Origin of the sequence: Paenibacillus sp. FSL R5-0713, assembly GCF_037973325.1 — a bacterium.
In the GTDB taxonomy this organism is placed as follows: domain Bacteria; phylum Bacillota; class Bacilli; order Paenibacillales; family Paenibacillaceae; genus Paenibacillus.
Genome location: NZ_CP150229.1, coordinates 3,114,260 through 3,229,602 on the forward strand (window position 1 = coordinate 3,114,260; position 115,343 = coordinate 3,229,602).

Below are 115,343 nucleotides of genomic sequence, written 5' to 3' on the forward strand. Positions count from 1 at the left end.
AAGTTGTCTATGGAGATGGATACCCTGTTGTTGTGAATGATCTTGGCATGGTTGATCTGCTGACAGAGACCTGTGATCAGGTTAATGCGCAGAAGGGATGGAACTATATCAAACCCTCTACAGGGGGCGAGGATTTCGCTTTTTATTGTGAGCAGATTCCGGGTGTGTTTTTCAGACTAGGATCTGGTAATGATGAGGAACGTACTCGTTATCCACTCCACCATCCCATGTTTGATCTCGATGAGACAGCGATGCCATATGGTGTGGGCATGTTGTCAGCAGTAGCTCTTGAATTTTTGGCAAGGAATACAACTTCTGAGGGGGAGCAATGACAATGAAAAAAAGACAATGGACAGGCTTGTGGATTACGTTACTGGCAATCGTAATGGTACTCAGCGCTTGTGGAGGTAAAACGACAAGCACGAATGATAATACCGCAACAGGAGGAACGGACAGTGGAAGTCCAAGTACAACACTGACCATTGCTGCGGCAACAGATATTGAGAGTTTCGATCCGCACAACAACAACAACACTTCCAGTGAAGCGGTTCTGGTGAACGTTTTTGATTATCTGATCAAAAATGACAGTGAACAGAAAAAAGTGGCGGGACTCGCGACATCATGGGATCAGGTTGATGATACAACATGGAGATTCAAGCTGCGTGAAGGCGTAACCTTCCACAATGGCGATCCTTTCACTTCAGCAGATGTAAAATACACGCTGGAGCGCGTAGCCAAGGATGAGACACTGAAACAAAACAGTTATTTCAAAAATATCGTAGAAGTTAAAGCGGTGGATGACTATACCGTAGACATCATCACGGATGGTCCAGATCCGCTCTTGCTGAATCGTTTGTCCAAAATGGGAGCTGGTATTCTGCCGGCAAAATATATTGCGGATAAAGGATTTGATGCTTTCCTGAAACAGCCGGTAGGCACAGGTCCTTACAAGTTCAGTAAATGGGCCAAAGACGATCGTGTCGAATTGGTGAAAAACGAGAACTACTTCGACGGTGAACCCAAATGGAATGAAGTGGTATTCCGCGTTATTCCTGAAGCCTCCACACGTGTATCCGAATTGCTCGCTGGTGGTGTAGATGTCGCGTCTTCCATTCCGTCCACTGACATTGCCCGGATCGAAGGTGAAGAAGACAAGAAGATTGTCAAAGCACCAATCCAGCGTGTGCTTCAGTTGATCTTCCGTCAGACGGAAGGCAGCATCACGGCTGATCCAAAAGTGCGTGAAGCGATTGACCTGGCGATTGACAAACAAGGAATCGTGGACAGCATTGCCGGCGGGGCAGGTATTGTAACCCGCACATCCGTAACGCCGGGCAACTTCGGTGCTGATCCTTCATTGTACAAAACGTCACTCTATGACCTGGAAAAAGCAAAACAATTGCTGCAAGAAGCTGGCTATGCAGAAGGTGAAGCTGAGATGACCATCTCCGTTTCTGCACAATACAAAGAACAAGCTGAAGTTGTTGCAGCGATGCTGGAACAAGCCGGATTCAAAATCAATCTGGATGTCCTGGAAGCAAGTGCTTTCAGTGAACGTTACAGCTCCAAATCATTCAAAGAAATCTTCATGATCGGTATTGGTAACTCCTTGTTCGATGCTTCGAATAACTACAATCGTTATATGTTGGAAGAAGCCAAAGGCGAGTCGGATTACAACAATCCTGAAGTAGAAAAACTGCTTCAATCTGCATTGGTGAATATGGACCCAGCGGCTCGTGAGAAAGAGTATCAGCAAGTACAGCAGATCTTCTCCGAAGAACGCCCAGCCGTATATCTGTACCAAATGGAAGGTGTGTACGGAACAAACGCCAAAGTGAACTTCGCGCCGCGCAGTGACGAGATGTTCTATGCTGACGAGATTACACCTGTTACACAGTAACATCGAGCATTATACCGGTCATTGAAAAGATAAGGCCGTGAACGGCAGGGACTGGATAACCATGTTCCTGCCGTTCTTTTTCTTAACAAGGGAGGTGAACAAGGAATGGGCAAATACGTACTTAAGTCATTACTGCAGATCATTCCGGTGCTGTTCATTGTTTCATTAATTGTGTTCATTTTGGTTCGAGTCACCGGTGATCCGGTTGCGCTAATGTTGCCTGAAACGGCTACCGCTGAAGATCGTGCTGTCTTGACGCAGGCACTTGGTTTGGACCAGCCTTTATATACGCAGTACGTGAAGTTTCTGGGAAGTGCGATCCAGGGAGACTTTGGTCAGTCTTTTCGCTACAATCAGCCTGCATTAGAACTAGTGCTGGAGAGATTGCCTGCCAGCTTTGAACTGGCAGTAGCCGCCATGTTTTTTGCTGTACTTATGGCTGTGCCACTTGGTGTCATTTCAGCTGTCAAACGCAATACGTTTACCGATCTCATCATTTCTGGAATATCCGTCATTGGTAAGGCCATGCCAAACTTCTGGATGGGGATCATGCTCATCCTCTTGTTCTCCGTCATGTTGGGTGTATTGCCGGTATCCGGTCGCGGAGGATTGTCACATCTGATCTTGCCGGCATTCACGCTTGGCGTTGGACTGGCTGCGCAGATGACCCGGCTGATTCGCTCAAGTATGTTAGAGATTCTGAATCAGGACTATATTCGAACAGCCCGGAGCAAAGGACTGGGTCGGATTGTCGTCATTGTGAAACATGCGTTTCGGAATGGATTGATTCCTGTGGTGACGATCATGAGTTTGCAGTTTACAAGTCTGATCGGGGGAACCTTGATTACGGAAACGGTATTCTCCTGGCCTGGACTGGGTCAATTGCTGGTCGTTGCAGTCAACACACATGATATGGCGATTGTACAGGCCGCGGTGTTTGTCATTGCTTTTATCGTTGTGGTAATCAACATCTTGACGGATGTGGCCTACAGGCTGCTTGATCCGCGCATCAAATACGACTAGAAGGAGGTGCAATCATATGACAGGCAGCAATGAAATGCCAATTCCGGGTACAGAACAGGGACAGGACAATGGGCGTGCACCAACGGGATTTCGTTATATCTGGCAACAACTGATCATCAGCAAGACCGGAATGTTTGGTGCTGTGCTTGTATTGTTGGTGGTGTTAATCGCCATAGGTGCACCTCTATTGACGAGTCATGATCCAGCGGCAGTGAATCCGCTCAATCGCCTTAAACCGCCTGCATGGCTTGAGGGTGGAACGGCCGAATACTGGCTGGGGACCGACAATCTGGGCAGAGACATGTGGAGCCGAATTGTATATGGTGCCCGGGTTTCCTTAATCGTGGGGATGGGTGCCGTGATTGTATCAGGCATCATTGGCGCCATTTTGGGGTTGGTATCCGGATTCTACGGGAAATGGCTGGATGCCATCATCATGCGTGTAGGTGATGCTTTTATGGCGATCCCAACCATTCTATTTATGCTCGTTGTGATGGCGATTGTTGGTCCGGGTATTACAACGCTAATCTTTGTCATCGGGGTGACAAATTGGGTTCCATTCACCCGTGTGGTCAGAAGTGAGGTCCTTAGTATCAAGGAGCGGGATTTTGTTCATGCGGCCAGATCGATCGGTGCGAAGAACGGAAGACTGATTGTGAAACATATTCTGCCGAATATCCTCTCGTCCTTTATCGTGATCTGTGGGATGAATGTGGGCACGACGATTATTATGGAAGCTTCACTCAGTTTCCTGGGTCTGGGCATCAAACCACCTGATGTATCCTGGGGAGGTATGCTCAGTGATGGCAGACAATATGTTGCAACAAGCTGGTGGGTCGCTACATTCCCGGGACTAGCCATTACTTTTACCGTACTCGGTGTTATTTTCCTTGGAGATTGGCTGCGTGATGTGCTTGATCCACGTACGGAGACAACCCAAAAATAAACGGAGAAGGGAGCCATCATTATGAATCAAAGACCAATTATGCCGGAGGATCTGCTTCACTATCGTTGGATAAGTCAGCCTGTTGTCAGCCCGAACGGACAAGTGGCTTATGTGGAACAAACCATTGATCAGGATAAAAACGAATATAACACGCAAATAAGAGGGATTTCGCTCGATGGTGATGAAGATATTGCACTTTCAGATGGTACGAAGGATTCTTCGCCTGCTTGGTCGCCGGATGGCACACAGCTCACCTTCATTCGCTCTGTGGATGGAGGTAAAGGATTATGGGTGCTCGATTCGGATAAAAAAGAGTCTGTCATGCTGATCTCTCCCGCACGTAAGATATTGAATTATATCTGGTCGCCGAACGGGCATTACATTGCGTTTACCAGCAAAGTGCAACCGGAGGATCAACAGAAGACAGCTGATCCCCAACAGCAGTCCGCACCTGCGCTGCGAGGTAAGGTTTTTGAGCGTACAACGCCCAAGGCAGAAGGGGCTGGATGGTGGGATGGTCAATACACCCATTTGTTTGTATATGAGATCGCCAGCGGGGAGATCACGCAGGTAACTTCCGGGCTGTGGAATATCAGCGCTCCGGCATGGTCGCCAGATAGCCAGTATCTTTCCTTCATATCCAAGCAAGTGGAGGATGAGGAACTTGATGCGGATCTGTTGTACTTTACAGATGTATACAGCATTCAATTGGGAGAGAATAAGCTCTTCAAAGTGACGGATTCCAGTCTGGCAATTAGCCAGTTTTCCTATTCACCGGACGGGCAGCAGCTGATCTTGATCGCCAGTGATCGTGAGTATGGGAGCGGGAGCCACAACAACTTATACGCTGTCCCTGTTCAACGGGGGGAACCCAGGATAATTGCACCACAGTTAGATATGCAGATTGGTAACGCAGCACTGGGAGATATGAAGTCAGCAGGTGCATCACCTTCTCCTGTCTCGGATATCCATCATCCGGAACGTGGTGTATATGTACTCGGAACGCATTACGGGAATGTGGACGTGTATCGCATTCAAGAAGATGGAGTTTGTCAATCGGTGACGGGCACTCGTGAAAAGGATGTGTATCAGTATACCTTAACGCCAGATGGTACGTCGCTCGTTATCGCTGCGTTGACTGATGAACATCCTGGAGAGTTATATCGCGTGAATATGGATAGTGGTGAGATGTTCAGGCTCACCCGGCGAAATGATGAATTCATGGCGGGTTTAGTTGTAAATGCGCCTGTGCGTGTAGAGTTTAAGTCTTCCGATGGATGGCCGATTCAAGGTTGGTTAGCTACTCCGGCAATACGTGGCAACCATGGGAAGCTACCACTCATACTTCAAATTCATGGTGGACCTCATGCGATGTATACGGGAACATACAGTCATGAGATGCAGACACTTGTTGCGCAAGGTTACGCTGTGCTGTGGATCAATCCTCGCGGAAGTATGGGATACGGTCAGGAGTTTGCCAGAGCTTGCCGTGGTGACTTCGCCGGAGGCGATTACCGGGATCTGATGGAAGCTATTGATTATGCATTGGCTACGTATGATTTCCTTGATGCATCACGTCTGGGTGTCGCAGGTGGCAGTTATGGCGGTGTAATGACGAACTGGATCGTAGCACATACGGACCGTTTCAAGGCTGCTGTAACCCAGCGATGTATCTCTAACTGGTTATCCATGTACGGAACGAGCGATATTGGTATTTCCTATGTGGAGGGAGTCATTGGAGGTAATCCGGCGGAAAACGCTGAATTCCTATGGTCTCGCTCACCTCTTGCCCATGCACACCATATTGAGACGCCGCTTCTGATCATGCACGGGGAACAGGACTATCGGACACCGATTGCGCAAGCGGAAGAATTATATACGACGTTAAAACGATATGGCAAAAAGACCAAGCTGATCCGTTATCCGGGCTCCAATCACAGTTTGCTCAAAAGCGGTAAACCATCACTGCGGATCGATAGCTTCGAACAGGTGAATGCCTGGTTCAATCAGTATCTCGGGAATGAGGAGGGCGAGAAATGAGTCGAACTCAGTTGTCCATTCCTGTAGGGCTTCTTGTAGAGAATGTACTGACAAGTGGTGCAACCAAGGAGAACATGATTGAATGGTTGCAACGTCGTGACTTTTCCCGGTTGCTGCCTCTGGTTAAAGAACCCGCGATGGATTTTGATGAAAGACTACAGACAGCAGCTGATATCGGAGACGACTGGGAGATGGCGATACGTCAAGGTTATGAGTTCAAGTTTTTGCATATTAACGCATTGAAGAGATTGCTCGATTTCCGGTTTGACCGTAAGGTGGATCGGGATTATGTTCAAGACGATCTGTCATTGAAGCATGTTCATCTGACTGAACATGAGATTGAATTACTGCAATCGTTAATTGGCAGGCAATGGATCGTGCACGTAGAAGAAACCGAGGCAGCAGAGGAAGGGAGAACAGACACCGGGTCATCCTCCCGCATTCCTGTCCTTATTCAATTGAAATTCCCATAGTATGACCAACAGAAGCCGCCGTGATCGCGGCTTTTTTGGTATGTACAGTTAGAAATGTGGACGACTGAATTCAAAAAGTTGAAATCGAACTCTGTATGATTTATATTTATATTAAATGATATTATTATCTATCAAAAATGATGGATGTGAAAAGGAGGACATGGGATGTCCATTCAAAATGTTCTGGGGAAAATTCAAATATCGGATGATGTGATCTCCAAAATTGTCGGCAAGATTGCAAATACGACCAGTGAGATTTCCTCCATGTCGACAGGATTTGTAGAAGGGATCACCAAAAAGTGGAGTGGGAAAAGTCTGCAAAATGGCATAGCAATCCGCAATATAGAATCCAGACTGGAGATTAACTTAAAGGTTGTGGTTCGTTATGGAACAAAAGTACATGAAGTCTGCAGGGAATTGCAAAACAATGTGAGAGTGCATGTAGAACAACTGACTGGTCTGACCATTGAAACCGTGAACGTCATCGTTGAGGGCATATCCTTCAATCAACCTGATGTGAGGATGTAGTCCAATTTCAACTACCTGGAGGAGTGACAGCGATGAATAAGATTTCTATAATAAAAGCCAGTCCACAGTCCTTGGTCGGCGGGCAACTGAATCAGATGGCACTTGAATATATGGCCTATTCGCTTGCGGGTACCAAAGATACAAGCATTATAGAAAAAACCTTCAACAAGTTATGGCGTTCGAAACGAAACCGATTCAGTCACGAATACGCTTATGAAGCCAAGATGCAGAACAAAACGCTGGGCATGATCATGTGTTATCCGACCACTCTAATGAACAAGCTCGCTTTGCCAACGTTCACCCAATTGTTTGAACTTCGGAACTGGAGCCTGATTAAGTATAATCTTCAGCATTGGAAAGAGTTCTATTCCATGGTGACATTAAAAGAGGCGAAGAACGACGAATCCCACATCGGGACATTGGCTACCTTGCCTGAGAGCAGAGGACTTGGTGTAGGGACACAGCTCATTCAATTTGCAGAGGAGCAAGCTGTAATACAAGGTTTCTCCAAGTCTTCACTTACAGTTAAAAGAGAAAATCTACTAGCTATTAAACTGTATGAACGTCTGGGATACCAGAGAGTGGGGGAAATCAACAAACCTTCGCTTTCCCTGTACCGAATGTCCAAAATACTGGTATAGTGTTTCTCTAATACGAATAGATAAAGAAATGGCAGATTCATATACTTAAGCACACATTGGAATATTCGATGGTGTGGGATGGAGGGACGCTTATTGCGTTCCTTTTGTAGTTTTAAGATCATTTTACAAAAAAAGATACTTGACTTTCAGTGGTGTTTAAGCAGGTACTTGACAGGGGTGTGGTATAGTATAAAAAGTTCTTTTAATGAAGACAGACGGAGAAATATATAATGCGGGGTGTAACCAGTGTATCAATATAAGGACCAGGAATATGAGGCAGTACATTTTGAGGGGCGTGATCTGCGCTATGGAGAACTTATAAGTTGTGTTTTTAAACAATGTACATTTATGAACGCTTCTATGGAAGAAATCGAAACAAGTAATTGCCGTTTCATTGAGTGTGACTTCAAAGGGGCTTCCATGAATGGATCAATTCATACAGAATCGGCTTTTGAAAATTGCTTATTTGGTGGTGCGAATCTATTTGCTTCCAAATTCAGTTCTTGCAAGATGACCGGATCGGACTTTTCGGGTGCGCAAATGGATGGCATTACACTAAGTCACGGCGATTGGTCTTATACGAATCTGAGACATACCCGATTAGGCAAACAGGACTTGCGAGGAATTCGTTTCTTTGAAGCTGACTTTACGGACACGGATTTCACCAAAGCGGATTTGAGAGACTGTGATCTTACCAGAGCCGTATTAAGCAGAGCCAAGCTGCAAGGGGCCGATCTAAGAGGGGCTAATCTGGAAGGTATCGATCTGAAATCACTGGATATCAAAGGGGTACGATTGGATCGTGAACAAGCCGTTCTGTTTGTGCGCTCGTATGGTGCGAAAGTAGATTGAGTTGAACATATGCAGCATGAAGCCGCCGTTAAGGCGGCTTTTTGACTATAAAGCTTTCACATTTAAGAAAATAGGAGGGAATAATAGATATAAACAAGAAGTAGTTAACATAAGTTTCAACTAAATGAAGTTTATCATGACCGTCACATTAATTATTATTGTTGCTGTTATTGTCTTTGGACTTATAAAGAAAGTAAAAGACAGAATCACTTGGTTTAGGAGGATATTTTTTTTGAAATTAATTAAAACATATGATGTGGAACTAAGTGAAGAATGGTCAACTCTTCTTCAGGAATTACTTGTTGCAAGCTTTCCAGAGGTTTATCCGAAAGACAGATTGTTCTTTAAGCAGATACCACAGAGTAGGGTATTGGCATTTACCCCAGATAACCAACTCGTTGGGCAAGTGGGACTGGATTACAGGATGATGAATTTAAATGGAACACCGATCAGAGTGATGGGGATCATCGATTTGTGTGTTTCTCCAGCTGCTCGCTCTCAAGGAATCGCTTCATTGTTAATTTCCGAAGTGGAGAGGATGGCTAAAGAGCGTGTTGATTTTGTCCTTTTATTTGCGGATCATGAGGAATTGTATCGCAAAAATGGATTCAAAACGGTAAGCAACACATGTACGTGGTTGAAAATTAATCATGAAACCTTAACCACAGTTGGAGTAGGGACTGAAAAGGTGGAGGGGTTAATGATTAAAGAGGTTGGAAGTCGACTATGGGAAGAAGGAGAACTAGATTTCTTAGGATACTTATATTAATCAAGTTGGTTGTGCGATGAGGCTCTATCTGCTTTCTCGCCTTGACCCGTGTTGTTGTTCCATGTTAAGTTTTCTGTATTAAATTTTAAGCTTCGAAAGGGTGATAAAGTGATGACAGAATTAGAGGTTGTAGATGTTTATGTGGACCTGTCAACGAACTTGAACAATGGCATGGTTCACAATATAGCTAATCAGAATCCGACACTTTATCCTCCTATGCATAGATCTACTTGGCGCTGAAGGTTATATCGCCAGGTTTCTTTATCGTATAAGCGAATCTAAATTCTGATTATGTTCAAATATTAAAGTGAGGGAATCCATGCCAGGTTCAATGGTGAAATCCCGTCAGTTTACTTTTATATTTCACATAAAAAGGATGATCAGCATGTCTTTAATTAACGTTACCAACCTGACCTTTGCCTATGATGGCAGTTACGATAATATATTTGAAAATGTTAGTTTTCAGTTAGACTCCGATTGGAAATTGGGTTTTACCGGCAGGAACGGCAGAGGCAAAACGACATTCCTCAATCTGTTGCTCGGTAAATATGAATACAGCGGACATATCTCTGCGAATGTTAGCTTTGAATACTTTCCTTTCCAGGTAGAGAATAAGGAAGCCATGACAATCGATGTCATCGGCGAGATTCATCCTGAATATCTGCACTGGCAAGTTGTGCGCGAGTTTAACCTGTTGAAGGTGTCGGAAGATGTATTGTATCGGCCTTTCGACACGTTATCCAATGGAGAACAAACAAAGGTGATGCTGGCTGCCTTGTTTCTGAAGGACAATCGGTTTCTGCTCATTGATGAACCAACCAATCATCTAGATCTTCATGCGAGACAAATCGTAGGTGATTATCTCCGCAGCAAGAGTGGATTTATTTTGGTGTCTCATGATCGATCCTTCCTGGATCAAAGTGTAGACCATATCCTTTCCATCAATAAGAGCAACATTGAGATTCAGAAAGGCAATTTCTCCGCTTGGTGGGAAAATAAAAGAAGGCAAGATCAGTTCGAACTTGCGAGTAATGAGAAATTAATAAAAGATATCAAGCGTTTATCCGATTCTGCCAAACGAACCGGTGGATGGTCGCATGAAGTCGAGAAGACCAAAAATGGTACAAGAAACTCCGGATCCAAAGTGGATAAAGGATATATTGGGCACAAGGCTGCCAAAATGATGAAACGGTCCAAAAATATCGAACAAAGGCAGCAGTCTGCGATTCAAGATAAGTCTAAACTTCTCAAAAATATCGAGAGTGCAGAACGTCTGCAGATCCATCAGCTGGATTTTCACAAGAATGAACTTGTCGAATTGGAACACTTGTCGATATCGTACGGGGCCAATACGGTGTGCAAGGATGTCAGTATGACGGTTGAAAAAGGAGATCGTATTGCCCTTTACGGTAAAAATGGATCTGGCAAATCCAGCATTCTTAAACTGATCTGTGGTGAAGATATTGCTTACACAGGTCTTTTGCGTAAGGATCATCAGCTTAAAATCTCGTATGTGTCGCAGGACACGTCCGATCTCGAAGGCCAATTAGCTGAGTACGCGGCGATACAGGGGATAGATGAGAGCCTGTTTAAATCGATACTTCGAAAGTTGGATTTTTCCAGACTGCAATTGGACAAAGATATCTCAACGTTTAGTGCAGGTCAAAAAAAGAAAGTGCTCATTGCCAAAAGTCTGAGTGAGAGGGCTCATCTGCACATTTGGGATGAACCACTGAACTTTGTAGATGTCATCTCACGTATGCAGATCGAAGACCTGTTGCTGGAATATACACCGACCCTGCTTTTTGTAGAGCATGATCGTGAATTTTGTACCAATATTGCAACAAAAATTATTGAACTATGAGCAACAGCAACAGACTGCGTTAAAAGGTAACGATGCTAAAAGCCGCCGAATGGCGGCTTTTAAGCTTTATATGTACAGCAAGAGTATAGCAGGTAGCGTGTAACGTTCAGACTTCGATATGGTGAGAATGTATGCTATAATTTTATAGTCTAATCCAATCATATGATGGATAAATAGATCAATTGTTGAACTATACTCGCTAAGAGGTGTAATACCAATGAAAAAGGAAATGACCACAATCAAACAAACCAGGCTCAATTCCATTTTGGACGAGGCCACCAAATTATTGATTGAAAAACCGAATGCTTCCATGAATGAAATTGCCGAATCTGCAAAAATCGGGATCGCTACATTACATCGATATGTGGAAAGTCGCGAACAACTCATGGTTCATCTGGGATTACGGGCAATCGAGGTGGTCAGTGAGACCATGCAACAAATTCAACTGGATGAAGAGCACTGTGAAAAGTACATACCTGAGCTGATCGAGGCGCTGATTCCATTAGGCGACAAAATATATTTCCTGGCTCATGACACCACCATTAACTATAATCCAGAGATTGAGGGAGCAGATCTGAAGCTGAGAGAACCGGTACTGCATGCGGTCGGTCTGTTACAGCAGAAAGGTTATTTCCGCTCCGATCTTGATAAAACCTGGATTGTCGATGTGCTGTACTCCATCATGTTCCTGACATGGCAGCAGGTTGTAAGTGGTCATATCGCGAGAAAAGCAGCTCCTGCGCTTGTAGTAGACACGTTTTATCATGGGTTTAAGCAGCACTAGGTCAGCGCCAATAGAAGGAAAAACATTAGATTTTAATAGTGAAAACACGCTCAAAACAGTCAATCGTATCGTTAGATATGCAGACTCCTTGAGGGTGTTTTTTTGCGTTTGCAACAGCTTTTCCCAGTGTACAGACATCATGGACTTGATTTTTACTAATATTCAAATATTAACAGGGTTCAGAATTTAAGATTTCAAGTTTACAAAAAATGATATAAATTTCTAGTAGATTCAAATCATTACCAAATAAAGACAAAATATTCAGGCGAGGGGGACAGACAGAACGACCTGCAATTATCCAGTTCAGAATCAGCTCAAGTACTCATTCCATCAACCCAAATCAGGAGGGATTCCATGCTTTACACCATTATTGTGCCAGTCAACCAGGACTATAACATTTTGAACCTGTTCACAGATTCGTTGCTTCGGACGGTAAGCCCATCCACTCAGATTATTTTCATCAACGACGGTTCGGGCTCAGCAGTCTTTCAACATCTGGATAAACTGAAGCAAGAAGTAAAAGAAGGTGTGACCATCGAGATTCTTCAGCATGATTTTCCACTCGGTTGCGCCGTGTCGATTAATAGCGCACTGAGTCTTGCCAAGGGAGAGTACATTTTCTTCCTGGATTCTGACACGATTCTAGAGCCGAACTGGCAACCGATGATGAAAGAGACACTGGACAGCGATATTACAATCGGCATGATTGGAGGCGTTCTGTTGTATCCACAAACCGGAGGTGTACAGCACTGCGGGATTGCTTTTGCAGACACCATCGGTCGACACCTGTTCCTGAACGCATCCCCTGATGATATCCCGAAAGAAACCTTCTCTGTTCAACTGGTGGTGTTTGCCATGTTCGGCATGAAGCGGGAGGTCTACGAGACCATCGGCAACCTCGATGAGAAATTCTTTAACGGGTACGAGGACTTTGATTATCAGATGCGGGCACGAGCTGCCGGATACGATACAGTCATTAATCCGAATATTCAAGCCTATCACTGGGAACGCAGCAGCGGCATTCACCGGAACTTCAACCGCAAGAACAATCTGGCACGCTTCTGGAAAAAGTGGGGCGGTCAAATCGAGGCTGATGTGTGGCCTTTCGTTTTCAGTCATCTGAAAGCGCAGCTAGAGAGTCAAGCTGAATACCAGCATCTGCCGATTGTTGGCATTGACCTTGCCGAGGTTCGCAGTGATGCGGATACATTCTGGACCAAGTTGGAGGAAGCTGACTTTGCCAATGTAACCGAGGTACGTGACTATTCCAATCGCTTCAATTCCAACGGGGCCATCTGGCTGCCACAGGTACTGGGTAAGGAACTTATTCATAGTGAGAATCGGTTACTGTTCTTGGTGGACAATTTCGCCCGTTTATTAGAAAACCGCTACTGGATAGAGATGAGACATGCTCATCGAGCCAAGGATCTGATCATTGATCTGTATGGCAATGTAATTACGATGGATCGCATCTACGATGGATGCTGGCCTGGAACCAAAGTACGGTAATTCACGCACAACGAAAATAAACAGGGAGGTACTTAAGGTGAAAGAAAAAGAGAGCACGCTCGATCGTGCCGTAAGATTTACCCGTAATCTGGAGTGGTTGGAGCAAGTCGAAAAGGTAATTCCGAGCGGATGCAGCACTTTAGCCAAAGCACCTGAACGTTTATTTCCGGGGCATACACCCGTATGCTGTGCAGAGGCCTACAAATCCCGATTTACAGATATCGACGGTAATGAATGGCTGGATTGCGAAATGGCCATGGGTACGGCGTCTTGGGGCCATGCGAGGCATGAAGTCCAACTAACCGTCATTCACCAGCTGAAAAAAGGGACAAGCTTTTCGGTACCGGCCGACATCGAGCTTGAATGCGCCGAGTTAATTTTGGAGCGGTTCGAGGGTCGTTATCCGTCGCTGCGCTTCACCAAGAGTGGTGCGGATGCAGTGAGTGGGGCCGTACGACTTGCTCGTGCCGCAAGTGGTAAGAGCAAGGTTATTGCGACGGCTTATCATGGGTGGCATGATTGGTCCGCATACGGTTATTATGGTGGCCAGACGAAAGAACGGGGCATCCCAGTAGATATCGAGCGTTCGACAATCTGGGTCAACAAACCTACTGCAGAACGAATTGAGGCCCAGATTACCTCATCTCCCGAGGATATCGCATGTATTGTTTTATGTCCCAACGAGTGGAAAAGGGACGCACTGGAGGAAGTCGTGAACCTATGCCGGTCTCTGGACATCATTATCATATTCGATGAGGTTACTTCCGGTATTCGAATGGGCAAACAGGCTACAGCAGGAGAATATGACATCTGGCCTGATCTGATCTGTATCTCCAAAGGTATGGCAAACGGTTTACCGCTCGCAGCGGTTTTGGGGCCTGAGCACTTGATGTCTCTGTCGGGACAAGTCCGATTCAGCAATGCCCATTCCAGCGAAACAACAGCGCTCGCGGCAGCCATTGCCTGTGAACGATTAATGAAAAATGCGAAAGTATGGCCGACCTGGCGTGATCCGGCAACCCGGATTATGGATCGTCTGGCATCTGAACTTGTGTTACTTGGATTAACGGATCAATTGGAAGTGAAGGGAACGTATGCGAGCTTCTGCATTCAATCCTTGGCCGAGGATAACTTTCAAACGGACCCTTTCCGCGAGTTCATGGTGAAGAGAATGGCTCACTTCGGCATTTTCACCAAAGGTTACTTTATTTTCTCGGATGCCCATACACGGGAAGAATTGCTGTGGGTTGAGGAAGCACTGTTACAGACCCTGTCAGACTGGAAAGAGATTCAGAAGCAGGAACATCTCCATTCGATGCAATTATCGAAAACGTTTGAAGTCTAATCCATAAATTAGAAATTACAATCAACTAGGAGGAATATTCAATGAAAGCACTCGTATATCAGGATCTCAAACAGGTGACTTATCAGGAGATTGAGGAGCCAACTATTCAAAAGCCAAACCAGGTGAAAATCAAAATCTATGGTTCAGGTATCTGTGGTACAGATCTGAACATTGTCAAAGGCAAAGTACCTGCCAATAAAGGCACGATTATCGGTCATGAGGGTGTGGGCACCGTTGTTGAGGTGGGTGAAGAAGTTCGCGGTTTCAAGATTGGCGATCGGGTATTGGTTGATCCCACGCAATCTTGCGGAACCTGCTCCTATTGCCGTGAAGGTCTGTTCATCTACTGCGAGAATTTTGATGACTATCAAGTAGGGATGACGACACATGGAACCTTTGCTGAATATTTTGTTGGGGACGAAAAGTATATCTATGCCATCCCGGATTCCATGAGCTGGGAAACGGCCATGATGATCGAACCACTGGGATGTGTGCTTCAGACGTTCATGAAAGCAGGGACTAAGCCAAGCGACGCTGTGCTGGTCCTCGGTTCGGGGGCAATCGGTTCCCTGTGTCAGCTTGTGAGTAAAAGGTTGGCAAGGCTTACTGTAGGCACGGAAGTTGATCCATATCGCAAAGAGTTCGCTTCAGGGATCGCAGATCATGTGTTCTATCCTCAGGATCTGACACTGGATCAAGTATACGAGATCAATAATAACAAGAAGTTTGATATTGTGGTGGACGCGGTTGGTAACCAGCTTCATGTGGGATTTGAGATGATTGCCAAAGGTGGAAAGATTATTCCGATGGGATATGACGACAGCTATGAGGTGACTTTCAAATCAACAGCCGTGATTAATGATGGCATCAGTATCATCGGTGCAGTTGCTAACCACTCGATGATCAGCACGGCACTGAAATTTGCCCAAAGCATCCCGGAGCTGGAACAAATGGTGACAGCCAAAGAACTGCTGAGTGATTATGAACGGGCCTTTAATGGAACGATTGGTTATGACATGCATACTGGAGAGAAATTGCCGATGAACTCGGTCAAAACAGCTCTTATCCTATAAGAGGTACTATAGGCATGTAGACATTAGCGGGTTTGCCGCTGCGAGAAGTTGGAATTCGCAGCGGTGAAAACCGCAGAAGGAAGGGATATCGATTGAAATTGCTTCAAGATTTGCCGAAGAATCCACGCTACTCCATTTTACTCGAACCGGTATGGGCCATTCCGGGCACGATCGTTCTCTTCTACGCTCCTTTATATATGAAGGAAGCCGGACTTTCGGATATCGAAATCGGTTTAATCAATTCGGTGAATCTTTATTTTGCTTTTATCTTTCAATTGTTTGCGGGTTCCATTACCAATAAGCTGGGGCGTAAACGAACAACGCTGATCTTCGACCTGCTTGCCTGGAGTGTTCCCATGTTCATCTGGGCTTTCTCCCAGAACTTCTGGCTGTTTCTGATCGCCTACTTGCTGAACGCAACATCGAAGTTTGTAACGGTTGCCTTTAACTGTCTGATCATAGAGGATGTTGAGGAACACAAACGATCCAAGGTATTTGCTATTCTCAACATGATTATTACAGGAGCCGGGGTACTTACGCCAATTGCAGGAGTTGTTATAGCTGATTTTGGAATTGTACCTACACTGGCCAGCATTTACTTTGTCGGGGGCATCCTCATGACGGCCATGTTTTTCATTCGTAATCGATACACGGATGAGACCGAGGTTGGTAAGGAGCTTATGGGATTGCATAGTAAAACCCGCGTGCTTCAGAGCTTGGGAGCCAGTCTGCGCCTGTTCGGCAAATCGTTCTATAAACGAAGACTGTTCCCGATTATTCTGATTACGGTGTTGTCGAATCTGATTTTGCAGCTGAATTTCTTTCAGGTCATTTTCTTCAAGGAACAGTTGAAATTCGATGACCGTGTCATTTCGTTTATCCCAGTGGTGACTGCGGTCACTGTCATGCTGCTCTATCTGGTCATTATTCCGCGACTGAAACGGCGTTCGGAAGAGAAGTATGTTGGTTTTTCCATTGTGCTTAGTACGGCCGGGGCCATTCTCTTTCTGTTGATTCCGGTGGGGAATATAGGCATGTTGTTTCTCACGCTAATCGTGCTCGCTGCGGGTAACTTCATTTTGCAGACGTATCGAGATTCCCTGCTGATGAACCGATTGGGGACGCATGAAAAAGCTGACATGTTCTCGGCTGTGCAGACGGTTATGACGTTAACAGCTATTCCATCGGGTTACCTGACGGGCTTGCTCTACCATCACAATCCAACGCTGTTGTTCAGTGTCATTCTTGGTCTATACATCGTACTCATGATCATCATGTTCTTCCTGCCTGATCCACAAAAGCACTCCCAAGTGCTGAAACCTTACAAAAATATGTAGAAGAAGGGGTTTTCTGTATGTAAATCGAATATGTAGTACAGAAAAAACTAAAAATTAACTTCACTTGGGAGGATACGGAATGACGAACATAATGACAACAGAAGCGCGGAATCAGTGGAGCTGGATGAACGAGCCCGAGAGCTGGTCCTACACGGATCAGGGAGGTGTGGTGGTGGAAGCGAAAGCGGATACTGACTTTTTCCAGGACCCTGCGGGCAAGCATATTCGTGCAACTGCACCCTTCCTGTCCATGCCTGTACCTAGTGACTTCGAAATCACAACCCAGTTAACCGTAGATATGAAAAATCAATATGATTCCGGATGCCTGATGGTCATGGCGGATGATCTCAATTGGTGCAAAATTTGTTTTGAGTATGATGGAAAAGCACCTACCATCGTGTCGGTGGTCACACGTGATGGTTCATCCGATGATTGTAATTCGGTTGAAGTCTCTGTATCTAATCCCTATCTGCGTATACGCAAAGTAGAGGACTGCATATCATTCTTTTATTCTCCTGATGGGGAAGAGTGGAAACTAATTCGATATTTCGGCATGCCGACACAAGGGGAACTTCGAGCTGGATTAGTTGCACAATCGCTGACTGGAACGGGCTGTACATGTCACTTTTTGTCTGTCAATGTTACTCGTCCGGACTTGACTGCACGCTTCTAATCCGCTCCCCCGGCCGATCATTGGAGGGAGAACAGGTTCATGGTAAAAGCTTTCATATTTGATTTTGATGGACTCATTGTGGATACAGAGACGCCGTGGTATTATGCGTTTCGCGATATCTATGAAGAGCATGGTGTTGAACTTGGTCTGGACCTATGGTCGAAAAATGTGGGAACATCCTTTGAGGAATTTCATCCTTTTTTGTATCTGGAGCAGGCGCTTCAAAGAAAAATTGATCATGAGCATATCAAACTGCTCTCAGAACAGAAATACGAAGCTTATTTGGGACAGGCGGCTATTCTTCCAGGGGTGAATGAGTTGCTTCAGTCTGCGAGGGAAAAGGGGATTCAGCTTGCCGTTGCTTCCAGCTCCACACGGGACTGGGTTCATGGTTACTTGAAGAAATTAGGCATTTTTGATTATTTCAAGGTCGTTCATACATCAGAAGATGTGAAGCGAGTGAAACCTGATCCTGAACTGTACCTTCTTGCTCTCCAGAGTCTGGGAATCGAGGCTTCGGAAGCGATTGTGTTCGAAGACTCTCCTAACGGACTCAAGGCAGCCAACGCCGCAGGTATTCGTTGCATCATCGTGCCTAACGAGGTAACGTGTAGTCTGGAATTCGCCATGCATGAACTGCGGTTATCCTCGCTGGCCGAGATTGATATGGAGGTTCTCTAATCCAGATATTGCTTGCGTAGCTCGATCGGGGAGATCCCTTCGTATTTTTTGAACACCGATCCAAAGTAACTGGCACTGTTAAATCCAACGGCATGCGCTATTTCATGAGCCGTAGTTGCATCATTTTCAATAAGCATTTCCTTGGCTTTCAACAACCGATATCGCATCAAATACTCCAATGGAGTCATTTGGAATTCTTTTTTAAATATCCGATTCAGGTGTTGTTCGGTCACGTCCATCTGCTCAGCCAACATGGGGAGAGAGAGATCCTGATGATAATTTTGTTTGATAAAAGTAATGAGTTCATCCAACCGTAATCGGGCATTGGAACGTTCGTAAGCACTATAGCGTTCACCTTCAATGGTTAATCTGACCAAAAGCATGTACAGTAATGCGGATACGTGCCAGATCTGATCCTTGTGCCGGGACTGCAGCGCCAACGTAATTTCATGCAACAGGATATGAAGCATTCCATCCGGCTTGAAGGCGCGCAGCTCCCCGATCTGCAAGGTATGCAAGAATCGTGGTAATAAATAGCCATTGAAAGACAGACAATCAAATCGTAATGAATCACTCAGATTGTGGTAACGGTATGTTACCTCCGGAAACAAAATGAGAGCTGTCCCTTTTTTGATCGAAAATTCATGATTCTTAGCTGCGATTCGCCCTGTTCCTCCGATGCACTGTACAATGCTGTAATCCCGTGAATGGTCGCTCCAATTCATCAATTCATCAACGGTCAACTGGTTTTGCCCTGTAATCATGAGCGGCATATCGGTATCCAGTGGATTCCCCATGCTAGGTTTCGGCATCGTCGTGTTATTCCTCTTTTCGTTAAAGGATCATGTGCGTAAGTGGCGTGGTTACAGAGTTAAAAGAAACCTAGAATGAATTATATTACATAAATGGAATAATTTTAATTGAATGGCAAGTGATAATAAAACGTTTTCAAAAAAACGATGCAACTGTTTTATCTGGATGGACTAGCATGAACCGCAGTCAGATCAGTCTCCATTTATGGACCTGAAAGTACGCTTGCCTTGCCAACAGAATGCGAAACAGTATACGCTATAACGGATGAGTGATTAAGGAAAGGGATGCAAACATGAAGAAAGTCATCGTAGTTGGATCGGGTATTCTGGGGGCATCAACAGCCTATCAATTAGCCAAACGGGGCGCAGAAGTAATCATCATAGATCGAAAAGATATAGGACAGGCAACCGATGCAGCAGCCGGTATCATCTGTCCATGGTTGTCACAGCGACGCAACCAGGACTGGTATCAGCTCGCCAAGGCTGGTGCGCGATTCTATCCTGGTATCATAGCGGAGCTTGAGGAAGAAGGAGAAACGGAAACCGGATATGCTCAAGTGGGCGCGCTCAGCATTCATACGGATGAGGATAAAATCAACAAAATGGAAGAACGGGCACAGCTTCGAAAAGCAGATGCACCGGAGATTGGTGAGATTACACCTCTTGATGCCAAAGGAACCCGTGATCGTTTTCCATTGCTGGATGAACGTTATCAATCGGTACATATTAGCGGTGCTGCACGTATAGATGGACGGGCGCTGCGGGATGCCTTAATCCGGTCTGCACAGCGTAATGGAGCGAAAGTGATCCATGGAGACGCCACTCTTCAATTTGAAGCAGATCGGGTCATTGGTGTGAGTGTTAATGATCATAGCTTTCTCGCAGATGAAGTCGTTGTATGTGCAGGTGCATGGGCAAATACACTGCTGAAGCCTCTCGGCATACACTTTAAAGTGCACTATCAAAAGGCACAGATTATGCATTTGCATGTCACGGAGGAGGCGGATACAGGCCGCTGGCCTGTGATTATGCCCCCGTCAGATCAATATCTGTTGGCCTTTGATCAACAGAAGATTGTGATTGGGGCCACTCATGAAAATGATGTGGAAGGTTATGATACAAGAGTAACTGCAGGAGGTATGCAGGAGGTTTTGAATAAAGGTCTGGAACTGGCACCGGGTCTCACAAACAGCACATTCCAGGAAGTGCGAGTTGGATTCCGTCCGTTCACACCTGGATTTCTGCCCGTAATGGGAGCTGTGCCGGGGTGGCTGGGGCTGATTACGGCGAATGGCCTGGGTGCTTCTGGCTTGACCATGGGGCCATTTATCGGGAGTCAATTGGCCAAATTGGCTCTTGGCATGGAACTGGATATCGATATTGAGCCGTACAATGTTGGCAAAGCAATGGATGAGATGGAAAGAGGTGAGTCATGACCTATTCACAACGTTTATCCGATGGAGCGAACTCGTCCGACATCATATATCTGGAGCATCAGATTGGTACGACAAAAGAAGAACTGCGAATCGCTATGGAGAAACAAGAAACATACGAGCGGGAAATGTCGGAATTGAAGTCATCACCAATCGGTAATGCATCGAAAGTCGGTTCGGACGAGCAATTCTTAAAGGAGAAGGCTAGTCAGACGCAGAACTTGATTGAAATCCTGTCTGCACAGCTGAAACAGCTAGAGGAAGCATTGGCGAAACTGGGCGATTAATCGGCTCATATCTCGTGTTTTCTGAAACTCTGACAATAAAATATACGATATGTATACACAAAAACCCCTTATTTAAGGGGTTTTTGTGATTTAGTTCAAATGGTTTATACCAATAAATGAACGGGTGGTATAAAATAGAAGTGGGTGCAGAACTGTCAATTCAGGTATCCATGTAACCAATCAATGAAACTATTCTGAGAGGTGGCTTTCGAATGTATAAAGAAGTGATACGTGTTGAGGACATCACAGGGTTCCAGACCAGATCTGAAGAGTTTTTTCCACTTCACTGGTTTCAAAAAATGTTGTCCGATCATCCTGTGTACTATCACGAAGATACAGATACCTGGAATGTGTTCAGATACGATGATGTGAAGCAGGTCCTAAGCAATCATGAGTATTTCTCAGCTGAAGGAACTCGAACGACCATTGCGGTCGGAGCGAAGAACAACGAAGGCACACCTCCGGACAAATTAAACATTTCAAGTATCGATCCGCCCCGTCATCAAAAAAGTCGTTCGTTGTTATCCGCTGCTTTTACACCGCGTAGTCTGAAAAACTGGGAGCCACGAATTCGCAACATTGCACAGCAGCTCGTAGCTGATATTAAACCGAATACGACCATTGATATGGTTCAGGCGCTGGCCGCTCCCCTGCCTTCGATGGTTATGGCCGATCTGCTTGGTATCCCTCTTACAGACAGTCATCGCTTTAAGAACTGGGTAGATATTCTGTTTCAACCCACTAATCCGAAGACTGCTGAGGAGAGTGAACAGAAAAAACAGACGGCAGCTCAAGAGTATTATCAATTTCTCTATCCTATAGTGGTTCATAAACGGACCCATCCTGGTGAGGATATCATTACGGATCTGTTGAGTGTTGAAGTTGACGGGGAGAAGTTCACGGAAGATGAGGTTGTTCGCACGACCATGCTTTTACTTGGAGCTGGTATTGAGACAACGAGCCATATGGTTTCCAATACGTTCTATTCCTTCCTGTACGATGATCCGAGTCTGTATGAACAGCTTAGACAGAATCCTGAATTGGTGCCGCTAGCAGTGGAAGAAATGCTTCGTTATCGGTTTCATAATGCCAAGCGGCATCGAACAGTGAAGCAGGATAACCAACTGCTTGGAGTGGACTTGAAAAAAGGGGATGTTGTCATTTCCTGGATGAGTGCAGCCAATATGGATGAGCAGATGTTTGAAAACCCGTTTGAGTTAAACATTCATCGTCATAATAATAAAAGACATCTTACCTTTGGTAATGGTCCACACTTTTGTCTGGGTGCTCCGCTGGCGCGAATGGAATTAAGTATTGTCTTGACTGCATTTGTAGAGAAGATTGCTCGGATTGAACCCGTGGAGTCTTTTGATCTGGAGGATAATCTGGCCGCTTCAGCTCCGGGACAGTCACTGACCCATCTGCCAGTGAAGATTGTCGGCTAAGGGAATGAGTTTCATCATTGGACAACCTAAAAAGCGGCAGATCAGACGTGAACGTCTTGGTCTGCCGCTTTGTTATGCAAGTATGAGGCTGGATAACTTAATTTGAATTCATCGAAACCTTTTGTCTGACAACTTGTTTGACTTCTTCCTCTTTGGCTTGTTTGGTGCGTTTAATAAAGAAGGAAAGAACCAATCCCACGACAGCGATACCGATGATAACAACATACGCATCATTGATACCTTGAATCATGGACTCGGTAGCCAACTGTTGTTGACTGAGGCCATTGGCTGCACCAGTTGCCATCATATCCTCTATATGTGCTGTTGTACGTGAGGTCATGACACTCACGAGCAATGAAGTACCTACAGCGCCAGCAACTTGTCTGACGGTGTTGGAGATGGCTGTACCGTGTGCACCCAGTCTTGGTGGCAGTTGGTTAAGCCCAGCAGTTTGAATCGGCATCATGAGCAAAGCCATACCAATTCGGCGGCCGGTCGACATTAACACCAGGTAACCATAACTGGTTGAATCCGATAAATCGATGAAACCAATGGTGGTCACAATGGTGATAACCATCCCGATAACAGCGAGCCATTTTGCTCCAAATCGATCAAACAATTTTCCGGCTACAGGCATCAGGAAGCCCATAACAAGGGCACCCGGAAGGAGTAATAAACCGGACTCCAGTGCAGTGTAACCACGTGCATTCTGGAGGTACAAGGGAAGCAACATCATGTCAGCATACATGATCATGGTAATTGCGATACTAATGACCGTGGTCAGGGAGAACATGTTGTACTTGAAAGCCCGCAGATCAAGCAATGGATCTTCCGAAACGAGCTGACGCCAAGTGAACAGCGCAAGTGCAACAAGACCAGCAGCAATACAGATAAGTACTTCTGCACTTGACCATCCCAGACTTCCTGCTCTGCTGAATCCATACAGCAATGCGCCGAATCCGATGGTGGACAACACCACGCTGATCGTATCGAACTTGGTGTTGACCCGTTCGGATACATTCTTCAGGTATACAAAGGCAAAGGCAATGACAATAAGTGTTAATGGAATCATGCCATAAAACATCGTTTGCCAAGAGTAGTTCTCCAGAATATAACCGGCAAGGGTAGGCCCGATGGCAGGAGCGAAAATGATCGCAAAACCAACCATACCCATAGCTGACCCTCGTTTCTCAGGGGCAAACAAGGTCAAAATAACGTGCATCAAGAGTGGCATGATAATCCCAGCACCTGCTGCCTGAATCATGCGACCTGTCAGCAATGTGCCGAAGTTGGTTGCAAGAGCGGATACGATGGTACCGATTAGAAAAATGAACATCGAAGCTTGGAATAATTGCTTGGTTGAAAAGCGTTGCATGAAGTAGGCTGTAATGGGAATCAGCACCCCGTTTACCAGCATGTAACCTGTCGTTAACCATTGTGCTGTTGCGGCGGAGATGTTAAAATCACCCATCAGTTCCGGTGTAGCGACACTCATGATCGTTTGATTCAACGTTGCAAGGAAGGCTCCCAGAATCATGATAAACAGAATAGGGCCTTTCTTTACGGAAGATTCATCTTGTAACTTAACCTGACTCAATCCTTTTCATCCTTTCAATCCAAACGTGACTAAATTTACAACGTGTTGTATAGTTTACATTGTATTTATTGAATTATATACATATTCGGACAGATTACAATTTACGTTATGAGGTGTTTTCGTCGTTTATTTTACAAATGTTATGATATTGTTGTGTAAATCGAAAATAAACGACTGATTGTTTAAAATTGTAATGTTCCAAATTTGAAGGAGGGATACACGTGAAAGATGAGAAGAAATCGCCTGTGGACCCAAGAATATTGCGAACACGTCAGTTAATTCGAGGTGCGTTTGTGGAGTTGCTGCAGGAAATGGATATTGAGAAATTGTCAGTGAACAAAATTGCCGAACGAGCGACGATCAATCGGGTAACCTTCTATCTGCACTATCGGGATATTACGGATATGATGGAGAAGATGGCTGATGAGATGATTGAGCATATTGAACGGATCGTGGAGGAATATGCCCCTCATTTTGAGAAACAAAGAACAGAAGAAGCCTGGCCAGTTCTGGTCAAGTTACTGGAGCATTTTGCAGAGAACGCCTCATTCTATCAGGTGGTACTTGCCACGAAGCGCACACCCATTTTCACAGAACGACTCCTGAAGCTGTTAAGTACCTTGGTCAAAGCTAAGATAGATCGAGCCGAAATGGAAGATGTGCTGGAGGATTCCGGCATTCACAAGGAAATCGCCATCTGGTATGGTTCGTCTGCTTTAATTGGTACCATTGTTGCATGGCTGCGTAACGACATGCCTTATTCTCCGCATTTTCTGGCGAAACAATTCTCATTGATCCGTTCATACTCTTATAATGACCTGATATAATCAAACTACAATTCACTGAACAATGACAGCAAACGGGGGGATATGACAGGGAAAATGCAGGCCATCGACTCATACATAACAGAGGAGGACTAATGTAATGAAATATAGTGCAGAACGTATATATGTGAGATTTTGGAAGGTGGAGGATACCTCATTGCTTCTGGATCTTCAGGTTCGAAATCGTGAGGCAATTGAGAGAACCTCTGCAAGTCATCGGGATGACTCTTACTACAGCATGGAAAAGCAAAGGGAACTCATTGAGAGCTGGGACAAGAAAAGAGAAGAAGGAATTCGCTATTCCTTCGGTATTTTTCTACATACAACGGATGAACTTGTGGGTGAAATTTCATTGTTCAAGATCATAATGGATTCAACCCCCAAATGGATCGTAGGTTATGTGACGGATGTGCTGCATCAAGGAAAAGGGTATATGAGCGAAGCCCTGCAATGTGTGCTGGAATTTGCCAAACATGAAACTGAAATTACACGCATCGAGGCTGGAGCGGTACCTGATAATACAGGTTCCATCCGTGTACTTCAAAAGGCAGGATTCACAGCGTGCGGGTCACAGTCTGTCCCGATCCAGGGAACGTTAAAGGAGCATACGATGTTTGCTGTGGATATACAATGAGCAGGATGTATCAGAATTAACTATAATTTGAACCATATATTCAAACGGATCGGAGAGGACAGAAAAATCTATGGCTACTATACTCGTTGCGGACGATGATCCGAACATTCGCGAACTCGTCTGTCTCTTTCTCAAAAACGATGGATTCACGACGGTGGAAGCTGCGGACGGTAAGGAAGCTCTCACCGTGTACGGCGAGACGCCAGTGGATCTGGTCGTGCTTGATATTATGATGCCTGTTATGGACGGCTGGGCATTATGCAAGGAACTCCGCAGAGCCAATCCGGATCTCCCGGTACTCATGCTGACGGCGAGAGGAGAGACTTGGGAGAAGGTAAAAGGATTCGAATTGGGTACGGATGATTATTTGACGAAACCGTTTGATCCATTGGAGCTTACCGCACGTGTCCGAGCATTACTGAAAAGATATAAAATTGGCTCCACACACACAATCCAGTTTGGCAATGTCATTCTGGATCGTCAGACGTATAAGGTGACGAGAGGTACAGAATCGCTTACTTTACCACTGAAGGAATTCGAATTGCTATATAAGCTTGCTGGAACACCAGGCCAGGTCTATACACGTGAGCAGTTGATCGATCAGATATGGGGTATTGATTACGCCGGAGATGATCGAACGATAGACGTACATATTAAGCGCCTGCGTGAACGATTCGCGACGACACCTGATTTTCGGATTGAAACGGTGCGTGGGCTAGGATACAGACTTGAGGTCCATGAATGATCAGATCATTATACATTCGTGTGGTGCTCACCTTTCTGATCTCTGTCATCGCTGGTACAGTTATTTCTTTTTTTATGTCAACCTGGATATTCGAAGATAAATTGAACGAAAATGCCCGAATTAACATACGCAACTTTGGCCAAGACGTAGTGCAGATATATAAGACGATGCCTCTGGATGAAGCAGAATTATTCGTTAGCAATATGAAACAGCTTGATTCATATCATATTCGAATTTATGATGCAACGGGCAAGCTCCAGACTTATGGGAAGCTTAATGGACATAAATCAGCTGCTGTATCGAAAGAGCAACTTAAAAAAGTGTTAGATGGAGGGGTTGTTCAAGACACACCCAAGGGGATCGCTACTGTTCTTTTGGGGTTACCGATCAAGACGGAAATGGGCACAAAAGCGATGTTTTTGGAAACCCTCGCACCGCCCTCCGCCTCTTTTGTAGTGCAGTTTGGCTTAATCTTTGCAAGCTGTTCGTTGATTGCAGGAAGTCTGCTGATTCTGATTGCTTCTGTATACCTGGTTAGACCAATCAAGAAATTGACCAAAGCGACCAAACGGATTGCAGCTGGAGATTTCAATGTCAAGCTGAACATCACGCAAAAGACTGAGATAGGTACGTTGGCTCGCAGTTTTGAAGAGATGATGCACGATCTGCAGCAGTTGGAGCAGATGCGCAGGGAATTCGTTACGAATGTTTCGCACGAGGTTCAGTCTCCACTCACCTCGATATCCGGTTACGCTTCGGCACTGAAGCAGGTAAACCTCTCAGAACAAGAGCGGAACCGTTATCTGGATATTATTATTGCTGAAGCCAAGCGAATGTCCAAAATGAGCGACAGCCTGCTCAAGCTGAGTTTGCTTGAATCGCAGTCACAGCAACTTCGGCTCAATACTTTAAGTCTGGATGAACAGATCCGAAGGGTTATCGTGGCACTCCAGCCGCAATGGTCTGCGCGCAATATTCATTTCGAGCTTGATTTGGAGAATGTAAAGGTGACGGCTGATCACGATCAGTTAAATCAGGTATGGACGAACATTCTGGGAAACAGCATCAAGTTTTCCAATGATGGCGGCATGATTAAAGTCAGTATCGAAGAGGATATCAAAAATGTGACTATCCGAATGTCCGACACGGGCATCGGTATTCCCCTTGAAGACCAGAAGCGTATATTCGAGCGCTTTTTCAAGGCGGATCGTTCCCACAGTCGTAAATATGACGGCAGTGGTATGGGACTTGCTATCGTTAAACAGATCGTATCGCTTCATCAGGGTGACATTCGAGTGGAAAGTGAACCTGGTCAAGGGACGTCCTTTGTCATCACGTTGCCCATCCATCCACCAACGGATAGTTAGGCTCGCAGGATAGGCCAAAGAATTAAAATCGGATGATTGAATACCGGATTTTCATACCATGTGTAACATGCATGTTTCCTTGCATGTTACACATGGTTTTTTTGCTTGTTCATATTCCGTTCATATTCCGGTCACGGAGAGTACATCTTTGTTGGTTAGGCTTGCATTAACGGCCTCTTAGGCCAATACACAGATGAGGACAGGAGCAGATGAATGTGAATCAACAAGTAGACAAAAGCGTGCGGAGTAAGAGCAAAACAAAAAAAGTGTTAAGCATTTTGTTAAAAGTGCTTGCCGCAATCATTTTAGTAATTTTACTTTTTGTAGCTACCGTATATACGGTTAACAAAATCAGTAGTTATTCAGAGCAAAAAAGAATGGAGCCATATGGTCAACAAGTTTCCGTGGATGGGAAAAATATGAATGTGTTCATTCAAGGTGAAGGCGAGGAAACGATTGTGCTTTTGCCGGGTTTTGGAACAGCGTCACCTGCACTAGATTTTAAGCCACTTATCTCGGAGTTAACCCCATATTATAGAGTCGTCGTGGTGGAACCTTTTGGTTATGGATTAAGTGATCATACCGAAAGGGAACGCAGTACAGCAAATATCGTAAGCGAAATACATGAAGCGCTGCAAAATCTTCGTATTGATCGGTATATTCTCATGGGTCATTCCATATCGGGGATCTATAGTCTGGATTATGTGAACAAATATGCTGATGAAGTAAGTGCATACGTTGGGCTGGACACCAGTGTTCCAGCGATTAGTGAACAGAAGGTTGAAGCATCAGAAATCGTACCGATTAAATGGTACCGTAACTTGGGTTTCCCACGTTTGCAATTGAAATTGAGTGATGATCCATATGCTGGGCTTCCGTATGATGAACAAACCAAAGAACAATTGAACATTTTGATACAAAAGAACATGTTTAATTCAACTCAGTTAAACGAAATTGTAAGCATGTATTCCAATTTTAAAGCAGCTGAACAGTTAACGTTCCCAGTTGATCTCCCGGTTCTTTTCTTTGTTCAAAAGAATCATCCTGCAGTGGACAATTGGGTTCCCGAACACGAGAAGTTAATAGAGAACTCTGCGCGTGGTGAAATGGTGCTTCTGGAAGCAAATCATTATCTATACCGTTCCCATGCCAAAGAAATCGCTGCACAGTTCAGGGAGTTTATGGGAGGATCTCAATAACCCCATTATCCATTAGAATAAGCGCCTGCTCCGTCACGTCATAACATTTCTTTACTTGTTCATATTCAGTTCATATTGTCGTCACGGAGAGTACATGTGCATTGGATAAAGTTTCATTAGCGGCAAAGAAGAATACCCAACTACCAGTTCAGGACAGGAGAAGATTAGCGTGACACAACCAGAAGGCAAGAAAACCAAGAATAGAACCAGGGTCAAGAAGGTACGAAATATTATACTTAAAATACTAGGAGCAATCTTAATTGCCATTGTTCTGTTTCTAGGTATTGTTTATATCACCAATGTAATCAGCAGTAATTCTGAGGCGAAAAAGATTGAGTCTTACGGTCAGCATGTTTCTGTAGATGGAAAAAATATGAATGTGCTCATTCAAGGTGAAGGCAAGGAAACGATTGTGCTTCTGCCTGGTTATGGAACAGCAACACCAGTGCTTGATTTCAAGTTGCTTATTGATCAATTATCACCATATTACAAAGTGGTTGCTGTTGAGCCATTCGGTTATGGATTAAGTGATGAAACTGAAAAAGAAAGAACCACGGAGAATATCGTAAGTGAAATTCATGAAGCTCTGCAGCAACTTGATATTCAGCAGTACATGCTCATGGGTCACTCTATAGCGGGCATTTACGGCATTGATTATGTGAACAAATATCCGGATGAGGTAACTGCCTTTGTCGGTATTGATAGCAGTGTATCCACCCAACCAAGTATTACAGATGCAAAGTTCCCCTTAAAAACGTTTGCTCTTCTTAGAAATACAGGTCTCTTGAGATTAATGATGAAAGTGGGTGCAGATCCCTATGAGGGACTGGCATTCGATGAACAAACGGTTGAGCAGATGAGAATGATTTCGAATAAAAACATGTACAATCCCACCTCATTAAACGAGATGGACCATATTTATACCAATTTTAAAGGTGCTCAAGGTTTAAGCTTTCCTAAAAATCTTCCACTTCTGCTCTTTGTACAAGCGAATAATGAAGGGGTAGAAGGATGGATCCCCTTGCATGAAGGACAGATCAAAGACTCGGTTCATGGGAAAGTAATTCCAATGGATGGTTCCCATTATTTACATCATACGCAATTCAAAAAAATTGCTGAAGATGTTAGAGCTTTTATGGCTGAAGCGAAATAAATAGGGGTAAACGTACAACCTTTGAATAACAGATCTGTATGAACGAATCTATATGAACGAATATGAAAAACCGTCCTGTGTGGCGGTTTCTACAACATGGTCAATCCGGACGTTGCTGTGATGAGAGAGAGGAAATACAAATGAGATTATTTGAGATACTTTTAGTTCTATCCTGCTTCGCTTTACTCGCAGACTTACTATTTATTAAAAGAAGTGCAAAGAAAACAGGCCTAGGTATAGGTATAGGAAGCAGTGTCATACTCGTAGCTCATTTATTGGTTGAGGGATACAGATGGCAGTTGCTTTTGGTATATATCATGACGGCACTATTCATGTTTATTGTTTTACTCCGGCATTCCGACAAGATGATCCATCTAAAAATAGGAAAGGTATTGAAGTATAGTTTATCTTCCCTAATCGTCATTCTGCTTGTTGCTTCTACCCTCTTGTCGGTATACTTACCTGTCTTTGATTTGCCGAAGCCCGAGGGTCCAGAGAAAGTAGGTACTCAAACCTTCCATTTTACAGATCAGAACAGAGATGAAATCTTGACTGAAGATCAAACCGATAAGAGGGAGTTAATGGTTCAAGTCTGGTACCCTACTGAAAACATTAGTAACAAGAAACGTGACACGCTGTTTCCAAATAATAAAGAAATGTTCAAAACGTATATTCAGAGCTTCTCTGCTTCTTTGAAACTGCCTGAATTTGTGCTCGACTACTGGAAATATAGTCATAGCAACTCTTATGAAAATGTAGAAATATTACCTTCGGCAAGTCCTTATCCTGTGGTGCTGCTATCTCATGGTATGGGAACCAGTAGAGTTCTACAGGCATCACAGGCGGAGAATCTGGCCAGTCATGGGTTTATCGTAGTGACAATCGATCATACGTACAGCACGTTTGCTACCCTCTTTCCTGATGGTCGTGTAACGGGGTATACAACAAAGATGACAACCATAGATGACCGCAGAGAAGTTGGCGATATATGGACAAAAGACGTGGAGTTTGTAATTGATCAAATTGAAAAGCTGAATTCAGGTGCAATTGAAAGTCAGTTTAAAGGAAAAATCGATGTAGATAACATCGGTGCGATGGGGCATTCTTTTGGGGGTGCAACGGCGTTTAATGCAACGTATTTGGATCATCGAATCAAGGCCGGGGTTAATATGGATGGGTCACTGAATGAAGTAGAAGATAGAGATGATATAAACAAGCCGTTTATGTTTATCAGATCGGGAAATTTTGAAGACTGGTTAGCCAATTTTGAAAAGGACAGAAATTCGGATGACGAAGTAACTAAGTTTCTTTCAGATGAGCTGCACATTATGAAAAATGTTATTGAACATGGGGGAAATGTAATTTATATAGAAGGAACCCAGCACTTCAATTTCACGGATCTTCAATTTTATTCAGAACTGATTAAACTGTCCGGGATCACAGGAGAGATCAATGGTAAGAGAGGTTCAAATATCGTAAATCAATATGTACTCGATTTCTTTAACAAACAATTGAAAGGAACGGGTGGAAACCTGATTCAGGGGCCGAGCGACATCTATCCAGAGGTGAAATTTGTAGATCCGAAAGAACTGTAATTAGCCAAAATATTTAAACTCAGGAGATGATGTGAATGGGACGACAAACGGGAAAACGAACTTCAATCACCGCCTTAACTCTGGTGTTAATGATGTTAGCTCCAATGTCAGTCATGGCCGCACCAGCTACGAGTAACAAGAGCGATTTAACGTATGAACCAACCAAGAAAATAGTAGCGGAGAAAGCGAAGATCCTAACTGAGACGTACGGTACGACCAGTGTACAATATGCATTAATCGATGCTGGAGAGATTGTGGTGTCCGGTCAAACGGGCAAGAACGATATAGAGGATAAAGTACCGCTTACTTCAGATACAATCTACGGCATCGGCTCAACAAGTAAAATGTTTCTTACAGCTTCTGTTATGAAGCTTGTTGATGATGGCAAGATCGATTTGGATGTGCCAATTGTGAACTATTTACCTGATTTTAAGATGAAAGATAACCGGTACAAATTAATCACACCACGTATGTTGTTGAATCATTCCGCTGGTCTACTAGGCAGCTCCGGTAGCAATGCTACATTATATGGGGATAATGACACGTATTCACATGACACGTTTCTGGAGCAATTGGCGAACCAACACCTGAAGGCTGATCCTGGCGCGTACTCGGTGTATAGTAACGACAGTTTTACGTTAGCCGAGATTCTAGTTGAAAGAGTGAGCGGCATGGGCTTTACTGCATTTATACACAAATATATTACAGAGCCCCTGGACATGAAACATACCAAAACACCGCAGGATGTCGTTGATCCGGCAGCAATGGCGGGAATCTATTCTCCTTTGGTTGAAGGCCAGCTTCCTCAAGAGAATTATAATATCATTGCTACTGGAGGCATCTATTCCACTGCTGAGGATCTGGTGAAATTTTCACAAATCTTCACGGGAGAATTCGATGGCATTCTTTCCAATAAGTCGGTAGGAGCCATGGCGCAGGAAGAATACAAAAGAGGTATGTGGCCGGAGGATAGCGACACGTCTATATCTTACGGGTTAGGGTGGGATAGTGTACATTTGTACCCATTCAGTGAATATGGCATCAAAGCTATTACCAAAGGTGGGGATACCATATCGTATCACTCCTCATTAATTGTACTGCCAGAATACAATCTGGCTGCAGCCGTTACCTCATCAGGGGGAACGAGTGCCAGAGATCAGTTTATTGCAAGTGAATTATTACTCAGTGCACTTGAGGAAAAGGGCATTATTACAGAACGAAAGCCGGAAAAATCGTTTGGCGTACCAGTGAAGGCAGATATGCCTAAAGAAATATCCACGTATGCGGGTATATACGGTTCTAATAATTCGGTGAAGAAGATCGAAATGAATCATGCTGGAAAAATGACTGTATCCGCGCTAACAGCTCCAAATAATTCGGCTCAAGAATACACATATACAGCGGATGGTACGTTTGTTAACGATAAAGGCACAGAAAAGCTGAAATTCGTTACAGAGCAGAATGGAAGGACATATCTATGGTCTCGATCTTATATATCCATGCCGGGACTGGGACAGTTGGCGTTCTCCGAATATACGGCGGAGAAGCTGGAAGCCAATGAATTATCCCAAGATATTACTGCCTCATGGGAGCAGCGTGAAGGTAAGAGATACTACGTGGTGAATCAGAAGTATACATCAACTGTATATCTCCATTCATCACCAATTCTTTCTTTTCATATGAATGAAGAGACCCCAGGGTATATGACCAATAGTAAGATTATTGGAGCCAACAAAGCAGTCACAGATCTTCAAATCCCTGGTATGGCAGGACGGGATTCAAAGGAAATTTATTTCGCTGAAAAGAATGGAGTAGAGTACATTACAGCTGTAGGTAGCATATACGCCAGTGAGGAAATCGTACAATCACTCTATTCGGGCAAACAATCTGTAACAACGATTCAATCAGACGGTTACGCCAAATGGTTTTCTATACCATCAACGGTGAATGGAAAAGTCATGACCGTTAAACTGCCTTCAAATGGTGCCTTTGCCGTATATGATCAAAAGGGCATTTGTATTAATCACACCGTGGTCAGCGGTAAGAATGAGGTTGTTTTACCGGAAAACGGTCGCATTGTATTTGCAGGTGACGTTGGTTCCACATTTGAAATTTCATTGAAATAGATGAATTCTAGTAAGGTAGCATGTTTAACGAAACTAAGAAGGCAGCCGATCAAAGTAATCGGCTGCTTTTGTTCAATTGAAGAAAATATATTTATATTCTTTTTTCGGAGAGTGGAAACGATGCCTACGATATTAGTTGCTGACGACGATGCGAACATTCGCAAACTCGTCTGTTTATTTTTGCGCAACGACGGATTTACTACCATCAACGCCGTAGACGGAAAGGAAGCCCTGGCTATCTATACCTCCACGCCAGTCGATTTGGTTATTCTTGATATTATGATGCCAGTCATGGACGGTTGGGCATTATGCGAGGAACTTCGAAGAGCCAATCCGGATCTTCCGTTACTCATGTTGACGGCAAGAAACGAGACCTGGGAGAAAGTACAAGCATTTCAGCTCGGGACAGATGATTATATGACGAAGCCATTCGATCCGCTTGAGTTGATGGCTCGCGTCAAGGCACTGTTGAAACGATACCGTATAGGTTTAACGCAGACCATCCAATTAGGAAACGTTATTCTGAACCGGCAGACTTATAAGGTCCTGAGGGGTACAGAGTCGTTCACCTTGCCGCTTAAAGAGTTCGAATTATTGTATAAACTTGCTGGATTACCGGGACAAGTCTATACGCGGGAGCAACTAATCGATCAAGTTTGGGGAATTAATTATACTGGCGATGATCGAACGATAGACGTGCATATTAAACGTCTACGCGAACGTTTTACCGATATCTCCGATTTTCGTATCGAAACGGTGCGGGGACTTGGCTACCGGCTAGAGGTGCAGGAGTGACCGGCTCCCTCTATACACGTGTAGTCCTGACCTTTTTGGTCTCCGTGATCGGGGGCACCATCCTTTCTTTTCTTGCTACAACCTGGATATTTCAAGATAAATTAAACGAAAACATACAAGCTTCCTTGCTTGACTTTGGACAGGATATCGTCCGCATCTACGAGACATTGCCTCTACGCGAAGCAGAAATGTTTATAAGTGAAATGAAACAACTCAACTCTTACCACATCCGAATCTATAAAGCAACGGGTCCGTTTCAATCCTATGGAGAACTTAAAGGACAACATCCTTTCCTAGTGACTACAGAACAATTGAAGAAAGTGCTGGATGGAGGAAGAGTCCAAGTTAATGGAATCGATACGATCTTCTTGGGATTGCCGATAAAAACTGAAATGGGAAGCATAGCAATGTTTGTAGAGCCCCTCACTTCCTCTTCCACCTCATTTCTTATCAAATTTGTTGTAACCTTTTTGATTTGTTCGTTGTTAGCAGGAAGCCTATTGATACTAATTGCGGCTATTTTTCTGGTAAGACCGATCAAAAAATTGACAAAAGCGACCCGGCTTATAGCTGCTGGAGATTTCAACGTCAAGCTTAATATTAAACAAAAGGGTGAGATAGGTACTTTGGCTCGCAGCTTTGAAGAAATGATGCACGATCTAAAGCAGCTTGAGCAGATGCGCAGGGAATTTGTAGCAAACGTGTCCCATGAAGTTCAGTCTCCGCTCACTTCCATTTCCGGTTTTGCTATAGCGCTCAAGCAGGTAGACCTCCCGGATGACGAAAAAAGCGATTATCTCGACATTATCATCACTGAAACTGCACGAATGTCCAAAATAAGTGATAGTCTGCTAAAGCTGAGTTTGCTTGAATCTCAATCATTGCAAATGCGGCTGGCCACGCTCAGTCTGGATGAACAGATCAGACGAGTAATTGTCGCTATTCAACCCCAATGGTCGGCCCGTAACATTCAGATCGATCTTGATTTGCAGCCCACCCAAATCACGGCCGATTATGATCAGTTAAATCAGGTGTGGATCAATATCTTCGGCAATGCCATCAAATTTTCCGAAGATGGTGCCCGAATTAACGTCACGATCAAACAGAATATCAAGAACGTGGATATCCGCATATCGGATTCGGGTATTGGTATTCTCCCGGAAGACCAAAAGCGTATATTTGACCGCTTCTTTAAAGCAGATCGTTCCCACAGTCAGAAATATGAAGGAAGCGGTATGGGACTAGCTATTGTAAAGCAGATCATCTCGCTTCATCAAGGGGACATCCGGGTGGAGAGCGAATATGGACGAGGAACGACCTTCATCGTCATCTTGCCAATTACAACACCCACAGAGTGATTGAATTTTATGCCTTCACTAGTCTATGACACCCTGTAAAAACCTCCTTGCGTATAATGATGCAAACTTTTTTTGCCTGTTCATCCTCCGTTCATGTTGTAGTCATTAGGGGGACATCTTGGTTTGTTATATTGTGTTTAGCGCCCACGTTATGGTGGCTTAACACAATGATGAAGACAGGAGTAGATGCAAGAATGAAACCAAGAGAGGTAACAAAACTGGAGATGAGTGTGAGGAGAGCAAGAAAGAGAAATACTATAGCTGCTGTGACTCTCATGCTGACGATACTTGCCCCGCTATCTGCAATGGCCGCACCGGCTGTCATGAATAACAGCATTAACCTTACGTACGAGACAACAAAGAAAACCGTAATCGAAAAAGCTAAATTGCTGACGGAGACGTACGGTACGACGAGTCTGCAATATGCGCTCATTGATGGTGGAGAGATTACGGTGTCCGGTCAAACGGGGAAGAACGATCTAAACGACAAGGTACCTCTTACTACGAACACGATCTATGGCATAGGGTCAACCAGTAAAATGTTTCTTACAGCTTCAGTGATGAAGCTGGTGGATGAAGGCAAGATCGATCTGGATGTGCCTGTTGTGAACTATATGCCTGATTTTACAATGAAAGATAATCGACACAAACAGATTACACCCCGTATGTTGCTGAATCATTCGGCCGGGCTTCCCGGAGCTTCTAACGGTAGTGCTATACTGTATGGGGACAATGATACCATTGCACATGATACCTTTTTGGATCAATTGGCGACCCAGAATCTGATGGCAGAGCCAGGTGCGTATTCGGTGTACTCTAACGATGGATTTACATTAGCTGAAATTCTGGTTGAGAGAGTCACTGGTATGAGCTTTACGGCATTTATACACAAATATATTACAGAGCCTCTGAAAATGAATCATACCAAAACACCACAGGATATAGTTAATCCGGAAGAAATGGCGGGAATCTATTCCCCTTTTTATGAGGCACAACTTCCAAAAGAGAATTATAATATCATTGCTTCAGGAGGCATATATTCCACCGCTAAGGATCTGGTGAAATTTTCGCAAATCTTCACAGGAGAGGTCAAAGGGATTCTTTCCAACAAGTCGGTAGAAGCCATGGAGCAAAAAGAATACAGAAGAGGCATGTGGCCAAAGGATAGTGATTCTTCTATGTCGTACGGATTAGGGTGGGATAGTGTGGACTTGTTCCCATTCAGTGAGTACGGCATCAAGGCTGTTACGAAAGGTGGAGATACGTTATCTTATCATTCTTCACTCGTCGTACTTCCGGAATACAACATGGCTGCAGCCGTGATCTCTTCAGACGGGTCAAGCGTAACCGATCAATTCATTGCGAGTGAGTTATTACTTAGCGCACTTGAAGAAAAGGGCATGATTAAAGAACGGAAACCGGAAAAATCATTTGGTGTACCTGTGAAGGCTGATATGCCTAAAGAAATCTCCAAGTTTGCAGGGAATTATGGTGGCAATAATTCAGTGACGAAGATCAAAATAAATACGGCTGGACAAATGACGGTCTCCTCTCTCACGTCTCCAAGTCATCCGGTTCAAGAATACACCTATACATCAGATGGTACTTTTGTGAGTGATGATGGTACAGAAAAGTTGAAATTCGTTGTGGAGAAAAATGGGAATACCTACCTGTGGTCTCGATCTTATATCTCCGTTCCAGGACTCGGACAGGTGGCTCTCTCAGAATATAATGCGGAGAAGCTGGAAGCCAATACATTACCCAAGGAGATTAACGATGCATGGGCAAAGCGTGATGGTAAAAAATATTATCTGGTGAATGCGAAATACACATCCATGTTTTATCTTAATGCTACATCGATCGTGCCTATTTATATGAATAAAGAGAATCCAGGGTATATGTCCAATAATAAGATTATTGGAGCAGACGAAGCAGCCAATCAATTGCAGATTCCGGGTAGTGTCGGACGAGAACCAATGGACATTCATTTCTTCAAAAAGAACGATGGAGAGTATCTTACATTTTCAGGTTATGTATTCGTCAGTGAGGAATTGGTAAAACCAATCTATTCCGGTAAACAATCCGCAACAACGATTCAAGCAGATGGATATGCCAAATGGTTTTCGGTACCCGCTACTGCGAAAGGAAAAGTCATGACAGTGAAGTTATCTGCAAATGGAGCCTTCGCTATCTATGATCAGAACGGAGTTTGTATTAATCACAGCGTAGTCAGCGGTAATAATGTTGTTGTTTTACCCGAAAACGGCCGTATTGTATTTGCAGGTGAGGCTGGCGCCAAATTTGAAATTTCACTAAAAAAGTAAATGAACTCAACAGGAGAGAACCATCATGATGAAAAAAATATTAATCATTTTGCTCAAAATATTCGGAGCGATCGTTATCGCTTTTGCATTATTTATTGCGACTGTCTTTATTGTTAATGTATTTAGCAACAAATCGGAGGAAGGGAAAATAAAATCATACGGCCAGTTTGTAGCGGTTGACGGGAAAAACATGAATGTGTTGATTCAAGGAAAAGGCAAAGAAACGGTGGTATTACTTCCTGGGTATGGAACACCCGCCCCAGCCCTTGATTTCAAACCGCTCATCGATCAGCTATCTCCATTTTACAAAGTCGTTGTCATTGAACCTTTCGGTTATGGATTAAGTGACATTACTGAAAAAGAGCGTACTACGGAAAATATGGTTAGTGAAATTCATGAAGCGTTACAGCAACTTGGTATTCATCGTTATACGCTCATGGCTCACTCCATTTCAGGAATATACGGACTGGATTATGTGAACAAATATGCAAACGAAGTAACTTCCTTTGTCGGCATCGAGAGCAGTGTCCCAACGCAGGGAGGTAACGATGATCCATTCCCAACTGAAACGTACAAACTGCTTAAAAAATCAGGATTCTACCGATTGTTAATGAAACTGGCCCCTGATCAACTGATTGCACCCGATGTTGATGATGAAACCAGAGAACAAATTCGAATCCTTTCACTCAAAAATACGTTTAATCCGAACAATCTGAATGAAGGCGAAAACTTTGGTCCTAACTTCAAAGCAGCGGAGAACCTGACCTTCCCCAAAGATCTTCCGTTGATTTTCTTCTTACAAGCGAATGATACTGAAACGGAAGGATGGATACCCTTGCATGAAGAGCAAGTCAAAGATTCAGTGCATGGAAAAGTGATGACTTTCGAGGGAGATCATTATTTGCATCACACCCGCTCCAAAGAAATGGTTCAAGAATATAGGAAGTTTATGAGTGAAATAGAGTAGAGTGTGTCAACAAAAGAAGCCGCGAAATCGCGGCTTTTTTCTATTGAAAGAGGTGATGAACATACATACGTAGTTACTTTATTGGAAAATTAAGGTTGACACTCCTTGTCGCCGCGTATACAATCGTATACATGAATGCGTTGTATACATATGTATACACGTCATGGAGGTGGCAGGATGAGAGATCGACAGATCGAAGAATCGGATGGAAGTGTACGTCAAGGTGAACGTCCGAGACGTGATGTGGGTGACAGCGAGCAACGTGGAGAGCATTCCAGACGTGGCAGAGGACATGGTGAACATCAGGGGAAACGGGGCCATGGTGCGCAAACCTTCCGTCGCGGCCGGATTCTTGTATTTCTGGAACAGATGCAGAATCGAAGAACAACGCTCGCCAGACAACTTGGTCAGGAGGAGTATGAACATATTCGCCCAATAATCAGTGGGGAGTTGAAAGCCATTGATCAGGTCATCGACGAGTATGTCCATCTTTTCGAACTGCAAAATGAAGATGTAGGTCCCAATAAGAATCTGGAGAGTGAGAGTGAATAAGTATGATTCGTCGTTTTTTTTCGTATTATCGTCCTTATAAAAAACTGTTTTTGATTGATTTTGGATGTGCTGTACTCGCAGGTCTTCTGGAGTTGGCTTTCCCCCTTGCCGTCAGCAAATTCATTAATGAGTTGTTGCCGGGTCAGGATTGGCCTCTTATTTTGCTTGCCTGTATTGTGCTGTTATCCATCTATGCACTTAATACGGTATTGAACTATGTCGTTACATACTGGGGACATATGCTGGGCATTAACATTGAGACCAACATGCGTGAGAAGATGTTCGCTCACTTGCAGAAGCTGTCTTTCCGGTTCTTCGATAATCGCAAAACAGGTCATTTGATTGGTCATCTTACGAATGATCTGAACGATATCGGCGAGGTTGCTCACCATGGACCCGAAGATGTGTTCATTGCAGTGATGACATTAATCGGATCATTCTGGCTGATGGCTAACATTAATCTTGAGCTTGCGCTCCTAACCTTTATCATTATCCCAATTATGGCTTGGGTCATTATCGTATTCGGTGGCCGTATGACGAAGACGTATCGAAGACTCTTCGGAGACGTCGGCAATTTCAATGCGCGCATTGAGGACAATGTCGGTGGCATGCGTGTTGTGCAATCGTTTGCCAACGAAGAACACGAAAAAGAGCTTTTTGCTGTAGACAATCAGAATTTCCGTAAAACCAAGCTGCTTGCCTACAAAACGATGGCGAAAAGTATCTCGGTCAGTTATATGATGATGCGACTGGTTACGGTATTTGTCATGATCAGCGGGGCTTGGTTTTATATTGATGGCAGAATTAATATGGGTGATTTTATGGCCTTCCTGCTGCTATCGAATATCTTCTTCCGTCCTATCGAGAAGATTAACGCAGTCATCGAAAGTTATCCAAAGGGCATCGCTGGTTTCAAGCGTTATCTGGAGATCATTGATACAGAACCTGAAATTGCGGATAACAAAAACGCCGTGGAATTCGAAAGTGTGAAGGGTGATATTCGTTTTGAGAACGTCTCGTTTGGATATGAATCCAGTCGCCGTATTTTAAATGATATCAGTCTGACTGTTCGACCAGGGGAAACCGTTGCTTTTGTTGGCCCGTCAGGCGCAGGTAAGACAACCATCTGCAGCCTGCTTCCTCGATTCTATGAGGTAGAAGAGGGACGAATCACTGTAGATGGAGTGGACATTCGGGATGTTAAGCTTCAATCGTTGCGTAAGCATATCGGGATCGTTCAACAGGATGTATTTTTGTTCTCGGGTACCATTAAGGAGAATATTGCTTATGGTGACCTGAGTGCAACGGACGAACAGATCTGGGATGCCGCTCGCCGTGCCTCATTGGAGGAATTGATTCTTACGTTGCCGGACGGTATGGATACGGTCATTGGCGAGCGTGGAGTCAAGCTATCCGGAGGACAGAAGCAACGGTTATCCATTGCTCGTATGTTCTTGAAAAATCCACCCATTCTTATTCTGGATGAGGCAACGTCTGCACTGGATACGGAAACGGAAGCACTTATTCAGCAATCACTCGCTGAATTGTCGGTGGGTAGAACGACCCTTGTGATCGCACACCGATTGACAACGATCAAGAACGCGGATCGAATCATTGTAGTGAACACAGATGGTATCGCTGAACAGGGTAACCATGAGGAATTGGTCGCCGCTGGAGGCATATACAGCCGTCTTCATCAGGTGCAATATAGTCACTCTTAATCCATATAAAATGAACAAAAAAATATTTACACTGGGTACTCCGATGACAGAATAATCTTCCGATCGCTGTTATCCCCAGATTTTTTTATTCCTTCTTTAAAGGAGAAATCCGGGGATAAAGGCAAGTTTATGCTTACGAAGTAGCTTTCCACAGAAAGCTTTTAGCTCCGCTTCTTCAGGTTCTTTCTGTCCTCTTCGTTTTGTGTAAATGTTCAGTTCAATTTATATAGAAACTTAAGTAGGTGACTAAGTATTTGTATAAAGTATCTAAATCAATTAAACCTTGCCGCGCATATGTGCGGCTTTTTGGTTTGGCTTAAAAATGAGGCTGTGAAATACTAAGGGGAAGATAATGTTGACAACGTCCACTAACCTGATTATTATAATGTTGACAATGTCCACTAAAAAGGAGGGTTTGACATCGACTCTCAGTACATAAATCCAGATATTCTGGCTGACATGCGACGTTTTAACCGTTTTTATACCAACATACTTGGTGTACTCGACAAGCATATTCTCGGAACAGGGTATTCCTTTGCCGAAGTACGGGTCATTATCGAGATTGGAATTCGGGGAGAGAGCATTGCGAACAATCTGGTGGATACACTGACCATTGATCGCAGTTATATGAGCCGCATTGTGAACAAGCTGACCAAGGAAGGTCTGCTTGTGAAAGTGAATTCTGAAGCCGATAGCCGGGTCAGTCTGATTCGTCTGACAGCCAAGGGTGAGGAACTGTATGCCCAATTGAATGATCGATCCGATCAACAGATTCTGAAATTAATGCAAGAACTCAATGAAGAAGAGATTCAAGAGGTATACACCTCCATGATGAACATACAAGAGAAGTTGAACAAGAAGGCAGGAGAGACAACACGATGATACGATTTGAATGTGACTATAACGAAGGTGCGCATGAACGCATTTTACAAAAACTGATGGAAACCAACATGGAACAGACAAGCGGGTATGGCACGGATGAGCATTGCGAACGCGCGAGAATGCTTATTCGTCAGGCTTGTGACAACGAGCAGGCTGATGTTCATTTTTTGGTTGGCGGTACACAGACGAACACAACAGTTATTGCCTCTATTTTGCGTCCATATCAAGGTGTGATTGCAGCGACCTCGGGACACATTGCGGTTCATGAGACTGGGGCTATCGAAGCAACGGGCCATAAGGTACTCACGGTTCCAAGTGAGGATGGAAAGATCACGCCTGAACAGGTTAGAGCAGTCTATGATGCGCACATGAACGAGTCTTCACCGGAACATTGTGTACAGCCAGGTATGGTCTATATATCTCAGCCAACGGAGAACGGAACGATGTACAGCAAAGCAGAATTGCAAGCATTGCACGCAGTCAGCAGAGCATGTGGTCTGCCATTTTTCGTGGATGGAGCACGCCTTGGATATGCACTTGCCTCCCGTAATTGCGATATGACACTTGCTGATCTTGCGCGCTTGTGCGATGTATTTTACATCGGCGGAACCAAGATTGGAGCGTTGATGGGAGAAGCGGTCGTGATCCTGAATGATGCGCTCAAACCAGATTTTCGTTATATGATCAAACAAAAAGGTGGCCTGCTTGCCAAAGGCAGATTGTTGGGGATTCAATTCGAAACTTTGTTCGAAGACGGCTTGTATCTTGAGATTTCCCATCATGCCGTGGATATGGCGTTGAGAATTCATGATTCACTCGAACAGCAGGGAGTACGCTTCCTGTATGACTCACCAACCAACCAGCAGTTTCCGATTCTGCCCAATCTTTTGCTTGAGAAATTACGGAATGATTATACTTTCTCCTTCTGGGAAAAGGTTGACGATACACACAGTGCGGTGCGCTTTTGTACCAGTTGGGCAACCCGGCAGGAGAATGTGGATGCATTGACTCGTGATATTGCTCAATTATTGCATGAAGAGACTTGGATTGAACAACGACTCGAAGTATTGGTATAACTTTGCAAATATTAATGTTACTTAAGGACAACCGCGACAGGTTGTCCTTTTTCGTATGTTTTTCGTGAATTGACAGTTCTCTTATATTAAAGCTATTATAGATATAATATATCCTTAATTGAGGAGGAGATTGTATTCTATGAATAACGGACATTTATCCGGTCAAACGAACGAATCGTGGAGTGGTCATTCTGCTCCTTTTACAGCGTTACAGGAAACACCGATCTTAACCTTGCTCCAGCCGTCCCATGGAGAACGAATCCTTGATGTGGGTTGCGGGAATGGGGATCTGACAGCCAAAATTGCAGCTGCAGGAGCGCTGACAACAGGCATTGATTTTTCGAAGGAGACAATTAGGCAAGCTAAACAGAAATATCCTGATATGAATATTCAAGTCGCTAATGCCTGTCATTATCGGTCTGAAGAGCCGTTTGATGCGGTCTTCTCTCATGCCGTTCTGCATTGGATAAAGGATGCCCCAGCTGTAGTGCAATCCATATACTTAGCGCTTAAGACGGGCGGACGATTCGTGGCAGAGTTTGCCGGAAGTGGTAATACGGCTATTTTAATAGCAGCGGTACGGGAAGAACTGCATGCCCGTGGATACAGATGGGAAGGCCGGAATCCATGGTATCACCCTACCATTGGCGAATATACTAATCTTCTGGAGCAAAACGGATTTCGAGTTAGTCTGGCCCAGCATGTTGACCAACTTACTCCGTTTAAGCCAGGAGCCAGAAAGTGGTTGGACAGCTTCGCAGAGTATTTATTCAGTGGTATCGCACCTGCGGAACAGGATGTTATTATGGAAGCTGTAGAGAAAAAAGTACAGCTACAACTGATGCGGGATGGACAATGGTATTTGGACAGAAGCCGACTGCGAGTGGTAGCCATGAAGGAATCGGGGAATGCGGTATGAAAGTGGACAAACCCAAGCTTCAGGAGCAGTTGCTTGAACCGGAAACGATAGGTTTTCTCGAATCCAAAGTGGAGTATAAACACAAACTGATTGAGAACATGACTTTGGATCAACAGGAAGCGAGTAAGGTTTCCTTTGAAAATGTTGTATTTAGACATGTGACGATCTCGGAGTCTGCCTTGGAACAATTCGAATTCACGGATGTCCGGTTCGAACACTGCGACTTCTCCAATGTCAATCTCTCTGGTGCCTTCATGCACCGAATCGAATGGCATAACTGCAAGTTTGTTGGAACGGATTTTTCCAATAGTCGCTTGCAAAATGTCAGTTTTTTACATGGTCTAGGGGATTACAGCAATTTCCGTTTTGCCCATCTGAAACAGGTCTCCTTCTCGGAATGTACCTTGATTGGTGCGGACTTTGCCTATCTGGCTCTTCAGAAGATGGAGTTCACTCAATGTAATATCGACCAAGCTTCCTTAACGGGGACCAAAATGAAAGATTTGGATCTTCGCGATTGCCAATTTGACTCCTTGGTGTTAACCATGGAAGACCTCAACGGTTGTGTGATTTCACCACATCAAGCCGCCACATTTGTAGGATTAATGGGTTTGATTATCAAATAAATGGCATGATCACATTAACGGGGTTGCCAAGATAGTGGAAGTGTGTATAATTGGAGACACATTAGAATACAAACAGGTTTTCTAGGGTTCCGCGATGGATGTGTCGGTCTGGTCCGAGAGAAAACCCGCAACTTGTTGGTTGTGCCACGGAGGGATAAAAGCCTGGGAGATGAACTGCGATATGCAGTTTGTTTCCCGGGCTTTTTTTGTTTTTCGCTAATGAACCCTTACAGGTTGTACAAAAAATGTAGTAGAGAAGGAGTGTTTCAGGTATGAATAAAACGTGGATGTCGGTTGTGATTGCTGCGTTGTTCGAAGTGGGTTGGGTCATTGGATTAAAACATGCCAGCGGGGTGCTGGAATGGAGTCTTACACTGGTTGCGATTATGATCAGCTTCAGCTTAATGATTGCAGCTTCGCGTACATTGCCCGTGGGAACCGTATACGCAGTATTCGTTGGCCTAGGTACCGCTGGAACGGTGCTTGCAGAGATTCTTTTGTTTAATGCAAATGTGCAAACCGGAAAAATGATACTCATTGGTACACTTTTACTCGGCGTAATTGGTCTTAAAATGCTGAGTAAAGAGAAGAACAAGGAGGTGCAGCTATAATGAACTGGGTGTTTCTTATCTTGGCAGGGGTATTTGAGATGATCGGCGTGCTGATGATAAACAAGTTGCACAAAGACCGTAATTTAATTTCACTCGTTCTATTGGTAGCCGGGTTTGGTTTAAGTTTTATGTTCCTGTCCCTTGCAATGGAAACTCTTCCGATGGGGACAGCATATGCGGTATGGACGGGAATCGGAGCCTCCGGCGGTGCCATTCTGGGCATGGTGTTTTACGGAGAACCCCGAAATGCCCTAAGAATTTTGTTTATCGCTATGGTGCTCGGATCGGCAGTCGGTCTTAAATTGGTTAGTTAAATAAGTGGAATTAAAAAGATAATGTACAGATTGCGTTTTTAATGTTATCCTTATACGTTACGTGTGAAATAAAAGATGCGTCTTATTGATAGATGTGCGTAAATGAAGGAGATAACATGACATTTAAGGACCTAAATATTATTCCCTGTATTATGGAAGGGTTAAGCAAAGCAAACTATACTAATCCTACGCCTATCCAGGAACAGGCCATTCCAGCTGTATTGGCTGGCAGAGACTTGCTGGGATGTGCACAGACCGGAACAGGCAAGACGGCAGCATTTTCGGTGCCGATCATTCAATTATTAAGCGAAAGATCCAAAGGACAAGGATCAAAGTCCGCTCGACATATTCGTTCATTGATTTTGACACCAACAAGAGAGCTGGCAATTCAGATCGCCGATAATATCAAAGTATATAGTCGGTATACGGACATCCGTTGTACGGCTATCGTTGGTGGTGTTTCGCAAAAAGTGCAAGAGCGGGCGCTGAATCAAGGTGCAGATATTATTATCGCAACACCTGGCAGATTGAACGATCTGATTAACCAGAAACGTATTGATCTGAAGATGGTTGAGATTCTCGTTCTGGATGAAGCAGACCGGATGTTGGACATGGGCTTTATTCATGATGTAAAAAGAATTATCGCCAAGATGCCGAACAAGAAGCAAACGCTGTTCTTCTCAGCGACCATGCCTCCTGAAATCACCAAGATGGTTAAAACCCTGCTGGTTGATCCAGTCAAAGTCGAAATCACACCCGTATCTTCAACAGTAGACCGCATTGAGCAGTCTATATATTTGCTGGAGAATGGCAAAAAGCAGCAGATGTTGAATCAGATCCTGGAGGATAAATCCATCGTCACGGCATTGGTGTTCACACGCACGAAGCGCGGCGCTGACCGGGTTACACGTGATTTGGCCAAAGTGAATGTTACGGCACAAGCCATTCATGGCAACAAGTCTCAGAACGAGCGCCAGCGGGCACTGAACAATTTCAAGAGTGGGGCTACGCGAGTACTGGTGGCGACGGATATCGCAGCAAGAGGAATTGATGTGGAGGAACTGTCACATGTCATTAACTTTAACCTGCCTAACATTCCGGAAACGTATGTTCACCGTATTGGACGTACAGGTCGAGCAGGGAAAAGCGGGATGGCCATCTCATTCTGTGAGAAGGATGAACTTCCATTCCTGAAGGATATTGAGAAAGTAATCAAGAAGACGATTCCTGAAGTTAAAGGTCATCCATATCCGATGACAGGTGTTCCTGTGTTTGAGAAAACCAGCAAAGCATCAGGCAGTAAACCTGCGTTCAACAAATCAGCTGTGGGCAAACCAGCCAAATCCAAGGCGAACCCGGCACGCAAGCCCAAATCCGAGTGGTTTGCCAAGAGTGGCAAAACGACCAATAGCCGTTCTAACGACGGTAGATCCAATAGCAATCGTTCTAACAGCAGTAGCAGTCGATCGAACAGTAGTAGCAGTAAATCAAATAATGGTTCATTCAGCCGCAGCAGCAAAACAAGGAATGATAGAGCCAATTAAGACCTAAATAAACGCAGATAAAACCTTCTTCATTCATATGGAGGAGGTTTTATTATGTATGTACAGAGAGCTTATTTACATACGAACTTATATTCTATATCATTATATCGTTCACGGGTAAAAGGGAGGTACTGACTTGAAGGATACGATAATTAAGTACTGTTTGAACAAGAAAGGCGCGATCAAGGATTATCCATTTGGCCCTGATCCAGTCGCGATTAAGGTCGCGGGTAAGATGTTCGCGCTTATTTTTGAAAATAAAGAAAAGAACTGTCGCTTGAACTTAAAATGTGACCCGATTATTGCAGAGAATCTGAGAGAGCAGCATGAAGCTGTTCAACCAGGATATCATATGAACAAAAAACACTGGAATACCATTACGCTGGATGGCTCCTTGTCAGATGAGGATGTCTACGTCATGATCGATCACTCGTATGAAATGGTTATCCAATCCCTTCCGAAAAGGGTTCGGGAATCTCTGGCCGAATCGTGAGGCATTTCGCTCATATCAATGCCGATGGTCTGCTCGCCAAGTAGAATGAATATCTTATGAAAATGAAGACATACTTGAAGCCCATATGGGACCGTTATCTTGGAAATAAGCAAGATCGAACGGCCTTGTTCAACGTTGCATCCCTTGTTATCAATGCCTGGATTGGGATAGGCAAGCTAGTCTTGGGGATATATCTCCTTTCCGGATGGTTCATCACAAATGCAGTGTATTATTTGATTCTGTGTATAGCCAAAGGCCAGGTGCTTCATCAATATAAAGTTGCCAAAGGTATGGTGTCTCCCCAAGAAAGATATTCTTTGGAGCTTGCGGTGTATAAACGCGGAGGTCTTTTTCTATGTTTTCTGGGCGTATCCTATTCGATCGTCTGTCTGCGAATGTATCTGATCGGTGATGCCTTCATATATAGCGGACTTATTGTATATATCGTAGCTATAGTCGCTTTTACCAAACTTGCTTTTGCCGTGTATGGTACCTGGGCTAATCGTCATCTACATAACCCAATTATATCTACATTGAAAATGATTAACTTCACCGATGCCATGGTATCCATCGTCGTGACACAAGCGACACTACTTACCATGCAAGCCTCACCTCTCGCTTTAAAAACCAGCAGCGTGTTTGGCATGGGGTGCAGCGTTTTATTTTGTCTGATGGGGGTCTGGATGATGTTCCACAAGACTAAGCAGTCAAGTATGGAGCAGGAGAGCGCATCCAACGAACAGTGAGAAACTGGGGGAGCTTGATATCTCGCATGAACATGTCATTGGAGAATGAATGATTCAAATTTCCGATTGTCGGATTCATTCTTAATGCAAATAAGGAGTGATATCTATGGATCAACAGCAACAACTGGCCATGGTACAACAAATGCGTCAAAATGTCGTCGGTACAGATGCAGCTCTTCAACCCAGCTCCACGTATGCCGTCACCGTAGAAGAAGTTATGATTCCTACAACGAAAGGTGATACGCGTGTACTTGTGTATACACCGAATCGGGATCATTCCGCACCTCTGCCGGTTTTCTTCAATATGCATGGGGGTGGTTTCATCCTCGGACAAGCAGAGATGGATGATCCATGGTGTCGTCTGATCGCTGATCGTGCTGATTGTGTGGTCGTGAATATCGATTACCGTCTTGCACCAGAGCACAAATTTCCAACCGCAGTCCATGAATGTTATGACGTTGTAAAGTGGGTCCACGACAATCCGGAATCTTTCTCGGTGAACCCATCTCTATTCGCCATTGGTGGGCATAGTGCTGGGGGGAATCTTGCAGCAGCATTGTGTTTGCTGAATCAGCAACGTGATAGCGAGCTGCCGATTGTACTTCAGGTTATCGATTATGCCGTGTTGGATATAGCTACAGATCCGGCCGAGAAACCGAGTTATGAAGTAGCCATTCCTGCTGATATCGCCAGAACGTTCAACGCGATGTACCTTGAAACGCCACAAGATGCGCATGATCCGTTAGCGTCGCCTGTGCTTGCGACATCATTGCAGGGTCTCCCAGAAGCGTTGATCATTACGGCGGAGAAAGATTCACTGGCGCAAGAAGCAAGAACATACGCAGCAAGGCTGGAAGAAAGCGGTGTGAAGGTGACCCATAAGGAGTATAAGGGAGCTGCTCATGGATTTACACATTTTGGCGATCTTCAGATAGCTGAGGATGCTTGGTATCGGATGAGTGACAAGATCAGAGAAGCATTTTCCAAATAAAGTACATTAGAGCGACGTGTAGAAAGAACTGGGAAGTGGTTAGATATCATTTGAGCAAGTTGTATAAAAGTTACCTTAAAGTCGCCTAATGGCGGCTTTTTTTGAGTTCATTGGCGTGATTGCTCAATTGCTTGGTGAAACCAAGCTTCTGATCTTGCAGATGTGTTAATAAACTGGATTAGGAGCCGTCTTGAGATTATAACGATATCGTTAAGGGTAAGAGTGTTAATTAGAGGAAATAATAACCAATACCAGGAGGTTTATTATGAACCAATACAACAGTCCATCCGATATCGCCATTCTTGGCATGGGAACGGCTCTCCCTGCTCACCCCGTAGCGCAGTCAGATATTGCGGAACTAATTGCTTCTTCTCTTCAGGATCGGCCGGATTTGGCCCGGTTTGCCAGGCGAATATTCAAGTCCTGTGGTGTTGAAACTCGATATACCGTAGAACCGAGTTATCTGGGCTCACTGGAAGAATGCCGTTATCTGCCCTCTGGTGAGAGATCTGACATCCCGACAACTGAAGAAAGAATGAATACTTACAAGCGAGAGGCGCTTCCGCTCGGAATCGAGGCGGCAGAGAAAGCCCTCTCGGATTCAGGTGTATCTCCCAAGAGCATCACGCATATCATCACCGTCAGTTGCACCGGTCAATATCTGCCAGGTCTTGATGTTATGCTCATCCGTCACTTGGGACTGTCTGACCGTGTTAACCGACTGCCGTTGATCTTTCAGGGCTGTGCCGCAGGGTTGAAAGCCATTCAGATGGCACGAGATGTCGTGCAGGGTGCTCCAGGATCACAGGTACTTATTGTCTGTGTAGAGTTGTGCACAATACATTTTCAGCCGGTGCAAGATCGGGAAGCGCTATTTGCGGCTTCATTCTTCGGAGATGCAGCTTCTTCTTGCATAGTGGGCACACCAGAACCTCAGCACAAGAATGTTCTGAGTCTAGGAACGGGTTATTCTGTGCTTCTTCCAGATTCAACTGAAGATATGACCTGGGAGGTTGGGAATCTGGGGTATGACCTGTATCTATCCCCTCGTATTCCGAAGTTGCTTGGTGTTCATCTGGAAGAGGAACTTCGTCTCTTATTGCCAAGTGAGGAGCTTCCTGAACTGTGGGCCATTCATCCGGGAGGACGCGGGATTGTGGACACTGTGCAGAATGTAATGAAGTTAAGAGATGAACAAACAAAGTACAGCAGGCAGATCCTTAGAACGTATGGTAACCTGTCTTCCAACACGATCCTGTTTGTACTGAATGCGATGCGTGAGGACATGAAGGTACAGGGTCAATCCTCCACAGATGGTGTAGCCATGGCATTTGGACCGGGACTTACTGCGGAGTTGATGAAATTCACTTATGTACCCTCATTCTCTTCAGTGATGGAGGAGCACGATCATGTCCTTCTTTAGAACATTGTCCATACGGGCCAAGGAAGAGGAACTGATGGATGACTTCTCTATGGGAGGGGAGGAGCTGCGTGAAGCACTCAGACATCTGAGGCGTCTTAACAAAATATTCGCGGCACCCGGCCCAACGCTTGCTGGTGTAGAGAAGTTATGGAACTCTGTCGGCAGGCCAGATAAACTGTCTCTTCTGGATGTGGGGGCAGGTTCAGGGGATGTGAACCAGAAACTGCTACAATGGGCGGACCGTCAGGGCATTCAGTTGGAAATTACATTGGTTGATTTGACGGAAGAGGCGTGTGAGGAAGCAAGACAACTATTCCGTGACGAACCCCGAGTCAGGGTACAACGTGCCGATCTTACACAACTGCCGGATGCGTCAGCAGATATTGTGACAGGTTCCCAGTTTGTGCATCATTTTGACGGAGATATGCTGGTTGATATGGTTTCTCATATGCTGCGAGCATCGAGATATGGTGTCGTCATTAACGATATTCACCGCCATTCCGTGTCCTATAAAGCCGTCTGGATTACAACACGAATGATCTCGCGCAATCGGTACATTCGTCATGATGGCCCTCTGTCCGTAGCCAAAGGCTTTACAGGCAGGGATTGGAAGGAACTTAAACAACGGCTAAATCATGATACGATGACTTATGAATGGAAGCCTTTGTTCCGTTACTCTGTTGTTATTCCCACAAAGGGCAGGTGATCTGACGTGACGAATTCGATAGATGTGATTGTCATCGGAGCCGGGATTGCCGGTAGTACGTGTGCAATGCAACTGGCAGGAAAAGGTCATCGAACCCTTTTGCTGGATCGCCAAGAGTTCCCTCGACACAAAACCTGTGGTGAGTTCATGTCACCCGAAACCAAGGAAATGCTGGAGGTTCTGGACATTCACCTTCTGGACCAGACGAAGAAACCCAGCACCATGGATCATGCCAAAATCGTTATGCCACAAGGTGGAGTGATCGAAGCACCACTGCCGGGATTTGCATATGGCATAAGTCGATATGAGCTGGACCAGATTTTGCATCAGAAGGCTCTGGCGGCCGGAGCCCAGATTGTTACCAAAGCGACCGTAACGAGTATTGAGCAGCTTGAGGATGCCAGTTATGAGGTTCAGGTGAAACAGGGAGATGAGCGGATGAGCTACAGAGCCAAAGCCGTCATCGGAGCACATGGTACCAAGAAGCCGCGTGGGATGGCTTCCGCACCTGATCTGCGAGACCATACCGTATATGTTGGGGTTAAATCCCACTTCAGCGGAATTGAGATTCCTGCACGGGTCGAGTTATATTTTTGCGAGGGTGGTTATGTGGGGATTTCTCCCATTGAAAATGGCAATGTGAATGTCGCCGCATTGTTGACACTGGATACCGTACAGGGAAGTGGCAAGTCTGTAAACGATATTTTACAGGCTGCATCCCTGAAGAACGTGAGTTTGGCAGCCCGTTTAGCCGAAGGAAAACCTGTAGACGGAACGCAAGTGTCGATTGCTCCTCTGCATTTGTCCAATGTTCCTGAACCTTGGTCTCAATATCCGCATATTGGAGATGCCATGCTGATGATCCCGCCTTTATGTGGAGACGGGATGTCCATTGCCCTTCGCTCCTCACTCCTGTGTGCAAGGTGGACCGACAAGTACCTGCAAGGCGACATTGAACATGCCGATTGGCAGAGTAATTACACGCTGGAAGCAAGCCGTGAATTCACCCAATTGCTCAGACGCGCAAGAAGAATTCAAAAGCTGGCTTTTGCCAAAACCAATAAATTCTATCCTGGTCTGGCTCGGATGATCCCCGGTTTAGCTGCTTATGTCGTGAAGGCCACACGGTTATCCGAGATGAACGCAGCGCGCTAATTCATTGAAACTTTGCTCAATACTGATGCGAAAGAGGTTGCTGACGGCGGCCTCTTTTTTGGTGTATACATATAATTTTGTGGAGACAGTTTGGAAATTCGGCAAATGCTCGTATAATAGAATCTAATGTAACGATAGAGAACTAAGTCAGATGAAATGTCGGGAGGCACTATTTAAGATGAACTATTCATTTTCCAATCGTATCGCAGCACTGCAACCATCCATTATTCGCGAGATTCTGAAAGCTTCCTCGGGACAAAATGTGATTCCATTTTCTGCGGGAAACCCCGCACCGGAAACTTTTCCTATTGAAGCGATTCGCACGTTCACCCAAACCATTCTGGAGCAAGACCCGGTCACGGCTCTGCAATATGGAATTACAGAAGGATATGTTCCCCTCAGGGAAGCATTGACGCAACATTTGAAGACAGGTTTTGATACCGGTAAGTCATCCGATCAATTGTTCATTGTATCTGGAGCGCAGCAGGGGATTGAGCTTGCCTGTAAAGTGTTCTGTAATGAAGGGGACACGATTATCTGTGAGAGTCCGAGCTTTATTGGTTCACTCAACTCCTTCCGGGCATCCGGTGCGAAGCTTGCGGGTGTTCCGATGGAGATGGACGGCATGGATATCGAGAAGCTGGAACAGGCGCTACAAACGGAGCCCAATGTGAAAATGATCTATGTGATCCCAAGTTTTCAGAATCCTACTGGTGTAACGACAAGTCTAGCGAAACGTAAGGCTATATACGAGTTGGCTAAGAAGTATGGCGTTATGATTTTGGAAGATAATCCGTACGGAGAACTTCGATTCAACGGAGACGATGTGCCAACCATCAAGTCTATGGATGATGAGGGTCTGGTCATCTATGTTGGATCATTCTCCAAAATTTTGTCGGCGGGACTACGTGTCGGTTTTGTACAAGCGCCACATGAAGTGGTGGAGAAGATGGTTGTTGCCAAACAGGGAGAAGACGTACATACCGCCATGCTTCCACAGATTCTGGCATACAAGTTCATGACAGAATATGATTACGCGGGGCACATTAACAGCATTCGTGAGGTATATCGGAGAAAAGCTACATTGATGATGGACAAGCTGCAAGAGCATATGGGTGAGTCCGTTAACTACACTCAACCGGATGGTGGACTGTTCCTCTGGTGTGACCTGCCAGCACATGTGCCGATGCTTGATTATGCCAAGACAGCGGCAGCTCAAGGGGTTGCGGTTGTACCGGGAAATGCATTCCTGGTGAACGAGCAAGACCCTTGTAATGCCATCAGACTTAATTTCTCAACCCCGTCAGACGAACAGATTATCAAGGGTGTAGATATTTTGGGGCAGGTATTGAAGGGCTACAACGCTTAATATTGCATAAAAAGTAAAATACAATAATCCATGAGAAGTCGCCAATGGGCGGCTTCTTTTTGGCCTTTCACAGCCCTTAATTATCAATTAATGCACTTAATTCTGCCTGAAAAACCTTTTGATTCTTCTGATTAAAAGTACTCAGCAGCACGGTAACAATCCCATTACCTTTTCGTCGGGGCGTTAGTCCAATAACTTCTGCAATGACATGAAGTTCATCATCCGGAAAGACCGGCTTCAGAAATTGAATGTTATTCATTCCGGTTCCCGCCACGACATGTTCTCCATAGACCCCGACCTCAATCCATAATTTAAAGGAGATATTCATCGTTTGCATGCCAGAAGCAATGATGCTGCCAAAACGGCCTTGCTTGGCTTTCTCCTCATCCAAATGCATGTACTGTGGATCATAGATCGTGGCAAACTCCATAATATCGTTCTTGGACAATGCCAAGGATGTGGTTTCGTAGCGCTGACCTATTACATATTCACTGAATCTCATGAAGGCACCTCGGTTTCTTTAATATGTTTTTCGTAGTCGATGTCTTGGAAAGAGACATGACTGGACTGACGTGTTAAAATGCTAGTGAACACGCCGGTGTTATGCTGTGTTACCGACATAATGAAATAAACAGATGAAACTGTCTTTGAGGAGTATATATGATGATAACGATTAAAGATGTAGCCAAGATGGCGGGAGTAGCCAGTTCAACCGTATCTTGTGTACTCAACGATAAAGGGAATGTAAGTGAGCCAACAAGACTCCGAGTACTTGAGGCAGCGAGCCAACTTAATTACGTTAGGCATGGTCCTGCATCTGAACTAAAACGAAATAGTACACAAACCATTGGTATTATTGTCCATGACATGTCCAGTCCGTATTTCTCGGATTTGGTGAACGGAATAGAAACTGTCGTCATGAGTCATGGATACGATATGATCGTATGTAGTTCGTTGGGTGGAGAGAAATCAACAGCCCATCGTTACATCCGAGAAAGAAGAATTGATGGAGCTATTGTTATCGCTCAGAATATTCAAGATCAATTGCTGATTGAAGCATCTGAAGCCGGATTTCCAATTGTTGTCATGGATCGGGATCTGGATGCTCAACATATTGTAAAGGTTTTGATGAGTGATACGCAAGGCGGATACCTGGCAACCCGTTATCTGATCGATAAAGGCCACCGGACAATAGCTTATATCAGTGGTCCGTCACAATCGGAATGTAATCTCCATCGTTATCAGGGTTATTTGAAAGCCTTGAAGGAGGCAGGCATTGAAGAGAATCCCGAGTGGAAAATTGGCGGACAATACATGAAGCAAGATGGCTACGTTGCAGCCAAGAAACTGCTTGAAGGAGAGTTGCCCTCCGCGGTTTTCTTTGCAAATGATGAAATGGCGATCGGCGGCATGGAAGCCTTCAGAGAGCATGATATTTCAATTCCCGAGCAGTTATCCGTGATCGGCTTTGACAATATACCTGCATCACAGTACATGAATCCACCACTAACCACCTTTCGTCAGCCAAAGAGGGATGCAGGTCAGCTTGCAGGTCATGTTCTCTTTCAATTGCTGAATGGAGAGGTAGTTGAGACGTTGTATACACTGGACATCCAATGCGTGGAACGCGATTCTGTTCGACTCCTCAACCTGAGTTGAGGAGTTTTTTTCATTCTATAGAATTTTAAATACTTAAAAAGAAAGGAGAGTAGCCATGAATGCATAATATAAAGACGAGGAGTTTTTTTGCTTTGGAAATAAATGGAGGGTGATACGATGGGCGTACCTACGTTTCTGGAGACAGGTCATATGCAGGAAGGTTTTCCCATTCGGGTAATTCACACAGGAAATCAATTCAATTATGCCGCACACTGGCATGATGAGGTTGAACTGATTCTTGTCAATGGTAAGAGCGCCAGAATTGGCGTGAACGACCACGTTTGTGAGTTGGAAAAAGGGGATGTGCTGCTGATCAAGCCAGGGGATGTGCACTGCTTTTTTCCAGGGACTGAACAGCTAACCATTATTTTGTTCCGACTCGAATTGTTAACGGGAAGTTTCACGACCGAAGCTGAAATTCAGGATCTCGGACAACTTTTTAACAAAACAACAGTTATTCCCTCGAACACGGGAAGTCAGAGCAAACTGGCTCATTATATAGATGTCATCATTACCGAGAAGAAAAACCAGAAGCCGGGATATCGATGGTTAATGGTATCCAGATTATATGATCTCATCATACTTTTACTACGTACAATTGTACCGGTTACCACCGATGAATCAACATCTTCAGGATGGCCCTGTACTTCCTCCAAAAAATTTGAATTCCTTGAATCAGTTTGTGAATATCTGGAGGAGCACTATGCTGAACCAATCAAGCTGGAACAGGTGGCGGAACATATTAAGTTCAGCAAGTTCCATGTCTGCAAGCTGTTCAAAGAGATCAAGGGCGTAACACTGATGGAATACTTGAATCATTTTCGAATTATCAAATCAGAGTGGGCCTTATTGTTCCGTCAGGATACCATTCTGGAGATTGCGATCGGGCATGGGTTCAACAATGTAAACTCCTATAACCGTCTTTTTAAAAAATATAATGACTGCACACCCTCCGAATTTCGTAAAAAACATCGTACGAATATCACAAAATATGGAGGGTAATGCACAATATTTGTGGAGAAAGCCCTCTCCAAAATCAATATACTCTAATAAATTGTAAGCGTTTCCTTTTTGAAGGAGGGGGCCTATGAAGAAGTGGTTTAAGCCAACAATTGTATTTGTATGTGCAGCACTGTTGTTAGCTGGTTGTCAGTTCAGTCCATCCAATCAAAGCAAGCAACAGGAGATTACCGTGTGGAGTTTTACGGATGAAGCAGGATATGCCATCGAGAAATTCGAACAGCAATATCCTGACATCAAAGTGAACTTTGTCAACATCCCCGGTAATTTCTATATCACCAAGCTGAAATCTGCGCTACAGACGACCTCGAAGGCTCCGGATGTATTTATGATTGAAAATGCGAATATTCGAGAACTGATTGACGTTCCATATCTGGAGAATCTATCAGCTTCGCCGTATAACGCCAATGAACTTATTCAGGAACAATATGCTTTTGTGCAGGCCAATGAAAAGGACAGTGAAGGAAATGTCAGAGCGATAGGTTACCAGGGAACACCAGGGGGCATCTATTACCGTCGGGATTTGGCAAAGGAATACTTAGGTACCGATGACCCTGAGAAGGTGGGTTCACAGATCGATACATGGGAGAAGATTTTCGAGATTGGAGAGAAGGTGCAGCAACTTAGCGGGAATAAAGTACATGCATTGGCGAATTGGAATGCGATATCGAATTCATATGATGGTATACCTTGGGTGAAGGAAGGCAAACTTGTCATCGACCCAACCTACTTGAAAGTACTCGATCTTGTACGTGAAGCACGTGAGCGGAAAGTACTTGCCGAGTATGATGATGGAAGTGCCGGTTACGCTGCATCCATGCAAAAAGGAGAGGTCATGTTCTATCCCGGGGCAACCTGGGCCCTGCAATTTACGTTCAAGGCAAATGCCCCGGATACCGAAGGCTTGTGGGGATTGGCGCAGGGACCGTCAGCGTTTAGTGCAGGCGGAACTTATATAGGGATGTATAGTAAAAGTGACAAAAAAGATCTCGCCTGGAAGTTTATCGAGTTCTATAACTTTAACCATGATTTTCTGTCGGAGCTCGCGAAAGAGCAGGATTATTTCACGAGCAACATGGTTGTGAATGATGAACTTGCTCCGTCTCTCTCATCGTCCTATATGGGAGGACAGAAGCATTTCGAATTTTTCTCAGAGGCTGCGAAACGGGTTCCTGTATACGAACGCACCAAATATGATGCGATTATTAACAACGATATCTACAAGAATGTACTCCAGTTGTATCTCAATAAGGACATTCAGACCAAGGAAGAAGTTGTAAAGCGAATCAAACGTGATGTCACCTTGAGATTTCCGGAGCTGGAAGTGGAATAGCTTAGGACGGTCTGAAAACCTTCTTCGGAGTTTTCAGACACGTCCTCGAAGTAAGCGATGGTTATACACATCACACATCCGATGATAACTGGGGGGATAGAACATGTTTGCCAAAACGATTCGCAAGGACCATTACGGCTACTATTTCATTGCTCCGTTCTTTATTATTTTCACCATTTTTGGGCTTTATCCCATTTTATATTCGCTCTATATCAGTTTCACCAACTTTGATGGCATCACGACGCCTGACTTTGTAGGAATCGGTAACTACGTGGCTGTACTACAAGATCCGTTGTTCTACAAAACCTTGTTTAATACATTATTCATCTGGGGCGTATCTGTCGTTCCACAGCTGACGATTTCCCTGGTGTTGGCCTTTATCCTGAATGATAAGCTACTCAGAGGACGGGATTTTTTCAGAGCCGTATACTTTTTCCCGAATATCGTAACGGCTGCATCACTCGGGCTGCTTGTCAGCCTGATCTTTGACTGGCAATCCGGAGGACTGAATCATTTTTTGGTGCAAACTGGCATCATACAAGATCCAATTAACTGGAAAAATGATCCCTGGTTTATGCGTCTGATTGTGTCCTCGATTCTCTTTTTCCAATACTTTGGCTATTCCATGGTCATCTACCTCGCAGGTCTCCAGGGGATAGACCCGTCGTTATTGGAGGCTGCGCAGATGGATGGAGCGAAAAAGAAACATATTTTCATTCATATTATCGTGCCAATGCTCCGTCCAATTATTCTGTTTCAGATGATTACCTCCATTATTGGTGGCATTCAGATTTTTGATCAACCATTTACATTAACCAATGGCAATGGTGGTCCTGACCGGGCAGCCATGACAAGCATTATGTATCTCTATAATGTCGCATTTCAGAGCACTCGTTTTGGGTACGGCGCTGCAATCGCATTTTGTCTGTTTATTATCATCATACTGTTGTCCGTTGCATCCTTCATCATGACCAAGCGGAAGAGCCGTTCATAGGGAGGGGAGTTCTCATGCAAACTGCAAAATCAGTTGAACAACCAAATGCAGCGATTCAGCAATATGCCACCACAAGGCGACTGACGGCAGGCAAGATCATCATCTATCTGTTATTGATTGGTCTTGCCGTGCTGTGCATTATTCCATTTTATCTGATGCTCATCTATTCAACACATAACAATGCAACGATTGCTTCAACATTCACCTTTCTTCCCGGATCGTTTTTGGTGGATAATTATATGAACATGGTATCCAAAATTAACATTTGGCGTGGGTTTGCCAACAGTATTTTCATTGCAGGATCATCAACTGTATTATCTCTGTATATTGGTGCTTTGACCGCATACGGTTTTGCCAAATTCAAATTCAAAGGGCGCAACTGGTTGTTCCTGTTTCTGTTAGCAACCATGATGGTGCCGGGTCAGCTGGCCCTGATTGGGGTATATCGCCTATTCAGTATGTTGGGGCTTCTGGACAGCTATGCCGCGATTATTTTGCCGGCTGCGGCTAACGCGTTTAATGTATTCTTTATCAAACAGTTCATGGAGAGCAGTATCCCGGATGAGATTATTGAATCTGCACGTGTGGACAGTGCCGGTGAGTTCCGGACGTTCAATCAGATTGTATTGCCTATTCTGGGGCCGGCCATCTCCGCCCTTGGCATCTTCACGTTTATTGGGTCGTGGAATAATTTTCTAACACCGCTTGTACTGTTTTTCTCCCTGGATAAATACCCCCTTCCAGTACTAGTTGCGTTAGTGCAGGGTTACTATGGGATGGATTATGGGCTCTTATACTTGGGTGTAGCAATCTCAATCCTGCCTATTATTGTTGTATTCTCTGTGTTTTCCAAACAGATTATCGGAAGTGTTGCTTTGGGTGCTGTAAAAGGATAGTGATAATTAGAAAATAGGGTATAGCAAAGAGAAGATATCCGTATTCATAGGCATGAACAGCATTCTATATCATCAGGGTCGCTCAAGAGGGCGGCTCTTTTGCGATTCAATATTTTGCGTATATATACCAACGTATAAGTAAAGGATACCTTTAACTGAGAATATCTGGACGAGCATGCGCAGAAAGGGGAGGGCGGTATGGACACATCACAGATAACACAACAGAACCTGCCGTTAACCGGACATCTTGCTATTGATCAGGAAATGTTAAGCTCCGTTTTTGCAGGTTGCTCGGATGTTATGTTTCATACATTCCAAACCGCATGCCATACTTCAGCACTATGTGTATATTGTGTGGGTTTATGCGATACAGAGCGGCTGGAGAGACAAGTTCTAACCCCCCTTCAGGAAATGGGGATTGAAGCTGCGCAGGTTCCCCTGGCTTCAGTTAAAAGTGTTGAAACAACTACTCAGGCGGTGCAGGCGATATTAGAGGGGGAAGCTTTGTTACTACTGGAAGGTTCAATGATTGGAACTACATACCCTCTATACAAAGCTGAAAATCGTTCAACCGAGGAACCGTTAGCTGAATCGACCGTGCGCGGTGCACGGGATGGATTCACAGAATCGTTAACGATGAATGTATCTCTTCTGCGCAAACGTCTTAAGACACCTGCATTGAAGCTTCATACACGTAATATGGGAGATCGTACCAACACCAGTATTTCACTTGTATACATGGAGGGAATTATCGACCCCAAGCTGGTAAAGGAAGTGAAGACACGACTTTCGGATTTAAAACTTCGTGACGTACTGGAGAGTCAGTACATTGAAGAAGGCATTGTCGATCAGCGGTACTCCCCATTTCCACAGATGATTGCGACGGAGCGTCCGGATGTTGTCGCTTCCAACTTGCTGGAAGGTCGCTTTGCTATTTTTGTGGACGGAACGCCTTTCACTCTTATTGCGCCAGTGACCATCTTTTCCATGTTACAATCCCCCGAAGATTATTATCAAAATGTGTTTATGAGTGTTTTTGTACGCTGGCTGCGATACATTTTTTTTGTGTTATCCATGCTGCTCCCATCCGCTTATGTAGCAATTACGACGTTTCATCAGGAGATGATTCCGACCGTATTGCTTCTCAGTATTGCGCGGGCGAGAGAAGAGATCCCTTTTCCTGCACTGGTGGAAGCGCTCATTATGGAAATCGCCTTTGAAGCACTGCGGGAGGCGGGCGTCCGATTGCCGAAGCAGGTCGGATCTGCAGTCAGTATCGTGGGAGCTTTAATTATTGGTCAAGCGGCGACGAGTGCCGGAATTGTGTCAGCCCCCATGATTATCATTGTTGCGATAACCGGTATCGCTTCTTTCATGATCCCTCGTTACGCTGCCAGCATCGCGACCCGATTACTGCGTTTTCCTATGATGTTTCTGGCGGGAACGCTGGGACTCACAGGTGTCATGTTGGGAGTCATCCTGGTTGTCATTCATCTGAGCAGTCTTCGTTCATTCGGAACACCTTATCTGTCACCAGTAGCCCCTACGATGAGCAAGGAACTCAAGGATGTATGGTGGCGTCCAGCACCAAGGAACAAACCGGATTAGAACAATTCATACTCAAGCAATCAAGGGAGAGGGATTACACATGTTAACTGACAAAGGAAAAATATCAGAGACTCAATTGGCATTCATGATCTTTCCTGCCATTCTCGCAACAGCCATCTTGTCTGTTCCTGGAATTACTATGCATTATGCAGGTCATGACATGTGGCTCTCTCCAATTATAGGCTCCCTTATTGGTTTTGCAGCGGTAGCGATCTCTATCGGATTGGATCGCCTGTACCCCGGAAAAACGCTCATTCAATCGAGTGTATCGATTGCGGGACGTATCTCTGGAAAATTAATAGGATTGGTGTATATCATTTTTTTGCCCCATTTGACGGGCTTGATTATACGGACGTACGGTGAATTCATCGTTAACAATGCACTTCCGCGGACTCCGCTATTCGTTGTAATGGGGACGATGGTTGCGGTGTGTGCGCTGAATGTCAGACTAGGAATCGAAGTAGTTGGACGCACTTCTCAAATCTTTGTGACCCTGCTTATCGTGTTGCTTAGTCTAATCTTCATTCTATTGATCGGGGAACTGACTCCAGCGGAATTATTCCCTTTCATGGAGAACGGACCGCTACCTAGCATTAAAGGAGCCCTTGCTCCTGCTGCATGGTTTAGTGAATACATCGTAATTGCCTTCTTGCTTCCTTATGTCAATCGTAGAAAACGCACAACACGAGTTATGTTGGGTTCCCTTATACTAACGACAACCGCAATGACGGTAATCAATCTGTTTTGCCTTTTTTTAATTGGAGATCTGACGGATAGCTTTGTATATCCGGTTATGATTGCCGCAAGATACATAACCATTGCAGACTTTCTGCAACATATTGAATCCCTGATTATTGCGGTTTGGATTTTTGGAATCTTCGTCAAGATTTCTGTTTTTCTTTATATTTTTGCGACATCCACAGCAGAATGGTTCGGTTTGAAGGATTACAAACCCGTCGTTGTGCCGCTTTCGTTTCTATGCATGGTTTATGCCTACTGGGTTGTGTCCGGCGGATCAGGTACATCCAGTCTGATTGGCCCTTCAGCTAATTTGTATACGATCAGCATTTTATTAATCCTTCCGGCTATGATCTACGGTGTCGCATGGCTGAAGAAAGGGTGGGCACATTTTCGAAAGAATCAAGCGAACACCTGATTGATGGGGGAGGAGCACTTGCGAATATATAGAGTACTACTAATGCCAATATTGTGTTGTGTACTTTTAAGTGGATGCTGGGATCGCATTGAGATTAACGATTTGGCTATTGTGCTGGCTACAGGTATAGATTACGAAGATGGCAAAGTGCAACTGACTTCACAGATTTTCATTCCGCGAAAGGCCAGTGCAGGAGATAGCAGTGGAAGCGGAGGCAGTCCAAGCGGGGTTACGATGATTCGAACAGCGGAAGGACTTACAATTGCTGAGGCATTGAATCGGTTACAACGTAAGGTTCCCCGGAATATGTTCTGGGGCCACTGCGAAGTCATCATCATTAGTGAGCAAGCCGGTAAACGCGGTATCCGCGAGTACATCGATTTCTTCCTGCGTTATCCCCAGTTTAGGGAGCATGCATATGTCTTTTCCAGCGAAAGGGCGGCAAAAGATATCCTTGCCTTGCTTGATCCTCTGGAGCGAAGTTCTGCAGAATCGCTGCGTGAGATGGCCAATCTGAAACTGGGTACACGGATTACCGCTCTTGAACTAGGTAAATCGATCGAAGGTCCAGGCAGCTCGGTCATCTTGTCTCGCATGTTAATCTTACCCCCGGAGCCCGATCAGGATAAACTGACAACCACCCCATATGTAAAAGGTTTGAGCTTGTATAAGGAGGATCGCTACGTCAAGACGGTCAAAGAACCACTAAGCGTAGGTGTACTATTACTTGCAAAAGAACTGAACAACATTATCATGCCTGTTGAATTTAAGCCGTTAAAAGGTTCTTTTTCGATCCAACCCATTGAAATCCAAACGGTCTTGAAACCTCGGATTGTAAATCAACAGTGGAGTATGAAGGTCGACATCCAAACCCGGGGAGAAGTGGTGTTAAATACGACGGAGGCCGATCTGACTGATCCCGCTGTGTTATCTAAATTGGAACAGGAATGGTCAGCTAAGCTTACAACACTGGCTCATGATGCTTTAGAGATGGCCCAGAAGGAGTTGCGTACCGATTTCTTCAAATTTGCTGTTGAATTCCGCAGATATTATCCGAACCAATGGAAGAAGCAGGAGAAGAACTGGGAAACCATCTATCCTGAATTGGACGTGGAAGTCAAAGTGGATGCACATGTAGTACGTACCGGGAAATCTACAGGCCCGCAGGGGATTCCTGATGAGGACGAAAATTGAACAGAGATCGCTCCTGTTATAGAGAATGAGGTGATTGTATGAAAATAGGCTCAATCCTTGGAATTTTGATGCTGGCGGCTGCGATAATGTATGGAGAGTGGAAGAGTAGCAAAGAGAAGCGAGCCAGAATAGTGAGTGCGGGGATTACTGCAGTGGCGACCATTATTGGGATCATCCTTCTCTTTCAGCCCCGTTTTCCTGGTCCTACTCAGGTTATGAAGCTTGTATTCGGAAGCGTGGATAAATTAATGAAGTGAAAATATGGAAACAGAAGGACCACGTCTTTACGTACCATAGATGAGGTCCTTCTGTTGTTTGAAGTGAGCTGCATCAGCTCAAAGATGTCTATTCTTTGATTACTGAAGCGTTCACGGCATCTTCCATTTTTGTATTGTAGGAACGGAACAGACCCAGACGCCAGAACGCGGCTCCTTTGAGGTCATAACGTTTGGCAAGACCGAGCTTGTCATCTACCGAGGAGGGCGTTTCACTGCTTAAACTGATCCCGAGCAGAAGTTTACTCTTCGGAACACCGGCCTCTATAGCTAATTGAATCGCCTGATTTACAAGACTATTTGGCTCAGGTACCTGAGATTTGGTGCCAACCGGATTATACTGATAGGCCATAATAATAAGATCATCTGCAATAGAGGCAAGTGTCTTGTAATCATAACCCTTATAAGCACTATTTAGAGGTGGGACCGCTAGTGATAAGGATGTATCCTGGGACAAGGAACTCTTTAATTGCTTCACGTAAGCATTGAGCAGCTTCTGTTGTTCTACTGCATCCAGTTTAAAACCGAGTCCTTCAAAATCCAGAACAACTCCGCCAAAACCATGCTCTGTGACAGCAGCACTTATGCCTTCAATTGATTTTTGCCGCAACTCAGCGTTACTCAATACTTTGGTCAGTTCGCCGTTTCCATCCAAGGCATATACCATAAGCTGCGGTTGGATCTGCTGATCTGCCGCGTCAGCAACGATGGACTGCGGCGTAATATCACCCGAAGCAGCAGGAAGACGGTACTCATCCCCCTGAAGTGTAAACTGACCTTCGCGATCAATGCGGCTCCAACCAAATGCTACAGAATTCATGGAAGGAATAAGATCCTTTTCTTGAAAGGATTGTAATGCATAGAAGGCCCTCAGGTGCATCTCGCGTTGTGGAGATACGAGGGAGACCGTCTTGGTTGCCTGATTCCAGCTTACTTGTACACCGAATTGGTTACTGAATGAACTTAGTGGAATGAGCACGCGTCCCTCCCGCTGAACGGGTGCTGCAGGAAGAGTAACCTTCTTCCCGTTTACGGTCGCTGTAGTACTACCCACTTGAAGCAGTACTTCTGTTGCTTGTCCTTTCACAATTTGCGTCGCTTTTACAGTTTGTGATTTGCTATTCCAGGTAATATCGATACCAAGGGCTTCTCCAACCGTTCTAAACGGAACGTACGTGACACCTTTCTCAATACGAGGAGCTGCATCAAATTTCAGGGGGACATCATCCAATTGAACCGAGATGGCTGGGGCAGCATAGGCTCCACCGATATTTGGGGTACTCCCGATGATAGAGAGAGCAATCACCGTAACCGCAGCAATTTTTCCTGCACGTTTAATAAGCATCGTTTGTTTCCTCCTACTTCTTACATAATAATAGAATCATATTTGATAACAAAATCTAGTAATCTAGCATATGTAGCATAACAAAATTTTCATATCGTTCCAATATAAGAGTCCGAAAACTGCAGAAGAAAGAACAAAAAACCAGTTTTCAATTGAAAGAGAGGGGCCTAAATAACCCCATACCTCTAATGGGAAAAAGCTTAGAGGCATGGGGTTATACGTGTTTTTAATCTGAAACAACAAATCCTTCGAAATTCTCAGGTCCGACCCGTGTTGTACCGAGCAGGTTTGTACTGATAAACGCGGTGTAGGTTAATTGGGGCATGAGCGGGGGGTTATAGTCAGTGGTAGCGAAGACAATCACCTCTGGGTTAAGCAGACCATCTAGACCATAGGTGTGGTTTCCCGAGTACACGATTGGATCGGTTGCGATTGTACCTCGTACAACAGTAATCCTCACTACAAAAAGTGCACGCGGCAATTGCACCGTGATGGTTCCTTTTAATGAAACTCTTAGATTGGTTCCGGCTCCAGCAGTTATGAGACCAATCTGGCCAAATAATTCTGGTGTAAGGATCACTGGAATCGGTATGGAAATGGAATTAAACAAGGCGGCATTCTGTGATGTCCGTGCATCTAGAAATTGCGTCAATGAATATACCTCCTATCTGTTCCAGATAGAATAATATATTCCTCATCGGGATATTCGCATGGACGGTGGGGCAATGCTGGAAATATTAAAGACAAACTGACTGCCCAAATCACTGGAATCTTTAAGCCATACCACGCCACCCATAAATTCAGCAAGCTGTTTACAGATGGACAGGCCCAATCCCGTTCCGCCATACTTCCCTGAATTACCATGAATCTGAGAGTAGGATTTGAACAACAGATCCTGACAATCCTGTGGGATGCCGATGCCCGTATCCTGTATTTCGTAGGTTGCATGCAGAAGCCCTTTTTTATCAGCAGATACTTGAGCAGAGATACATACTTCACCTTTCTCCGTGAATTTAAGCGCATTCCCAACGAGATTAATTAGAATCTGACGAACTTTGTGTTGATCACCCATTAGCATCACATGATCATTGATGTTGTATTCTGCGTACAAACAAATTCCTTTTTTCTGTGCTTCAGAAGAGAATAATTGTAATACATGATCTACTGTTTCAGTGACACTATAGGGATTGATCTCCAAAGAGATCGCACCAGCCTCAGCTTTCGAATAATCGAGAATCTGATCCATCATCGATAGAAGACTTGTGCCACTAGACTCAATGACATTAACATATAACGACTGGTCGTCATTTAGCCGGGTAGATTGTAACAGATTGGCCATCGCAAGAACACCATTCATTGGTGTACGGATTTCGTGGCTGAGCACTGCCAATAAATTGTTCTTTTCTTCAAGTACTTTTGCAGCGGTTTCTTCCGCTTGTTTTAACTGCTGCAGCGTCGTTTCCATCTCAAGAAGACTTGTGAAAAATGAAGACAAGGAGAGAAGCAGATCCACGTCCCTTTGCTGATAGGAATAGAAATCCTGATCAAATGAGCAGAGGGAGCCGTAAATCTCTCCGTTCTCATTATGTATAGGTACCCCTACAAATGAACAACCGCCTACGAATTCTGTAGCATCCATATGTTTGGTTAAAGGATGAGTAAGATTATTATTTATCACCAACGGGCCTTGGATATGTTCTGTCACAAGCGCACAGTATGACTCGGCGTTTTCAACGACTAGTCCCTCACCCAGAATTAGTTTGTCACGATTATATACGTTCAGAACTTTGGTGGACAGGTGATCCAACTGGGCAATACAAAACGTATTTGCTGGAATTAACCTGCTTGCCGTGTCCATAACATTAGCAGCCGAATCATATAATTTATGTGAGACTATAGATAGTACATCAATGAATTCTGTTTTTAACATATTGATTTGACTCCTCCTGATTGTAGAAATTCGTTGTGCACTGTATTCAGTATATATGAATTCGGAGAATTGAGCATGTATGGTTTTGACAGTGGAAGATGGAAATGAGAAAATATAGTGCTGTAGAACATGAAAAATATATAAATTGGTGGAGGCATCTCAATGAATCAGCGTTTTCGAATTACCCGGTCCATACAAGATAACAATGCGGAACAATCCATCTCCCTGGAAGAGTGCAAACTTTACTTTGAATCGAAGCCCGAATTTACCTATTCACCGGTTCTTCATATTGTCGGAGCAGAGAGCACCATGTCCATCGATGGGGATTTTTTTATGTGGGATCTTGAGGGAACACAGATTGCTTTTCGTTTGTACATGGGCGATATCTATGTGGCTATTTCTAACGAGGCAATTGTCCCCAAAATGATGGAGATTGCAACGGATCTGCGTGCAGATATTGTTGAAGGATAAATAAAAGGCTGAGAATTAGATCTGGATAAAATGGAATCAAATCGTTGTAGTGCGTTTGGATAATCCTGTAAAAATGAGACTAAAGGTTCATTTATATTCCATATGTTAGCTTGTAATATATGGAATATAAATCATTTTACAGGAGAGTGAATGAAGTGAAAAAGACTAAATTAATACTTGTTGTATTCATGAGCATGATTCTCGCCATATCGGTACCTGGGATGGGCTCAAGTTCAAAGGCTTCTGGAGCTACTGCACGTACACCCATTGTATTGGTACACGGACTGACCGGTTCAGATAGCAATTTTACAGCGATTGAGAGTTATTTGCGTAGCCAAGGGTGGACGAGAGATGAACTATTCGCGATTGACCTCCCTAGCAAACAAGGAAACCAATTATTGAACTCCGCAGCCATCAGTCGTTTTGTAGATGATGTACTGCAACAAACAGGTCACACAAAAGTTAACATTGTAGCGCATAGCATGGGCGGAGCAAATAGTCTGTATTACATAATTAATCGTGACGGCGCTTCCAAAGTGGACAAATTAATTACCCTGGGAGGGGCTAATCGATTGACCACTACTACAGCTCCGAGTGGAATAAAGGTGACTTCGATCTATTCCACCAGTGATACGATCGTGTCCCCGGCACTGTCCCGGTTGAACGGGGCGAACAACATTTCTGTTTCCCTTGTATCCCATATCGGTCTGTTGTTCAATTCACGGGTAAACGCCCTGATCAAAACCGCGTTGAACGAGTAGCTAAATTTGTAATAGTGGCATGCTTTCATAATATACTGAATGATTGATTTGAACACGACTGACCATTCATGGTTAGTCGTGTTTTTCGTATTATCCGAAATAGCTCGCTGAGGTAAGATTCAAAAATAGCTACATCCGTTCTATAATTAGAAATCAGAATGAAAAATGGAACAAGCTAAAGGAGTCTGGATTCATGCAATCTCAACCGAATGATCGAATTAAAGTTCACCCAGGCTTTTGGGCCGGATTATATCAATTGGGAATTGGTGCAGAAGACATCGCTCGGACAGCACAACTATCTCTCGAGACAATAAATAAACCTGTAGTGACCCAATCTCAGTACTTTGCAATCTGGCTGGCTTACTCTGATCTCATAGGGGACACCGCCGAGGGCATCATCAAACTTGCAACCGGATATGAGATATCCAAGTATCCTCCGCCTGTGCTGGCGATGTACCATGCTCGTGATTATCGTGATGCGTTGAATCGAATGGTCCGTTACAAGCAAATGTGTCCTCCCGAGAGTTTGCAGATTACCGAAGCAGGGGAGGAATGTATCATTGAACTCGAATGGTTACATAAGGAGCTAACAGGTCCGCCATTATTGGTCGGTATTACGCTGGCATTTCTGCTTGAACTTGGACGTAGGGGTACAGGCCAGCCTTTGATGGCCAAAAGGGTCGAGTTCTCCCAACCGATGGGCAACGTATATACGCTTGAAGCTTACTTTGGCTGCCGAGTTGAGACGAACTCCAACTATAATCGGCTGACGCTGGAGCGAAGAGATCTGAGTCTTCCATTTCTCTCGTATAACGAGGAGTTACTGGAGATTCTGACCCCGGCTCTGGATCGGTCGCTGAACGAACAGAAGAACAGTCATTCCATTACTGAAGTGGTCAAATGGATCTTGAAACGCAACCTCACAGGAAAGCGCCCTGACATCCAGGCGGTCGCCAAAGAACTTCGTATGAGTGATCGTACCTTGCAACGGCGACTGACGGAAGAAAATACAAACTTCAAGCAATTATTAACCGAAGCCAGACGTGAGCAGGCCAGGGAGTACCTGGCAGATCCTTCGCTCGATATCAAAGAGGTCGCATTCCTGGTTGGATATGAAGACCAGAATTCGTTCTATCGTGCGTTTCGGACCTGGGAAGGAGATACGCCATCGAATTGGCGTGTCAGGCATTAACTCTGGCGCAAGATGCTAGTTACTGAGCCCTTCAGACTGCGTAATATTATAACTATCCAGTGCATGAAGCTGTTGATAATGTTCAAAAATAGCTGCCGGATAGTTGTAATCATGAAGGAGAAATGCAGGATGGATATGGGACTAAAAGAGAAAACAGCCTTAGTTACAGGATCAACAAAAGGAATTGGTAAGGCGATTGCCATGGAACTTGCCCAAGAAGGTGTTCATGTGCTGATTAATGGACGCAATGATGAAGAGGTGGAACATACCGTTCGTGAAATCAAGACCACTTTTCCAGACACCTCTCCGCAGAAGGCCACGGCTGATCTTGTAGATCAAGCGCAACGCCAAGTTTTATTTGAGAAATTTCCCGAAGTTGATATATTAATCAATAGCATGGGCATATATGAGATCATGAAATATGAAGAATTGAATGATGAAGTGTGGGAGAGATACTTCCGTATTAATGTGTTGGCTGCCAATGGTCTGTCCCAATTTTATTTACCTAAAATGATGGAGAACAATGACGGGCGCATTATTTTCATCGCAAGTGAAGAAGCCCTTATGCCCTCAGGCCAGATGCCCCAGTATTGCATGACCAAGTCAATGCTACTGTCATTATCCAAAAGTTTGTCCAAACTGACAGCAGGCACCGACGTTACGATTAATACGATCCTGCCAGGCCCAACACTGTCCGAAAACGTACGGGAAATCATTGAGGGCATATACCCAGATGAGACGTTGACTTTCGAGGAAAAAGAGAAGGACTTTATGATAAAAAATCTGCCTCAGTCTGAATTACAGCGCTTCATCAAGCCGAGTGAAATAGGCAGACTCGCCGCTTTTGTATGCAGCCCGTATGCATCAGCTTTTCGAGGCTCTCCCATCCGTATGGACGGGGGCATGGTACCCACCATATTCTAAAATTGTTCAGGATACAGCATAAGTAACGATAAGAAGTCGCCAGTATTGGCGACTTTTTTAATGTTAATGTTAAAGATCGTTGTTGATATTTGCTTACACAAATGTTCTATAATGGAGTCATCAATCTACGAGGAAAGGTTGGAGCGTAAATGATTATAAGAAAAGCAATATTAAATGATGCGTCAGGTATCGCGAAAGTTCATGTTGATAGTTGGAGAACGACTTATAAAGGCATTATCTCAGATGAATTTCTAAAGAATTTATCTTATGAACAACGAACAGAACTATGGACGAAAAATATTGCAAAAGAAGATAATTATGTTGTTGTTGCAGAAAATACAGAAGGTCAAATCATAGGTTTCGCAGATGCTTTTAAGAGAGAAACCAATAAAGTGACGAATTCGGGTGACTTAACCTCGATTTATCTATTTGAGGAATATCAAGGAAAGGGCATAGGAAGGAAGATATTCAAAGCACTGTTTAAACATTTCAAGGAATTGGGCTATAACAGGATATTTGTTGACGTTCTTGAGGGAAATAAAACTCGCTATTTTTATGAACATTTTGGTGCTGAATTAGTCAAAACAAGTCAAATTGGGATCGATGGAAAAATGTTAAACGAGCTGACCTATGAATGGAATAGTGTTGACGATGTTCTAGGAAATTTATAACCACACGTCAATATGATAAAAGATACTATTTAGCTTTGAAGACGTTTGTTTTGAAAAGAGGTACGGTATTTTATACATAAGACCTATGCGAGGAGGGGTATCAAGTTTATAATACAGGTATGATTTACCGAAAACGGTTTCTATGACTTGGAAGCGATTACTTCTATTAAACAGATGAATTCAGAGGAGACAAAATTATGATAGCTGCATTAAATCTGGAAGGTATCTGGAAACTTCAGCTCGATGAGCATAAAGTGGAGAATGGTCTGAATTTCTCAGACGTTATTACTTTACCTAATACAACTTCTCATGCGGGCAAAGGTAAGAAAAATGAACAGGTGTTAATCGGTGCGCTGACGGATGAGTATTTGTTTGAAGGATATGCCTGGTTTTCACGTGAGATTGATATTCCCGAACATTTGGCGAATAAACGTTGTTTCTTGCACCTGGAACGAACACGAGTAACCACAGTTTGGATTGATGGGGTGGAATGGGGCACGCAAAACAGTCTAAATACACATCACCGTTACGAGTTGGAGGCAGGGTTAACGGCTGGGACACATACGATCACGATTCGAGTGGACAATACCAATTATCCAACCAAAGGCGGTCATCTTACATCTGAAGACACGCAGACCAATTGGAACGGGATTACCGGGAAGATGGAACTTCAATTTTTTGAGCGTGTATTTCTGGATAATGTGCAGGTCTACCCTGATCTTGCGAATCGGTCTTTTGAGATTAAAGGAGCACTTGTCGGTGAGCTGAGAGGAGTACATATCGTCATATCCGCTGTTGCTGTCAGTGCAGATCCGGTTCATACGACGAAGGAACAGAGTTTCATTCCGGATTCGCAGGAGATTGGGCTGACATATAAGATTGGCGAAGATGCCATGTTATGGAGTGATGATGAGCCTAATCTGTATCAACTTCACATTCAACTGCAAGACGAGAACGGGGAAATACTGGACTCCACCGAAGTATGGACAGGATTACGGGAATTCCGGGCAGCTGGGGACAAATTCACGATTAATGGTCGCAAAACGTTTCTTCGGGGCAAACATGACGGGCTGATCTTTCCGCTCACGGGATATGCGCCAACCGATGTGGATGAATGGGTTCGCATTCTTGGCATTTCAAAGTCCTACGGTATCAATCACTACCGTTTCCATACCTGTTGTCCTCCAGAGGCTGCTTTCATTGCGGCTGATCTGCTCGGCATCTATATGGAACCTGAGCTTCCGTTCTGGGGAACCATTACGGACGAATCCTCGGATGCACACAATCAAGTAGAGCAGGATTACTTGATCAGCGAGGGGTTTGCGATGCTGCAAGCTTTTGGTAATCATCCTTCGTTTGTCATGATGTCCTTGGGAAATGAACTTTGGGGCAGCAAGGACAGATTGATTTCAATTCTGAAAGCATACAAAGCATATGATCATCGTCACCTATATACCGAAGGCTCCAACAACTTTCAGTTTGTACCGGACATTCTGGAGGAAAGTGAATTCTTTTGTGGGGTTCGATTCTCGAAAGAACGTCTGTTCAGAGGTTCGTATGCCATGTGTGATGCGCCGCTAGGACATGTACAGACCGACTTGCCCAACACATTGAAGGATTATGATTCGAACATTGTACCTGAGCAAGGTAGTGATGCTGGCCCTGCTGCTCAAACGGGGGACAAAGAGATTCAGATCCAATATGGCACAGGTTCCAAAACGGTGCAGGCTGAAGCCGGAAGTGATCAACTCGTCTCACATGTACCGATCATCTCGCATGAAATTGGACAGTATGCCACATTTCCGAATTTTGAGGAGATCAGCAAGTATACAGGCTCTCTTAAAGCCAAAAACTTCGAAGTGTTCAGAGAGCGTCTGGAAGCCAAAGGATTGGGACATCTGGCAGAAGCCTACTTCAGGGCCTCTGGCAAGCTTGCAGTCGCCTGTTACAAAGAAGAATTGGAAGCGGCTTTTCGTTCGCAGCAACTAGCAGGTTTCCAACTGCTGGATCTCCAGGATTTCAGTGGTCAGGGAACAGCGCTGGTAGGTGTACTGGACGCATTCATGCATTCCAAAGGCATGATTACACCTGAAGAGTGGAGAACGTTCTGTTCCGATGCGGTGTTGCTCGCGAGATTTCCCAAATATAATTATCGAGCTGGTGAATTATTCGAAGCGCGTATTGAACTAAGTTACTTCCGGAGACAAGTGTTGGATGGACTTCAACTGAAGTGGGAGCTACTAAGCGAGCAGCAACAAGACGGCATCCTTCTAGAAGGGAGAGCTGACCTACCAGCGTTGAATGGAGAACATTATGTGAGTATCACGGATCTTAGCATTCGTATTCCTGAAGTCTCCAATATGACCAAAGTGGAGCTTAGAATGTCCATTCCGGGCACGGATATCCGTAAGTCTTATGACTTGTGGATCTACCCCGGGCAAGTCGAAGTGGATCTGAGCGGTCTTAACCTCTTTACCGAACTTTCGGAACAAGCGCTGGGTCTGCTTGAAAAGGGGGAGGATATTCTACTATTCCCGAATCCTGATCAGATTCAACACGCGATCCAAGGTTTCTACAGCACCGACTTTTGGTCTTACCCTATGTTCCGATCAATATCGGAGAATATGAAAAGAGAAGTTCCTGTGGGCACAATGGGCTTGTTAATTCAACAGGATCATCCGGTCTTCGAACATTTTGTCACAGAGGAGCACTCAACCTATCCGTGGTGGAGCATCGTTTCTGAATCGTCATCCATCATTCTGGATGAGCTGAATAAGGAGCTGCGGCCAATCGTGCAGACCATTGATAATTTTGAACGAAACCACAAGCTCGGCCTGTTGATGGAGTGTCGGGTCGGGAAGGGTAGAGTGCTGATGGGAGCGCTGAATCTGAAGCGTCTGATGACTACATTGGAGGGCAGACAGTTGTTATACAGCTTCCAGCGCTATGTACTAAGTCCGGCCTACCAGCCAGCTGCCCGCCTGGAAGTCGAGGAACTTCGCAAGTTGTTTAACTAAGATATAGGGAGAAGAAGTGTCAGGTTTCCCTTAATTATGCCAATGAGCCCCTTCCGCGAATGGAAGGGGCTATAAGACACGAAGATTGAATCGGTTCATTCTCCCATTAAACGTTAGATGAACCTGCACTTTTTAGGATTACATTCCAATCTTCTTCTTCAAAAAGTATGTTGTCTTTCTCCTCTGTTACTCCGATCCGGACCTCAAGGATCACCATCCTGGTTTCAGCCAGAATAGAAAAGAGACTCTCCTTGGTAATCGCGAACTGATTGCCCATGCTCACTTGCATGACCTTTCTGTTGACAAGCACTTGCCCACTGCCTGCAAGCACGGTCCATGCTCTACACCCAGTTCTATGCCAGTTCAACCCGATATGTTTGCCCGGTAGAACCGTTATGTTTAATGTAGTTACTGTTGCACTCTCATCTTCTAACGAACTTTCAATGACACGATAACTGCCCCAGGTTGCTTCGCCATACATCGGTTTTAGTGGCAAGCTACCCAATTGCGCTTTAATTTCATTTGAACTATTTTTGTTGGCAATGAGAATGCCATCCGGACTTGCGGCAGCGATAATACCTGGCACACCAATGACTTGGATGGGGTAGGGAAGCTCGTTAATAATATAGGAATCGGAGGAAGAACCCGAGATTCCACCGTGTCCGATTACATGGGTATCTAACTGGGAGCACAGCGTATCCCAGCTTCCGATATCCTGCCACACTCCCTTATAAGGCAGGACTACGGCCCGCTGTGCCTTTTCTGCAACATGCTTGTCAAAACTGCGTTCAGGCAACGCTTCATACAGGGACGACAATTGATCATAATGAACCGGAAGCCCCATTTTTTTAATATGGGATATCATAAACGTGACGGTGAATGCGTACACACCGCAGTTCCATAGTGCCCCACGTTGTAGCAGAGTTTCAGCAATGGTGGTTTCGGGTTTTTCTATAAATTGTGTTATGGGCGCATAAGCATTACGTTCTTCCCCACCCGGCAGGATGTATCCATACTGTTCTGAAGCATGTGTAGGCCTTGTCCCAATTAAAGCGATATCGGCTTGAGAATGTTTCAATATATCCGGCAGTAATTGGAAGTTGCTGAAAAAATCTTCACCTGCGAACACATCAGCTGGAGCGATACAGATTACATCGTCATCTTTGGCCATTCGGAAGGATTGCAGATATAACGTCGCTAAGGCAGCCGCAGTAAAAGTGCCTCTTTTATAAGGTTCCCCAATGACTGGTATTTTGCCTTGAGTATGTCGTGCCGTAATATTAGCCTGATCCTGATGTGAAATAATGAGTGTTGAATCTGTTAGGGATGAACTGCCAAGCTGACGGCATACTCTGCTGATCATGGATTCCCTACCTCCAGCGGGTGATGGAAGTATATCTATGAACAGCTTGGAGCGAAGCTCATTGGATAAAGGCCAGAGCCTTTTGCCAGAGCCGCCGCACAGCAATACGATATGCATGGGCTTCCTCCTTACGCTCAGGGAGCTTTACTATAGATTTTCCGTTTATGAAAGGAAAGAGAACGGTATTTAAGAGCCAGATTACGGATTTGTTGCTCTTTTAACGAAGAAGCGTTCACATTCAGACTTTTATTCATGGAACTTCTAAGGGCCATGCTGCCAGGGTTTTTCGTATACATAAAATTGGCATACGTTTCATACTCGGAGAAACCAAACTGCTTTTTTTTATTGATATTGGAGATGATCGCTTTGTACCATGGCACCTTATGAACATCTTCAATTTTCTGTTTTAAGGCAGCGAGTTTCGATTTGTCGAACAGCATATAATGGGTGACAAAAGAACGGGGACGTGGAGCTTTCATGCCTAACAACTTGCGGTAGGTATTGAAATATTCCGGCTGGCTCCAGTCACGGCAGTAAAAGACGGTTTTGCCTTCTACAAGAAATGTATGAGGCTTAATCAGTACGGTATCCGCATCCATGACTAAAAAGTGCTTTGCCTTCACAATGGAATCTCCGTTCATTTTGAGCAGCTGCTGATATAACCAGCCTGACCGATTCCATCGGGAGGACTGGTAGTGTATCTCGTCTTTGGTTAGAGGCAGGACGGATCGCTCATTAACAAAAATGCAGTTTTTAAGGGAACAAAGTTTTCTGATTTTGGAGCTGACCGGAGAAACAATATATATGCTTCCGATAGGATGCTTCACGTAACGCCGAATGTTATCAATGACGTGGGGAAGAGTAGCCAGATCTTTCTCGATCGCTGGTATAAGAACATCAATCTTGGGCGCAGCATTTAACTGCATTCCACGCTGAACGGACATCTTCTCAACTCCTTGCACATATCGTTATGACTTCTTCCATGGTATGTGTGCAAAAGTGGTTTGGTCAGGGCATGTGCTAATATACATTTTTTACGAATAGGGGCTCTTGTAGAGGGTTCCTATATCGGTATGACATATAATGCATGCAGGATCTTGATCAAACAGCAGGCTTTGATGCGGCTGCTGAAGGGAGAACGTACGCCATGGGAGTTGATAAATTGCAGCCATTAAGAAGCAAGTGGCTAAAAACAAAATTGATTATTAATAATGAATCTATTAAACCGTTTATCCCAGACACACAGAAATATAACAAAACGAATCTGAAATCCATGATCAGCAAGTATGGAATGGTCTATGTTAAACCTGAGAGAGGTACTTTCGGGATGGGTGTCATTAAGGCTGAAATGGAAGATCATCAACATTTTGTCTATCAGCATGATCAAAAACGTCTGACTTTTAAAAGCTTTGAATCGTTCTATACCAGTCTGACACGTTTGGTGAATAAAAGAAGCTATCTGATTCAGAGAGGAATCCATCTTCTTAAGCACAATAACAGACGTTTTGACATCCGAGTCATGATACAGCTAAGCCCGACCAAGCAATGGGAAGCTACCGGAATCATCGGCCGACTGGGTCATCCAAAGAAAATCGTAACCAATTATCATAGTGGTGGTACACCGATGGATATTCACAAGCTGCTACAATCACATGCATCCACTAAACGCAGGAATGAACTGGTTAAGGAGATGAATGAGCTTAGCCTGCGCATAGCTCGTCATATGAAAAAAAAGTACCCGTATCTAATGCAAATTGGTGTAGATATCGGCCTTGATCATAGTCTGAAACCCTGGATTATTGAGGTAAATGTCAAACCCGACCCATATATATTCAATCAATTAAAAGACAAGACAATGTATCGCAAGGTAATCCGATATTACCGCCATGCTGTGCCCAAAAAAACAGAATAACCGACCGGACTTTTCATAGAAATGGCTGGAGAAGGTTTTAAGTTCAAGAGTCGCCAATGTGGCGACTTTTTTTGTTGATCTGCGTTTTAGGGTTGGAATAATGCATTTCATCCTAATTCGACACCGAAACCTATGCTAAAATAGTATATTCGAGAGTGAAATTCAGAGTCGATGTTGATGAAAGGCGGATGTCCCTCCATGTTTAATATTGCAATCTGTGATGACGAGCAGCAGCAGAGAGATCGTGTGAAATCAATGCTGGTCTCCTTATCTCTAAAAACCAATTTTGATTTTCAAATTAGCCTATTCACATCTGGAGAACAACTGCTCTCACACTACAGAGAGGTTGGGGATACATTTCATATTCTCATCTTGGATGTGGAGATGGGCGGAATGAACGGAATCCAGACCGCTAAAGAGATCAGGAATATGAAGTTTCTGGATGTACAGATTATGTTCTTGACCAGTTACCCGGAATACATGGTGGAGAGCTTCGATGTCATCACTTTTCAATATCTGATCAAGCCAATACAGCCGCAAGTTTTCGAGGAGAAGATGATTAAGCTGTGTCAATATTTTCAGGCATTGGAGAAAAAGTATGTGCTGATCAAGTCAGACTATGATGAATTGCTGCTGAAATATGATGACATCCTCTGGATGGAGGTCGTCAAAAGCTTAACGATCAAGAACAAGTTGAATGTGGTGACACGAGAAAATGTGCATGAGACCAAAGGTGTTTTATCCAGCTATGCTTCCGGTTTGAAAGACCATGGTTTTTTACAGATTCATCGCTCGATTATCATTAATTTGATGCACGTGCAGAAGTTTTCCGGTACTCAAGTCGTTATGTTAAATGGGACGGAGCTGCCCATAGGCAGATCCAAGATTAAGGAAGTCAAGGATGCCTATACCAAATACATGATTATGAGGGTTCAGTAAATGGACATGTATATGATGTTTTCTATCATCTTCGTGACCTTACTTATGGCTTTCCAGGCAAATTTTTATTTTGACTCTGTGTTGGGGAAGTCCAAGCGGAAGCCGCGTAGAGCAGTCTATTTCTTGGTATTTGTGCTGTTGGATTACTTTTATTTGGCAACTTCCTTCTCCGACCTCGTTTCGACAGCGATTGCCCTAGTATTAATCTTCAGTCTGGCACTATCCTATGATGTGGAGCTTAAAATCAAGCTTGTGTTTACCATCCTGTATGGGGTTCTGATTACAATGGCGAATACGATAGCTGTATATATTCTAGGCGTTTTGGAATCCACAGGAGACTTCATCTCATGGGAACAGTTCAATGGTGAAAATCACTGGATTCTCTCCAAGGTGATGCTGCTTGGTTGCAGTATCATGTTCATTGTTATTCAAATTGTACGTCTAGTCGCGAAACGCAGAGGTTTTGCTGTGCATTATCGTTATTATTTGTTGTTTCTCATTGTGCCGATAATCACGATCTATCAGATCAATGTGGCCTCCATCTATAGTGAAAAAAACATTTTCTACGTCTTTTCTGTACTAGGCTCTCTATTTCTCAATGTATTCATTGTTTATGTATTTGATAATATGGTGGAAAAAGTACAGCTCACGCATGAAAATACCCAGTTACAGCGTCAGATGGATTACCAGGATGCCAATTATGAGAAGACCGTTCATAGTTTTAAAAATATTAAAAGCATCATCCATGATATCAATCAGCAATTTCTGTATATAGATGAATGTATCAAACGTAACGAACTGGCGGCGGCAGGTGACCATATCCAGTCTACATTGAATACCATTGAAGGTGCGTATCAGCGGGTGAATTCCGGCAATCTGGTCATTGATGCTCTTGTTACAAATACCCTGGCTATGGGGCAGGCAAACGGAATCAAAATCGACACCAAAATCCAGCTCCACTCGCAACATATCCAAATCGATCGTTATGATCTGTGTGTGGTGCTTGGTAACATGCTCGATAACGCAATTGAAGCCTCCAAGAAGGTTAGACAGGCGGAGGATCGATATGTTCTCATTGCCATTCACTCCACATCTTCTGCACTCGTCATTCAGATTATGAATCATGTAGAGCAACCGATCGTTGATTTGAAAAGTGAAAAGCCAAATCCCGAGTACCATGGCATCGGTCTAACCAATATATCGAGAATATGCGAGAAATATGGCGGACATATGAGTATTGAACATCCTTCTCGGAAGTTTAACAACATGGTCGTGCTTCCGTTTCACACCGACAATCCCTGAACATACCGTTCGGGGATTGTTTTTTTCCATTCAGGGTCCAATTGCGTTCGATCTGTCATTTCCCGGATATGATGAATTCATTCATAAGAACATTTGAGGGAGGACATTGGGATGAAAAAGTTAATTAGTCTTTTATGTACAGCCGTGATTGTAATTACACCGATGACAGATGTCAGCGCAAAGGAGAATACCAGTACAACGATTGAGACACGGGCGGAGCAGATCGCCACGGAGATGGTGCAAAACTACGGTGTCACCAGTGTGCAGTATGCGATCAGGGACGAAGGGAAACTCATTTTATCAGATAGTGTTGGATTGCACGACAAGGCATCACAAAAGCCAATAGACAAGGAAAGCATGTACGGCATAGGCTCGGTTAGCAAAATGGTTGTTACGGCAGCCGCCATGAAGTTGGCCGATTCCGGCAAAATAGATCTGGATGAGCCGCTTACTTCGTATATCAAAGACTTTAAGATGGCAGATCCGCGATATACTCAAATCACACCGCGCATGTTGATGAATCATTCATCCGGTCTTTACGGTACACATTATGGAAACAGTATGTTGTTTGACGATAATGACACCCGCAATCATGACGAGCTATTACTCAAACTCCAGTCCGAAAAACTGAAATCCAAGCCGGGAGCCTATTCCGTCTACTGCAATGATGGCTTCCAGTTGCTGGAGCTTATGGTGGAACGGGTGAGTGGGTTATCATACAGCGAATATATCGACCAGTACATCAGTGAGCCATTGAAGTTGGAATCAACGAAGACGCCAATGGATGACTTTGATAGAAATCAGTTATCCGAAACCTATTGGCCAACACTTGCAATGAAGATGCCAACCGAAAATGCAAACATTATCGGTACAGGCGGAGTGTACTCCACCGCAGAGGAGTTGAGTCAATTCGGAGAGGTTTTGATGGGGAATAGACCGGATATTCTGTCCGAATCAGCTGTGAAGGTCATGCAATCACATGAATATCGTAAAGGCTTGTGGGTATCAGATGAGCAAAATACGATCAATTATGGCTTGGGGTGGGATTCGGTTGACCTTGCACCTTTTAGCGATTATGGGATTACCGCGTTTGCCAAAGGCGGAGATACCATGTTGTACCATGCCGTGTTAATCACAATACCGGAACATGATATTTCTATGGCGGTCCTATCCTCTGGTGGATCTTCCGTCTACAATCAGATGTTTGCCAGCAAAGTGCTACTGGAAGTTCTGGCGGATCAAGGTATTATTGACAAGGTGAAGCCAGATCAGACCTTCTCGTCACCCGAGAAAGTGAAGATGCCCACAGAATTAAGCACATACTCCGGTCTCTACGGTACGGTAGGAGAAACATTGGACATAAAGATCAAGGATAGCGAATTCACATTGCCTGCCTTGTTGGGTGGAATTGTCCCGGAGCAGAACTACGTGTACACAGGGGATGAACATTTTACAAGTACAGATGGCAGCGTGAAAGCCAGTTTTGTGAAGGAACGTAATGACAAGGTGTATGTTAAAGTTCAGGCCGTGATAACGTTACCTGGGATAGGCCAAACCATAATGAACACATACGATTATCAAAAGCTGGATCAACATGCGCTGGACGCAACAACAAAAGAGAAATGGACAGCTCGTGACGGCTCGAAATATTACGCACTGGATGAAAAAATAACATCGATCTTTTATCTGCTTCCATCGATGCTGATCAAAAATCTGTCTGTTGATGCCCAAAATGGTTACGCCAATGGCACGGAAATCTTGGATGCGAATAATGCGAAGAACATCGCTCAGATTCCTGTGATGAACGGAAGAGATGCGTTCGATCTGCAATTTTACACGAAGAATGGTGCCGAGATTTTGATTCAGGATGGGCAGGAATACATTGCAGAGGATGCAATTAATCCAATCTTTGGTGGTAAAAAAGGAATTACGACTATCCCGGCTAACGGTCAGGCCCGTTGGTATGCCATTGACGCCCGATCGGCGAACAAATCCATTACGGTGAGTTCTCCCAACACCGGAGGTTATGCAGTATATGACGATAAAGGGGAAATGGTTGACTTCTCTGTTGCAACCAATCAGGAATCGACGAAGCTGCCGAAAAGTGGTTTTATCGTTTTTGGTGGCAACGCCGGTGATGTATTTCAGATTGAGTTAAAGTAAAGCAGGGACCTTGTTGCAAAGGCACGTTCCCAACGTGTCACATAAATAATGTCGTATTCAGAAAGTCGCCCTAAGGCGGCTTTTTTTATTCTTTTTAGAATAATTTAACAATCGGGTAACTTTTCGGTCTCACTGCTCGTTATATTTTATGTAGTTATATATCAGGCTCATTTATCACAGGAGGAATCACTTTCTATGATCAATCGACATAAACGTCACACAATGAAGCATTATAAAAGAAGTGCAGGCAGACCCATCATTGCTGGTCTTACTGCCGGAATGCTGATGGTTCATGGAGTCATCGGCGTACTGCCATCTCAGGCACATGCTGAAGCATCGGATGTATCCATTCGTAACTGGTATTCGTATCAGCGAATCACTGTACCTGAACTGAAACCTACTTGGACAGCAAATGTAGATAACTATTTGAATATGAATGAGACGTACATCGGAGCAAGTGCCATTGCAGAAGAAGGCAAAGTATTCACGTTTGCTGGATCGAAGTTGGTGGCACTTGATGCGACAACAGGTAAAAGGCTCTGGACTTACGGCAAAGATCTGACACCTTATATCACCTATCAAAGCGGCGTCCTTTACGGACTGACCAGTGATCATAAGCCTTATGCCTTGAATGCAAAAACAGGCAAAGCAAAATGGCAATCTGTCACATCCACCTGGATTGATACGGTTCAACGTACAGAAGTGTTGGTGCCAACAATGGATACGCTCTACGTGATTAAAGGAAGTACAACGTTTGCACTGGATATCAAGTCAGGCAAATTGCGTTGGTCGGCAGATGAACCATTAGGGGAAGGTCATGGTACTGAGTATCTGGAAGAAGCTAATGGTGTGGTGCTGAGAACTTTTTTTGTTCAAGGAGCACTTACATCCACTCAGCTTAATGCGTACGACAAGAAAACAGGCAAGAAGCTATGGGGTCATTTTGGTCAGGGGGAGGCTCTTCAGATCAAAGACGGTCTTGTATATTCAGCGGATTACTATTCTCCAATGTTGGGAGATGATGACGAATCTTCGCCTGAACGCAAATGGAAAGTTAATGCGTACAACCTGAAGACGGGTGTGTTAAAAGGAAGTCAGGAATACACCTGGAAAATCCCTGGTGATCCACCGTATGAAAATGGGTATGGCGGAATTTTTACGAATAAAGATAAACTATACATTTTGCAAGGGGATAAAATAGCCGAGTATTCATTGACTTCAACCAAGTCTGAACCCACGCCACTTCGAACTTTTCGTAGCCCTTATGGAGAAAATATGGTGTGGGTTGGCATTACACAGGAACGGTTGATCTTCAGGAACGCCAACACGGGAGAGCTCACAGGCATTAAGCTGGCTAATGGTCAGGAGGTACAGTGGCATGGTGATGCCCCCGTTGCTCAGATCGATGTTTACGGTAAAGGAATGTATCGAGCGCAACGTAACGGCACCTTACTTGCACTCAACATGATGACGGGGCAGCCTGCTTTTCGAGTATCCACTGGTGGTGACCTGCACAACACGACGTTGAAGACAAACGGAATGATTATTATCCAGGCTGAAGGCAAACTTCTTGGCGTTAAGCTTCTAGCATCGCTGAAATAATTGTTTCAGAATGAAAATTATAGGGAGAAGACCGGATCATGGCATAGCTTGCGCCTCTAATCCGGTCTTTTTTATTTTTGCGCGTAAAATACCGCAAAGTCCAAGGATTTGTACATGCAATCAACCACAGGAAACCCCGCTTCTTCCAACCACATAAACTGATCCTCCAGCGTGGCATTGATATCCACCTTGCGTCTTTCGATCGAAGCCGAGATGGCTTCCTCAGACAAGCCACTTTGATGAATTGCTTCTAACCAGCGCTGGCGATAATAGGTGTCCGTATCGGGAGTTCTTCCCTGAACCTGATCTGCGTTGATGAAGCGGCCACCTGGTTCTAACAGCTTATGTACAGTTTCAAACACCTTTTTCTTGTCAGCGTGGGTCAGATGGTGAATAGACAGGGAGGAAATAATCATATCGTAGGAACTGGTGAAGTTGTAATTTGAGTAATCTCCGACCAAGTACTCTACCTGTGTAGTATCAGCAAACCTTTCACGTGCCCCTTCGAGCATCTGATCACTGATGTCGATCAGGGTTAATCGTGCGTTGGGGTACTTTTGCAGGACCAATCCGGAGAGAAGCCCCGTTCCTGCACCGAGATCAAGAATACGTGGCGAATCGAGCGAACATTCCATTAGCTTCAGAGCCATTCCATAGAAATCATCAAAGCAAGGGATAAGTTGTTTTCGCTGCACATCATAATCTTGGGCTACCTTATCGAACAGCTGCTTTACTGAGAATTCCATATGCTCATCACTCCTTGAGGTTTTCTCCATAGTTTACAAACTGGAAGGAAACAAGGGAAATACCGATTATGGATAAGTTCATAGGCTGGAGCTATGGGTTCCGAGTCAAAAGGTCGCCAACCGGCGGCTTTTTTCAGATTGAACGGAAACGTTAAGACGAATGATTCGCTGTATTTGACCTAGAGTGTACTCTAAGGTGTAGACTTGCATTAGATAGAAACTATTTCAAAGGAGACAGATGAGATGACACAAGAAGATACCTTTAAAACCTTACAACATAAAATTGGCTCAGGGTTCGATCATCGGAGTACAACAGAGGACGTATTAAGTAATATTGATCTGACAGGACAACTTGCTATTGTAACAGGGGGTTATTCCGGCCTGGGGCTGGAGACGACACGCGCACTCGTCCAAGCAGGAGCTCACGTCGTTGTGACGGCACGCCGGCCAGCTGTTGCCCAAGAAGCTCTATCCGGACTGTCCGGTGTGGAAATTGACGAACTGGATCTCGCGGATCTCTCAAGTGTTCGTGCCTTTGCCGAGCGGTTTGTGGCGAGTGATCGCAACATCGACATGTTAATTCTCAATGCGGGCATCATGGCTTGTCCGGAGACGCGTGTTGGTCCTGGATGGGAAGCTCAATTTGCAACCAATCACCTAGGCCACTTTGCATTGACTAATCTGTTATGGCCAGCACTTGCAAATCAGGGTGGCGCACGTGTTGTTTCCTTGGCATCAGCGGGACATCATTTCTCACCGATTCGTTGGGATGACATCCAGTTTGAGCATGATTATGAGAAATTCCCTGCCTATGGACAGTCCAAAACAGCAACCATTTTATTCAGCGTTGAGCTGGACAGACGTGGTGCTGAACAGGGAGTGCGTGCGTTCTCGGTTCATCCAGGTGGAATTATGACGCCGTTGCAGCGTCATATGCCTAAAGATGAGATGATCGCATTGGGCTGGATTGATGAATCTGGACAAGTGGCCAATCCTGCATTCAAAACACTTGAACAGGGGGCGGCAACGCAAGTCTGGGCAGCAACTTCTCCTCAGCTTGAGGGCAAAGGCGGTGTCTACTGCGAGGATTGTGACATCAGTGAATTGGCTCCTGAGGATGGAGGTTTCTATGGGGTGAAGAAGTATGCGATTGATCCTGAGCAAGCTCTTCGTCTATGGAAACTGTCCGTAGAACTGACGGATACGGATATCCCAACCACATAAATCCTTGAGTTACACAATAATTAAATTGAGATTCACACTAAACGCTACTGAAGTTGTCAGTAGCGTTTTTTTTATTTTGCTCATACTATTTGAGAAAGTAACATCCCTCATGGTTAGGTGAATATCATATATCAGAACAGAGGGAAGAAAGGATACATTATACGGCTCAGTGAAGTGAAATAAATGTGATGGATTGTAATGTGAGTGCTTTTCCATTTAAAATAGAGGAATCATGTTCTTTTTGAGAACGCAGGGAGAGAAAATCATGAATATTTTTGAGCAACACATACCTTTAGAAAAAGTAAAATTCAATGAACCGCTAAAAAATCACACGTTTATTAAAATTGGTGGTAAAGCAGATATCCTCATCCATCCAACAACGATAGACGAAATCACTAAAATCGTAGAGATTGCCAACATACATCAATTGCCGCTGACGGTTATTGGCAAAGGCTCCAACGTCATCATCAAAGATGGAGGTATCCGAGGTGTAACTATTTCCCTTAGTCATTTCGATCAAATTAAAGTGAGTGGAGACAGTATGATTGCGCAAAGTGGCGTTGATATCATTGATGTATCCAGGCTTGCTTTGGAGCATAGCTTAACCGGTTTGGAATTTGCTTGCGGTATTCCCGGAAGCACGGGGGGCGCACTCTACATGAATGCGGGTGCCTATGGGGGTCAGATCGAAGATGTTGTTGAACGAGCGACTGTGATCACCAAAGACGGTACAGTATTGGAGATTCCTCGAGAAGAGATGAAGTTTGGTTATCGAAATAGTCTCTTCAAGATGGATCACTATATCATACTGGAGGCCGAATTCGGGCTCAAAAAAGGAAACAAGGAAGATATTGCAAGCAAAATGAAGGAATTAACGTTCCTGAGAGAATCCAAGCAGCCGCTTGAGTTCCCCTCTTGTGGAAGTGTATTTAAACGACCCGAAGGACATTTTGCCGGTAAACTGATTCAGGATTGTAACTTGCAAGGCACTCGTATCGGAGGTGCAGAGATCTCCATGAAACATGCGGGTTTTATCGTAAATGTGGATCACGCTACTGCCCAGGATTACATGGATCTGATTCAATTTATTCAGAAGAAAGTATATGATACGTTCCAGGTTGAATTGGAAACCGAAGTGATCTTCCTGGGAGAATAGCTTCGATGAATACTTGAAAGGTCGCCGTTGGCGACCTTTTTTGATTGGACACATTGGATTCGTACAAGAATCCATATACTAATTATGGTAATATTAGAGTGATTGTTTTTAATATTTCATCGTTTTTATAAGGAGTGCACTCGGAGATGTCCAAACGTAACAGGAGAATCCTGCTAATCATCACAATGGTAATTGTACTCTCGCCCGTGTCAGTCCTGACATATATGTATATGAATGAACGTGCAGGGGGGTTAGCCGATCAACGCATATCTAAAGTTTGGGGATTAAGTGAAACTATACATATTCCTATAGCGAAAAGTCCTGAGGGAGCAGTTCAGGAATTTAGAGGTGAGTTTTATACCTCCCAATTTATTCATCAGGAGGCTGTAGACGGAGGCATGATTTTGTTCACACAAAAAAAGGGTCGGGAAAACAACAGTAATCTTCAGATGGAGTATACCCGCAAGAACATGTTCGGATGGAAATGGGTATGGGGTGGAGGTTATTCCATAAGTGAGGGTCTACAAACCAAGTTTGCTTTGAATTATATGAATATACCGAAGTTGGATAAAGTCTCGGCCCCGTTTCCCATGTTGTTTGGTGACATCGTAGACCCAACCATCAGACGTGTAACTGTTGAAATCAAGCAAAATGGAAAACCAGTAGAGATAGAAAGCAAATTGGTTGAAGTGAGTCGGGACCAGCTGATCTGGTACGCCTTCCTGCCACCCGCAGCAGATATCCCATATACAATTCAAGCTTATAATGTTGAGGGCGAACTTATAGCAAGCAAGCGAATTGAAGATGCGAATGACAGTGGCTCATTGAATGTTGAACGATGATGCATATGGGTGTGATGATGGATATTACGCAGGATCATCTGTTGTTCGATTGGCTTTCACATATTTGAGCTGCGCAACGATGATGACGCTAATGATCACCAGCAGGAACCACGAACTGATCTTGCTAAAGCTAACCAGTTGCCAAGCATCATGTTGATCAGGATATTTCCAGCCATTGAAGAATGTAGCGATATTCTCAGCAGCCCAGATGAAGAAACCAACAATGACAAAAGCAATGGATAACGGCATTCGATAGGTCGTTGCCCGTACCCGGTAGATAATCCACGTTTTCCAGAAGACAATAAATACAAGCACCGTTAGCCACCAACGAAAATCGGGAATAAAATGATGGGTGAAAAAGTTGATATATATGGCTGCACCGAGCAGACCGGAAGGTAATATACCAGGCCATCCAGTCATGTCCATTCGCAGTCTTCGCCACACCTGACACATAAAGCTGGCTACACTTGCATACATGAATCCACTATATAGAGGGACACCAAGGATTTTGGTGTACGCCGGCTCAGGGTATGACCATGAGCCCATCCATACTTTATAGATCTCCAACGCCAGGCCAATCATGTGAAATACACAGATGACCTTGATTTCATCCCGGGTTTCCAAGCCGCTTCGATACATCAGGTACTGCACAACAAGCAATACCAGCAGGATCGCATCATATCGATAAAGAAAAGGAACTGGGATGACGCTGGATAGGGCCAATGTGCCAAAGATCGCTACAGGAAATATGCAGCTCATCGCCTGATGATAGCCGAAATGCAGTAGCTGTACTATAGGTTTCATTTCAAATTCAACTCCTTTCCAAACACGTTGGAGCCAGATTTATTTAAGATTTAGGGTGTTTATCATAGGCGTTTTTCTGCCTACACTTCATCATATAGATATTTCTGTGAATAAAAAGAGAAAAAAACGCACAAATCTGTTCTTGTTTTTCAGGATTGTATCCCTCAACCGTGATGACTCGGTCCTTCCATGTATATTCTCTCGTGGTTATGTTAAAATGGAATTCGAACAATTAACAATAGACAAGGAGGCCGCCATGCAACCGATCAAACCTCAAGATATTCAGCTCCGACTCAGTGAACTTGCTGATCAGGACTTATACGTACATCTGGAACTCACGTCAGGTGCATATGCACATCATTATGATAGTTCGAAGCATCCGGCATCGGCATTCATTACCAATGCGGCCATACGATATACGCAGGGCTCTATTTCGGGTACGGGTCCATACCGGGTAGGTCTAAAAACCACTCAGGGATGGATATATGCCGAGGGTCTTACACATATTGACGAACAGGAAAACGAAAGACTTATTCTGGCTGGTCACGACACTCAAGGCAAGCTGGTTGTCGCGTTACAACTGAGTCGGGAGATGTTCTGATGAAAGTGGAGGATGGAAAAACCATGAATACGACACACAATGAGCATGAGCGAATCTTGGTGGTGTATCCACATCCGGATGATGAAGCTTTCTCTGTATCGGGAACATTAGCCAAATACATAGATGGCGGTGCCCATGTAACCTACGCTTGTCTGACACTTGGCGAGATGGGGCGCAACATGGGTATTCCTCCCTTTGCCAACAGAGTCACATTGCCTGCGATTCGCAAGCAAGAACTGATTGAAGCTTCCGCAGCGATCGGAATCCAGGACTTAAGAATGCTCGGTTTTCACGATAAAATGATTGAGTTTGAAGATCCGCAGCTGCTCGACGATTGTATTATGGCACTGCTTGAAGAACTGAAACCGTCGCTCGTCATCACCTTCTATCCGGGCTTCAGTGTTCACCCCGATCATGATGCTACGGGAGAAGCCGTCATTCGCACGATTACTCGTCTTCCTGTAGCTGAGCGCCCAGTGGTTCACTGTGTTGCGTTTTCGAATAATCATGAACAGTTCATTGGCACAGCAGATGTATTCGTTGATGTGACTGGATTTTTAAGTCAAAAAATGGCATCAATTCGTGCCCATCGTTCCCAATTCCAGGCAGCAGAGCTTGTCGGAAATCGTGAGCTCGATGATGAAGAAATTAAGAAACGCTTTGGTAGAGAAAAATTTTGGACCTATCCATTTGAATAATCGGATCACTTAGAAGTCGCCATTATGGCGGCTTTTTTTGTTAGATCACAATATCGACACAAAAATGTGCTGTCTATAGCCTAATTGAGCTATATGGAAAAAAATCCGTTTTAAGTACACTGTGATCAGGATTGTGATAACGCTTCATTATTGGGTTGCTTCAATGGATGAGGAATAAGGATGAATGATTCTGAGTGAAATGGAGGGATGGTGTGTACAGCCAAAGTATGCTTGAGATTGACGTAAGATCTGTTAAATACAACGCCACAGTATTACACCTCAGCAACAAGGAGCCAGATTTGCGCGGGATGAATCATGAATAATTTTGGGGAAAGGTTGCGTGTGTTTGGCTGTTGCAAGAAAAGCAGGGGCCTGGTCCTGCCTTTTCTAATTAGCATGTTGATTGCCCTATTGTATTTCCCGCAGGGAAAGGCCATGGCCGCCTCTGTAGAACGTGATCTCATTCCCCTTCAGCCAATGATTGACCGTTCTGCATCCGGAGATGTCATTGTACTTGAGTCAGGCCGATATGCAGGCCCCATAACGATTGATAAGAACATCACCATTCAGGGCGATCCTACGGTCATTGTTGTTAACGCGGAAGCCACATCTACAATAATGATTCGTTCGGATGGGGTGAAGTTGAGAGGTTTTACCATTGAACATGATGCGAATGCACAGACTGCAGCCATTCAGGTTGAAGGGAACAACAGTGAGATCACGGATCTGCATATTCAGACCCAGGGTTTTGGGATAATCATCCGGAATTCAAGTCAGGCGGCGATTCAGCGGAACAAGATCACTTGGGTGGGGTCTGGTTCTGCAACCAGTAGCCAGAAGGGCAATGGCATTGATCTGTACAACGCCCATGACAGCTACATTGAAGGCAATGAGATCACAGGCATGCGGGATGGCATCTATCTGGAGAACAGTCGCATATCTACCGTTCGAAATAACAGGCTGTTACATACAAGGTATGGCATCCACTGTATGTACATTGACGGCTCTTCTGTCATGGACAATACCGGAGAAGAGAACATGACAGGTGCCATGATCATGGGCGTCAAGAATACGGTTATATCGGGCAATTCTTTTCGCAAACAAAGTACCCATGTTCATTCCCAAGGCATTCTGTTGTATGACGTACATCAATCCTCTGTACTCAACAATGTGGTGGAGGGCAACCGTGTCGGTATGAATATAGCAGAATCCTCGGGCAATGAGATCCGTGGCAATGCGGTACTTCGGAATTTTGTGGGCATTCAGCTGGTTCTGGCAGAAGATAACGAATTCACACATAACCAATGGGTCTCCAATGTTATTGAGGCTTCGGCTTTGGATAGCCCGAACAATGTCATGATGGAGAATTACTGGGACTCCTTTCAGGGGCTCGATCTAAATCAGGACGGAATCAGTGAGATTTCCTATGCCATTAATCCTTTTTATGAGCAACTGGTCAGTCGAAATTCTGCGTATCAGCTCTTTTTTCAATCACCGGGCATGGTCTTTCTGAGTGACTTGTTTACAGAAGGCAGAGAACAATGGACTACTGACAAGTCGCCACGAATGAGCATGGATAAGGGATCTGATCTGCACATAACAGTGGAAACAGCTACAGGTACCCATATGGTTTGGATCATTGGGCTAGCTTTGCTGGGTATAGCGACTTTTATCATTATCTATATGGGGGTATCACGAAAATGAACAAAAGCTTGAACGGAAGATGGTCAATGCTTATGGTACTTATGTTTGGCATCGTATTATTAACAGCTTGCGGAACAAAATACGCGGCATTGCCGATTAATGAAGAGGTGGATATCTGCGCGATATGTAAAATGCAGGTGAAGGACGATGTATATGCAACGCAGCTCACTACGAAAGACGGCCAAAATTACAAGTTTGATGATATCGGTTGCATGAACCAGTGGAAAACAGAGAATGGCACAGATAACATCGGCATGGACTATGTGCGTGACTATAATGACAAGGAATGGATTGAATACAGCAAAGCCACGTATGTATATGATGCTTCATTGCGCACGCCTATGGCCTATGGAATTCTAACTTTCAAGGACAAGCCATCGGCTGAAGCGTTCGTTGCAGAGCAAGGTGTGGGGACCATTATGACTGCTGAGGATCTTGCATCGCATGACTGGAAACAAAATACAGAGAATATGGACATGATGGGTGAACATGGGCACGGAGAAGAGGGTATGAGTGACGAAGGAATGAGTGATGAGAAACACTAGGAAGATGAGACGAAAGAAGAGTCAGGTCACTAGGTATGACCATAGAAAATGGTGATCAATGATGGCAGATATGATACAGATTGCAAGACGGGAAGTGAAGATGGGATTTCGCAATCCCTGGGCGTATTCGTTTCTGATTCTTTTTTGCACATTTAGCTTAAGCTTGTTACTCCTGAATTCGCAGAATCTGGTTCAAGGATATTCGGGCACAACAGGTTCGATGCTGAATCTGATTCTATACCTTTTGCCATTAATGACGCTGTTCCTCGGTTCCTTCTCACTAACATCCGAAAAGGAAGATGGCAGTTGGCAACTGCTGGCGACATATCCCATTGGTACGATGCCCTTTATTGTGGGCAAGTATGTCGGGTTGTCGATTGTATTGATTACCATTGTTGCGTTTGGATACGGCCTGATGGGAGTGATTAGCGGAGTAGTCGGGAATCCACTGGATGTCATGACATATCTTCTCTTTCTGGCATTCTCGTGTGGACTGGTGTTGTTATTTCTGACACTGGCTCTATTCCTCGGTTCGTTGTCGCGCAATCGTTGGCAGGCATTAACCATCTCGGTGACCGTATGGTTTTTCACAGTCATTGGATGGCCAACGTTACTGCTCTCAGTATTGGGATTGATGCCTTATCTGTGGGTCAAACCGATGCTGGTTATGCTAACGTTCATTAATCCGGCTGAGCTGGTGCGATTGTTCGTAGTCATCAAACTGGGAGGCGGATCCATTCTAGGGCCTGAATATTATCAATGGGTGGAGTGGGTGCAACAACCCAGTGGCAGTTGGATTTTCATCGGGATATGTCTGTTCTGGATCACCTGCTCTGTCCTGACCATATACGCGATCTGGGAGAGGGGGCGTTCTCATGGATAAGGTGGGACTCGAAGTGATGGGATTGGGAAAATCCATTAAAAAGAAACGTATTGTTGAGGATATCTCCTTTCGCATGAGTTCCGGTCAAGTGCTTGCCCTCTGTGGAGGCAATGGCGCAGGAAAGAGCACGGTGCTGCGTATGATCGCTGGAATTCTTCGGCCTACCACGGGTGACGTTGTAGTCAACAATATTCGTTGGTTGAAGGAGCGCAAACATTATTCACAGCAGATTGGATATATGCCGGATGATTATCAATTTAATCAGGGATTAAGTGCGGAGGAAATGCTTCTGTTCTGGGCTTCTCTGCGGAAAGTTCCCAAGGGGAGAGTACAGGAAGTACTGACTATGGTAGGTTTGGAGAATCAAAAGAAAAACCGGGTTACGACTTTCTCCAAAGGTATGCGCCAACGTGTGTTATTTGCTCAAGCTGTACTGTCCAAACCTCCATTGCTCATCATGGATGAGCCAACAAATGGATTGGACCCGTTCTGGATGCAGGAATTAGCTCAGCTCCTCAAGGGTATCAAGCAGGAAGGCCACATGGTCGTGTTCTCAACCCATCAGCTGGAGATTGCAGATGATATTGCGGATCAGGTGATATTCATGAACCAGGGACGTAGTGTGGGAGAGGGCTCCACCCGTGACTTTCGTGATCAATTCGGTTCGCTCCATGCAGCATTTCATCAAAGTCTTGGTTTAAAGTGAAGGTGAGTTCAGTGCAGAAGAAGAATCTTAAGAGCAGACGTACTCTTACAATTTTGATTGGATTGATCGCTTTGTTAGCAGGTGCATGGGCTATTTTTGAAAATGTATCGACACCTGAGTCAGGGCGAGCCAATATGATTCAAGTAGGTGCAAGGGCCCCTGAGTTCACAGCGGTTAATTCAGCAGGCGAGCAAGTGAAGCTGTCGGATTATCGGGGCAAAGCCGTCATGATTAACTTTTGGGCTTCATGGTGCACGCCCTGTGTAAGGGAGATGCCGCTCGTACATCAGATTGCCCAGGACTATCAGAATGATGTGGCAACCCTGTTTGTTAACGTGGGGGAATCAAAGGGTACGATTCGTGAGTTTATGGATAAGCAAGCGTTTAATTTTCCGGTCATCATTGATGTGACGGGTAACATATCAGGGATGTATCGTATTGCGGGTTTGCCCGCTACGATGGTTATTGATAAGGAAGGGAAGTTCCGTCACATATTGCTGGGCGAACTTACTGAAGACATCCCTTTACAGCAATGGCTGGAAGAGAGTATTTAGTCGTAAGAGTTGGATGGTGAGAAAAGCGGCAGGAACCCCCAAGATCGCCCAAGATCCCTCATAATACAAGTGAAATGAAGGTGCGTTAAAAGTAACTACAAAAATTTAAGCACATAAAAAGCCTGACACCCCTTTAACGAAGGAGTGTCAGGCTTTACTTTTTTAAATATGCTGCTTCGCAGCAGAGATTACAATACAGCAGCGGAAGCGTAATTGGTACGGGCGATTCTGGTTGCATCCACCATGTTACGGAGGGAAGCCACCGTTTCTTCCTGTCCACGGGTTTTTAATCCGCAGTCCGGGTTGATCCAGAACAGCTTCGGATCAAGAACACGCAGGGCGCGTTCAATCATGCTGCTCATTTCATCCACACTTGGAACCCGTGGACTATGGATATCATATACGCCAAGACCAATACCCAGTTCATACGTATTTTCTTCAAAACTATGAATCAGTTCGCCGTGACTACGGGATGTCTCAATAGAAATGACATCTGCATCCATGGCTTCGATGGAATCAATCATGTCATGGAATTCACAATAGCACATATGCGTATGAATTTGGGTCGTTTCGTGCACCGTGCACGTGGAAATGCGGAACGCTTTGACCGCCCAGGCCAGGTAATCGGCTTGTTCATTTTCCTTTAGCGGAAGCCCTTCACGAACAGCCGGCTCGTCAACCTGAATCATACCAATGCCTGCCTGTTCAAGTGCTTCAACTTCCTGTCTCAGCGCATACGCCAATTGATAGGCAATCTGCTCCCGAGCAATGTCTTCCCGTACGAACGACCAGTTCATGATGGTAATTGGGCCAGTCAGCATGCCTTTAACAGGGCGATCGGTCTGCGATTGAGCATATTTCGTTTCTTCTACCGTCATTTCACCCGTGAACGCAACATCCCCGAAGATAATAGGCGGCTTCACGCAACGTGAACCATACGACTGTACCCAGCCGAACTGTGTAAAGGCAAAACCGGCAAGTTTCTCGCCAAAGAACTCAACCATATCGGTACGCTCAAACTCACCATGTACCAATACGTCAATTCCGATCTCTTCCTGAAGCTTAATCCAGATATCAATCTGCTCCCGGATGAAGGCAGCATACTGTTCGTTGTTCAACTCACCTTTTCGCCATAACTGACGTGCTTTTCTGACTTCAGCAGATTGTGGGAAACTGCCAATCGTTGTTGTCGGGAAGAGTGGCAATTGCCATTTGGTCTGTTGGGCTTCATGACGCTCGGCAAAAGGACGAGAGCGCTCTGGCTGTTGAACACTTATGGAAGCAACGGCTTTCTGTACAGCTGTGCGGTTCCGATCTTCGGATTGCTGAAGTGCCTGAAGGGGAAGCTCTGCTTCGTCTATTTTGGCTGTAATCTCTGCACTTGGTGAAGATAGGGCTGTAGTCAAAAGAACGATCTCATCCAGCTTTTCATCTGCAAACGCAAGAGCATTTTTCAATTCGGATGTAAGTTTGGCCTCACGTGCAGTGGTAACGGGCACATGCAGCAGGCTGCAGGATGATTGCACGATGATACGTTCAGACGTTACGACTTCAGCCAGTTCATTCAGCAACTTCAGTTTGCCTTGAAGGGAAGCTTTCCAGATCCCACGTCCATCAATAATACCTGCTCCGAGCACTTTGTCAGCCGGGAAACCGGATGTGCGAATGGATTGTATGTTACCAGAGAGTCCGTGTACAAAATCTAGTCCTACCCCTTGCACTGGCAATGACACAATGTCACTGTAGTTTTCGACAGATTCAAAGTACGTTTGCAGCATGATATTCAGGCCCGGCACGGCTGCCGCAAATGTCTCATATATTTTATTCAGACGCTGTACGTCTTCATTATCTAATTTGGTGACCAGAATAGGTTCGTCGATCTGCACCCACTGAACACCTTCACTCGCAAGTTCCTGGAGTAATTGAGTGTAAAGTGGAAGCAAGCGATCCAGCCATGCGTCAGTCTCGGATTTATCATAGCCTTTCGAGAGCTTCAGGAAGGTTAATGGTCCAACGATGACCGGTTTTCCTTCAATGCCGAGTTTTTCTTTTGCTTCACGATAAGCGAGAAGGGGTTTGTTCTCCGTCAGAGTTGGGGAAGCCCCGTCGAGTTCAGGTACGATGTAGTGATAGTTGGTGTTAAACCATTTTGTCATTTCACTCGCTGCGGCATCTTTCGTACCCCGGGCAATGCCATAATATACGGACAACGGAACCGAGCCACCATCATAAGCAAAACGTTTAGGAATAATGCCGAACATCACGGCCGTATCCAGGATATGATCGTAATAACTAAAATCATTCACCGGAATGAGGTCGATGCCTTTTGCTTGCTGTTTACACAAATGATCAATACGGATCTCCTGCAGACGTGCGTGAAATTCTGTTTCCTCCAATTTGCCTGCCCAGAACGCTTCCAACGCTTTCTTCCATTCCCGATCAGCACCAATACGCGGATATCCCAATACACTACTTTTCGTCATCGTTTAAAACCCCTCTGCTTTATGTTACACAAAATTTATCACAGATCCGGAGTTATAACGTAATTCCATTAAATTATACCTAGTTATAGCCTGTGGCTATATCAAAAGTGATCATTACGTTTGAAAAAGACACCAGTAATGTTACAATGGTTAACTATGTTCATACGAATGATTGAAGGGAGGGCGATAAGCATGAATCTGTATCACATCCAGTCTACCGTGCACGGAATCAACAGAGTAGCATCGTTTTTGGAAGAAAATTATATTGGTATCGCTTGGTCCGGTACAGGAGATCTGGAGCAAACGCCCCCGGAGTTATGGAAGGAACAGTTGGTTCAACACGCTAGCTTGGATGAAGCAGAATTGGCGAGAGCACTCGCGACATTACATATGTTTGCCAACCTCATGCAGGATGGGGATTATGTATTAATTAGCGATGATGAATGGACGTATGTGGGGGATATCGGGGATTATTATTACGACGATTCCGCTGGCACGGAAGAGGACTTGATCTGTCACCGCCGCGGGGTTACATGGTTGGGTCGTATTCCTCTCGCTGAGCTAAATGACAAAGTTCAGTCGCTGCTAAAAGATTCATCCATACTTGCAAAGTTTGAGCATCCCGTTTCACAAGCACAGCTGGATCGCGGACTTGCAATCGGCATAGCAGCTGAAGCAACACACACTCTCTCAACAGCAATAGATGAAGCTACAATTCAAGCAGCTATTCATGTGCTGAAGGAAGCGTTACACAGTGAAGAAGAAGAGCTGCGAATTCGTGCGGCTACAGCCATTTTGCAGTATGCCAAACCATAGTAACATGCAAAAGTTAGAGAATAGTCGTGATTTTATATAGAAATCATTCATATCAAAACAATTTGAAATTTTCCAATTCTGGAGTGAGTTGAGGCGTACTTATAGAAATATTCAATGGATGGGGGAATTGACGCTTGCTGTTGGGAATGATAATTTAGACATATCATTAAAACCAATAAGTCCAATGAGATAAAGGGGGTATGTAGGGTGACACACATCGTGCATGCAGCAGCTGAAGATATTCGCAGCGAGGATTCGTTGCAATTGATCAAGGAACTGAGTGAAGAACTCGGTTTGTTATATGGCGGTGATGGAACGGCGGGATTTCAACTGTCCGACGTTGAAGTGCCACGGGCGGCTTTTATCGTTGCGAGGATCGACGGGTACCCGGTTGGTTGCGGAGCACTTAGACCCCTTGATGAAACATCTGTAGAAGTTAAACGCATGTATACACGCAGTGGCTACCGCCGTAAGGGGATAGCCCAGGCTATTTTGGCTGAGGCGGAGCGTCTTGCAAGCGAACTTGGTTATACCAACCTGAAACTGCAAACCGGTCCATTACAGCCGGAAGCTGCAGCACTATATGAGCGCGTAGGGTATTATCGAATCCCTGTATTCAGTGGCAATTGGGATAAAGTGTTGGCCTACCAGAAAGATCTGGTACACGAAAAGGTAAATGTTACGCACGAATCATAACTTCCGTTATTGAACGGATAGAGGAGCATAATATACAAGAAAAAGTCGCCTATGGGCGACTTTTTTTAGCTTTAATATATGCAATGATCTCTAATGATCTCATCTGAACATGTAGACAAAATCGTTTAATCCGTTACGCTATTATTGATCGATGGGTCTTGATATTGAGCGCCCCATTCGCACAGTCCTTCCAAAACGGGCAGTAACCTCTCAGCTTTCGCTGTCAGTCGGTACTCGACTTTAGGAGGGACTTGAGGGTACTCTTTGCGCTCTACCATGCCATCTGCTTCCAATTCTTTGAGCTGTGAACTCAATGTTTTATATGTGATGGCTCCGATCTGTCTTTTCAGCTCATTGAAGCGGACAGGCGGGTTTTCTGCCAAAAGGTACATAATCACCATTTTCCATTTGCCACCAATAACGGACAACGTATATCCAAAAGGGGTATCTTGAATGTTTTTAACTTTACCGTGGTAGTCAGCCATACTCATTATTAACACTATCCTTCCGGGTAGTACCTATTATAAAAGACCGTACTGTTTATTTTGGATCAGTTTAAACTAATCTCACCTGAAAGTAAAGTAGAACTACGATGACTCAAAAAACAATACGCCGCCTCAGCTGAAGATTTAACTGATGGCTCTGCTAGATACACCAAAAGGAACAACCATCGCTGGTTGTTCCTTTTGGTGTGATTAGTTTGTTTTTATAAGAAGATCAGCAACAATGTTCCTGCGGCAAAACAGTAATACGAAAAGTATTTCAGGTTGCCTTTTGCCATAATGCCCATAAACCATCTCATGGAGAAATAGGTAACGAAGAGTGTTGTGATGAATGCAATCAGATAGGGGATCGCCAGCTGTGATCGATTTGGATCATTGGCGATGTCGGATACACCCATGATGAGTCCACCAATGCTTATTGGAATGTACAGCATGAAGGAGAACTTCAGTGCCGTTTCCTGTTTCATGCCCACAGCGATGGAAGCAATTACAGTCGCCCCTGAACGGCTAATTCCGGGAATAAGAGCTACTGCCTGAGCGAGACCGACCAACAATGCATCTTTTGTAGACAGATCACCGTCTTGTTTGCGACCACGAAGATTACGAATCAGCCATAAGGCAACGCCGGTAATCAATAGCGCGATGGAAACAGTGTAGACGGACGAGAAAATTTCTTCAATCCGATCCTTGAACAGGACCGCAACGACAGCAGCAGGAACCGTACCAATAATTATGTATAAGCAAAACATGAAGTCTGCTCTATATTCTTCTTTACGAGTACGCAGGTAACCTAATGCACCAATAATCAACTTTTTGATATCTTCCCGGAAAATATAAATAATAGCGATAAGCGATGCCGTGTTGGTTAAAATCTCAAATGACAATCCATTCTGCTTCATGCCCATCAGTCTCTGCGCGATGATCAAGTGACCGCTGGAGGAGACAGGAATCGGCTCCGTTGCGCCTTGAACAATACCTAAAAATAAATACTTTAACCATAACATAATTTCTTCCATGTTTTCCTCCTTGAATACGTTTCATTGGCTTTCCAATGATCTCTCTTTTTAATAAAAGTGACTTGTCTACTCTATTGATGATAGCCGCTTAAGTTAGTGACTTGCAAGTTAGAGTTCATAGAGGGAGGGAAATAAACATAGCTTGTCAAATACTTCAGAGCATGATATCGTTGATAACGATTATCAATATCAACGAAAAGGTGGGTTTATTTTGCGTAAACAGAGAAAATCAGTATGGATCATAATGGCACTCATCTTGCTGCTAGTACTTAGTGCTTGTGGTCAATCTACCACGAGCAATAGTAAAACCGGGGACAGTACGAATGAAACTGCGGGAACAGAAACCAAGACGAACTCGGATTCAGCTTCTTCTGCTGGTACAGAAGCAACTGCCGAAGAGGAACTCGTTACATATCAATCGGATGCAGGTGAAGTACAGGTACCCAAAAATCCTAAGCGCATTATTGATTTGACGTCATTTTCGACGGGGTACTTTGTTGCCCTCGATGCACCGGTAGTCGGCGCTTTATCAGGAGCGATGAACAACAAGTATATCAAGGATCAACTTGCAGAAGCTGGCACAAGTGATCTGGGTGAGAAGCCTACACCAGAGAGTCTAATCAGCTTAAAACCCGACCTCTTTATTGTGTACACAGGCACAGAGGGCATCGACAAGCTGGAGCAGATTGCGCCAGTCGTACAGATTGATTATGGTAAGCGCAATTTCAAGGATCTGATGCTTGAGATGGGTAAGCTTACCAATAGAGAAGACGCAGCTAAAGCATGGAATGCTAAATGGGAAGCAAAGATTAACGAAATGAAGCCTAAGGTTCAGGAAGCTGTGGGTGATCGCACGGTATCCATTCTGAATCCGTATGCCAAAGGATTATTTGTATTTGGTCACAACTACGGCCGAGGCGGTGAAATTATTTATGGAGAGTTTGGTCTCAAGGCACCGGCCAAGGCTCAAGCTGAAGCAATTGACAGCGGTACTGGTTGGGCTTCGATATCCATGGAACTATTACCGGAGTATGCGGGGGATATCATCTTCACCAGCCCATGGTCGGGAGACAAAACTGATCCCAAGATCGTATATGATAATCCATTGTGGAAAAATTTGCCTGCGGTGAAGGCCAATCATGTGTTCCAGCTTGACCCGACTTCAGACTCGTACAACGATCCGTTAACGTTGGAAGGTCAGCTGCAGTTTATTTCGGATAGCTTGCTTTCGAAAAAGTAAAATTGGACTGAAAAATATAGTAGAGTAGTATAGTATAAGAGCATTTCCAAACGTCGTTAAAAGACGGGGAGATGCTCTTTTTTAGTGATGCGAAACAGTAATAGCTAGTACCACGACAGATGAAGGCAGTTGTTTTAATGATCCATACCTCTCAGGCGTTTAATATCTTCTCTGGGCGGTAAACCGAACATGCGAGAATATTCACGACTGAATTGCGACGGGCTTTCGTAACCTACCTGAAATGCTACATCTGCTGCATCGGTGGACTTGGATAATAACAAGCGCCGAGCTTCTTGCAACCTAAGTTGTTTTTGAAACTGAATCGGACTCATGGCAGTCACTTCTTTAAAGTGTCTGTGCAGCGAGGCAGTACTCATATTCGCCAAATCGGCCAGATCCTCCACCCGAAAATTTTGCTCAGAGTGATTCATAATATATTCAATAACGTCTCTGATTCGATAGGTATGGCTGCCCGCAATGGTAGCTTGTTCCAAGGCCATCCCATGGGGGCCTTTCAAAACTTTATAGAGAATTTCCTTCTTGAACAAAGGAGCGAGCAGTGGTATATCTTCCGAATGATCTTCCAACAAACGTATTAACCTGACAACTGCATCCAGCAGAGATGGCTCAGCCTGGCTTACAAACATTGCACGTTTCGTCGTTTTCTGCGGTCTTGCCGGGAAATGGGAGTGGTTCAACACCTCCAGAATCTCACTGGACGTAAATTCAAGTTTCAGGGCCAAATAAGGAGCCTCAGACGAGGCTTGGATCACTTGTCCACTAACCGGCAAGTCAACGGTTGCCACGATATAACTTCCTGGACCATATCGGAAACGATCCTGTCCCAGCAGGACCTGTTTCTCACCCTGTACGATAATGCAGAACGAAGGTTCGCTCACTCTAAATATAGGTTCAGTAACAACCGATTCACGGATTAGAAATAATGAAGGGATAGCCGTCTGGTGCACACCATTGGTGTTTGAATAACGGTCAATACGTTTGGCTAATTCGTCTTGATGCTCATGTAATCGATCAGACATGCGTTAATCTCCCTTTTCGCACAATATAATAATTAATCACATTCTAGCGTATATTGACCCTAGGCGGTAGAAAACGGATAGGAATAGGCAAACATTTGATGTAAATGGATAAGACATGCTGACTGCTGGTTACATAATCACAAGTGCACAATCATGATATACAACAAGTACAGAAGATGTATACGTCTTTTATTTACTGATCGTTCCCGATGTGTTAGATTGACTTTAGGAGGGAAGTCGAATGGCTAGAAGTAAAGAGTTTGAAGTGAACGAAGTGTTGGATAAAGCAATGAAGATCTTCTGGGAACAAGGTTATGAGAAGACATCGATGAGTGACCTTGTGGAGCATATGGGAATACATCGCCGAAGTATATACGATACATTTGATGATAAACATACATTGTTCTTGCAGGCTATGGATCGTTATAAAGGCAAGATCAGTGCTACATTACTTGCAGAAATTAAAGCGTCCAAGACGGCAGTGGAAGCACTGCATAACATTTATGGATTGATGATCAGTGAAGCAGAGGATACACCATCGGGTTGTCTGATCGTAAATTCGGCAGTAGAGCTGGGCACACGTGATTCGGATGTAGATACACGGTCCCTTGAATCATTTAACGATACAGAGCGGATGTTTGAGCAGATCATCGAATGGGGACAACGCGATGGAGAATTTTCCTCAGACCATGATGCGAAGGAAATGGCAGAGTATTTGCACAATATTTCTGTCGGCATTAGAGCCATGGCCAGAACCTCGACGGATAAAGTTAAATTAAATCGAATAATCAATGTATCCATAAAACTGTTGGAAAAATGATACGGCTGGCTCTACGCGCATATAGAGGCATATCTCCGAAATGTTATTCCATACGATGTGCCTAAACATATCCCAAATAGCAGCTTGTAATCCGTTATAGGATTACAAGCTGCTATTTTTGTATCTATTTACGTCATGAGAAAGATGGACCATCAATTGGTGACGGCATCGGCTGTTGTTTTTACTCTTCTGTGAATCTCTTCGGTTCCAGCTTCCAAAGCAGTTTCGTAGTATGAGCGTTTATGGTCAATAACTTCCATGGTCCTTCTTAGTTGCTCCATTTGTGCTTCAACAATGGCTTTTCGTTCCGTGAACATATCATATCTTTGCTTCAGGGTGGAATCCCCTTCAGAACACCATTCAATAAAATCCTTGATGTCTTTGATAGGCATTCCGGTCAACTTCAGGCATTGAATGATCTTTAGAAAGTCGATGTCTGAATCTTTGAACAAGCGCGTTCCGCTCGTGGTACGTTCTACAAAAGGCATAAGTCCTTCCTTATCATAGTACCGCAATGTATATACTGTAAGGTCTAATTTTTTGGCAACTTCACCGATTGAATAGGTCATTTATAATGAATTCCTTTCTACGAGGGGTAGACTTCGAGTTAACTCTAGGATTGATCCGAGTGAATTCTATCATGTTGGATTACTGGATGTCAAAGTACGTTTGAGATAAAAAATAAGATAAACATTTGACCTAGAGTTAACTAGAGGGCGTAAGATTATTTATGTACTTACAATTACGAGGAGGTTATTCCATTGATTATAGCTAAAGCCAGAGCCGTTGACGGTCCAGACCAACAATTCAGAAGTGCTGAAATTAAACGACGTGATCTGGATACCAATGATGTATTAATCGAGATTAAATATGCCGGTATCTGCCATTCTGACATTCATACTGCTCACGGTGAATGGGGTCCTGTGAACTATCCACTCGTTCCTGGGCACGAAATTGCCGGGATTGTAACTGATGTAGGAAGCGGAGTCTCCAAATATAAGGTTGGTGACCGAGTAGGGGTCGGATGTATGGTCGACTCTTGTGGTGAATGTGTTAACTGCCGCAAAGGTGAAGAGCAGTACTGTCTCAAAGGAAATATTCAAACTTACGCTGGAGTAGACAAATACGGTGAACCTACGCAAGGTGGATATTCAACACATATTGTTGTCGTAGAGGATTTTGTCGTTCGCATCCCTGATAACATTGCACTTGATGCAGCTGCACCTTTGTTGTGTGCCGGTATTACGACGTATTCACCACTTCATCACTGGGGAGCTGGCCCAGGTAAGAAGGTTGCCGTTGTAGGTATGGGTGGTCTGGGTCATATGGCTGTCAAAATCGCACATGCGATGGGTGCGGAAGTAACGGTCCTCTCCCAATCCTTGAGCAAAAAAGAAGATGGACTGCAATTTGGTGCAGATCATTACTTTGCCACAAGCGAACCCGAGACCTTCGAAAAACTTGCAGGAACCTTTGATCTGATGATTAACACGGTGAGTGCCAATATTGACATTAACGCGTATTTCTCACTGCTCACGCTGGATGGTACACTCGTGAACGTGGGTGCTCCTGCAGAGCCATTAGCCGTAAACGTATTTTCTCTGATCGGTCATCGCCGTTCATTCGCAGGTTCCATGATTGGTGGCATTCGTGAGACGCAAGAGATGCTTGATTTCTGTGCAGAACATGATATTGCGCCTAACATTGAGGTTATCTCGGCTGATCAGATTGACGAAGCTTACAAGCGTGTACTGGCTTCTGACGTGAAATATCGCTTTGTTATTGATATCAACACCATGTAAGTGTGGAGTGTGATTATTGATAGGGATAGTTAAAGATAGAATAAAGCAGCTGCCTATAAGGTCAGCTGCTTTTTATCTTGTTCATTGTAGGATCCTTTTTAGCTCACCTTCCTGGTGAAAATTCATATTTAATCTTTCAGCATGATATGGTTAAGTAAAAAGAGCCGCAGCAGCGGCTCAAATAAATTAAAAGTTAAGATGCAGCAATGGCTTAATATGCTTAGCAGCGGCACTGAACTGATCAGAAAATTCTTCTGAATCGTGGTATTCTTTAGGCAAGTCATTCAGGAATAATTTGATCTGTTTGGCTACTTTTATACGTACTTCAGAATCTGTACGGTTACCTTTTAATTGATCCTTTACAAGATAACCATATTCATTTCTAAATATTAAAAAGTCATTGATAAGAACATTTATATAATCAGAGAAGTTTTTAGTATGTTCTTTGATGAGCGTTAATCGGTCATTTATTAAAATGATGGAAGTATAAACATCAAACATTTGCTCGATTTCTCCAGTAGAATGTACCTCACTGGTTTGAGAAAGTGTATCATTCAGATTCTGTACTCTCGAAACAAAACTAGTATAATAATCCGAATTGACCGCAATTTCTTTCTTGCGAGTTGAGTTCTCAATTAAAATAAAAGTTGAACCAATGATCAATAGAACCAAGAGGAATATAATGATATTAGAATATTTTTTCATGTAGTATTATGCTTCCCGTTAGAGAGAATGAAGTGTAATTCTGCAGCTACGAGAACGAATACTCCTCCCAATGAAATTAAAACTTTCAATTATGTAACCCCCATATTTTTTTGTACAGAACATTAAAGAGGTTAACACAAAAAAAGGGAATAGATCTATCTGCATAATTTACCACTTATATAGGTTGTTTGTTATTATAATATTCTATCTTGAAATTGCTACAGATATAGGTTTGAAGCTAGCTAAATCTAATAATTACTTGAAGAAACTTGAAAGGAGTGGAAGCAAAAAGATGACAGCATTATTTTCACATCAGCCCCAAGGGTATGAATGTCCATTTTGTTGTATTTGGGGTATCGAGCGACCGGATCAGGGAAACAAACAAACAAAGAGATATTATCTATCAGAATGAAAAGGTAACGGCATTTATAGCAGGCAAGTGGTGGCCAAACAATAAAGGACATGTGCTTGTTGTTCCAAATCAACATTTCGAGAACATCTTTGAACTTCCTGCGGACTACGCTGCTGAGATTCATTACGCGGCTCAACTTACAGCATGGGCAATGAAAAGTACATATGGATGTGAAGGAATCTCTACACGACAGCATAATGAACCTGCAGGTAATCAAGATGTATGGCATTATCATCTGCATGTTTATCCCAGATACGTGAATGATCAACTTTATCTGACAAAGGGTTCTCAATCCGATCCAGATGAACGCGCATTCTGTGCTGATCAGTTGCGTTCTTGGATTAAGGAAAACATATAAAGTCTAGCAAGCTACTTATCGTTTTGAGTTATCGGGCAGATAGGGGTCTTGAATTTGATATTCATGATAGAATGAGTTTGAATGGGGCAAATTAAATAGTATATTTCATGATATAGGGGGAAACCAATGGAGACCTTTGCAGAATTTATAGCACGCATCGATAACCCGGAACACCAGGCACGAACGGAAGAAGTTTTGAACTGGATCACTGAAAGATTCCCGAATTTAAAACAAAAAATTGCATGGAACCAACCGATGTTTACCGACCATGATACCTTCATTATTGGTTTTAGTGTATCCAAGCAACATTTGGCTGTTGCTCCCGAGAAGGCAGGAATTAATCGTTTTTCGGAAGAGATCACTAAAGCCGGTTATGATCATACCAAAGAGTTGGTGCGAATGAAGTGGAAACAGGAGATTGATTATTCGTTACTTGAGAGAATAATTGAGTTTAATATCGCGGATAAGGCAGAATGTTCAACATTTTGGCGAAAATAAATTGCACACATAAAAGACCCCCGACTTCCGGATGAGGAAATAGGGGGGTTCTCCATTTTCTTAGGAAAATTTACTATTGAGCACCTACTACAGGATGAGGTACATAAGGTTCTTCAAGGAATGTGACATCTTCTGAGGTCAACTTAATGGAAAGAGCACCTACAGCATCTTCCAGATGTGATAATTTGGTGGCACCGATAATTGGAGCCGCTACAGTGTCTTTTTGTAGCAACCACGCAAGTGCGATGTGTGTACGAGGGACACCGTATTTTTCTGCAATGGATGCAACCCGTTCAACCACAAGTCGATCTGCATCACTGGTCGCATTGTACTTGGATTTCTGAATTTCGTCTGTCTCGGATCGAAGGGTCGATACGGACCAGTCACGGGTTAACCTGCCTGAAGCAAGAGGACTGTAAGGAGTCACACCAATCTTTTCTTCCTTGCATAACGGTAACATTTCACGTTCTTCTTCGCGGTAGATGAGGTTCAAGTGGTTCTGCATGGAGACAAACTTGGTCCAACCATGTTTCTCTGCTACATGTAATGCCTTTTGGAACTGCCAAGCGAACATGGCTGAAGCCCCAATGTATCTTACTTTCCCGGACTTCACCACATCATGTAAGGCTTCCATGGTTTCTTCAATAGGCGTATTGTAGTCCCAACGATGAATGATATACAGATCTACATAATCCGTTTCCAATCGTCTCAGGCTTTTATCAATCTCACTCAGGATGGCTTTTCTGGAAAGGCCAGAACCGTTGGGTCCTTTATGCATCTGTCCATGTACTTTGGTTGCAATAACGACCTCATCCCGATTAGCGAAATCCTTTAACGCCCGACCAAGGTACTCCTCGCTCGTACCCAGAGAATATACATTCGCTGTATCAAAGAAATTGATGCCCAGATCCAGCGCTTTTTTGATCACGGGGCGAGAGTCCTCTTCATTCAGTACCCACTGATGAACCCATTTACTGGCGTCTCCAAACCCCATACATCCTAGGCAAAATCGAGATACGTCCAAGCCAGTGTTACCCAGTTTCGTATATTCCATGTCATGTTCATATCCTTTCTAATGTTTATTATTGCCACCGGTCTGGTGATCTATTTACACCATTAGTATGTCATAACAAATGAACTAGCGGGTACCACATTTCTATCAAACTATTGCCTAATCTTCTCACAATCCCAGAATTCGTTAGATCGAGGACATAAAAAAAGATGCTCCTTGTAACTCAAGGAACATCTTATGCATTATCAATTATGAATGAACTCCAACTCAGACAGTGAATAAAAAGATTGAACTAGAAAAAACGCCATGATATAATCTATAGCGCAATTGACATTTTTATTAGGAACAAAGGGTGAATCATTATTTATCCTAATTTAATTTTACATCCGACATTCCGATTTGTCAATGCTCTTTTTTGGGGTCCTAATAAATGGAAAAGGAAGTGGGTTCATTCATGGATAAAACCGTTGAATGGAAGTTGGAAGAGGAAAGATTAGTGCAGGTAAGGAGCAAGCTTCAGGCAAGACTCGACGACTTAGAACCAAAGGTTGAAGGACTGCATGAACAGGCAGCCGAAATTCGTAAACGGTTTTGGGAAGAAGTGACGATTAACACGGGTTCGTACACCGATTTTGAAGATGCCTTCTATACCATTAATCAGCAATCGAGAGTGTTGGCCGAGAGGGAACGTGGGCACAAGCTGTTAACGCAACAATGGAAAAATACAAAGAGATTACTTCCGACACCGTATTTTGGTCGCTTCGATTATAAGGAAAAAGGCATGACATATACTGAACAGATCTACATCGGCGTATCTTCCTTCATGGATGAAGATGGATTGAGCTTTCTCATCTATGATTGGCGTACGCCAATTGCGAGTCTGTACTATGATCACTCTCCGGGGCCAGCAAGTTATGACACACCTTCAGGACAAATCGAGGGTACGATGGAGCTCAAGCGTCAATTTCAGATCCAACACGGGCAGCTTCTTAGCATGTTTGACTCAAATGAGACGATCGGTGACGAATTGTTACAGCAAGTACTCGCCAAAGGTGCAGACTCACAAATGAAAAGCATTGTAGCAACCATCCAAAAGGAACAAAATGCTATTATCCGTGATGATCGAAGCCGTATGCTCATTGTTCAGGGAGCAGCTGGCAGTGGCAAGACGTCCGCTGCGTTACAGCGAGTGGCCTACTTGTTATACAAACACCGGCAGACCGTTAAGGCAGATCAGATTGTACTTTTCTCTCCGAATCCGATGTTTACCAGTTATACCTCCACCGTACTCCCGGAACTTGGCGAAGAGAACATGCAGCAGACCACTTTTCAGGAATATCTAAATTATTGGCTGGATTCCTCCTTACGACCAGAGGATGCCTTTGATCAGATTGAATATGTGCTGACAGCCCAGGGAGATCCAGGATATGAAGCTCGTATGGAGGCGATCAAGTATAAAGCTTCGGAGACATTCCTTCAAGTGCTCAAAAACTACGGGAAGTGGTTGGGAAGAGAGGGGATGCTGTTCAATGGGATTCAATTTCGGGAACGTGAGTTCATCACTGCGGACCGAATTAAGACCCAGTTTTACAGTTTGGATCAAAATCTGACACTGTCCAACCGAATTCTTCTTGTGCAGGAATGGCTGCTGAGAGAACTCGTTATGCTGGAACGTCTGGAACGTGAAGCCGACTGGGTTCTGGAGGAGTTGAATTATCTGGATACCGATGAGTATGTGGAAGCTTACGGTATGCTTCACAAAGAAAAGCCTGTGTTCGATGTCGCGGAAAAGTATGCAGCACGAGATAACGGTAATAACAGCGCAGAGCAAGATGAGGGTGCTTTTGATTTTGCAGAGCGCGAAGAGGAATTGCTTCGTCAGAAACTGGTGAAAAACATGTTTAAACCTTTAAGGAAGAGTGTGCGGAAATTCCAGTTCGTGGATGTGAAAGGGATATATGAACAACTATTTGCAGATGAAGCCGCTTATCGGGAACGAACGAATGGGGCAATCCCCCCGCAGCATTGGGCTGAGATATGCAAACAAACCAGGGAGATGATCCTCCAGAACAAGCTTTTCCATGAGGATGCTACTCCTTATTTATATGTAAAAGAACTGATCGAGGGCGTTCGGACGAATAGAGAGATTCGTTATGTCTTCGTGGATGAAGGTCAGGATTATTCAGCGTTTCAATACGAATATCTCAAGAAACTGTTTCCTCGTGCTCGCATGACCGTACTTGGAGATTTCGGGCAAGCCATCTTTATGCAGGCTACGGAGTTAGCAGCGTCCAACTCGCCATTGATCCACCTTTATGGAGAAGCTGAAACCGCGTTGATCCGCCTGGTACGCAGTTATCGTTCAACCCAAGAGATTGTTGAATTCACGAGACACATGTTACCCGGGGGAGAAGAGATTAGACCCTTTGAAAGGAGAGATCGGAAGCCTCTTTTAACAAGATTGAAGGACGAGAAGCAGCGTGGTGCGCGTATTCTGGCAGACATTACTGCGCTTAAGGCAGAGGGGTTCGATTCCATCGCTGTAATAACGAAGACCGCAGCTGAAAGCCGGGAAGCCTATGAAAGGTTACAGAGTCAAGGAGGCGAAGGGTTACAACTTATAACGAAGGATACACAGATTTTTGAAAAAGGAATCATGGTTATTCCTGTGTACCTTGCGAAAGGCGTCGAGTTCGATGCGGTCCTGGTCTATGATGCTTCATCAGAAGCTTACAGCCAGGAATATGATCGCAAGCTTCTATATACGGCTTGCACTCGAGCCATGCACCGACTTCAACTCTACACAACGAACGAGTGGTCACCGTTTGTGCAGGCGTTACCGGCGAATCTGTATGACACTTATCCCAAATAAAATCGTGAAGATATTACTGTTATTGTAAAACTTTATTACAGAACATTACTTCAAAAACAAACAAAGAAAGACCCGCCAATTAAGGTGGGTCTTTACGTTTATCTTGAAGCCTTTATAGATTGCTACATGGATTCCCTCGAATTCCTAACGTATTAGAGTTTTGCGAGAATATAGGGCTTACCCTTTAACTGCACCGGCAGTAAGGCCGCTGACGATATATTTTTGTCCAAATAGATACAGAATGAACACAGGCAACGAAGTAAGCACGAGATTGGCGAAGATCAGGTTCCAGTCCCGACTATATTTGCCGTAGAAATTGTAGATCGATAGTGGCATCGTCCAAGTGGAGCTGTCTGTCAGGAAGTATACCGGAATGGTGATATCATTCCAGACGGACATGAACACCATGATCGCTACCGTTGCGTTAACGGGCAGGATGAGTGGTGTGACAATGCGGAAGAACACACCGAACACACTTGCTCCTTCCAGAAAAGCCACTTCGTCCAGTGCTCGTGGAATGGTTTTAATGAATCCACTGTACAAGAACACGCTGAAGGCTGTATTTAACGCGGCATAGATCAGGATAACGCTAGTGATGCTGCCGTAGAACCCCAGTCCCTGTACAACCCGTATGGTCGTGATAATGGACATTGGCGCAATCAGTCCCATAAAGAAATACATGTAGAGGGTGCCGGATAGTTTGGTTTCCCGACGTGCCAGAATGAATGCCGCTGCAGAAGAAGCAACGATATTAATGATGGAAGATACGCCAGTAATCAAAATACTGTTGAAGAATGCTCGCGACAGACCGCCTTCCTGGAAGACACGAACATAGTTCGAGAACTGCCATGTTTCCGGGAAACTCAGGGAGAAGCTGAGCACTTCGGCGCTGGTTTTGAATGAGCCAAAGATCAGAATGACAAGCGGCAACAGAACGATAAGAGAGGCCAGAATCAGGAAGCCTTCCACGATATAGTTACGGATGGCGAGTTTGCGTGTATAGCCCATGTTATTCGGTAACCTCCTTACGCCGCATGAAGATCAATAGCGGTATAGCGATAATGGTAACGACCACGAACAGAAGGGTGTTGACCGCTGTTCCAAGTCCCCAGTTGCCTTCGCCGAAAGACCGCAGAATGATCGTACCTACGACCTGGGAAGCGTTACCCGGGCCACCACCGGTCATGACATATACTTCGGAGAATACTTTGAGTCCACCGATCAACGTCAGCATCAGGTTAATGTTAATGGCGGGCAGCAAGAGTGGCAGTGTGATTTTGAAAAAACTTCTCCACGAACTTGCGCCATCAATCTTGGCGGCTTCGTAATACTCCTGGGAAATGGACTGCAGGCCTGCCAGATAGATGGCCATCTGGAACCCGGCACTCTGCCAGATGGAGACGATGGCAATCGTCCAGATTACAATCGATGGGTTGGTCAGCCAAGCTTGGCTTAACGAATGTAATCCTACAGATTCCAACAAATTGTTGATAGTACCTTCGGTACGCAACATGGGTGTGAACAGAATGCTGATCACGAGTATGCTGAGAATGGAAGGCGAGTAGAATATCGCACGCAGCAGGTTCTTCGTTCTTAATCGCATGTTAAGTCCTACGGCCAGCAATAGGCCGATGACATTCTTGCCGACAACGGTGACAATTGCAAATATCGCTGTGTTTTTCAACGCCAGAATCAGCGTTTTGTCTGAGAAAATTTTCTCGAAATTATCCCACCCGATGAACTTCAACTCCAGCCGGTCTAACCGCCAATCCGTGAATGAGTAATAAAAAGCGGCGAGAGCAGGCACAACGAAAAAGATGGAGTAGATCAATAGTGCTGGAAATATCATGTAATACGAGTATAGATTTTTAGTCCTTTTCATGTCTCACACTCCGTTATAGCTAGGCAGCATAACAATTGATCATGTTATGCTGCCTTATATTTCACTCTTTAGAAACCTTCTACGCCTTTATCCTGCATCAGCTGACTGAACTTCTCATCCCAGGATTTCAGCACTTCTTCTGGTGACAATCCACCAGCGAATTGATCCTGCAACAATCGGTACAATTCACTGCGATCCACCAGCATGTATGCATCCGTTGTTAGCACGGTTTTCTTAGGCGTAATGTAATTGTCTACAATATCCTGTTTGTATGCCGGCAGTTCCGGAGTAGTAACGTCACTGAAATTGGATACGTATCCTTTGGAATCCACGATCTGTTGTGCGACATCTTTGGAAGCGATATAGTCGAGGAACTGTTTGGCTTCGTCCAAATGTTTGGATTTCTTCGGAATGAACAGTTGTCCGCCGAGCGGACTTGCACCCAGACTGGCATTATCCGACGATGGAATCGGGAATACACCCAGTTCCATATTTGGATCTTGCTCGGCCACGCCTTCAATTAACCAATCGCCCATAAACATCATGGCAACTTCCTTGTTCAGGAATTTACCTACTGCCATGTCATAGCTGTCGCTAAGTACATCGGTGTTGGTGTACCCTTTGGTGTACACTTCATACTGTTGTTCCAGGAATGTTTTGAATTCGGGAATATCGGACCATTTTTTCTTGTTACTGTTCAACTCATCAAAAAACGTCGGATCATTTTTGGCTACAAAATCGGCAAAAGCTGCAGCGGGCCAGATGTTGGCAGCCCAGGCATCTTTGTATGGCATGAATACAGGTGTAATGCCACTTGCTTTGATTTTTTCACAGATCGCCAGGAATTCTTCGTAGTTCGTTGGAATCGACAACCCGAGTTCTTCAAAGATTTGTTTGTTGTAAACTACCCCTTGCATCCCCGTATCCTGACTGACATGGAAGCTGTAGAGATGGCCGCCGGAAGAGAGGACGTCCTTATTCACAATTCTGCTTGCCCAAGGTTCGTTGTCCAGAATCTCGAAGTTCCGTTCAAGGTTCAGGTCCGTGACAGCACTCGCCAGATTGTACTGAATGATATCAGGCGTTTCATCTACTGCCAGTTTGGTTTGCAGTACTGTCGTCGTTTGTTCCGCAGGAATCAGCTGCAAGTTGACGCGAATGTTCGTTTGTTTTTCAAATGCATCGAGAATGTCCTGCTGAATGAAGGCAGAGTCCTGAGAACTTTTGGAGATTGCCAGCTCCAATGTGACCTTGCCACTCTTGCTGTCCCCGCCAGCAGCTGTACCTGAATCCGTATCTCCTGAACCACAAGCGGTTAATGAGATGGATAATAAACTGGCCAGAATAATGGAAATCGCCTTTTTTCTTTTTATTGTTTTCAATGCAAATCCCCCTCTAAAACGTGTTGTGAATCCGTTTACAAGTCCGATTATAGATTTTTTTCTCTCCCCGGTACATGTCTGTGCTTGAACGTTGATGTGTAAAATCCTGAACTTGAAATCGCTATCATTTCATGGAGTACCGTGATAGAGTAGACATCAATGTAAGGGATTTCACATCATGTCAGAACAGGAGGGTATCTCTAATAATGGCGAAGTTCATACATAAAACAACTCAATTCAGTTTGCAGACGAAGGTGTTTTTGACGTTTCTGGCTCTGCTTTTGTTTGTGCTGGGCTGTTTTATCGTTTATGTGAATGTGATCGTTGTCCGTCCGCTCAAATTGAAAACGGAGCAGGATACGCTCGTGACCGCTACGAAGGTAAGAGAGCAAGTTGATCTCTATGTGGAGCAGCAGAACCAGATGTCACAGCGAATATTATCCAGCAAAAATATTTTTGCAGCCATGGACAAGAGCTCCTCAGCGCATAGTAATTATGAAAGACTGAAACAGATTCGGATCATTAAAGACATCATGTTCCAGGCCATCGGTCCGAGCATGAATATCAAGGACATGTCCATCTATGACAATCACGGCGTTCTCCTGACGTCATATCTGGGTTCGGGTAATCCACCCGCCATCCTGAACACCCTGATGGAGAGTAGTCAGATCGGACGAGAGTGGACGGAAAGTGGTTTTGTTCTGCTGCGCCAAGTCGATACCATTTCCTTTGTTCGTACGATCAATGATCAGAATGGCAAGGTGTACGGTTATCTTAGCATTCAGATGGAACAAGCTTATATACAGAACCTTACGGAAGGCATTACAGCAGGGGAAGTCTATATTCTGAATGAACAAGGAGAGCAGATGACAGGTACGGAAGCTAGTGAGACATTTGCGAATTGGACAAAGCCTTCATCAGACGAGGGGTTAGATGTCGACAAAGACGACAATTACGTCACACATTCTATTTCACCGAGTACAGGTTGGATTACATACATCATAACGCCCAAAAAATCTGTCCTAGGCTCGATCCATTCTGTTCAGACGATGTCCATCCTGCTGATTACAGCACTGATGCTGGTGTCGTTCGTGTATATCTTCCTGTCGACGCGTAACCTGCTGCTGCCTATCCGCAAGCTACGTAGCCAGATCTGGCGAATGAACTACAGCAATATGAATCTGAAAGTGGATGAAACGCCGAAGAATAACGATCTATTGTTGCTGAATGAAGCCTTTCGGGATCTGATGGAGAGGCTTCAACAATCCATTGACCGGGAAAAATCGGCGCTTCATGAAGAAGTAAAGGCGCGTAATTCTGCGTTGCAAGCCCAGATCGCACCTCATTTTATTCATAATGTTCTATATCTGATCAGTATTGCCGCCCAAG

General features: G+C 44.4%; 108 protein-coding genes and 1 riboswitch (2 of these 109 running past the window's edge). Of the genes, 88 read left to right on the forward strand and 20 right to left on the reverse strand.

Annotated features, from left to right (window positions below; translation table 11 throughout):
* The 18 genes from MKZ12_RS13990 to MKZ12_RS14075 form a co-directional block, all read left to right on the forward strand.
* A protein-coding gene (locus tag MKZ12_RS13990) for a M20 family metallopeptidase (RefSeq protein WP_339260979.1) crosses the window boundary here: on the forward strand, window positions 1-332 show its end. Its footprint begins 874 nt before the window's first position; 332 of the gene's 1,206 nt are visible here — the last part of the coding sequence; its start codon lies beyond the left edge, outside the window; the stop codon is at window positions 330-332.
* 2 nt (window positions 333-334) lie between these two features.
* Entirely contained in the window at window positions 335-1,900 is a 1,566-nt protein-coding gene (locus tag MKZ12_RS13995; RefSeq protein ID WP_339260981.1) for an ABC transporter substrate-binding protein, read from the forward strand.
* Between the two features lie 105 nt (window positions 1,901-2,005).
* Window positions 2,006-2,923: an ABC transporter permease gene (locus MKZ12_RS14000; protein ID WP_339260983.1), complete on the forward strand. Its 918-nt coding sequence runs from the start codon at window positions 2,006-2,008 to the stop codon at window positions 2,921-2,923.
* 16 nt (window positions 2,924-2,939) lie between these two features.
* Entirely contained in the window at window positions 2,940-3,869 is a 930-nt protein-coding gene (locus MKZ12_RS14005) for an ABC transporter permease (protein WP_339242414.1), read from the forward strand.
* A gap of 21 nt (window positions 3,870-3,890) precedes the next feature.
* The gene (locus MKZ12_RS14010; protein ID WP_339260985.1) at window positions 3,891-5,909 is read left to right on the forward strand and encodes a S9 family peptidase; all 2,019 of its coding nucleotides are present in this window, start codon (window positions 3,891-3,893) and stop codon (window positions 5,907-5,909) included.
* Complete coding sequence (locus MKZ12_RS14015) at window positions 5,906-6,382, forward strand: hypothetical protein (protein ID WP_339260987.1); 477 nt, start codon at window positions 5,906-5,908, stop codon at window positions 6,380-6,382. Before MKZ12_RS14010 ends, MKZ12_RS14015 begins: the two co-directional genes overlap by 4 nt.
* 165 nt (window positions 6,383-6,547) lie before the next feature.
* Window positions 6,548-6,910 carry an Asp23/Gls24 family envelope stress response protein gene (locus MKZ12_RS14020; protein ID WP_339242420.1) on the forward strand — a complete coding sequence of 121 codons (363 nt, stop codon included), beginning with the start codon at window positions 6,548-6,550 and terminating at the stop codon, window positions 6,908-6,910.
* A gap of 32 nt (window positions 6,911-6,942) precedes the next feature.
* The gene (locus MKZ12_RS14025; protein WP_339260989.1) at window positions 6,943-7,551 is read left to right on the forward strand and encodes an N-acetyltransferase; all 609 of its coding nucleotides are present in this window, start codon (window positions 6,943-6,945) and stop codon (window positions 7,549-7,551) included.
* 246 nt (window positions 7,552-7,797) lie between these two features.
* Window positions 7,798-8,403, forward strand: coding sequence for a pentapeptide repeat-containing protein (locus MKZ12_RS14030; RefSeq protein WP_339242423.1), 606 nt, complete (start codon window positions 7,798-7,800; stop codon window positions 8,401-8,403).
* A gap of 232 nt (window positions 8,404-8,635) precedes the next feature.
* A complete protein-coding gene (locus MKZ12_RS14035) occupies window positions 8,636-9,172 on the forward strand; it encodes a GNAT family N-acetyltransferase (protein ID WP_339260991.1) in 537 nt (178 codons plus the stop codon).
* A 385-nt stretch (window positions 9,173-9,557) separates the two neighbouring features.
* A complete protein-coding gene (gene abc-f, locus MKZ12_RS14040) occupies window positions 9,558-11,036 on the forward strand; it encodes an ABC-F type ribosomal protection protein (RefSeq protein ID WP_339260993.1) in 1,479 nt (492 codons plus the stop codon).
* Between the two features lie 217 nt (window positions 11,037-11,253).
* Window positions 11,254-11,820, forward strand: a complete 567-nt coding sequence (locus tag MKZ12_RS14045; protein WP_339242429.1) for a helix-turn-helix domain-containing protein — start codon at window positions 11,254-11,256, stop codon at window positions 11,818-11,820.
* A 354-nt stretch (window positions 11,821-12,174) separates the two neighbouring features.
* On the forward strand, window positions 12,175-13,329 hold the full coding sequence (locus MKZ12_RS14050; RefSeq protein ID WP_339242431.1) for a glycosyltransferase: 1,155 nt from the start codon (window positions 12,175-12,177) through the stop codon (window positions 13,327-13,329).
* A gap of 37 nt (window positions 13,330-13,366) precedes the next feature.
* Entirely contained in the window at window positions 13,367-14,674 is a 1,308-nt protein-coding gene (locus tag MKZ12_RS14055; RefSeq protein WP_339260995.1) for an aminotransferase class III-fold pyridoxal phosphate-dependent enzyme, read from the forward strand.
* Between the two features lie 41 nt (window positions 14,675-14,715).
* Complete coding sequence (locus tag MKZ12_RS14060) at window positions 14,716-15,747, forward strand: alcohol dehydrogenase catalytic domain-containing protein (RefSeq protein WP_339242435.1); 1,032 nt, start codon at window positions 14,716-14,718, stop codon at window positions 15,745-15,747.
* A gap of 92 nt (window positions 15,748-15,839) precedes the next feature.
* The gene (locus tag MKZ12_RS14065; RefSeq protein ID WP_339242437.1) at window positions 15,840-17,084 is read left to right on the forward strand and encodes an MFS transporter; all 1,245 of its coding nucleotides are present in this window, start codon (window positions 15,840-15,842) and stop codon (window positions 17,082-17,084) included.
* Between the two features lie 79 nt (window positions 17,085-17,163).
* Window positions 17,164-17,757: a DUF1349 domain-containing protein gene (locus MKZ12_RS14070; protein ID WP_339260997.1), complete on the forward strand. Its 594-nt coding sequence runs from the start codon at window positions 17,164-17,166 to the stop codon at window positions 17,755-17,757.
* A 39-nt stretch (window positions 17,758-17,796) separates the two neighbouring features.
* Window positions 17,797-18,438: an HAD family hydrolase gene (locus tag MKZ12_RS14075; RefSeq protein WP_339260999.1), complete on the forward strand. Its 642-nt coding sequence runs from the start codon at window positions 17,797-17,799 to the stop codon at window positions 18,436-18,438.
* On the opposite strand, the gene MKZ12_RS14080 is transcribed toward MKZ12_RS14075, so the two are convergent.
* Complete coding sequence (locus MKZ12_RS14080; protein ID WP_339242443.1) at window positions 18,435-19,250, reverse strand: AraC family transcriptional regulator; 816 nt, start codon at window positions 19,248-19,250, stop codon at window positions 18,435-18,437. The two genes, MKZ12_RS14075 and MKZ12_RS14080, sit on opposite strands and share 4 nt — an antisense overlap.
* Before the next feature lie 293 nt (window positions 19,251-19,543).
* Here MKZ12_RS14080 and MKZ12_RS14085 point away from each other — a divergent pair, with 293 nt between their 5' ends.
* The 3 genes from MKZ12_RS14085 (at window position 19,544) to MKZ12_RS14095 (ending at window position 22,415) form a co-directional block, all read left to right on the forward strand.
* The gene (locus tag MKZ12_RS14085; RefSeq protein ID WP_339261001.1) at window positions 19,544-20,686 is read left to right on the forward strand and encodes an FAD-binding oxidoreductase; all 1,143 of its coding nucleotides are present in this window, start codon (window positions 19,544-19,546) and stop codon (window positions 20,684-20,686) included.
* Window positions 20,683-20,970 carry a hypothetical protein gene (locus MKZ12_RS14090; protein ID WP_339261003.1) on the forward strand — a complete coding sequence of 96 codons (288 nt, stop codon included), beginning with the start codon at window positions 20,683-20,685 and terminating at the stop codon, window positions 20,968-20,970. Before MKZ12_RS14085 ends, MKZ12_RS14090 begins: the two co-directional genes overlap by 4 nt.
* Before the next feature lie 212 nt (window positions 20,971-21,182).
* Window positions 21,183-22,415: a cytochrome P450 gene (locus tag MKZ12_RS14095; protein WP_339261005.1), complete on the forward strand. Its 1,233-nt coding sequence runs from the start codon at window positions 21,183-21,185 to the stop codon at window positions 22,413-22,415.
* Between the two features lie 97 nt (window positions 22,416-22,512).
* On the opposite strand, the gene MKZ12_RS14100 is transcribed toward MKZ12_RS14095, so the two are convergent.
* Complete coding sequence (locus MKZ12_RS14100) at window positions 22,513-23,952, reverse strand: DHA2 family efflux MFS transporter permease subunit (RefSeq protein ID WP_339261412.1); 1,440 nt, start codon at window positions 23,950-23,952, stop codon at window positions 22,513-22,515.
* Between the two features lie 281 nt (window positions 23,953-24,233).
* On the opposite strand from MKZ12_RS14100, the gene MKZ12_RS14105 reads away from it, so the two are divergent.
* The 28 genes from MKZ12_RS14105 (at window position 24,234) to MKZ12_RS14240 (ending at window position 54,227) form a co-directional block, all read left to right on the forward strand.
* Window positions 24,234-24,839, forward strand: a complete 606-nt coding sequence (locus MKZ12_RS14105) for a TetR/AcrR family transcriptional regulator C-terminal domain-containing protein (RefSeq protein WP_339242450.1) — start codon at window positions 24,234-24,236, stop codon at window positions 24,837-24,839.
* Between the two features lie 97 nt (window positions 24,840-24,936).
* Window positions 24,937-25,470, forward strand: coding sequence for a GNAT family N-acetyltransferase (locus MKZ12_RS14110; protein ID WP_339242452.1), 534 nt, complete (start codon window positions 24,937-24,939; stop codon window positions 25,468-25,470).
* A gap of 70 nt (window positions 25,471-25,540) precedes the next feature.
* Window positions 25,541-26,215 carry a response regulator transcription factor gene (locus MKZ12_RS14115; protein ID WP_339261007.1) on the forward strand — a complete coding sequence of 225 codons (675 nt, stop codon included), beginning with the start codon at window positions 25,541-25,543 and terminating at the stop codon, window positions 26,213-26,215.
* Window positions 26,212-27,582, forward strand: a complete 1,371-nt coding sequence (locus MKZ12_RS14120; protein WP_339261009.1) for a HAMP domain-containing sensor histidine kinase — start codon at window positions 26,212-26,214, stop codon at window positions 27,580-27,582. The genes MKZ12_RS14115 and MKZ12_RS14120 overlap by 4 nt, the downstream gene beginning before the upstream one ends.
* Before the next feature lie 215 nt (window positions 27,583-27,797).
* A complete protein-coding gene (locus tag MKZ12_RS14125) occupies window positions 27,798-28,781 on the forward strand; it encodes an alpha/beta hydrolase (protein WP_339261011.1) in 984 nt (327 codons plus the stop codon).
* Window positions 28,782-28,950: 169 nt separating this feature from the next.
* On the forward strand, window positions 28,951-29,934 hold the full coding sequence (locus tag MKZ12_RS14130; protein WP_339261013.1) for an alpha/beta hydrolase: 984 nt from the start codon (window positions 28,951-28,953) through the stop codon (window positions 29,932-29,934).
* Window positions 29,935-30,074: 140 nt separating this feature from the next.
* Complete coding sequence (locus tag MKZ12_RS14135) at window positions 30,075-31,529, forward strand: alpha/beta fold hydrolase (protein ID WP_339261015.1); 1,455 nt, start codon at window positions 30,075-30,077, stop codon at window positions 31,527-31,529.
* Between the two features lie 35 nt (window positions 31,530-31,564).
* Entirely contained in the window at window positions 31,565-33,655 is a 2,091-nt protein-coding gene (locus MKZ12_RS14140) for a serine hydrolase domain-containing protein (protein WP_339261017.1), read from the forward strand.
* A gap of 120 nt (window positions 33,656-33,775) precedes the next feature.
* Window positions 33,776-34,450 (forward strand): response regulator transcription factor, encoded by a 675-nt coding sequence (locus MKZ12_RS14145; protein ID WP_339261019.1) that lies wholly within the window; start codon window positions 33,776-33,778, stop codon window positions 34,448-34,450.
* Window positions 34,447-35,808, forward strand: coding sequence for a HAMP domain-containing sensor histidine kinase (locus MKZ12_RS14150; protein ID WP_339261021.1), 1,362 nt, complete (start codon window positions 34,447-34,449; stop codon window positions 35,806-35,808). The genes MKZ12_RS14145 and MKZ12_RS14150 overlap by 4 nt, the downstream gene beginning before the upstream one ends.
* Window positions 35,809-36,002: 194 nt before the next feature.
* Window positions 36,003-38,132: a serine hydrolase domain-containing protein gene (locus MKZ12_RS14155; RefSeq protein WP_339261023.1), complete on the forward strand. Its 2,130-nt coding sequence runs from the start codon at window positions 36,003-36,005 to the stop codon at window positions 38,130-38,132.
* 25 nt (window positions 38,133-38,157) lie between these two features.
* Window positions 38,158-39,099, forward strand: coding sequence for an alpha/beta hydrolase (locus MKZ12_RS14160; RefSeq protein ID WP_339242467.1), 942 nt, complete (start codon window positions 38,158-38,160; stop codon window positions 39,097-39,099).
* 177 nt (window positions 39,100-39,276) lie between these two features.
* A complete protein-coding gene (locus MKZ12_RS14165; RefSeq protein WP_339242468.1) occupies window positions 39,277-39,651 on the forward strand; it encodes a hypothetical protein in 375 nt (124 codons plus the stop codon).
* Between the two features lie 2 nt (window positions 39,652-39,653).
* Window positions 39,654-41,372 carry an ABC transporter ATP-binding protein gene (locus MKZ12_RS14170; RefSeq protein ID WP_091016502.1) on the forward strand — a complete coding sequence of 573 codons (1,719 nt, stop codon included), beginning with the start codon at window positions 39,654-39,656 and terminating at the stop codon, window positions 41,370-41,372.
* 459 nt (window positions 41,373-41,831) lie between these two features.
* Window positions 41,832-42,254 carry a MarR family winged helix-turn-helix transcriptional regulator gene (locus tag MKZ12_RS14175; protein WP_339242471.1) on the forward strand — a complete coding sequence of 141 codons (423 nt, stop codon included), beginning with the start codon at window positions 41,832-41,834 and terminating at the stop codon, window positions 42,252-42,254.
* Window positions 42,251-43,330: a low specificity L-threonine aldolase gene (locus tag MKZ12_RS14180; protein WP_339261025.1), complete on the forward strand. Its 1,080-nt coding sequence runs from the start codon at window positions 42,251-42,253 to the stop codon at window positions 43,328-43,330. The genes MKZ12_RS14175 and MKZ12_RS14180 overlap by 4 nt, the downstream gene beginning before the upstream one ends.
* 139 nt (window positions 43,331-43,469) lie before the next feature.
* Window positions 43,470-44,249: a methyltransferase domain-containing protein gene (locus tag MKZ12_RS14185; protein WP_339261027.1), complete on the forward strand. Its 780-nt coding sequence runs from the start codon at window positions 43,470-43,472 to the stop codon at window positions 44,247-44,249.
* Window positions 44,246-44,875, forward strand: coding sequence for a pentapeptide repeat-containing protein (locus tag MKZ12_RS14190; RefSeq protein WP_339261028.1), 630 nt, complete (start codon window positions 44,246-44,248; stop codon window positions 44,873-44,875). The genes MKZ12_RS14185 and MKZ12_RS14190 overlap by 4 nt, the downstream gene beginning before the upstream one ends.
* Window positions 44,876-44,945: 70 nt before the next feature.
* A riboswitch (guanidine-I (ykkC/yxkD leader) is annotated at window positions 44,946-45,046 on the forward strand.
* A 101-nt stretch (window positions 45,047-45,147) separates the two neighbouring features.
* Window positions 45,148-45,486, forward strand: coding sequence for a multidrug efflux SMR transporter (locus MKZ12_RS14195; RefSeq protein WP_339261030.1), 339 nt, complete (start codon window positions 45,148-45,150; stop codon window positions 45,484-45,486).
* A complete protein-coding gene (locus tag MKZ12_RS14200) occupies window positions 45,486-45,800 on the forward strand; it encodes a multidrug efflux SMR transporter (RefSeq protein WP_339242483.1) in 315 nt (104 codons plus the stop codon). Before MKZ12_RS14195 ends, MKZ12_RS14200 begins: the two co-directional genes overlap by 1 nt.
* A gap of 116 nt (window positions 45,801-45,916) precedes the next feature.
* Window positions 45,917-47,344, forward strand: coding sequence for a DEAD/DEAH box helicase (locus MKZ12_RS14205; RefSeq protein WP_339261032.1), 1,428 nt, complete (start codon window positions 45,917-45,919; stop codon window positions 47,342-47,344).
* Between the two features lie 136 nt (window positions 47,345-47,480).
* Window positions 47,481-47,837: an MmcQ/YjbR family DNA-binding protein gene (locus MKZ12_RS14210; RefSeq protein WP_339242487.1), complete on the forward strand. Its 357-nt coding sequence runs from the start codon at window positions 47,481-47,483 to the stop codon at window positions 47,835-47,837.
* A gap of 56 nt (window positions 47,838-47,893) precedes the next feature.
* A complete protein-coding gene (locus tag MKZ12_RS14215) occupies window positions 47,894-48,583 on the forward strand; it encodes a hypothetical protein (protein WP_339261034.1) in 690 nt (229 codons plus the stop codon).
* Between the two features lie 106 nt (window positions 48,584-48,689).
* Entirely contained in the window at window positions 48,690-49,574 is an 885-nt protein-coding gene (locus MKZ12_RS14220) for an alpha/beta hydrolase (RefSeq protein ID WP_339261035.1), read from the forward strand.
* A 265-nt stretch (window positions 49,575-49,839) separates the two neighbouring features.
* A complete protein-coding gene (locus MKZ12_RS14225) occupies window positions 49,840-50,997 on the forward strand; it encodes a type III polyketide synthase (protein WP_339261037.1) in 1,158 nt (385 codons plus the stop codon).
* Window positions 50,984-51,703 (forward strand): methyltransferase domain-containing protein, encoded by a 720-nt coding sequence (locus tag MKZ12_RS14230; RefSeq protein ID WP_339261039.1) that lies wholly within the window; start codon window positions 50,984-50,986, stop codon window positions 51,701-51,703. Before MKZ12_RS14225 ends, MKZ12_RS14230 begins: the two co-directional genes overlap by 14 nt.
* A 6-nt stretch (window positions 51,704-51,709) precedes the next feature.
* A complete protein-coding gene (locus tag MKZ12_RS14235) occupies window positions 51,710-52,858 on the forward strand; it encodes an NAD(P)/FAD-dependent oxidoreductase (RefSeq protein ID WP_339261040.1) in 1,149 nt (382 codons plus the stop codon).
* A 178-nt stretch (window positions 52,859-53,036) separates the two neighbouring features.
* The gene (locus tag MKZ12_RS14240) at window positions 53,037-54,227 is read left to right on the forward strand and encodes a PLP-dependent aminotransferase family protein (protein ID WP_339261042.1); all 1,191 of its coding nucleotides are present in this window, start codon (window positions 53,037-53,039) and stop codon (window positions 54,225-54,227) included.
* Between the two features lie 76 nt (window positions 54,228-54,303).
* Here MKZ12_RS14240 and MKZ12_RS14245 read toward each other — a convergent pair whose 3' ends face one another.
* On the reverse strand, window positions 54,304-54,729 hold the full coding sequence (locus MKZ12_RS14245) for a MaoC family dehydratase (protein ID WP_339242503.1): 426 nt from the start codon (window positions 54,727-54,729) through the stop codon (window positions 54,304-54,306).
* 158 nt (window positions 54,730-54,887) lie between these two features.
* On the opposite strand from MKZ12_RS14245, the gene MKZ12_RS14250 reads away from it, so the two are divergent.
* From MKZ12_RS14250 to MKZ12_RS14290, 9 genes are all read left to right on the forward strand, one after another.
* Window positions 54,888-55,886: a LacI family DNA-binding transcriptional regulator gene (locus tag MKZ12_RS14250; RefSeq protein WP_339261043.1), complete on the forward strand. Its 999-nt coding sequence runs from the start codon at window positions 54,888-54,890 to the stop codon at window positions 55,884-55,886.
* Between the two features lie 117 nt (window positions 55,887-56,003).
* On the forward strand, window positions 56,004-56,888 hold the full coding sequence (locus MKZ12_RS14255; protein WP_339242507.1) for an AraC family transcriptional regulator: 885 nt from the start codon (window positions 56,004-56,006) through the stop codon (window positions 56,886-56,888).
* 85 nt (window positions 56,889-56,973) lie between these two features.
* Entirely contained in the window at window positions 56,974-58,239 is a 1,266-nt protein-coding gene (locus MKZ12_RS14260; RefSeq protein WP_339261044.1) for an extracellular solute-binding protein, read from the forward strand.
* A gap of 103 nt (window positions 58,240-58,342) precedes the next feature.
* Complete coding sequence (locus MKZ12_RS14265) at window positions 58,343-59,233, forward strand: sugar ABC transporter permease (protein WP_339242510.1); 891 nt, start codon at window positions 58,343-58,345, stop codon at window positions 59,231-59,233.
* 14 nt (window positions 59,234-59,247) lie between these two features.
* Window positions 59,248-60,129 carry a carbohydrate ABC transporter permease gene (locus tag MKZ12_RS14270; protein WP_091016464.1) on the forward strand — a complete coding sequence of 294 codons (882 nt, stop codon included), beginning with the start codon at window positions 59,248-59,250 and terminating at the stop codon, window positions 60,127-60,129.
* Window positions 60,130-60,327: 198 nt separating this feature from the next.
* Entirely contained in the window at window positions 60,328-61,737 is a 1,410-nt protein-coding gene (locus tag MKZ12_RS14275; protein WP_339242512.1) for a spore germination protein, read from the forward strand.
* 40 nt (window positions 61,738-61,777) lie between these two features.
* Entirely contained in the window at window positions 61,778-62,893 is a 1,116-nt protein-coding gene (locus MKZ12_RS14280) for an endospore germination permease (protein WP_339261045.1), read from the forward strand.
* 18 nt (window positions 62,894-62,911) lie between these two features.
* Window positions 62,912-64,087 (forward strand): Ger(x)C family spore germination protein, encoded by a 1,176-nt coding sequence (locus MKZ12_RS14285; protein WP_339242515.1) that lies wholly within the window; start codon window positions 62,912-62,914, stop codon window positions 64,085-64,087.
* A 38-nt stretch (window positions 64,088-64,125) separates the two neighbouring features.
* A complete protein-coding gene (locus MKZ12_RS14290; RefSeq protein WP_339261047.1) occupies window positions 64,126-64,344 on the forward strand; it encodes a hypothetical protein in 219 nt (72 codons plus the stop codon).
* Between the two features lie 88 nt (window positions 64,345-64,432).
* On the opposite strand, the gene MKZ12_RS14295 is transcribed toward MKZ12_RS14290, so the two are convergent.
* The 3 genes from MKZ12_RS14295 to MKZ12_RS14305 all read right to left on the reverse strand — a co-directional run bounded on the left by MKZ12_RS14295 (window position 64,433) and on the right by MKZ12_RS14305 (window position 67,637).
* Window positions 64,433-65,707: a stalk domain-containing protein gene (locus tag MKZ12_RS14295; RefSeq protein WP_339261049.1), complete on the reverse strand. Its 1,275-nt coding sequence runs from the start codon at window positions 65,705-65,707 to the stop codon at window positions 64,433-64,435.
* A gap of 226 nt (window positions 65,708-65,933) precedes the next feature.
* Window positions 65,934-66,359, reverse strand: a complete 426-nt coding sequence (locus MKZ12_RS14300; RefSeq protein WP_339242519.1) for a hypothetical protein — start codon at window positions 66,357-66,359, stop codon at window positions 65,934-65,936.
* A 42-nt stretch (window positions 66,360-66,401) separates the two neighbouring features.
* Window positions 66,402-67,637, reverse strand: a complete 1,236-nt coding sequence (locus MKZ12_RS14305; protein WP_339261051.1) for an ATP-binding protein — start codon at window positions 67,635-67,637, stop codon at window positions 66,402-66,404.
* 162 nt (window positions 67,638-67,799) lie between these two features.
* Here MKZ12_RS14305 and MKZ12_RS14310 point away from each other — a divergent pair, with 162 nt between their 5' ends.
* The 6 genes from MKZ12_RS14310 to MKZ12_RS14335 all read left to right on the forward strand — a co-directional run bounded on the left by MKZ12_RS14310 (window position 67,800) and on the right by MKZ12_RS14335 (window position 74,673).
* The gene (locus MKZ12_RS14310) at window positions 67,800-68,108 is read left to right on the forward strand and encodes a hypothetical protein (protein ID WP_339242523.1); all 309 of its coding nucleotides are present in this window, start codon (window positions 67,800-67,802) and stop codon (window positions 68,106-68,108) included.
* A 188-nt stretch (window positions 68,109-68,296) separates the two neighbouring features.
* Complete coding sequence (locus tag MKZ12_RS14315; protein WP_339261414.1) at window positions 68,297-68,869, forward strand: alpha/beta fold hydrolase; 573 nt, start codon at window positions 68,297-68,299, stop codon at window positions 68,867-68,869.
* 193 nt (window positions 68,870-69,062) lie between these two features.
* Window positions 69,063-70,061, forward strand: coding sequence for a helix-turn-helix domain-containing protein (locus MKZ12_RS14320; RefSeq protein ID WP_339261053.1), 999 nt, complete (start codon window positions 69,063-69,065; stop codon window positions 70,059-70,061).
* A gap of 129 nt (window positions 70,062-70,190) precedes the next feature.
* Entirely contained in the window at window positions 70,191-70,985 is a 795-nt protein-coding gene (locus MKZ12_RS14325) for an SDR family NAD(P)-dependent oxidoreductase (RefSeq protein WP_339261055.1), read from the forward strand.
* 149 nt (window positions 70,986-71,134) lie between these two features.
* On the forward strand, window positions 71,135-71,656 hold the full coding sequence (locus MKZ12_RS14330) for a GNAT family N-acetyltransferase (RefSeq protein ID WP_339261057.1): 522 nt from the start codon (window positions 71,135-71,137) through the stop codon (window positions 71,654-71,656).
* A gap of 197 nt (window positions 71,657-71,853) precedes the next feature.
* Window positions 71,854-74,673: a glycoside hydrolase family 2 TIM barrel-domain containing protein gene (locus MKZ12_RS14335; RefSeq protein ID WP_339261059.1), complete on the forward strand. Its 2,820-nt coding sequence runs from the start codon at window positions 71,854-71,856 to the stop codon at window positions 74,671-74,673.
* Window positions 74,674-74,779: 106 nt separating this feature from the next.
* Here MKZ12_RS14335 and MKZ12_RS14340 read toward each other — a convergent pair whose 3' ends face one another.
* Entirely contained in the window at window positions 74,780-76,153 is a 1,374-nt protein-coding gene (locus MKZ12_RS14340) for a sugar phosphate nucleotidyltransferase (protein WP_339261061.1), read from the reverse strand.
* Between the two features lie 17 nt (window positions 76,154-76,170).
* Complete coding sequence (locus MKZ12_RS14345; RefSeq protein ID WP_339261063.1) at window positions 76,171-76,980, reverse strand: DUF6492 family protein; 810 nt, start codon at window positions 76,978-76,980, stop codon at window positions 76,171-76,173.
* Window positions 76,981-77,183: 203 nt separating this feature from the next.
* Between MKZ12_RS14345 and MKZ12_RS14350 the strand changes: the two genes are divergently transcribed.
* The 5 genes from MKZ12_RS14350 (at window position 77,184) to MKZ12_RS14370 (ending at window position 83,954) form a co-directional block, all read left to right on the forward strand.
* On the forward strand, window positions 77,184-77,948 hold the full coding sequence (locus MKZ12_RS14350) for a YheC/YheD family protein (RefSeq protein WP_339261065.1): 765 nt from the start codon (window positions 77,184-77,186) through the stop codon (window positions 77,946-77,948).
* A gap of 198 nt (window positions 77,949-78,146) precedes the next feature.
* Window positions 78,147-78,887, forward strand: coding sequence for a LytTR family DNA-binding domain-containing protein (locus tag MKZ12_RS14355; protein WP_339242535.1), 741 nt, complete (start codon window positions 78,147-78,149; stop codon window positions 78,885-78,887).
* Window positions 78,888-80,189 (forward strand): GHKL domain-containing protein, encoded by a 1,302-nt coding sequence (locus MKZ12_RS14360; RefSeq protein ID WP_339261066.1) that lies wholly within the window; start codon window positions 78,888-78,890, stop codon window positions 80,187-80,189.
* Between the two features lie 111 nt (window positions 80,190-80,300).
* Window positions 80,301-82,352 (forward strand): serine hydrolase domain-containing protein, encoded by a 2,052-nt coding sequence (locus MKZ12_RS14365; RefSeq protein ID WP_339261068.1) that lies wholly within the window; start codon window positions 80,301-80,303, stop codon window positions 82,350-82,352.
* Between the two features lie 195 nt (window positions 82,353-82,547).
* On the forward strand, window positions 82,548-83,954 hold the full coding sequence (locus MKZ12_RS14370; RefSeq protein ID WP_339261069.1) for a PQQ-binding-like beta-propeller repeat protein: 1,407 nt from the start codon (window positions 82,548-82,550) through the stop codon (window positions 83,952-83,954).
* Between the two features lie 71 nt (window positions 83,955-84,025).
* Here the strand turns inward: MKZ12_RS14370 and MKZ12_RS14375 are convergent, their stop codons facing one another.
* Window positions 84,026-84,700, reverse strand: a complete 675-nt coding sequence (locus MKZ12_RS14375) for a methyltransferase domain-containing protein (protein ID WP_339261071.1) — start codon at window positions 84,698-84,700, stop codon at window positions 84,026-84,028.
* Window positions 84,701-84,943: 243 nt separating this feature from the next.
* Here MKZ12_RS14375 and MKZ12_RS14380 point away from each other — a divergent pair, with 243 nt between their 5' ends.
* From MKZ12_RS14380 to MKZ12_RS14390, 3 genes are all read left to right on the forward strand, one after another.
* Window positions 84,944-85,924 (forward strand): SDR family NAD(P)-dependent oxidoreductase, encoded by a 981-nt coding sequence (locus MKZ12_RS14380; RefSeq protein ID WP_339261073.1) that lies wholly within the window; start codon window positions 84,944-84,946, stop codon window positions 85,922-85,924.
* Window positions 85,925-86,189: 265 nt separating this feature from the next.
* Complete coding sequence (gene murB / locus MKZ12_RS14385; protein WP_339242548.1) at window positions 86,190-87,080, forward strand: UDP-N-acetylmuramate dehydrogenase; 891 nt, start codon at window positions 86,190-86,192, stop codon at window positions 87,078-87,080.
* 146 nt (window positions 87,081-87,226) lie between these two features.
* A complete protein-coding gene (locus tag MKZ12_RS14390) occupies window positions 87,227-87,922 on the forward strand; it encodes a hypothetical protein (RefSeq protein ID WP_339242550.1) in 696 nt (231 codons plus the stop codon).
* 24 nt (window positions 87,923-87,946) lie between these two features.
* Here MKZ12_RS14390 and MKZ12_RS14395 read toward each other — a convergent pair whose 3' ends face one another.
* Window positions 87,947-88,726, reverse strand: a complete 780-nt coding sequence (locus MKZ12_RS14395; RefSeq protein WP_339242552.1) for a DUF817 domain-containing protein — start codon at window positions 88,724-88,726, stop codon at window positions 87,947-87,949.
* Between the two features lie 256 nt (window positions 88,727-88,982).
* Between MKZ12_RS14395 and MKZ12_RS14400 the strand changes: the two genes are divergently transcribed.
* The 7 genes from MKZ12_RS14400 to MKZ12_RS14430 all read left to right on the forward strand — a co-directional run bounded on the left by MKZ12_RS14400 (window position 88,983) and on the right by MKZ12_RS14430 (window position 94,417).
* Window positions 88,983-89,327 (forward strand): YojF family protein, encoded by a 345-nt coding sequence (locus MKZ12_RS14400; RefSeq protein WP_339242554.1) that lies wholly within the window; start codon window positions 88,983-88,985, stop codon window positions 89,325-89,327.
* Window positions 89,327-90,025: a bacillithiol biosynthesis deacetylase BshB2 gene (bshB2, locus tag MKZ12_RS14405; RefSeq protein ID WP_339242556.1), complete on the forward strand. Its 699-nt coding sequence runs from the start codon at window positions 89,327-89,329 to the stop codon at window positions 90,023-90,025. The genes MKZ12_RS14400 and bshB2 overlap by 1 nt, the downstream gene beginning before the upstream one ends.
* A 315-nt stretch (window positions 90,026-90,340) precedes the next feature.
* Window positions 90,341-91,729, forward strand: coding sequence for a NosD domain-containing protein (locus MKZ12_RS14410; RefSeq protein WP_339261075.1), 1,389 nt, complete (start codon window positions 90,341-90,343; stop codon window positions 91,727-91,729).
* Complete coding sequence (locus MKZ12_RS14415; protein ID WP_339261076.1) at window positions 91,726-92,274, forward strand: nitrous oxide reductase accessory protein NosL; 549 nt, start codon at window positions 91,726-91,728, stop codon at window positions 92,272-92,274. The genes MKZ12_RS14410 and MKZ12_RS14415 overlap by 4 nt, the downstream gene beginning before the upstream one ends.
* 61 nt (window positions 92,275-92,335) lie before the next feature.
* Window positions 92,336-93,157, forward strand: coding sequence for an ABC transporter permease subunit (locus MKZ12_RS14420; RefSeq protein WP_339261416.1), 822 nt, complete (start codon window positions 92,336-92,338; stop codon window positions 93,155-93,157).
* Window positions 93,150-93,863, forward strand: a complete 714-nt coding sequence (locus MKZ12_RS14425; protein ID WP_339261077.1) for an ABC transporter ATP-binding protein — start codon at window positions 93,150-93,152, stop codon at window positions 93,861-93,863. Before MKZ12_RS14420 ends, MKZ12_RS14425 begins: the two co-directional genes overlap by 8 nt.
* A gap of 11 nt (window positions 93,864-93,874) precedes the next feature.
* On the forward strand, window positions 93,875-94,417 hold the full coding sequence (locus MKZ12_RS14430) for a redoxin domain-containing protein (RefSeq protein WP_339261078.1): 543 nt from the start codon (window positions 93,875-93,877) through the stop codon (window positions 94,415-94,417).
* A 188-nt stretch (window positions 94,418-94,605) separates the two neighbouring features.
* On the opposite strand, the gene metE is transcribed toward MKZ12_RS14430, so the two are convergent.
* Window positions 94,606-96,900, reverse strand: coding sequence for a 5-methyltetrahydropteroyltriglutamate--homocysteine S-methyltransferase (metE, locus tag MKZ12_RS14435; protein ID WP_339261079.1), 2,295 nt, complete (start codon window positions 96,898-96,900; stop codon window positions 94,606-94,608).
* A gap of 192 nt (window positions 96,901-97,092) precedes the next feature.
* On the opposite strand from metE, the gene MKZ12_RS14440 reads away from it, so the two are divergent.
* Entirely contained in the window at window positions 97,093-97,716 is a 624-nt protein-coding gene (locus MKZ12_RS14440) for a hypothetical protein (protein WP_339261080.1), read from the forward strand.
* 207 nt (window positions 97,717-97,923) lie between these two features.
* Window positions 97,924-98,412: a GNAT family N-acetyltransferase gene (locus MKZ12_RS14445; RefSeq protein ID WP_339261081.1), complete on the forward strand. Its 489-nt coding sequence runs from the start codon at window positions 97,924-97,926 to the stop codon at window positions 98,410-98,412.
* 125 nt (window positions 98,413-98,537) lie between these two features.
* On the opposite strand, the gene MKZ12_RS14450 is transcribed toward MKZ12_RS14445, so the two are convergent.
* Both MKZ12_RS14450 and MKZ12_RS14455 read right to left on the reverse strand, forming a co-directional pair.
* Complete coding sequence (locus MKZ12_RS14450) at window positions 98,538-98,903, reverse strand: helix-turn-helix domain-containing protein (RefSeq protein WP_339261082.1); 366 nt, start codon at window positions 98,901-98,903, stop codon at window positions 98,538-98,540.
* A gap of 215 nt (window positions 98,904-99,118) precedes the next feature.
* Window positions 99,119-99,931 carry an undecaprenyl-diphosphate phosphatase gene (locus MKZ12_RS14455; protein WP_339261084.1) on the reverse strand — a complete coding sequence of 271 codons (813 nt, stop codon included), beginning with the start codon at window positions 99,929-99,931 and terminating at the stop codon, window positions 99,119-99,121.
* Window positions 99,932-100,142: 211 nt separating this feature from the next.
* Between MKZ12_RS14455 and MKZ12_RS14460 the strand changes: the two genes are divergently transcribed.
* Window positions 100,143-101,171: an ABC transporter substrate-binding protein gene (locus MKZ12_RS14460; RefSeq protein WP_339261085.1), complete on the forward strand. Its 1,029-nt coding sequence runs from the start codon at window positions 100,143-100,145 to the stop codon at window positions 101,169-101,171.
* 134 nt (window positions 101,172-101,305) lie between these two features.
* On the opposite strand, the gene MKZ12_RS14465 is transcribed toward MKZ12_RS14460, so the two are convergent.
* Window positions 101,306-102,211, reverse strand: coding sequence for an AraC family transcriptional regulator (locus MKZ12_RS14465; RefSeq protein WP_339261087.1), 906 nt, complete (start codon window positions 102,209-102,211; stop codon window positions 101,306-101,308).
* A gap of 241 nt (window positions 102,212-102,452) precedes the next feature.
* Between MKZ12_RS14465 and MKZ12_RS14470 the strand changes: the two genes are divergently transcribed.
* Complete coding sequence (locus tag MKZ12_RS14470; protein ID WP_339242577.1) at window positions 102,453-103,031, forward strand: TetR/AcrR family transcriptional regulator; 579 nt, start codon at window positions 102,453-102,455, stop codon at window positions 103,029-103,031.
* Between the two features lie 152 nt (window positions 103,032-103,183).
* On the opposite strand, the gene MKZ12_RS14475 is transcribed toward MKZ12_RS14470, so the two are convergent.
* Window positions 103,184-103,600 carry a MerR family transcriptional regulator gene (locus MKZ12_RS14475; RefSeq protein WP_339242579.1) on the reverse strand — a complete coding sequence of 139 codons (417 nt, stop codon included), beginning with the start codon at window positions 103,598-103,600 and terminating at the stop codon, window positions 103,184-103,186.
* A gap of 192 nt (window positions 103,601-103,792) precedes the next feature.
* On the opposite strand from MKZ12_RS14475, the gene MKZ12_RS14480 reads away from it, so the two are divergent.
* Window positions 103,793-104,833, forward strand: a complete 1,041-nt coding sequence (locus tag MKZ12_RS14480) for an NAD(P)-dependent alcohol dehydrogenase (RefSeq protein ID WP_339261088.1) — start codon at window positions 103,793-103,795, stop codon at window positions 104,831-104,833.
* Between the two features lie 186 nt (window positions 104,834-105,019).
* Here MKZ12_RS14480 and MKZ12_RS14485 read toward each other — a convergent pair whose 3' ends face one another.
* Complete coding sequence (locus tag MKZ12_RS14485; RefSeq protein WP_339261090.1) at window positions 105,020-105,538, reverse strand: hypothetical protein; 519 nt, start codon at window positions 105,536-105,538, stop codon at window positions 105,020-105,022.
* Window positions 105,539-105,864: 326 nt separating this feature from the next.
* Here MKZ12_RS14485 and MKZ12_RS14490 point away from each other — a divergent pair, with 326 nt between their 5' ends.
* A complete protein-coding gene (locus MKZ12_RS14490; RefSeq protein WP_339261092.1) occupies window positions 105,865-106,308 on the forward strand; it encodes an HIT domain-containing protein in 444 nt (147 codons plus the stop codon).
* Window positions 106,309-106,434: 126 nt separating this feature from the next.
* A complete protein-coding gene (locus MKZ12_RS14495) occupies window positions 106,435-106,806 on the forward strand; it encodes an iron chaperone (protein WP_339261094.1) in 372 nt (123 codons plus the stop codon).
* Between the two features lie 73 nt (window positions 106,807-106,879).
* Here the strand turns inward: MKZ12_RS14495 and MKZ12_RS14500 are convergent, their stop codons facing one another.
* Window positions 106,880-107,860 carry an aldo/keto reductase gene (locus tag MKZ12_RS14500; protein ID WP_339261096.1) on the reverse strand — a complete coding sequence of 327 codons (981 nt, stop codon included), beginning with the start codon at window positions 107,858-107,860 and terminating at the stop codon, window positions 106,880-106,882.
* A gap of 388 nt (window positions 107,861-108,248) precedes the next feature.
* Between MKZ12_RS14500 and helD the strand changes: the two genes are divergently transcribed.
* Window positions 108,249-110,690 carry an RNA polymerase recycling motor HelD gene (helD, locus tag MKZ12_RS14505; RefSeq protein WP_339261098.1) on the forward strand — a complete coding sequence of 814 codons (2,442 nt, stop codon included), beginning with the start codon at window positions 108,249-108,251 and terminating at the stop codon, window positions 110,688-110,690.
* Between the two features lie 177 nt (window positions 110,691-110,867).
* Here helD and MKZ12_RS14510 read toward each other — a convergent pair whose 3' ends face one another.
* The 3 genes from MKZ12_RS14510 to MKZ12_RS14520 form a co-directional block, all read right to left on the reverse strand.
* A complete protein-coding gene (locus MKZ12_RS14510) occupies window positions 110,868-111,698 on the reverse strand; it encodes a carbohydrate ABC transporter permease (RefSeq protein WP_339242593.1) in 831 nt (276 codons plus the stop codon).
* Between the two features lies 1 nt (window position 111,699).
* Entirely contained in the window at window positions 111,700-112,572 is an 873-nt protein-coding gene (locus tag MKZ12_RS14515) for a sugar ABC transporter permease (RefSeq protein ID WP_339242596.1), read from the reverse strand.
* Window positions 112,573-112,640: 68 nt separating this feature from the next.
* Window positions 112,641-113,954: an ABC transporter substrate-binding protein gene (locus MKZ12_RS14520; protein ID WP_253435486.1), complete on the reverse strand. Its 1,314-nt coding sequence runs from the start codon at window positions 113,952-113,954 to the stop codon at window positions 112,641-112,643.
* 206 nt (window positions 113,955-114,160) lie between these two features.
* On the opposite strand from MKZ12_RS14520, the gene MKZ12_RS14525 reads away from it, so the two are divergent.
* On the forward strand, window positions 114,161-115,343 hold the 5' portion of the coding sequence (locus MKZ12_RS14525; RefSeq protein ID WP_339261101.1) for a histidine kinase. Its footprint extends 581 nt past the window's final position; 1,183 of the gene's 1,764 nt are visible here — the first part of the coding sequence; it begins with the start codon at window positions 114,161-114,163; its stop codon lies beyond the right edge, outside the window.

Excerpts from the sequence above, each read along its gene's own strand:
- MKZ12_RS13995 (WP_339260981.1), top strand. The coding sequence starts at position 335 with ATGAAAAAAAGACAATGGACAGGCTTGTGGATTACGTTACTGGCAATC.
- MKZ12_RS14000 (WP_339260983.1), top strand. The coding sequence starts at position 2,006 with ATGGGCAAATACGTACTTAAGTCATTACTGCAGATCATTCCGGTGCTG.
- MKZ12_RS14005 (WP_339242414.1), top strand. The coding sequence starts at position 2,940 with ATGACAGGCAGCAATGAAATGCCAATTCCGGGTACAGAACAGGGACAG.
- MKZ12_RS14010 (WP_339260985.1), top strand. The coding sequence starts at position 3,891 with ATGAATCAAAGACCAATTATGCCGGAGGATCTGCTTCACTATCGTTGG.
- MKZ12_RS14015 (WP_339260987.1), top strand. The coding sequence starts at position 5,906 with ATGAGTCGAACTCAGTTGTCCATTCCTGTAGGGCTTCTTGTAGAGAAT.
- MKZ12_RS14020 (WP_339242420.1), top strand. The coding sequence starts at position 6,548 with ATGTCCATTCAAAATGTTCTGGGGAAAATTCAAATATCGGATGATGTG.
- MKZ12_RS14025 (WP_339260989.1), top strand. The coding sequence starts at position 6,943 with ATGAATAAGATTTCTATAATAAAAGCCAGTCCACAGTCCTTGGTCGGC.
- abc-f (WP_339260993.1), top strand. The coding sequence starts at position 9,558 with ATGTCTTTAATTAACGTTACCAACCTGACCTTTGCCTATGATGGCAGT.
- MKZ12_RS14045 (WP_339242429.1), top strand. The coding sequence starts at position 11,254 with ATGAAAAAGGAAATGACCACAATCAAACAAACCAGGCTCAATTCCATT.
- MKZ12_RS14050 (WP_339242431.1), top strand. The coding sequence starts at position 12,175 with ATGCTTTACACCATTATTGTGCCAGTCAACCAGGACTATAACATTTTG.
- MKZ12_RS14060 (WP_339242435.1), top strand. The coding sequence starts at position 14,716 with ATGAAAGCACTCGTATATCAGGATCTCAAACAGGTGACTTATCAGGAG.
- MKZ12_RS14070 (WP_339260997.1), top strand. The coding sequence starts at position 17,164 with ATGACGAACATAATGACAACAGAAGCGCGGAATCAGTGGAGCTGGATG.
- MKZ12_RS14075 (WP_339260999.1), top strand. The coding sequence starts at position 17,797 with ATGGTAAAAGCTTTCATATTTGATTTTGATGGACTCATTGTGGATACA.
- MKZ12_RS14080 (WP_339242443.1), bottom strand. The coding sequence starts at position 19,250 with ATGCCGAAACCTAGCATGGGGAATCCACTGGATACCGATATGCCGCTC.
- MKZ12_RS14085 (WP_339261001.1), top strand. The coding sequence starts at position 19,544 with ATGAAGAAAGTCATCGTAGTTGGATCGGGTATTCTGGGGGCATCAACA.
- MKZ12_RS14090 (WP_339261003.1), top strand. The coding sequence starts at position 20,683 with ATGACCTATTCACAACGTTTATCCGATGGAGCGAACTCGTCCGACATC.
- MKZ12_RS14095 (WP_339261005.1), top strand. The coding sequence starts at position 21,183 with ATGTATAAAGAAGTGATACGTGTTGAGGACATCACAGGGTTCCAGACC.
- MKZ12_RS14100 (WP_339261412.1), bottom strand. The coding sequence starts at position 23,952 with ATGATTCTGGGAGCCTTCCTTGCAACGTTGAATCAAACGATCATGAGT.
- MKZ12_RS14110 (WP_339242452.1), top strand. The coding sequence starts at position 24,937 with ATGAAATATAGTGCAGAACGTATATATGTGAGATTTTGGAAGGTGGAG.
- MKZ12_RS14115 (WP_339261007.1), top strand. The coding sequence starts at position 25,541 with ATGGCTACTATACTCGTTGCGGACGATGATCCGAACATTCGCGAACTC.
- MKZ12_RS14120 (WP_339261009.1), top strand. The coding sequence starts at position 26,212 with ATGATCAGATCATTATACATTCGTGTGGTGCTCACCTTTCTGATCTCT.
- MKZ12_RS14135 (WP_339261015.1), top strand. The coding sequence starts at position 30,075 with ATGAGATTATTTGAGATACTTTTAGTTCTATCCTGCTTCGCTTTACTC.
- MKZ12_RS14140 (WP_339261017.1), top strand. The coding sequence starts at position 31,565 with ATGGGACGACAAACGGGAAAACGAACTTCAATCACCGCCTTAACTCTG.
- MKZ12_RS14145 (WP_339261019.1), top strand. The coding sequence starts at position 33,776 with ATGCCTACGATATTAGTTGCTGACGACGATGCGAACATTCGCAAACTC.
- MKZ12_RS14155 (WP_339261023.1), top strand. The coding sequence starts at position 36,003 with ATGAAACCAAGAGAGGTAACAAAACTGGAGATGAGTGTGAGGAGAGCA.
- MKZ12_RS14160 (WP_339242467.1), top strand. The coding sequence starts at position 38,158 with ATGATGAAAAAAATATTAATCATTTTGCTCAAAATATTCGGAGCGATC.
- MKZ12_RS14165 (WP_339242468.1), top strand. The coding sequence starts at position 39,277 with ATGAGAGATCGACAGATCGAAGAATCGGATGGAAGTGTACGTCAAGGT.
- MKZ12_RS14170 (WP_091016502.1), top strand. The coding sequence starts at position 39,654 with ATGATTCGTCGTTTTTTTTCGTATTATCGTCCTTATAAAAAACTGTTT.
- MKZ12_RS14175 (WP_339242471.1), top strand. The coding sequence starts at position 41,832 with ATGCGACGTTTTAACCGTTTTTATACCAACATACTTGGTGTACTCGAC.
- MKZ12_RS14180 (WP_339261025.1), top strand. The coding sequence starts at position 42,251 with ATGATACGATTTGAATGTGACTATAACGAAGGTGCGCATGAACGCATT.
- MKZ12_RS14185 (WP_339261027.1), top strand. The coding sequence starts at position 43,470 with ATGAATAACGGACATTTATCCGGTCAAACGAACGAATCGTGGAGTGGT.
- MKZ12_RS14190 (WP_339261028.1), top strand. The coding sequence starts at position 44,246 with ATGAAAGTGGACAAACCCAAGCTTCAGGAGCAGTTGCTTGAACCGGAA.
- MKZ12_RS14195 (WP_339261030.1), top strand. The coding sequence starts at position 45,148 with ATGAATAAAACGTGGATGTCGGTTGTGATTGCTGCGTTGTTCGAAGTG.
- MKZ12_RS14200 (WP_339242483.1), top strand. The coding sequence starts at position 45,486 with ATGAACTGGGTGTTTCTTATCTTGGCAGGGGTATTTGAGATGATCGGC.
- MKZ12_RS14205 (WP_339261032.1), top strand. The coding sequence starts at position 45,917 with ATGACATTTAAGGACCTAAATATTATTCCCTGTATTATGGAAGGGTTA.
- MKZ12_RS14215 (WP_339261034.1), top strand. The coding sequence starts at position 47,894 with ATGAAAATGAAGACATACTTGAAGCCCATATGGGACCGTTATCTTGGA.
- MKZ12_RS14220 (WP_339261035.1), top strand. The coding sequence starts at position 48,690 with ATGGATCAACAGCAACAACTGGCCATGGTACAACAAATGCGTCAAAAT.
- MKZ12_RS14225 (WP_339261037.1), top strand. The coding sequence starts at position 49,840 with ATGAACCAATACAACAGTCCATCCGATATCGCCATTCTTGGCATGGGA.
- MKZ12_RS14230 (WP_339261039.1), top strand. The coding sequence starts at position 50,984 with ATGTCCTTCTTTAGAACATTGTCCATACGGGCCAAGGAAGAGGAACTG.
- MKZ12_RS14240 (WP_339261042.1), top strand. The coding sequence starts at position 53,037 with ATGAACTATTCATTTTCCAATCGTATCGCAGCACTGCAACCATCCATT.
- MKZ12_RS14245 (WP_339242503.1), bottom strand. The coding sequence starts at position 54,729 with ATGAGATTCAGTGAATATGTAATAGGTCAGCGCTACGAAACCACATCC.
- MKZ12_RS14250 (WP_339261043.1), top strand. The coding sequence starts at position 54,888 with ATGATGATAACGATTAAAGATGTAGCCAAGATGGCGGGAGTAGCCAGT.
- MKZ12_RS14255 (WP_339242507.1), top strand. The coding sequence starts at position 56,004 with ATGGGCGTACCTACGTTTCTGGAGACAGGTCATATGCAGGAAGGTTTT.
- MKZ12_RS14260 (WP_339261044.1), top strand. The coding sequence starts at position 56,974 with ATGAAGAAGTGGTTTAAGCCAACAATTGTATTTGTATGTGCAGCACTG.
- MKZ12_RS14265 (WP_339242510.1), top strand. The coding sequence starts at position 58,343 with ATGTTTGCCAAAACGATTCGCAAGGACCATTACGGCTACTATTTCATT.
- MKZ12_RS14270 (WP_091016464.1), top strand. The coding sequence starts at position 59,248 with ATGCAAACTGCAAAATCAGTTGAACAACCAAATGCAGCGATTCAGCAA.
- MKZ12_RS14275 (WP_339242512.1), top strand. The coding sequence starts at position 60,328 with ATGGACACATCACAGATAACACAACAGAACCTGCCGTTAACCGGACAT.
- MKZ12_RS14280 (WP_339261045.1), top strand. The coding sequence starts at position 61,778 with ATGTTAACTGACAAAGGAAAAATATCAGAGACTCAATTGGCATTCATG.
- MKZ12_RS14290 (WP_339261047.1), top strand. The coding sequence starts at position 64,126 with ATGAAAATAGGCTCAATCCTTGGAATTTTGATGCTGGCGGCTGCGATA.
- MKZ12_RS14295 (WP_339261049.1), bottom strand. The coding sequence starts at position 65,707 with ATGCTTATTAAACGTGCAGGAAAAATTGCTGCGGTTACGGTGATTGCT.
- MKZ12_RS14305 (WP_339261051.1), bottom strand. The coding sequence starts at position 67,637 with ATGTTAAAAACAGAATTCATTGATGTACTATCTATAGTCTCACATAAA.
- MKZ12_RS14310 (WP_339242523.1), top strand. The coding sequence starts at position 67,800 with ATGAATCAGCGTTTTCGAATTACCCGGTCCATACAAGATAACAATGCG.
- MKZ12_RS14315 (WP_339261414.1), top strand. The coding sequence starts at position 68,297 with ATGAGCATGATTCTCGCCATATCGGTACCTGGGATGGGCTCAAGTTCA.
- MKZ12_RS14320 (WP_339261053.1), top strand. The coding sequence starts at position 69,063 with ATGCAATCTCAACCGAATGATCGAATTAAAGTTCACCCAGGCTTTTGG.
- MKZ12_RS14325 (WP_339261055.1), top strand. The coding sequence starts at position 70,191 with ATGGATATGGGACTAAAAGAGAAAACAGCCTTAGTTACAGGATCAACA.
- MKZ12_RS14330 (WP_339261057.1), top strand. The coding sequence starts at position 71,135 with ATGATTATAAGAAAAGCAATATTAAATGATGCGTCAGGTATCGCGAAA.
- MKZ12_RS14335 (WP_339261059.1), top strand. The coding sequence starts at position 71,854 with ATGATAGCTGCATTAAATCTGGAAGGTATCTGGAAACTTCAGCTCGAT.
- MKZ12_RS14340 (WP_339261061.1), bottom strand. The coding sequence starts at position 76,153 with ATGCATATCGTATTGCTGTGCGGCGGCTCTGGCAAAAGGCTCTGGCCT.
- MKZ12_RS14345 (WP_339261063.1), bottom strand. The coding sequence starts at position 76,980 with ATGTCCGTTCAGCGTGGAATGCAGTTAAATGCTGCGCCCAAGATTGAT.
- MKZ12_RS14350 (WP_339261065.1), top strand. The coding sequence starts at position 77,184 with ATGGGAGTTGATAAATTGCAGCCATTAAGAAGCAAGTGGCTAAAAACA.
- MKZ12_RS14355 (WP_339242535.1), top strand. The coding sequence starts at position 78,147 with ATGTTTAATATTGCAATCTGTGATGACGAGCAGCAGCAGAGAGATCGT.
- MKZ12_RS14360 (WP_339261066.1), top strand. The coding sequence starts at position 78,888 with ATGGACATGTATATGATGTTTTCTATCATCTTCGTGACCTTACTTATG.
- MKZ12_RS14365 (WP_339261068.1), top strand. The coding sequence starts at position 80,301 with ATGAAAAAGTTAATTAGTCTTTTATGTACAGCCGTGATTGTAATTACA.
- MKZ12_RS14370 (WP_339261069.1), top strand. The coding sequence starts at position 82,548 with ATGATCAATCGACATAAACGTCACACAATGAAGCATTATAAAAGAAGT.
- MKZ12_RS14375 (WP_339261071.1), bottom strand. The coding sequence starts at position 84,700 with ATGGAATTCTCAGTAAAGCAGCTGTTCGATAAGGTAGCCCAAGATTAT.
- MKZ12_RS14380 (WP_339261073.1), top strand. The coding sequence starts at position 84,944 with ATGACACAAGAAGATACCTTTAAAACCTTACAACATAAAATTGGCTCA.
- murB (WP_339242548.1), top strand. The coding sequence starts at position 86,190 with ATGAATATTTTTGAGCAACACATACCTTTAGAAAAAGTAAAATTCAAT.
- MKZ12_RS14390 (WP_339242550.1), top strand. The coding sequence starts at position 87,227 with ATGTCCAAACGTAACAGGAGAATCCTGCTAATCATCACAATGGTAATT.
- MKZ12_RS14395 (WP_339242552.1), bottom strand. The coding sequence starts at position 88,726 with ATGAAACCTATAGTACAGCTACTGCATTTCGGCTATCATCAGGCGATG.
- MKZ12_RS14400 (WP_339242554.1), top strand. The coding sequence starts at position 88,983 with ATGCAACCGATCAAACCTCAAGATATTCAGCTCCGACTCAGTGAACTT.
- bshB2 (WP_339242556.1), top strand. The coding sequence starts at position 89,327 with ATGAAAGTGGAGGATGGAAAAACCATGAATACGACACACAATGAGCAT.
- MKZ12_RS14410 (WP_339261075.1), top strand. The coding sequence starts at position 90,341 with ATGAATAATTTTGGGGAAAGGTTGCGTGTGTTTGGCTGTTGCAAGAAA.
- MKZ12_RS14415 (WP_339261076.1), top strand. The coding sequence starts at position 91,726 with ATGAACAAAAGCTTGAACGGAAGATGGTCAATGCTTATGGTACTTATG.
- MKZ12_RS14420 (WP_339261416.1), top strand. The coding sequence starts at position 92,336 with ATGGCAGATATGATACAGATTGCAAGACGGGAAGTGAAGATGGGATTT.
- MKZ12_RS14425 (WP_339261077.1), top strand. The coding sequence starts at position 93,150 with ATGGATAAGGTGGGACTCGAAGTGATGGGATTGGGAAAATCCATTAAA.
- metE (WP_339261079.1), bottom strand. The coding sequence starts at position 96,900 with ATGACGAAAAGTAGTGTATTGGGATATCCGCGTATTGGTGCTGATCGG.
- MKZ12_RS14440 (WP_339261080.1), top strand. The coding sequence starts at position 97,093 with ATGAATCTGTATCACATCCAGTCTACCGTGCACGGAATCAACAGAGTA.
- MKZ12_RS14450 (WP_339261082.1), bottom strand. The coding sequence starts at position 98,903 with ATGAGTATGGCTGACTACCACGGTAAAGTTAAAAACATTCAAGATACC.
- MKZ12_RS14455 (WP_339261084.1), bottom strand. The coding sequence starts at position 99,931 with ATGGAAGAAATTATGTTATGGTTAAAGTATTTATTTTTAGGTATTGTT.
- MKZ12_RS14465 (WP_339261087.1), bottom strand. The coding sequence starts at position 102,211 with ATGTCTGATCGATTACATGAGCATCAAGACGAATTAGCCAAACGTATT.
- MKZ12_RS14470 (WP_339242577.1), top strand. The coding sequence starts at position 102,453 with ATGGCTAGAAGTAAAGAGTTTGAAGTGAACGAAGTGTTGGATAAAGCA.
- MKZ12_RS14475 (WP_339242579.1), bottom strand. The coding sequence starts at position 103,600 with ATGACCTATTCAATCGGTGAAGTTGCCAAAAAATTAGACCTTACAGTA.
- MKZ12_RS14485 (WP_339261090.1), bottom strand. The coding sequence starts at position 105,538 with ATGAAAAAATATTCTAATATCATTATATTCCTCTTGGTTCTATTGATC.
- MKZ12_RS14490 (WP_339261092.1), top strand. The coding sequence starts at position 105,865 with ATGAATGTCCATTTTGTTGTATTTGGGGTATCGAGCGACCGGATCAGG.
- MKZ12_RS14495 (WP_339261094.1), top strand. The coding sequence starts at position 106,435 with ATGGAGACCTTTGCAGAATTTATAGCACGCATCGATAACCCGGAACAC.
- MKZ12_RS14500 (WP_339261096.1), bottom strand. The coding sequence starts at position 107,860 with ATGGAATATACGAAACTGGGTAACACTGGCTTGGACGTATCTCGATTT.
- helD (WP_339261098.1), top strand. The coding sequence starts at position 108,249 with ATGGAAAAGGAAGTGGGTTCATTCATGGATAAAACCGTTGAATGGAAG.
- MKZ12_RS14510 (WP_339242593.1), bottom strand. The coding sequence starts at position 111,698 with ATGGGCTATACACGCAAACTCGCCATCCGTAACTATATCGTGGAAGGC.
- MKZ12_RS14515 (WP_339242596.1), bottom strand. The coding sequence starts at position 112,572 with ATGAAAAGGACTAAAAATCTATACTCGTATTACATGATATTTCCAGCA.